This window comes from Lacrimispora sphenoides JCM 1415 (assembly GCF_900105615.1).
Lineage (GTDB): Bacteria > Bacillota > Clostridia > Lachnospirales > Lachnospiraceae > Lacrimispora > Lacrimispora sphenoides.
The window spans coordinates 4,172,229-4,287,571 of sequence record NZ_LT630003.1; the positions used below are offsets into that span (position 1 = coordinate 4,172,229).

Genomic DNA, 115,343 nt, shown 5'->3' on the forward strand with positions numbered 1-115,343 from the left:
GCTCATCCACAAGAATCAATTCCGGTTTAAGTTCCAGAGCCTTATCTAAGTCGAATTCCTTTAGCTCTATATTGCGGTATGATACGGTTTTGGGTGGAAGCACCGGCAGACCATGCAGTTTCTGCATGGTCTCAGGACGGGTATGAGGCTCGATATAGCCGACTAAAACGTCGATCCCGCTTTTTAGGCGTTCCTGGGCGTCGTCAAGCATTGCAAAGGTTTTTCCTACACCGGCAGCATATCCAAAAAATATTTTTAACCTGCCCGGCCTTTGGTCCCGATGCGTCTGAATATCCTCTAAAATCGCGTCAGGGTCTGGTCTGTAATCAAAGGATTCCATCCAAATACCACCACCTTACTTTTTAGATATCATACCACTTTTTTTGTCTGCAGCAAACCATCAAGAGCCAAATTCACCTTTAAAACATTTACGCCCGGTTCGCCGATAAATCCAAGAAATCGCCCCTTTGTACAGGTCTTAATAATGCCTCTCACTTCATCCTCTGTTAAATTCCTGGCGGCAGCAATCCTTGCCACCTGGTATTCTGCCGCTTCAGGGGAAATATGAGGATCAACGCCGCTTCCTGATGCCGTAACCAGATCCATGGGAATATCCTCCTGATTGCCGGGGTCAAAGGAATGCCACCAGTTTATGCGCTCTAAAACAAGGGTTTTCTGTTCTTTGCTGACAGGGGAGAGGTTTGATACGCCGGAGGGCCTTCCAATAAGATATTGGGGCTTTGAAAACTCCTGGGCCAGCAACTGAGAGCCATATTCCTTTTGTGTTCCATCCTTTTGGGTAACAACGATCATGCTGCCGTTTGCCTGATCCGGAAACAGCAGCTGGGCAGCCCCCGTAACTGCAGCCGTATAAATGATACCGCACAATATGGTCATTATGCCAAAGCATACAACAGCGGTCTTAAATAATTTCATGATTTTCATAGTTTCCATTCACCTCACGCAAGACCGCACGCGGTCAGAATCATATCTATCAGCTTGATTGCGAAAAAAGGCGCGCAGATCCCGCCCAGGCCATAGACCAGCAGGTTTCTTGCCAGCAGCTTTTCAGCCGGCATCTCCCGGTATTTTACCCCTTTAAGAGCAAGAGGAATCAGTGCAATAATAATCAGTGCATTATAAATGATTGCTGAAAGCATGGCACTTTTGGCGCTGGTCAGACTCATAAAATTCAGAGCCTCCAGCTGTGGATAAATGCCGAAAAACAGTACAGGAATGATGGCAAAATACTTTGCTACATCATTTGCTACACTAAAGGTGGTCAAAGACCCTCTTGTCATTAAAAGCTGCTTGCCGATCCGGACAATATCGATGAGCTTGGTAGGACTGGAGTCTAAATCCACCATGTTTCCTGCCTCCTTGGCAGCCTGGGTTCCTGAATTCATTGCAACCGCAACATCAGCCTGTGCCAGGGCAGGAGCATCATTTGTGCCGTCTCCGGTCATGGCGACCAGATGGCCTTTGGCCTGGTAATCACGGATGAGGGCCAGTTTTGCTTCCGGCGTAGCTTCCGCAAGAAAATCATCTACGCCCGCTTCTGCAGCAATAGCCGCCGCCGTCATGGGGTTGTCACCGGTGATCATAATGGTCTTGATGCCCATTTTACGCAGATCTTCAAAACGTTCTTTTACGCCGTTTTTCACGATGTCCTTTAAATAGATCACGCCCATTACCTGATTGTTTTTTGCCACCACAAGAGGAGTGCCTCCTGCCTCGGCAACACGCATTACAAGCTTCTCACATTCCTCCGGGTAGTTGCCTCCCTTTTCCAGCACATAGGCTTTGATGGTATCAGCAGCACCTTTCCGGATCTCGTTTCCCTGATAGTCGATGCCGCTCATCCTTGTTTTTGCTGTAAATTCCACAAAGCTTGCGCCCAGGGCCGAAAGCTCCCTGCCCCGTATCCCAAACCGTTCCTTTGCCAGAACCACAATGCTTCTTCCTTCCGCTGTCTGGTCCGCAAGAGAGGAAAGCTGGGCTGCATCGGCAAGCTCCTGCTCTGTAACGCCGGCCACCGGCAGAAATTCACTTGCCTGGCGGTTTCCCAAGGTAATGGTCCCGGTCTTATCAAGCAGCAGAACATCCACATCCCCGGCAGCTTCAATGGCCCGCCCGCTCATTGCCAGAACATTGGCCTGATTTAAGCGGCTCATGCCTGCAATGCCGATGGAGGATAAGAGTGCACCAATGGTAGTAGGCGCCAGGCATACCAAAAGGGCAATGACATTGGTGATGGAGATGTCGGAACCGGATCCTGCCTGTAGGCTTGCAAAGCTGGTAAAGGGCCGCAAGGCTGCCGTTACCACAAGAAAGATAATGGTAAGGGTTATGAGCAAAATCTGCAAAGCCACCTCATTAGGTGTTTTCTTTCTGGATGCACCTTCCACCATGGATATCATTTTATCGAGAAAGCTTTCTCCTGCTTCCGCTGTTACTTCGATGATCAGCCAGTCAGACACCAGGGTGGTTCCCCCTGTTACAGCGCTTCGGTCGCCGCCGGATTCCCGGATGACCGGCGCAGATTCGCCGGTAATGGCACTTTCGTCCACAGAGGCTGCCCCATCGATCACTTCCCCATCCATTGGAATCTGCTCCCCTGCCCTGACATATACGATATCTCCTTTTTTCAGGGTATTGGAAAGAACCTCGGTATAATCGTCTATATTGGATGGCGTTTTCAGTTTTCTTGCCTTAACGTCCTTTTTGGCACTGCGCAGGCTGTCTGCCTGTGCCCGCCCCCGCCCCTCTGCAATCGCTTCTGCAAAGTTTGCAAACAGAACGGTAAACCATAAAATCAGGGATATGGTTAAGGTATAACCCGAATTCTCATCCTTAAGTCCTGCAAAGGAAAGAAAATATAAAACACCGGTCAGGACTGCTCCTATATAAACCACCAGCATGACAGGATTTTTCACCTGCACCCTGGGAGACAGCTTTACAAAGGACTGTCTCAGCGCATCATAAAAGATGCTTTTATCAACACTCTTTTTTTCCATTCTAATCACCTTCTGTCACTGCATTGTAAAGAAATCGGCTATGGGACCAAGGGCCAGCGCCGGCAAAAAGCTCAGCGCACCGATGATAAGGATAACTCCGGTCAAAAGTCCTATAAATATACCATTGCTGGTGGACAATGTGCCCTCGCTGACGGCTACGGCTTTCTTCCTTGCCATATTGCCGGCTAGGAAAATGACAGCTGTCATGGGAATAAACCGAACCAGCAGCATAATGATCCCGCCTAAAATATTGGTAAACGGGGTATTCCCGTAGAACCCTCCAAAGGAACTGCCGTTGTTATTCGCCATGGAAGAATAGGCATACAAAATCTCTGAAAATCCATGGGCTCCTGAATTGGTCAGCCATGACCGGGCACCAGGCATAGAGACGGCTGCGGAAGTACCTATAAGCGTCAGAAGCGGGGGTACAAGGACAATTAAGCAAACCATTTTCATATCAAAGGGTTCTACCTTTTTCCCAAGGTACTCCGGAGTCCGGCCAACCATTAAGCCTGCTATAAATACGGTAAGGAGTACAAATGCAAGCATTCCATAAAGTCCGCTTCCCACGCCGCCGAATACAATTTCCCCCAGCTGCATAAGGAACATGGAAACCATTCCTCCAAGGGGAGTAAGGCTGTCGTGCATTGCGTTCACGGAGCCGTTTGATGCCGCCGTGGTTACCACTGCCCATAAGGAGGAAGCACCGACACCATGAATTACCTCCTTGCCCTCCATGCTGCCGGAAACTGCTGCGTGTTCAAACACAGGAGCCGCAAACTGTTCGCTGACGGTTATGGCAGCAAGAGCTGCGGCAAAGAAAATCATCATAGTAATATAAATTGACCGCCCCTGCCTGCCGTCTTTTACTGCCCTTCCAAAGCTTACGCAAAGCGCCGCAGGAATCAGCAGAATGGATAGAACCTGTATCAGGTTCGAGAAGGCAGTTGGATTCTCAAGCGGAAACGCGGAGTTCATCCCAAAGAAGCCGCCTCCGTTCGTTCCAAGCTGCTTGATTGCGATCTGGCTTGCCGCAGGACCTAAGGGGATTGTCTGCAAGGCTCCATTTTCCAGCATGGTAACTTCTTTATAGGGGCCAAACGTCTGTACCACCCCCTGGGAAACAAGAAGCAAAGCCACGAGAAAAGAAATCGGGATCAGGATATAAAGCGTGGACCTTATTAAGTCCGCCCAAAAATTCCCGATAGTTTTTTTCTGTTTCAGGACAAAGCCTCTGATTAAGGCAAAGAGGACGGCAATCCCCGTTGCAGCCGACACGAAGTTCTGGACGGCAAGGCCTGAAAACTGGGTGAAATAGGACAGGGCGGATTCGCCTGAATAGGACTGCCAGTTGGTGTTGGAGATAAAGCTGGCGGCTGTGTTAAAAGCCAGATGCCAGCTGGTTCCTTTCATTCCCTCCGAGTTAAATGGCAGAATCCCCTGCAGCATCAGCAAACCGAAAAGAAAAACAAAGCCTGCCCCGCTGAATAGAAAAACGGAAAGTGCATACTTCCCTGCGTTCATCTCATCCTCGGCGTCAATGCCCATAAGCTTATAAATCCCCTTTTCCAAAGGGGCAAGGACAGGTGTCAATAATACCCTCTGCCCTGTCATAGCCTTGTATATATAAATGCCTAAAGGTATGGACAACCCAACTAAAACAGCAATATAAAATATGTCCTGCAAAACAATATGGCTCATAACTGATCACCTCGAAATAAAATATAAAATAAATAAATTAGCAATGAAACACCGATAATGCTTACCAGCATCAAAATAGCTCCCATGATATCCTCTCCTGATCCTTTTATTTTTCTTCTCCCTATGCTCACAATCATATCAGAGAAAAAATCAAGACGGTGTTAAAATGAAAAGGTGCCATGTCAAGATGTTGTCAAGATTATACGGCTCTCCTCAGTCTAGCGCTTCCATGAAAAAACTGCATAAGAAAACACACCAAGGCTATCTTCCTCCACGGTGTGTCTTCTTTAAATATTGTAAAAGAGTATTACTTCCGATTATAAAAATTGAATATGCGATTTGCCAGGCTTTCTGAATCCAGTTCATGCTCTCTTAGCAGTTCCCTTGCAGAGCCGGATCTTCCATAGACGTCATTCACGCCTATTTTTAAAACTGGGACCGGATAATGTTCAGACAGGGCATCACACACCGCGCTTCCTAATCCGCCGATAATGGAATGCTCCTCCACTACTGCTATTTTCCCTGTCTTTTTTGCTGACTGAATCACTAAATCCTTATCCAAGGGCTTAATGGTATGGATATTTATTATCTGCGCCTGAAGCCCTTTTTCCGCCAATATCTTTTCTGCCTCAAGCACTTCATTTACCAGAATCCCATTTGCAATGACAGTTATATCCCTTCCCTCTTTTAATACGACACCTTTCCCAATCTCAAAATGATAATCTTCCCTCTGATTAACGGGAGGAACAGGGACTCTTCCAAATCTTAAATAAACAGGCCCTTTATGGTTATATGCTGCCTTTACCGCTGCTTTTGTTTCTATGTCATCCGAAGGACATATGACAACCATTCCCGGTATGGTCCTCATGAGAGCAAAGTCCTCATTGCATTGATGCGTGGCTCCATCCTCTCCTACAGAGATCCCTCCGTGAGTGGCTCCGATTTTTACATTTAAACCAGGGTATCCAATGGAATTACGTATCTGTTCAAACCCACGGCCTGCCGTAAACATGGCAAAGGAACTGGCAAAGGGAATCTTACCTGTTAAAGATAAGCCTGCAGCAACCCCCATCATATTACACTCTGCAATCCCGCAGTCGATATGTCTGTCAGGAAATGCCTTCTTAAAATAAGCGGTTTTTGTCGCAGAAGCCAGATCAGCATCCAATACAAGTAAATCTTCATGGATATTGCCTAATTCCACTAATGCTTCGCCATAACTGTCTCTGGTTGCCTTCTTTATGATCCCTGACATAACAACTTCCTTTCCCTTTCCAATTCGTCCATAGCAAGCTGATACTGCTCTTCATTCAGTACACCGCTATGCCAGGACAAATTATCTTCCATAAATGAGATGCCTTTTCCCTTTATTGTCTTCGTGATAATGACCGTTGGTTTTCCTTTTACCTGCTTTGCCGTCAGAAAGGCTTCTTCCAGTTCCTCAAAGTTATGGCCGTTGACTGTCACGGCATGAAACCCAAAAGCCTCAAACTTCTTGTCAATGGGATAGGGAGAACAGATCTCCTCAACAGTTCCGTCTATCTGGAGATTATTATTATCTACAATCACGACCAGATTGTCTAATTTCCTGTGGGCTGCAAACATGGCAGCTTCCCATACCTGCCCTTCCTGTATTTCCCCGTCACCTGCAAGCGCGTAGACACGATAGTTTTTAGAAGACAGCTTCCCTGACAAAGCCATCCCGGCAGCAACGGAGATACCCTGTCCCAAAGATCCGCTGGACATATCCACGCCAGGCGTTTTCTTCATATCCGGATGCCCCTGTAACCTGGAACCTATTTTCCGAAAAGTCGATAATTCATCCACAGGAAAGAATCCACGGTTAGCCAGCACTGCATAATATCCTGGCGTTATATGACCCTTGGATAAGATAAACCGGTCCCGGTCTTCCTTTCCCGGATCTTTTTCATCAATATTCAACTCTTTAAAAAACAGGTACGCCAGTATTTCTGCTGCGGATAAAGATCCTCCCGGATGTCCGCAGCCTGCACGATATACGGCCTCAATGATTCCCTTGCGGATATCATTGGCTATTAATTGCAGCTCCTTATACTCCATTCCAATCCCTCTTTCTTTAATCTCTGACAGAAAATCCAGTCTTCCGGTGAAAGAAGAGCTGTAATGCCTGAACCTGTCATCAGGCATTACAGCCTTCTTCTTTATGTATCATGATTCTGATTCTTTTCTCCCAGGTTTCTTAATTGAGACAGCGATCATGACTGCCAATACTCCGAAAACGAATATGGTGGCAGCTATAGGCCCTAATTGCCCGGCTTTACCGATTAAAAATCCGGAAGCTATAAAATCCAGATCAGAGAAGGTTGTTCCCTGGTAACCCAGATCACCAAGCAATGGCATTAAGAGAAGCGGAGCAAAAGTCAGCATTAAACCGTTTATAAAGGATCCAAATACAGCTCCTTTTACCCCTCCGTTGGCATTGCCGAAAACTCCCGCCGTAGCGCCGCAGAAGAAGTGAGGCACAACTCCCGGCAATATGATGATTCCTCCGGTAAGAATAAGCATGATCATACCTACGATCCCGCCTACGAAACTGGAAAAGAATCCAATTAATACAGCATTTGGTGCAAAGGTATACACAATCGGGCAGTCTAACGCCGGTTTCGCATTGGGAATCAGCCTTTCCGAAATACCCTTGAATGCAGGCACAATTTCTGCAAGGATCAGACGCACACCCTGTAAAATGATAAATACTCCTGCCGCAAACTGAATTCCTTTTGTAATGGAAAACATAATATAATTCGTTCCGTCTGACCAGTTGTTCTTTACATAGTCCGGTCCGCAAAAGAGTGCAAGGATCAGATAAAAGATAACCATAGTCAGGGAAATAGAAACAGAACTGTCTCTTAAAAATGCAAGTGATTTCGGGAATTCTATCTCTTCCGTTGACTTAGAATTTTTCCCTACTAATTTACCGATCATTGCAGAAGACCAATATCCGATGGTGCTGAAATGTCCGAAAGCCACATCATCGGATTTCGTTATCTTTTTCATCGTCGGCTGTGCCAGGGCAGGGAACAGCACCATAACAATTCCAAGGGCAACCGCTCCCACTACCACTGTCGCAGCAGTAGACATGCCAATGGTAATTAAGATAACACCAATCATACAAGCCATATAAAGAGTATGATGTCCTGTGAGAAAAACATATTTAAACCTGGTAATACGGGCAATTAAGATATTGGCGAACATTCCGAAAAACATGATCAGGGCAGTAACCTGGCCATACTCTTTTAATGCCACCGCTATAATGGCCTCGTTATTTGGCACAACTCCTGCCGTATGAAACGCCTCCTGAAACATTCCTCCCAATGGGGCCAGGGATGTGACGATCACATCTGCTCCTGCCGATAACACGATAAAACCAAGAAATGACTTTATCGTACCTCTGATGGTATCTGCTGCGGGTTTCTTTTGCAGCAATAAGCCAATCAATGCAATTAATGCCACTAATACTGCAGGGGTCGAAAGAATTTCCTGTATTATATTTAAAACAGCCATTGTCTTCTCCTCTCTTTGCGCAATTAGATCACATTCAGTTTCCTTAAGGACTCTTCCAATTTTTCCTTCAGTTCTTTTTTATCCAGCAGGTTATCAAGCTCTACGACTCCCTTCAAATGGGTCATTGCCATAGCGATATCTCTTCCTGCAATAAAGATATCTGCCGCTCCCGGTGTCGCACCCCCTAAATCACTATGATCCACCTCAATTCCTGCTGCCCCAATCTCCTTTAACACATTTTTTATATTCATTTCCATCATAAAACTGCTTCCAAGCCCTGAACCGCAAACCGCCAATATCTTCATATGACATTTACCTCGTTTTTTTATTCCTCATCAATATCAAGCAATTTGATGACATCCTCCACTGAGTTACATGCTACGAATTGTTCCCTGGTATCTTCATTGGTTAAAATATTAGATAGTTGGGCAAGCGCTCTTAAATGTGTGTGATTATCAATCGCCGCCATGGTAATGAAGACCTTAACCGGCTTTTGGGGATTATCCAGCACTAAAACCTCTTCTTCCAGCTTCAAAAAACTCATTCCCAGTTTATTGACCCCTGTTTGATTCTGTGCATGGGGAATCGCAACATAGGGACATATTACGATATAGGGACCAAAGCCCTTCACATTATCTATCATTGCATTGATATAATCTTTTGTAATGGAACCATTCTCCAATAAAGGCCTTGCCCCCAGCCAGATTGCTTCCTCCCAACTGTTAACACGGGAAGCAAATTGTATGGTTTCCTTCGTAAGAAGGTCTTTTATCACAGGTAATCCTCCTTCTCTGTTGCTTTCTTTTTTATACTTCTTCTGCAAGAGGTTCTTCAAATCTCTGCTTAATCCCTTCTGATCATGAATCACTGCATATTTCTCTACGATTTCCAAAATGGAATGAACTGATAAATTAGCTTCTGATTTGATTCCAAATACCGAAGAATATACCACTTCACTTATTATAAATTTTTCTTCCACCGTTAGAATGGGGGAGGACAGGAACAAATACTTCTCTTCAGGCACATCAATCCCCTCGGTAGTGGAAAAAACCATGTCATAAGTTTCAAGCGGAATTCCTTTGAATTCTTCTGCATTACAGGTAGCCACAAAGTGTATTTCGGGAAATATTTTTATTAATTGGTTTTTCATCATAACAGAGCTTGCAAGTCCGTTCTGGCAAACGATAATCGCCCTTTTTCTGATCTTATCCTGATCCGGTAAATCCATTACCGTCATAAAATGCAAGGCGATATAGGCAATCTCATCATCGGGAATCAAGCAGTCCAAATAGTCCCCAAAGGGCTCCAGCACGAATCTGCATATGTCAAATACCTCTCCGTACTCTTTTTTAACCTGCATCAATGCCGGATTCACTACCGGTATCCCATACTTCAGCCGAAAATAGGCCAAACGTAAATGCATCAGCATGTTTTCTGATATGCCCGCCTTCTTCTGCACCACGGTTCCTGTGATTACTTCAAAACGGTTAATCAGGCTTTGGCACATCTCCTGTAAAAATATGCTCTCCTGATCGTAAAGCTGGAAATACATGTTATCTCCCAAAGCCATGCTTAACAAAAGTACAAATAAATAGTCAATCTCTTCTTTGGACAAATGAAACGTCAGTGACTCATAAAAATCTATTACAGCTTCATAAAGAGGGAGGTGGTTCCACATGGGTTCATGGATCAGGGGGGATACGTATGTAATTGACTGACAGTGATAGGGCAGTAAACTGATAAAATAGATCACCAGGATTAGATATTCCTTCATAATCGGCAGATTAAATTCCTTAATCAGGGTTTCTACCTTGTCTTTTGTTTCTTCAAATACAGCATCATAGGAAATGTCCGACACAGCCAGTGAGATCAGCTCTTTACATAAGAAGTTGTCTTTTAAGTTAATAATTGACAGCAGCACCAGAGATCGGATTTTAATGGGCTCACCTTCAAAGTAATAACCTGACTTTCGTGAGTATTTTAATTCCACCTTGTACTTACTGCCTATCCCTGCAATTTTTCTTAAATCACCTAAAACAGTATTCTTGCTTGATTGCAGCTTCGTAATAAAATGATTCAGCCCCAAAGGTTCCCTTGTACAAAAAATCTGAATACAGATCATCCAGATTTTATTTTCCCCATTAACAATGAATTTCTGATGGGGCAGGTTTAGCCTCGTTACTTTGTCGATTGTCTCCTTATTAATCAGAAATCTCCCTCTTGACAATCTGATTAATTCAATCTCATTTTCTTTCAGCAGCTCATTAATCTTTCTCACATCATATTCAATCTGCCTTTTGGAGCATCCTAATAAATCCCTGGCTTTGCTAACAGTAAAATTTCTGTCACTCAGAAGATACTGTAATAAATTGAACGCGCGCTTTTCAATAACTTGCATTGCCCCACCTCTTTTATGCAATATATCACTGATTTCCATTAATTATTATAATTAAGCTTTATTTTCCAACTTAATTGATACCTAAATTTGTCATTATAAAATATACAAAAATGTGCTCATAAAAAATGCAAAAAAAATGAGGGCAATCGATTGATCGCCCTCAAAAACATCATAACCATAAATAACTTTTTCAAATACCACGGATCATTTCTTTCCTATAAACACCACGATGGACCTGGGTGGAATCAGAAACCGTTTCCCTTCTGCCGCAGGCTCCTTACCTTCCGGGTACATGCCGTTTTCTTCCCCTTTATCCGTATGAAAGACCACATGCCATTGCTCCTTCTTAGGCAGATTAGGAAGATCAAATTCGTGTGGCTCCCAGTGCATGTTATAAGCCACATAAAAGTTATTATCCGCAGTCCCATCCGGTTTTCTTCCATATTCCCCACAGTAAAAGATTCCAAGCTGACGCCGGTAATTATCAAATTCCGGACACCATGCCTTTACTCCATGATAGGAAACATCGGGAAACCCGCATGCAAGATAATCCATGATCCTTGGCTCCTTCGGCATATGGAATACCGGATGAGCTTTCCGGAATGCGATCACAGCCTTCACAAATTCCAGAATATCCTGATTGGTCTTAACCAGATTCCAGTTCAGCCATGATACTTCATTATCCTGGCAATATGCATTATTATTGCCTGACTGGGAATTGCCGAATTCATCTCCAGCCATAATAAGGGGCGTTCCCTGGCTCAAAAGCAAAAGAAGGAATGCGTTTCGCAGCTGCTTTTTCCGAAGCTCCACCACCTTTTTCCGTTTCGTCGGCCCTTCGACTCCGCAGTTCCAGGAATAATTATAGGGATTGCCATCCTGGTTTTTCTCCCCGTTATCCTCATTATGCTTAGTATCGTAAGATACCATATCCATCATGGTAAATCCGTTGGTATTGGCCATATAATTAATGACGCCGTACCCCGCCGGATTACTCCTGGTGCGGAATGCAAGGTTTTTCATCTGTTCCTCATCGCCCTTTAATACCCGGCGCATATCCACCAGAAAGCCGTCGTTATACTCTCCTAAGTGCTTAACCTTTCCTTCAAAGGCCGGGTCCCAGGAAACCGCAAACAGCTTGATCCGGCTTAAATAAGGATCCCGTTCAAGGAGGTCTAAGGGCGGGGCTCCTACCAGATGAATCCCGTCCACATGAAATTCATCCGCCCAGAACCGAACCACATCAAGAACAAAAGAGGGCGGTTCCTTTCCGGTAAAGAAAAGCTCCACGATCAACTCAATCCCCTCTTTATGAAGAGCCTTCACAAGGCTTTTAAACTCCAAAGCCGGGTCCTTTATAGAGGCGTAGGAAGCCTTTGGAGCAAAATAACAGCCTGACGTATATCCCCAATAATTCAATTTTCCAACAGGTTTATCCACACCAAAAGGGCTCCCATACACAGGTTCCTGCATGATGACCTCGGAAAATTCATTCACTGGCATCAGCTCCACCGCAGTAATGCCCAGTTCCTTCAAATAAGGGATCTTTTCCCGTATGGCATCAAAGGTCCCTCTGTTCTTTGCTTTGGAAGAGGCGTGCTTAGTAAAACCCCGGTTATGGAGCCGGTATATGATACTGTCCTCATATGGGATTTGAAGAAGCTTATCCTCTTCCCAGTTAAAATCAGAAAACTCGATGGGAGTTCTTAAATGAGTGGAAGCGTGTTCAAGATCCCCCCATATCTCCCGTCCGGTAAAACGTGTTCCATAAGGATCAGAAAACAGCTTTCCATCGATTTCAAAGCAGTATTCCAGATTTTCAAAATCCTCTCCCAGAATGGTCATGCTCCATACATCGCCTTTTCTGGCCTCTGCAGGAAAGGAAAGGGTCTGAACCGGTGTTTCTTCTCCGGCCTTATAGATAAGGACCCTGCATTCCTCTCCTTGCGCAGCCACACACAGGCGGATACCGCCGGATACCCTTGAGAGCCCCATAGAATTGGTTCCCATCTCGTGCTTTGCAATCTTGTACTGTACCATATCGCTTATCTCCTCCGTCTCTTGGGCCGATCCCGGAATAGTTTCTGCTGACTTTTATCGTTCATCTTATTGGTTCTCAATCTGTTCTGCCAGATCGTTTAGATACATCCAGCGCTCCATTTTTTCTTCCAGCAGCTTTTCCTGCTCTGTCTTTTCTTCCATCAGCGCATTCAGCTTGCTGTAATCGCTGGCAGCTTCTCCCATCTGCCTGTCCAGGGCTTCGATCTTTTCTTCCAGGGCAGCTAAATCCTCCTCTATGGTTTCCCATTCTCTTTGTTCCTTAAAGGAAAACTTTAGCTTCCTCTCTCCCTTTGGCTTTTCCTTGGTCTTCTTTTCCGTGGCTTCTGAACTTTTTACAGCCTCCTCCGCCTGGCCTGGAAGACCTTCCGGATATTTCTCCTGAAATGCCGCCTGATAATCGGTAAAGCCTCCCTCATACTGGGTCACCCGGCCCTGGCCCTCAAAAGCAAAGATCCGGCGCACGACCCGGTCCAGAAAATACCGGTCATGAGAAACCGTGACTACAATCCCCTGAAAGCTGTCAAGATAATCCTCTAAGATCGTTAAAGTCTGGATATCCAGATCATTGGTAGGCTCGTCAAGCAAAAGCACATTCGGCGCTTCCATCAGGATCCGGAGCAGATATAGCCTTCTTTTCTCCCCGCCGGACAGCTTGCTGACGGTGGTGTACTGAACGCTTGAGGGAAAGAGAAAGCGTTCAAGCATCTGAGAGGCGCTGACACTTCCATCCTTTGTCTTTACATACTCCGCCACATTCCGGATGTAATCAATGACCTTTACACTGCCATCCATGTCTTCGCTTTCCTGAGAAAAATATCCCATTTTCACGGTCTGCCCTATGGTGACCGTCCCAGCGTCAGGCTCCAGCCACCCTGCAATGATCTTCATCAACGTGGACTTACCGCTTCCATTGGGCCCGATAATGCCGATTCGGTCATTTTTTAAGAACATATAGGTAAAGTCCTTCATCAGAACCTTTTCCCCGAAGGCTTTGTTGATCTCATTAAGCTCCACCGTAGTACGCCCCAGACGGCTTGAAACAGAATCCAGTTCCACCGTCTGATCGATCTTAATTCCCTCCTGGTCACGAAGGTTCTCATAGCGCTGGATATGAGCCTTCTGCTTGGTTGAACGCGCTCTGGCGCCCCGCTGCATCCATTCCAGCTCCACTTTAAGGATGGACTGGCGTTTCCGCTCTGAGGCCGCCTCCATGTCCATACGCTCTGCCTTCAGCTTTAAATAGCCTTCATAATTCTCCTGATAGTTGTAAAGCTTTCCCTTATCCAGCTCCACAATCCGGTTGGTAACGCTGTCTAAAAAATACCGGTCATGGGTTACCATCAATAGCGCTCCTCTAAAACGCTTTAAATAGTCCTCCAGCCAGTCCGCCATGCTGCTGTCTAAATGGTTGGTTGGCTCGTCAAGGACCAGTAAGTCGGTATTCCCAAGAAGGACGCTGACTAATGCCACCCGTTTTCTCTGTCCTCCTGACAAGGTCTCCACCTTGGAATCAAAGTCCGAAAATCCCAGTCTGGTCAGCATGGCCTTTGCCTGGCTTTCCAGGTCCCAGACATGCTCATGCCCTTCATTGTCTCGGACAATGCTCTCTAAAATGGTATCACCTTCATGGAAGACTGGATTCTGAGACAGAAAACGGATATCTAAATTCCGTCCCTTTACCACAGTCCCCTGATCCGGCTCCTCAAGACCTGACACGATCCGTAGCAAAGTGGATTTCCCGGTTCCGTTAATGCCGATCAGCCCGATCTTATCCCCTTCATTGATGCTGAAGCTGGTGTCATCAAAAAGCAGACGTTCCGTATATGATTTTGTTAAATGTTCAATCGTCAGTAAATTCATTCCTTATCGTTCTCTCCTGTCTGGTACTCTCTAACGGATCACAAGCTCCACAGGGCAGTGGTCGGAGCCTAAGACCTCGGTATGGATGTCCGCACTTATGAGCCTGTCCTCTAAGCTTTCAGATACGCAAAAATAGTCAATGCGCCAGCCTGCATTTTTCTGCCTGGCACTAAACCGGTAAGACCACCAGGAGTATACGCCTTCCAGCTCCGGATTGAAATAACGGTATGTGTCAATAAAACCATTTTTCAAAAGGAGGGTAAACTTCTCCCTTTCTTCATCGGTAAAGCCTGCATTTTTCCGGTTGGTTTTAGGATTCTTTAAATCGATTTCCTTATGAGCCACATTTAAGTCTCCGCAGAAAATCACCGGCTTTTTCTCCTCCAGCTTTTTTAAATAGGAAAAGAAGGCCTCCTCCCATGTCATCCGGTAAGGCAGACGAGCCAGCTCATTCTGGGAATTAGGGGTATAGCAGGTAACCACATAGTATTCCGGATATTCAGCTGCGATCACCCGGCCTTCCCTGTCATGCTCCTCTACGCCGATTCCATAAGCCACTGATAAAGGCAGCTCCTTCGTAAATATGGCAGTCCCTGAATAGCCTTTCTTTTCCGCATAATTCCAGTACTGATGATATCCGGGAAGTTCAAGTTCGATCTGTCCCTCCTGAAGCTTGCTTTCCTGGATACAGAATACATCCGCATCCACTTCATTAAAATAATCCAAAAAGCCCTTGTCCACGCAGGCGCGAAGGCCGTTTACATTCCAAGAAATCATTTTTTTCATTGTTTTTCACCTCGTATAAAAGATAGAAATAGTATATCATTTTCCCGTTGACGAATCCACATCTTTTGAGATATTCTAATAACAATGAAGGGAAAGGCGTTTCCATAGGATTCGTTTCACAGAATAAAAGAATAATCAGTGGGCTAAGGAGAGGGATATGGAATATTGTTTAGGGATTGACATAGGCGGAACATTTATTAAATATGCATTAGCAGATGAATCGTACCATATTATTGACCGTTGGAAAGCTAAAACAAAAAAGTTTGACAACATACATGAATTTTATGATTACATATGTTCAAATATCAAAGACCTTAACTCAATAAAAAATATAGGAGTAAGTGCTCCAGGGCTCATTGATGAAAATTCCAATGTAAAATCTTATGCTGCGGCAAATGTATGTATCATGAAAGAAAGCAATGTTAATTATGAAATAGGAAAAAGGACAAATAAGAATGTGGCAACAATCAATGACGCCAAAGCCGCCGGCCTTTGTGAACTTAAAATGGGAAATGCAAAAGGGAGCCGCTCTTCTGCATTTTTAATCATCGGAACAGGCACCGGGGGATGTTTATGTGATGAGAAAGGCGTTATCTATGGGAAAGATGGCTATGCGGGAGAATTTCACCACTTGCCATTCATGAATTTTAAAACTGGAGCCCTTGACTGTCAAGGGGATTATTGCTCTATGACAGCTCTGATTAATATATATAACAATAAGTTAACTTTAGAAGATAAGGCTGTCTATGGAAATGAAGTATGTGATAAATATTTAAATGGGGACAGAACCGCCATAGAAGCAGTTGATGAATGGATTAATTATATATCCATCCAATTGCTGACAATCGCTGTATTTTATAATCCGGAAATCATATGCATCGGCGGAGGAATATCAGAAGAATCCTGGTTTATTGAAGCTGTCAGAGAAAAGTTTCAGAGCACATGCAAGAGCTATTTTAAGGGCGAGAAATTTATAACAACCAAAATTGATAAATGCAGCTATAACAATGATTCTAATATATTAGGAGCAATCATTCATGTAAATGAAATGCTTATATAACATTGTAATTTGAGGGTGTCTTAAAGGTGTTTTTCCTCTAAGGCACCCTCTATCAGGTTCTTATCTTATTAGGTTCTTATTTTATCTCATGATCTCGCTTTTTCCTGCCACTTCTTCCGTTCCACGAACCGTCCCATGAAAAAGGCAAGAACGCCTACACCGATACCGGTCTGGATGCAAAAAAGCAGGCTTTCCACTTCTCCGGGAAGTTCCCCGTCGATGAAGGTTTCCATTACCGGCGTAAACCATGGCTCATATTCCGTTCCCTGGATCTCCGATATCATCTGGCTTCCTGCATCATCAGAACCGCCGAATTCGGCTCCCTTTAAGGCAAAGAGGGGAACCGCTGCAATCAGGAAAGCTAAAATCAGGAGTGTTGCTACGATCGTTTTATTTTTACTGGTCATATTACTGAACCTCCTTTGAGAATCCAATTGCCTTCAGTTCCGGAAGGGCATATGTTTCAAGGGTGATGATGATCACTGTGGTGAGGATTCCCTCAATAATTGCAAGGGGAAGCTGAGTCGGTGCAAATACTCCTAAAAATTTGACGGCAGAAGCAAAAACGCCGCCTGTTTCTGATGGATAAGCAAGCGCTAGCTGAATGGCAGTCACACAATATGTAAACAGGTCACCGATCATCGCTGCCAGGAAAATGCTGACCATTTTATTTACCTTCAGCATTTTTAATAATTTATAAATTCCAAAAGACACGAACGGCCCTGCAATTGCCATGGAAAAGGTATTGGCGCCCAGCGTGGTAAGACCGCCGTGTGCCAGTAATATGGCCTGGAATATCAGCACGATCATTCCCAGAATGCTGACTGCGGACGGCCCGAATAAAAGTGCTCCAAGGCCGGTTCCTGTCATATGGGAACAGCTTCCGGTTACAGACGGGATCTTTAAAGATGATATGACAAAAATAAAGGCTCCCGACATGGCCAGTATGGTGATGGTTTTCCTGTTCTCCTGAAGCCTCTTCCTGATGGAGAAAAATCCCGCTGCCAGAAATGGCACGCAAATGGCCCCCCAGGCGATACAGTATCCAACCGGCAGATACCCCTCCATAATGTGCATTCCATAAGCGCTTGGAACAATTCCAAAGGCCAGAGCAAATGCAATGACAAGTTTCATGACTCTTTTTTCTTTCTTACTCATTTTCATTCTCCTTTCTGTTTTCCCACACAGCTTTCTGGGTTGGCCACCCCGCTTTATCGGATATAAAGGTATACCCGAAGGGTGTTCCAATAAAATAAGCACCTGATTCCGATGATTCCCACTCATCAGACCGGCGCTCACAGGGTAAATCTTTATACAACAAAAAGACTTCCCGGCATCTGGTCATCGCTCGTAACCAGATGCATCGCAGGCATAATTTACTTAATGAAGGCGTAGCCTGAATTTAGTAAATTAGCCGTTCGATGAGCCAAAGGCGAATCGAACTTCTTTATGAAAGGCAGGTCTTCTGACTCGTGTATCTTCACAGCAGCTCTTCTTCCCGGTTTCCCAGTGATTTATTGAGCCCTGCTCCACACTTACAGCGGCGGGACCGTAAGGGATTTGCACCCTTTTCCCTATTATCCTGCGGAGAATTTTCACAGGCACCTTTCATATGATATGTAGTATTGTAGCTGTTTCATACGTTTCTGTCAATTTCTTTGTGTTTGTAAGAGTATTTCCAGCTCTCTGGCATCTCTGGGAGAGCCCCCGCCTTCTTCTAAAATGCGGTGCCTCACCAGGCTGTTATAAACCTCCAAAAGGATGGGCCTTTTTAAATTGGCCTGATTTAATACCTCATCATCCTCGAACACTTCCCTCACCGGACCGTCGGCTATGATGCACCCCCCGGAAAAAATCACCGCCCGGTCTGCAAAACGGTAGGCAAAATCCACATCATGGGTTGAAATCAAAAGAGTTTTCCCCATTTCATTCATCTTGTCCAGAACACCTTCTAACATTTCCACATTGACTGGATCCAGAGAGGCCGTAGGCTCGTCAAATATGACCACCTCGGATTCCATGGCAATGATATCCGCTATGCTGACACGCTTTTTCTCTCCCCCGCTTAAATAGTGGGGCGGCCGGTCTCTCATCGATCCCAAATTCATGTATTCCAGGGCATCCTCCACCCGTTTCTTCACTTCCTCTTTTGGAAGCTTTAAATTCATAGGGCCAAAAGACACCTCTGCAAACACTGTGGAAGCGATAATCTGATTGTCCGCATCCTGAAAGACGATACCTACATTTTTTCTCAGCTCATTTAAATCCTTTTTTCCTATCTCTTTCCCACGGTAAAGAATCCTTCCGGAATCTGGACGGTATACCCCATTTAAATTGAGAAAGCAGGTGGATTTTCCTGCACCGTTAGAACCGAGAATCACGATTTTCTCTCCCTTTTTTACGGTGATATTAATATCCTTTAATACCTGCTTGCCCTGTCCATAGGAATAGCACAGGTTTTCTGACTGCAAAAGTATTTGCTCCATCTTCCCTCACCTCCTTCTTCTGCTATTTCTGTCCCATAAGCCGGTTAAGCCAGCAGACGCACCCATAACAGGACCATAAAATAACCGGCTGCCGCCCAAAGCTGCCACCCTTTTACCCTTTTTTCCTCTTCCAGAAACAAAAGCTCTCCGTCATAGCAGCGAGCAGCCAGTGCATCATAATAGATATTGGCCTTTTTTAAGGAAACCACGAACAGATTTCCAGCCGTGCTTCCAAAGGAGCGGCAGGAAGTCTTAAAATCGCAGTAGCCCAGCCTTGACTCGGCTGCCTGCTTCATGAAGCATTGAGTATCCATCATTACGAAGATAAACCGGTAAATCATGTTCATCAGTTCCAGAATTATTTTGGGAGCATGAAGCCTTCGGAACACACAGATGATCTCGCTTGCCGGAGTGGAAAGCACCAGCATGTACATGGCACTTAAAGCAGCAAGTGCTTTTAAGATCAAACCTAAAGCCAGCTCTGGCCCGCCTTCTGTCAGATACAGGGAAACTCCCTGAACGGAAACAAGCACCCGTCCATGGGGTACCGATGATATGTCGATGACAATGGCTGCTGTCCCCAAAAGGAGAAATGCAAGTGGGATCTTAAGAAGGGCCAGATAATTTCTCCAGTGAACCCCGCCTATTAGTATGGTGATACCGGACATAATGAAAAGCATCAGTACTGACACCTTCCTGTCATTGGCTCCAATACAAAAGAGCAGGGAAGCTACCGCTGTCACAGCTTTTAACTGAGGATTCCAGCCTCTCATGCGGGAGGCATAGGCATAATAATCTATGGTATCAATCGTTCTTACCTCCTTTCCATGTCCCTGCCCATGTTTTTGGGCATAAAGGGATACCCGAAGGGTGTTTCTTTTCTGATTATACGTCATAAGAAAAAAATGTGCAATAATTCCCAAAAAAACTGGTAGGTGCCGGTTATATCTGCGTCAGACAAAAAAAAACAGACGCTGAAGTTCCGGCCTGATACTCTTATGCCAGAACTGCTGCGTCTGCCTAAATATTTATTATTCGTTTTCTTCAACTTGTTCTTCTGACAAGGTAAATACCTGTCTCTTACGAGCCATTTCATCACTTGCCAGATACTCGTCATAGGTGGTGATCTTATCGATCAGCTGTCCGTTTACGATCTCCATAATACGGTTAGCCGTTGTCTCAACGATCTGGTGGTCACGGGAGGAAAAAATCAGAACTCCCTGGAATTTTACCAGACCATTATTGAGTGCCGTGATAGACTCCATATCCAAATGGTCCGTAGGCTCGTCAAGCATCAGCACGTTAGCACCGGAAATCATCAGCTTGGAAAGCATGCAGCGCACCTTTTCTCCACCGGACAATACCCGTACCTTTTTTACGCCATCCTCTCCGGCAAACAGCATACGGCCAAGGAATCCGCGCACATAAGTGGCTTCCTTTTCCGGAGAATACTGGGTCAGCCAGTCAACGATGGTATCATCGTTAGCAAACTCCGCTGTGTTGTCCTTCGGGAAATAGCACTGGCTGGTGGTAAGGCCCCATTTGTACTCTCCCTCATCAGGCTCCATTTCCCCAGCAAGAATCTTGAAGAGAATGGTCTTTGCCATCTCATTGGGTCCCACCAGAGCCACCTTATCCTCACGGGTTAAGGTAAAGGAGATATTGTCTAAAACCTTTACTCCGTCAATGGTCTTTGATAAATTATTAACAGTTATAACCTCATTGCCGATTTCACGGGCCGGACGGAAATCAATGTATGGATATTTACGGCTGGAAGGTTTGATGTCATCCAGTTCGATTTTCTCCAACGCACGCTTTCTGGAAGTCGCCTGCTTGGATTTGGAAGCATTGGCGGAGAAACGCTGGATAAATTCCTGCAGCTCCTTGATCTTTTCTTCCTTTTTCCGGTTGGCTTCCTTCATCTGCTTTACCATCAGCTGGCTGGACTCATACCAGAAGTCGTAGTTACCAGCATAAAGCTGGATTTTACTGTAATCAATATCTGCGATATGGGTGCAGACTTTATTTAAGAAGTAACGGTCATGGGAAACCACGATTACCGTATTTTCAAAGTTAATAAGGAATTCCTCAAGCCATGCAATGGCATCCAGATCCAAATGGTTGGTAGGCTCATCAAGAAGCAGGATGTCCGGGTTTCCGAACAGAGCCTGGGCAAGAAGCACCTTAACCTTTTCAGCACCGTTTAATTCACTCATATATTTGTAGTGAAGATCTGTATCGATTCCCAGGCCGTTTAAGAGGTTTGCCGCATCGGATTCTGCCTCCCAGCCGTTCATGGTAGCGAATTCACCTTCTAAGTCCGCTGCCTTGATACCGTCTTCATCGGTGAAATCTTCTTTCATGTAGATGGCATCTTTTTCTTTCATGATCTCATAAAGCCTGGCATTTCCCATAATAACAGTGTCAAGCACCTGGAAGCCGTCATATTTAAAGTGGTCCTGTTTTAAGAAGGAAAGTCTCTGTCCCGGCGTTATGACGATATCGCCGTTTGTCGGCTCCAATTCACCGGAAAGTATTTTAAGGAAAGTGGATTTTCCCGCGCCATTGGCGCCAATCATCCCGTAGCAGTTGCCTTCAGTAAACTTTATGTTCACCTCTTCAAACAATGCTTTTTTCCCGAGTCTTAATGTTACGTTATGTGCACTGATCATCTTAAATTCCCTTTCTGCAATCTGGTTATCGTTCTCTAGCCAAAATCATCAAAATAGGGGTCCATTGGCCCCTTCTTCTGTCATCTCTATTATTGTACATGAAAATCCCGAATTTGCAAGCTTTTTATCTTGGAAAAAGAAGTTCATCACGCCTTCGGCTTATGAAATGCTTGTCTCCATGGATTAAATTATGCCTGCATATTCGGGATTTTAATCATTTTACTTTGCGGCTTCCACCCTTAAGGGGAAGTTGGATTTGCTTCCTGCGTCATAGTCAACGGTCACATAGGTCACCTTTACCATGGCCCCGCTTCCATTGCTGCCATCGGTGGCGGTTCCAAGCACATCAGTGTCCAGACCCTCGCAGTTGTCCTTGATAAATCCAATCTCTTCGCCGGATTCCGTCTTAATGGTAAAGGTACTCATGGCCTGGTCCATAACGCTTCCGGTCACTTCCTGCACCTTCATGTTCTCCTGCCCGTCCAATACCAGGACAGGTTTGGCATTAGAAGCATCCGAGCCGGAAATTTCTCCTTTATAGATAACGGAAACTGACACCTCCGGCTCAAGCGCATAGGAGGTCTCCACAACCGTACCGCTTAAGTCAAAGGACATTTCCTTGCCGCCGTTCTCCACGGTCATGCTTTCTAAGTTGTCCCCAACCTTTTTGACCGTGCCGGCTAGTATCTTAAATTCTGCCCCGTTGCCCGGCGCTTCCTGGCTTACATCTCCCGTACTCTCAGAGCTGGGGGCCGTACTTTCCGTTACCGTATTTGCCACACTTTCTGTATTCTTTGTAGATTTTCCACAGGCTGTAAATAAAACTGCCGCACAGACAGCTACTGCCATAATCCATGTTTTCTTCATAAGCATCCTCTTCTTTCTTTCCTAAATCACCTATGATTCCACATTTAGTATATCATCCGATTGTGAAAAATCTTTATCTTTTTCCTTAATTAATTTTACAAATTGCCTAAAATTGGTAATTTCAACCCTCTCCATACCTTCCAAGGAAGCTCTGGGTCCGCTCATTGCTGGAGGAAAATACCTCTTCCGGAGTTCCTTCCTCTACGATCACGCCGTCAGCCATAAAGATGATCCTGTCTGAGATATCCCTGGCAAAGGCCATCTCATGAGTCACTATGACCATGGTGATATGCATGTCTGCAAGGGATTTAATGACCTTTAATACCTCTCCCGTAAGCTCCGGATCCAGAGCGGAAGTCGGTTCATCAAAAAACAGGATCCTGGGATTGAGGGCAAGTGCCCTTGCTATGGCTACCCGCTGGCACTGCCCTCCGGAAAGCTGGCAGGGATATGCTTCTGCCTTATCCTCCAGTCCCATCTTTTTAAGAAGCTTCATGGCCTCGGAAAAAACCTCTTCCTTATCCCGTTTCTGCACATGAACCGGCGCATCGGTAATGTTTTTTAAAACCGTCATATGGGGAAATAAATGAAAGTTCTGGAATACCAGGCCGTAATTCTTCTGGATTTCCTTTCGTCTTTCCCCTTTGGCATAGATGGCCTTTCCGTCGGGTCCGTTCCATGCAGCCTTTTCTCCCAGATAATTAAGTTCTCCCCCATCCATCTCTTCCAGCATGGTAGCGCACCGAAGCAGGGTGGACTTTCCCGAACCGGAGGGACCGATGATGGAAACGATCTCGCCTTCCTTTACCGACAGGGAAATATCCCGAAGCACGCCCTGGCCATCAAACGCTTTTTTTACATGGTTCATTTCCAGTAAGTACATCTTTTCTTCCTCCTATTGATAATAGTTCAACCGCTTTTCTATGTATTCCATCCCAATTGCCACGATAAGGTTAAAGATATAATAAAACAGGCCTGCTGCCACAAAAGGAATAAGGCTTGTCTGGGATGAGGCCAGAGCCTTAGCAACTGCAAACATCTCTAAAACGCTGATGGAAAAAGCCAGGGAGGTGTCCTTGACCAGAGTAATGACCTCATTGGTCACAGACGGCAGGATCCGCTTCACCACCTGGGGAAATATGATACGGAAAAAGGTCTGGGCCTTTGTATAGCCTAATAGCTTTGCCGCTTCATACTGTCCCACCGGCATGGATTGGATCCCGCTCCGGTATATTTCCGCAAAATACGCTGCGTAGTTGATGACAAAGCCAATAAATGCAGCCCAGAGGCGGTACCCGTTCCCGACCTTTATACCGAATAAATAGTATGGTCCGAAATACACCACCATCAGCTGCAGCATCAATGGAGTTCCCCTCATGACTGAAATATAGAATTTAACAATGGCCTGAATGACAGGGTTTTTAGACATCCTTCCAAAGGATACCAAAAGTCCCAGGGGCAGAGAAAAGACCAGCGTCACTACAAATATCTGGATGCTGACCCACATTCCCCCTGCCAATTGTAAAAATATCTTCGTTAAAGCCATGATTTCTCCTCCATGTTCTAAAAAATAGGGTCCGGCCCATGGCAGGGGAACCGGAACCCGTTTTAATATCTTTATTTCTGCAAGCAATGAGCCAGGTGCAGGAATGCTTGCATTCTGCATCTGGCAAATGCTGTAAGGTCTAATACTTCTTGGTATTTAGCTGAGTATTTGATTATTTAACTGTGGTTACATCCTTGCCAAACCATTTTTCTGAGATCTTTTTAAGGGTCCCGTCAGCTGCCATGGCCTCTAACTGTTCCTGGACCTGATCTCTTAAGGTGTCATTGCCTTTCTTAAATCCAACGCCGTATTCTTCAGCAGCAAGGGCCTCATCCAGTATAATAAAATCCGCCTTCCTCTGCTCGATCTGGTATCCTGCCACAATCACATCCATTGCAATGGCATCCACGGCCCCCATCTCCAGGTCCATAAATGCGGTGTTGTAATCCGGTGTTGTCTGAAGGGTTCCAAAGGTTTCGGCCAGCTTTCCATCCGCCTGCAGTGCCTTTTCCGCAGAGGAATCCGCCTGAACCTCAACGATCTTTCCTGATAAGTCAGCTAAGGTCTTAATGCCGGAGTCCTTACCCACTACAAACACCTGGCTGTTTTCCATATAGGGCTTTGTCCAGGTATAGCCGTCTTCACGGCCTGTAATGGTAAAGCCATTCCAGATGCAGTCAATATTTCCTGCCTCCAGCTCCATATCCTTGGCATCCCAGGCAATGGGCTGGGGAACAAATTTCCTGCCAAGGCGGTTTGCAACCTCCTGTGCCAGTTCTAAGTCAAAGCCAGTATATTCTCCATTGTCTCCGACAAAACCCATCGGAGGGAAATCCTGGTCAAATCCAACGGTAAATGTATCAGCGCCTGATTCTGATTCTTTTCCAGTCTCTTTTGCTGTTGCTGCAGTGGTATCGGAAGACGCAGAAGCCGTAACTTCGCTCTTTTGCCCGGAACAGCCGCCAAGCAGGACTGCCGCTCCTAACACTGCTGCTATTATAATTCCTTTTTTCATAATTGCATCCTCCTCTTGCTTTTCATGTGTTACCATGGTAGCACACTAAAGTGTTTCTGTAAAGAAGAAATTTACAATTAAAAATCAGTTTCAAAAAAAGAACATAAATAAAACCAGGATGAGAATTGCAAACGCAGCTCCCCCCAGGAAGACAGGACTTATGGTACTTCCCCTTTCTCTGGAAGCCAGCTCCGGCTCCGCAAGCATTCCCCAGGGACTTAATTCCATGATTCCTAAGGGAATCCCGCCCAAATCCTCTCTTCCCATAAAGGACAGAAATTCCTTCCAGTCCCGTTCTACTATTTTCTTGCCCTCTTTCCAGTCCTCCCTTGGATCCCTTTTGTCCTTTGTAAAAAAGGATCCGTAATCATCCTTGCCTTCCGGACATTCCTTATCCTTTAAAAACTGCTGATAGGCATGTTTTATCCCCTTATTTGCGGTCTCCCGCAGATCTCTGGTGGTCTGATAGAGGTTCAACATATAATAATAGATTTTATAAGCAGACCTGGGCTGAAAGAGGACATTCCTGCCCCCCAGCCTTTTCATGGCGCCCTCAGACTGCCGAAACGCTTCCTGTATGTAGTAATCGATCATTCGGTCAACCGCCTCCCGCAGATCAGCAGCAAGTCCTTTGTTGATCCCGGAATAAGCCCCAAAGGTTTGGGATTTAATCGCCATCAGCGCAGCCAGAAACCCATAAAGCTCCTCGCTTCCTCCTGAAAGCCCGGAGCCCCTTAACAAATTTCCCTTATGATTTATATACCCGGCAAAAGCCTCCGCCGATTCAAGATCCGAAGGAGAATAGACCGTATTTTTCCCCATGGAGGTAATGGAGGCCTTGGCACCATATGTCTTACTCCCCGGAAAACCGCTCCCTTCCAGGACGGACAGCGGAACCTCCCTTCGCATCCGCCAGGTATACCGGGGATCATTCTTTATCCGTCCCTCCCCGGCGGGCTGATAGATCATTCCTTGCTCTGCTTCATTTCCGGATTCATTTACCGGGATTCTAATGCTGCCCGGATTTATTTTAACCGTATCTCCGGCACTTTCCTGCTCCTCAAAAACCCTATGCAATTCTCCGCTGCTTAGAGTATTTCCTGTAACACTGCGGTAAAGCGCAGCCTTTAAGGCTGCCATGGAGCTTGGGGACCCGAAACTCCCAAAGAGGATTTTCAGTTCCCCCATACGTGACTCAAGCACCTTCATAAGGATTTCCGATAATGCGGATTCCAGTGCGGAAAGCTGATCCTCCTGCACTCCTGCAGTCGTATTCTCAAGGATGGCCTGCAGCAGATCCTTATAAATCAATGCAAGATACTCCAGTTCCTCAGGGAAGGGCTTTAAGGCAGACGGACTCCACGACAGAATATCCTCCCATGCCAAATCAGCCTCTTCCTTTCCCCACATTTTATCAAGATCAGAAAGCTCATCAGCGCTCAGCTTATAATAGGCGCTTTCATCTGACAGAGCGGCAGTATCACGGGCAGATCTTGTTTCCCTCTTATCTTCCCCGCCCTCCTCACTCCTTTTCTCACGGTTTTCCTCTACGCTTCGGCTCAGTTCTTCCATAAACCGCTCACTGGCCTCGATCCTTCCCTTTATATCTGCTTCCTCTACAGCCCGCTGAATATCCACGGCTGCAGGTTCGCCTTTGGGAGCCGCAGCAGACGGCAGATCCTGTGCCTTTATCTCCATGTTATCACTCCCTTTTGGCTCCTTTCACATCCATCAGTCTTTTTCATCCTGATAAACGATCCGTCCGCCGCAGATGGTATATTTCACCTTTCCAAACAATCGTTCTCCTGTAAACGGGGAATTGGAAGACTTGGAGGCATATTCTCCTACTGTCCATTCCTCATTGGGGTCAAAAATCACCAGATCCGCAGCACATTCCTCCTTTATGCAGCCAAAATCCAGCCGGTACAGCATCGAAGGATTTAGACTCATCTTTTCCATCAGCTCCATCATGGTCAGATGTCCGGGCCGGACTAAGTTTGTCACACCAAGCCCCAGCGCAGTTTCAAGCCCGATGATCCCGCTTGGGGCCTCAGTCAGTTCCTTTGACTTTTCCTCGGCACTGTGGGGAGCGTGATCCGTGGCAATGATATCAATACTTCCGTCCTTTAGACCCTGAATTATGGCCTTACGATCCTCTTCCGTCCGAAGGGGAGGATTCATTTTTGCCAGGGTCCCATGCTTTAATACCGCTTCCTCTGTCAGGGTGAAATGATGGGGTGTCACTTCCGCATACACTTTAGCCCCCAGCTCTTTTGCAAGCTTTACCATCTTAACGGAGGCGGCGGAACTGATATGCTGGATATCTACCGCCGCGCCGGTGTGAAGGGCAATCATACAGTCCCGGGCAACCAGGCAGTCCTCCGCCAAAGCCGGGGAACCGAAAATTCCAAGCTGCTCGGATACTTTGCCATGGTTGATGCCATTGTTTACGATAAAAGCAGGATCTTCCTCGTGAAAGCTCAAGGGAACGTTAAGCTTTACCGCACGTTCCATAGCTTCTTTTACCAGCTTCTCATCAAGGAGGGGAATCCCGTCATCGGTAAATCCCACCGCCCCCTGGTTTTTTAATTCCTCCATATCCGTCAGCTCTCTGCCAAGAAGTCCCTTCGATACAGCTGCAGCCTGCAGCACGTGGATGCCTGTTTTCTTCCCTTCCCTCATCACATACTGAAGGGTTTCCACATTATCTACGGGAGGCCTTGTATTTGCCATACAAACAACTGCTGTAAACCCACCTTTTGCCGCCGCTCTGGCTCCGGTCTGTATATCCTCTTTATAAGTAAGACCGGGATCCCGGAAATGAACATGGACATCTACAAACCCAGGGGCAACGATAAAACCGGAAGCATCGATTACTACATCCTCCTTTGAAACGGGAAGGGCATCCATCTTAAGCTGTTCTCCCATACCGACAATCTTCCCATCTGCAATGCAGATATCCATAGTTCCTTCCACCTGATTCCCAGGGTCGACTACATGAGCATTTTTAATCCATATCATCTTCTATTCCTACCTTTCTTTCTTATCTATCGTCCACTTCCTCCTGTTTCTTTGCAGCAAATGTAAAAAATTTCTGGGGCAGCTCAAATACAAATACAATGCCAAGTACAATGGCAACCGCCACCTTACATGCAAGAAAACCGGTCCGAACTGCCAGCGCCAGTTCATCCGTCACAATATAATAAGCCGTCCAGTATATTCCCGCCCCGGGCACCAGGGGAAAAATACCGGATATTAAAAATATAGTGACAGGACATCGTTCCCTTACAGCAAAAGTCCTGGAAAGAAAAATCACCACAATGGTGGCCGCCAAAGCGGCCGACGGAGCCGTCAGTCCATTCATGAGCCCCCCATAGACCAGCCAGCCTGCTCCTCCGATCAGCCCACAGTATGGATAAAACCTGGCGGGAACCCCAAACAAAAGGGAAAAAGCAACCGTACCAACAACCGCAGCGGCGGCTTCCATAAACACACTCATAGAAGCACACCTCCCGTCAGCCGGTGGAACAGGCTGAAAACCATCCCAACACCCATAGCTATGCAGAAAAATACCAGCAGTGCATCAATCATCCGGACGGAACCCGAGATATAATCTCCGTCTGCAATATCCCGGATGGCATTGGTAAAGGCAACTCCAGGAATCAGGGGCATAATGGAACCAATAATCATAAAATTCAAATTCTCTCCAAAATGAAGCAGATAAAGAACTGTACACAAAAATGTAACCAGGGCTCCTCCCCCGATGTTTCCTACGATCTTTGAGAGATGGGGGCTGCTTAGAAAAATCACATATACATATAGAAGAATCCCGGAGCCAAAGGCCGATAAACCGTCCCTTAGGGTTCCTCCAAACAGATAACAAAAACAGGCGCTTCCAACACCGGAGGCAAGGATCTGCATGGTTCTTGGTTTTCCCGGCATGACCCGGATCTGGTCCAGCCGGTGCCTCACATCTCCGGGGCTTAATAAGCCTGTCTCAATTTCCCTGGATAGCTGGTTTACCGCCGCAACCCGGTCCAAATGGGTTCCGCTCACCGGAATATGCTGCACCTTTGCAAATATTTCCTCTCTCTCATTGCCTGAAGTCGTAAAAATTCCATTGCTTAGAACAAAAGAATTCCCGGACCGGATCCCATAGTGACAGCAGATCCGCTCCATAGTCTCCTCCACCCGGAAGATCTCCGCCCCATTTTCCAGCAGAATATGCCCTGCCTGCATGGCGGCCTCTAAAACCTCTCTCTGCTCCTTAAGGGTCAGTTCCCCTGGCTGTTCCTTCTCGTTTTCCATAAAAACCTGTCTCCTACCCGATTTCAAAGCATTCCCCGTCTTCATGGAGCTCCACGATCCGGTCCCGGTAAAGCGCGGAAATATCCATGTCCTTTAACCTGCCGATCACAGAAAAATCTCCCCAGAAGTGCATGGGAAATGCATGGCTTACCCGGGTCTTTCTCATGAATTCGTCAAAGCCGAGAGGAAAGGCCTTCTCCTGTCTGGGGTCAAGCGGGAGAAAAGCTGCATCTATGTGCATATCTGACAGCTTATCCACTTCCCCAGAATACTGCTTTGCCATCTGGTCATTCCAGCTGTCCGGTTCCCCTTCCCATCTCCAGTTGTTTAGATCTCCGGCATGGTAAATGACCTTTCCTTCCGCTTTCACAAGAAATGCAACGCCTTCATCGGTGGAACGGAGGGTCAGAACCTCTGCATCAGCCATTTCTTCTGCAGGGATAGGGCCTGTGAGATTTCCTTCTGAATTAGAAAAGCAGATCTTTTCCCCGGGCTTCATAAAGACCACCTCATCGAGAAGCTCTTTGGGCAGACGTCCCTTTGGGATATCATCGGAGAGAATGTACCTGGTCTTCTCATGCTCCTTTATAAGCTCCAGAATTTTTTCGGAATAATGATCCCCGTGCCGGTGGCTTGCAAAAACAAGCAGAGGTTTCTTATCATTGATTTTTGGCAGAGTACCCTCTGTATAATCGAACAGCAGAGTTACTGTCTCAAGCTCCACCAGAAATGCACTGTGATGGATATAGGTGATTTTCATTGGAAAAGGCCTCCTTTTAAAGGTTATTTGGAAAAATTATATCACAACTGCCATCACTCTGCATAGCAGGAGGACGCAAAAAGAGCGGGGACAATTGTCCCCGCTCCGGAAATTTAGCATTCCTGATCGAATCAGTCGTTCTGACGATTAGTTTGCTGCTTTTGTGGATTCAACTTCTGCTGCTGCATCCTCTGTTTCTACTTCATCTGCTGCTGCATCTTCGCTGCTTTCTTCATCAGAAGCTTCATCTAAGGTAACTTCTTCTGTTTCGGATTCTTCTACAACTTCTGTTGTTTCGTTCTCTGTTGTAACTGCTTCTGTTGTAGCCTCTACAGTAGCCTCAGTAGCTGCTGTTGTTTCAGCAGTCTTTGTGCTTCCACATGCAGAGATAGATGCCATTGTTAATACGGCTACGCCTGTAAGTACCAGTTTTTTTGCTGTTAATTTCATAATTATTCTCCTCCTTGCGATACATAGGTGTTATTGTTACATAAATCTGTCTTGGTTCCATGTTGTCCTATGTACTTGAAACCGAGTCTCAGTTTAGCACCTTGAGGAAATAAAGTCAATGATTCCAACTCGCTATTTTTCCCAGCCAAAAACAGGCAAAATCTAAAAATTAATTACAACTGGAGCCGGATGGCCTCATAATAAATTATGAAATTTTGCTCTTGAATTTATTTTATTTTACTAGTTTTAATTTTGTCTACTCTGAAAATGTGACAATAATAATTCATTTTATAATATTTTTTTGTTAATTTTAACCACTATTTTTCCGGCAAAACTGGAAAAATCAAATAGTCAGATCAAAACTTTCCCCTATCATTCGACAGATATCTACCTTCGGTACGGTCCCGTCAAGAAGGACCGTGTTCCAATATTTTTTATTCAAATGATACCCGGGAAGTACACCGGAGAATGCCTTTCTCCAAAACTCCACCCACTCCGGATCACATTTTAGATTAATACAGACTATCCCATCCCGCTCATAGATCCAGGCAAACACCTTTTTGTTTTTTCTGTGCCGGATAACGGCCCACTGGTGGTCACGAAAGGGATAATCTTCATAAACATCAGGATAGGTTAAGCAATAAGCAATCAATTCTGCTCTGGTTTTCATCGTTATCTCTCCCTTCCTTCCCCATGCCATTGCAGACCGGACCAATACCTGCTATACTTTTAAAATAAGAAAACGGATAAAATACAGACAAAACAGGAGGAACATTCTATGTTAAAAGAACTGGTTTTAAAATGCCGGACCTTCCGACGGTTTTATGAGGATGAGGCGGTTTCCACAAAAGATTTAAGGGAGCTGGTGGATCTAGCCAGGCTCACCGCTTCAACAGCCAATTCCCAGGCGCTTAAGTTCCGGCTGTGCAGCACCCCGGAAGAAAACTCCAAGGTGTTCGATACCCTGAGCTGGGCCGGCGCTCTGCCGGACTGGGACGGACCGGAAAAGGGGGAACGTCCATCTGCCTACATCATCATTCTATGCGATCTGTCCCTTGGTAAAAATAAACTGTATGATGATGGAATTGCTGCCCAGACCATCATGCTTGGGGCTGTGGAAAAAGGATATGGCGGATGCATATTGGGAAATGTAAGGAGACGTGAACTGGCAGAAGCTCTTTCCATTGATCCATCACGGTACTCCATAGATTTAGTCCTTGCTCTTGGAAAGCCCAAGGAAGAAGTGGTCCTTGTCCCAGTGAAAGAGGACGGGGATATTCGCTATTACCGGGATGAGAATCAGGTGCACTACGTTCCAAAAAGAACCCTTGATGATATCATCATACGGTGACATAGGGCATGCAGGTGCATGTTACTTTAAAACCTCTGTCCGCATTTGGGGCAATATTCAAAATCCTCTGTGGTTTCATAACCGCAGTAGGAACATTGCTTCCGGTTCCAGTCTGAATTCCTATGGCCGGACTGCACCAGGGTCAAATCCTGCTCACTAATGTCTACAGACTCTTTATGATACAGTCTTTTTCCTTTTTCAGAGTTTAGTTCGTAAAGGGTATTACAGCAGGACATTTGAACGTAATAACGTCTGTCCCATTTTATGATGGGGATGAAAAAAATACTGAAATAACTGTAAGTCATAAATACCTGGTATCTGCCGTAGCCTCCGCACAGGCCGCAGATCACTGTTTTTGTATAATCGAGTATTTTCTTTCCCTGGCTCATGCCGCATATAAAAAACATAAGTTCCTCCTGAAAATGAATGCTGGTTTGACTATGGATTATCATGATATGTGATATTTATATGAATTCTATCATAATTCCATATCGCTTACAACTCATATGAGGACATATTCAGGACAAGCAAACAAGATTTTCACATAAGCTGTTTCACAAAAAAGAACGCATAAGATAAAGGTGCTGCAAAATGATTCGTAAATAGCCATTTTGCAGCACCTTTTCTATGTTTTATAATAACGAGAGAGGGCATTACCGCATGGTAAGTGATCTGCTCATGCTGCAATGCCCTTTAAATTATCGGTTATCTTCTGTTCCAGCCTCGGAACGGCCATAAAAAGTAATCAGGTACAACCCGCAAATTCCTACTAGAGCATACACGATTCTTGTAATCCATGTCATGCTGCCGAAAATAAATGAAACCAGGTTGAAGTTAAAGAAACCTACCAGCCCCCAGTTGACCGCGCCAATTATGGCTATAGTCAGAGCAGTGTAATTCAATGCTTTATTTCCCATGGCACTACCTCCTTTTCTTTCTTTATTATGGAGTAGTTTTTTTGTTTTTATACATTATTTTCCTAAACTATCAATCCTGGCTTTTATATCACTCTCCCTGTCCTTGAATAAAAGCCGTTCATTATATTGATAATATCGTTCACAATCGTATTCTTTTAAAAATTTAACGCTATGATACCCGGTATTTAATTCCGTTATAAATACCACCATTTCCTGTCCGTCGCCGAAGGCGGCTTCCATAAAATCAAAGGCATGCTCCAGGGATTGTCCACCCTCTTCCAAAAGCGCCTCATATCTGGCGTTTTCTTCCTCAAACAACTCCCGTATCCGGTCCCAGGGAGCCTCATTCCCGGTTCCTTCCATTCGGAGGATTTCCTCATATTGAAGAAGAAGGGCCTCCACATCCCGGCGTAAATAATCTTCTCTCCTGCTTAAAAGGCCGGCTTTTCTTCTCCTGTCCCAATCACCATTCCACTGATCCCTTAGTTCGGCAAGACGGGCCACCATGGAGGTATCCTGACCTTTTTCGGATTCCGGACTTATTTTTTTAAGTTCTTCCATCAAAAGGCCGGTTCTATCCCCCTGATCAGACACAGAGCGGAAGCTCTGACCCAATCTGGACAGCAGCAGGCCGATGACACTCAGCTTCTCATCAAAAGATGCCCGTTTCAGCCTGTCACACAGGCTCTCCCTGATGATTCCTGACAAGATCTCATCGATCTGGTAATCATCCCGGTACTTATAATAAAGATCCAGATAGTTGGTAAAATCCTTTGAGATTTTAGGAAACTGGATATACTCTCCCACCACATCCCGGTCCACTTTTTTGCCCAGGCGCTCATAAATTTCAATAAATTTTGATAAGTCATCCCAGCCTCTGGGGGTAGCAAAGAATTTTCCATCAACCGTAGTTTCGATCCGGCAGAAGTATTCGGTCCTGGCATTCAGATAGGAAATAACCGCTGGATGCAGGGCCTGCTCATAAGCATAAGCCTTCCATACCTCAAAGTCCGGTTCTACATGAATGAGCTTGATACGGTCTAAGGTCACCACATCAAAGTCTCTGACCGATTTGTTATATTCCGGCGGGTTTCCAGCCGTCACGATAACCCATCCTTCGGGAATCTTGTGGTTTCCGAACGTCTTATACTGGAGAAACTGGAGCATGGTCGGCGCAAGGGTTTCGGATACACAGTTGATCTCGTCAATAAAAAGGATCCCCTCCTTAAGGCCGGAGCTCTCGATCTTATTGTAAATTGAAGCCACGATCTCGCTCATGGTGTATTCTGTTACACGGTAAGTACTCCCGCCGAATTCCTTTTCATTGATAAAGGGAAGACCCACCGCACTCTGGCGGGTATGATGGGTGATGGTATAAGCCACCAGGCCGATCCCGCATTCTCTTGCTACCTGCTCCATGATCTGGGTTTTTCCCACTCCCGGAGGTCCCATGAGAAACACCGGCCTTTGGTGAACCGCCGGTATCTCATAAGCACCGTATTCATCCTTTAGCAGATAGGCTTCTATGGTATTCTTAATTTCTTCTTTCGCTCGTTTAATATTCATAATAAAATCTCCTGTCAAGTAACTTCCAGATCCTCTTCTGTCAGGATCACTTTCATGGCCCAGCCTGGTACGGAAATGTCCTCATACTGGTCCTCCATAAAGACAAATGCCGTATCATAGGGCGGCATTTTCACCGGATATATCCCTTTTCCATCGGTAAAATACAAAAGGCCACGGAGCTTCTTAAAAGCCCCTTTGTTTAAAAGACCGTTCACATACTCGAAAGCCGGTCGGAAATCCGTTCCGCCAAAACCGGATAATGTGAAATGCTCCATATAATCTTTCATCTCCTCCCTGCTTGTGATGGTCACATCAGAGCGGATTTCCTCATCACACTGGATGATATGGATATTGATCTTCCGGAAATAGCTTTCCGATTCCCCGAGGACGCCATAGGTTTCCTGAAGGAAATGCCGTACCAGATCCCCGGATACGGACATGGATGTATCGATCACGATCACAAAATCCTCGATTTTATAAACCTCCTTTGTTTCCAGAGGCTCAATAAGAGGCATATTCCGGTAAAGAGACATGCCGTAAGTATAAAACACAGGGTCAAAGGAATCCGGATCGATCTCTGCCTCCTCCCTTAACACCGCAAACTTTCTTAAAAACTGCCTGTAATTATATTTTTCCCGGTTTTCAATTTTCACCTGTTCCAATAGGTTTCTTGATGAATCCTCATTCTTTTCTCCAAAAGACTCCATTTCCGTCTGCATGGTTTCCCGGATGTTCTGCCATTTATTCTGCCGCTCCATCTGAACTCCCGGAGGGGCCTCCTCTTCCCACCGGTCATGGTTATCCACGTAGAATTCTGCTGCCATCCGTCCATATTGTTCCGGGGTCAGACTCATATCCTGAAGCTCTTTATAAATTCCCTCAGCGGTAAATACCTTACGTTTTTCTGCCATTCTGCCGTAGACCTCCCTGCGGTAAGGAGTCTGGTGCCGGTAAACGGGCTTCACATAAAATCCATCCAAAATGGATTCTATGGTGATATCGCAGGCAAGATCCCAGTATTCCTTTTCCCGTTCCCCTTTCCCACTCAAATGGCAGAACAGGCAGTGGAAAAGCATATGCAGATAGGCCCGGTTTACCAGGGTTCTGCTTCTCTTATATATGGAAAACAAATGCTCCGGCTGATAATAGATCACAAACCCATCCGTTCCTAAGCCCTGGCCTGTCCAGTCAGCCGCAAATCCAAGGCTGTTTAGGGCTACATCCAGATACTGGAAGCTTAAATAAAGTTCATTGCGGGCATTGGTCAGGATCTCATGGCCCAGTTCCACCTCTGCCAGTTCATCAAGCTGCCTTTGTTTCACCGGATCGATCATGGTTCCACCCTCTTTCTGTTTTATTTCCTTCATTAAGTCAAGCGGATATTCGCAATCCGCTTCGCTACTTGCTCATAACCGAATATAGCTATCGCTACTTAGCAGGTGGAGCTTGAACTCCACCTGACACAAGCAAGTCCCCACCCACCACTTAATGTTTTTCGCATTTGAAGTGGGGGACTTACTTGATTCGGTTAAATTATATCAAGGAAAACTTTCGTTTTCCTGCTTTAAAGCGCTGGCGGCGAAGGTTCATAAGGACGCTTAGGATCTCAGGCTTGTCTGCACTTCCCGCCATGTCAACCATTCCGTCAAAATCCTCCTGTTTATGGCCGTACTGCCCGGCAAGCCAAAGGAAAAGGGCCGGGTCCTTTTCCTCAAGCGCCAGTCTCGCCGCTCCCTTAAAATGTTCCATCAGGTAAGTCTCATATACCTCCCTATCCTTTGCAAGAAGCTCCAAAGGAGTATAAAGCCTTCCAAGAACCAGGGCTGCAGTCACCCGCTCCGGCTCCTGCACCAGGATATGAGGGAACAGTGCGTCGTATTTATGAAACTGAAACTCCGTCTGATCAAAGCAGTAACGGTACATATGGCCGCAGCCATGCATTTCCCGTAGGATGATTCTGGCTGGCGTATGCTCCACAGACTCCTCAAACATTTCGGGAAAAACCAGCCTCGCATTCCCCTTGCCGCTATAATAGTTTACATAAAGTTCCTGCCGCAGTTCCGCAAGCAGTTCCTTCATGCAGGAACGTTCTCCTTCGATCATATGAATATCTAAAAACCGGACCCCTGTGCAGCCGGTAAAAAGTCCGGATCCTACATCAAAGATGGAGCTCGAGCACTCCACACGGCTTAACTCATAACAGTTATAGAATGCATAATTTCCTATTTTCCTAATCGTGTCCGGCAGATATATCTCAATCAGCCCTTCACAGCTTATCTCCGGCGGAATATCTTTTTCTTCTATTACAATTGGGTTGCCCTCTTCATCGCACAGGCGTATCTCTTTTCCTGCCAATGAAAGCATTTCTCTTTTCCCCCAACCATCGGAGAATGCATAGGAAGCCAGCTCTGTCACCGGACGGCCCCCAATCTTCTCCGGGATCCGTACGGAACCGTCATATCCCCGACAACCCAGAATCCGTGCATGGTCATCTTTTATCTGATATAAAAACATCCTGAAATCCTCTCCACTAACCGTTTAACACATCAATATAACAGAAAAAAGGGAGAAATGCAACGGCGTTTTTCTGGAAACAGGTAAAATCACTCTCCAAACTTTTTAATAATAAACATCTGTTCCAGCAATAACCAGTTTGCCCGGAAAAACTGCATGAGCTGCCAATACCCGGCACCGGTTAAGCCGAATTCTTTGATTAAGTCAAACTTGGCCTTATAACTTCTCACATCCTCAAACCAAACCTCATGCTGAATTCCATATTGCCAATAACGGAAATATGGGGACATGGCAACCTCGTCAAACTGGATCTCCACACCGTGGTCAATGGCAATCTGGATCGCCTCCAAGTTATTTATGGTCCTTGCCCTTGTCACCCCTCTCTCATAGGGCAGGGGCCAGTCGTATCCGTAATTGGGGATTCCCAGGCTGATCTTCTCCGTAGGGATGGCTGTCACGGCATACTCCACTACTTTTCTGACCATGTTGATGGGGGCAACTGCCATGGGAGGGCCGAAAGTATATGGACCGTTAGCTCATATGTAATTGCATCAACTGCCTAAGCCAGTTATTGCGTAAACTATTGAGCTACATTATTATCTGCACTATGATGTTATGAACATGTAAGATTAGCATATAATAGATTAATAAAATCAATTGAGGGAATCCATGAACCTACACGTAGTACAACCCGGTGAAACCATAAATTCAATAGCAGAATATTACAATATCCCTGTTGACAGATTAATATTGGAAAACGGAATAGCAAACCCTGAAAATTTAGCAACAGGCCAAACAATTGTGATTGTTCAACCTGAAGTGCTTTATACTGTCCAGGCCGGTGATTCTTTGGAGAGCATTGCAAAGCAGCATGGTACTACACCAATGGAATTATTAAGAAATAATCCCTATCTTTCCAACATGGAATTTTTGTATGCCGGTGAAACTATAGTTATAAGCTATCAGACGAATAGAAAAAGAACAATTTCCACTATTGGTTATACTTTTTCATATATAGACAGATCTGTTTTAATAAAAACACTTCCTTTCTTAACTTATCTTACGATATTCAATTACAGGACTACAAGTGAAGGCGAAATTATCTCAAATGCCGACGATACTGAAATTATACAGCTAGCTAAAGCATTTGATGTTGCACCCATGATGTTTATTTCCACTATGACGGAAGAGGGAATCGTCAGCCGTGAAGTGACCTATAATATTATAAATAACCCTACTGTTCAGGATCGCTTTATTGAAAACGCTCTTTACATATTAAGAACGAAAGGTTTTTATGGTATAAATATATATGCCGAAAACGTAACCAATGGAAACATAGACAGCATTGCAGCATATTTGAAAAAAGCCTCTGCAATATTTCATTCAGAAGGTTATAAGGTACTGGTTACCATTACACCGGCAACGAATGTAGATATCCCAGGCGTCAATTTTGAAAGATTAGACTATTCAAAATTATCTGAATATGCAGATGGAATTATATTTTCTTCTTATGACTGGGCAAGGTCTTACAGCTATCCAAGCGCAATATTTCCGGTTAATATCTTAAGAGAATTGTTAGATTATGTGGTTAGCATCATTCCCTCCGAGAAAATTTTTCTAGGAGTCACCGCTCTGGGTTATGACTGGACACTTCCATATGTTCCCGGTGCTACAGAAGCTGTTGTAATATCTAATAATAGTGCGGTACAAATTGCAGCAGAAAACAATATACCAATACAATTTAATGAAGTCGCACAGTCATCATACTTCTACTATATTGATAGCGATGGGATTCTGCATGTAGTATGGTTTAAAGATGCAAGAAGCTTTAATGCAAGGGCTGGACTTATAGAGGAATATAATCTTCAAGGTATATCGATTTGGACTATTATGAGATTCGATACCCGAATGTGGCTTATTATTAATACTCAATATTACATTCAGAAGTTATAAATGTCCATGAAGGCAGTTTGTAAAGAACTTTCTAAAAGCGGGCCGGGAATTGAACTGACCCCAATAAGCTAGATTTTTAGGTCTAACTCATTGGAGTCACATCAAATACCGGATACCCGCTTTCATAATTTAGTTATTCGGATATTCTCATTTCACTTTGCTACTATCTCACAGCGTACTCCGCTTCACCGGGCAGAACCTCATAGCTGCTATTGCAGCTTGTCAGAAGGGGTTCCCCCCCCTTCTGGCGCAGGTAAATCCCCACTCGCCACTTATGCCTTTCCTGCATTGAATTAGGGGACTTACTAGATGAGGTTAAAAATTAGTAAGCAGCCTGAATAAATTGACCACATTCACCTGGCCGTATCCCCATATGTTATTGGGATAGGTGAATGAGCTGGACCGCGTGGCCCCTCTTACCATCAACCGGTCAACAGAAATTCCGTTCATTGTGCTGTAATTCCCCCTCACAATGGTCCACTCAAAGACCATGGCAATAATTCCGGCTGTATGGGCGGCGGCAGCTCCTGTTCCGGTCACAGAACCATATCCGCCTCCGGGGACCGCACAAGTAAGCTGGTAACCGGGAGCCGCAATATCCGGCTTGATAAAGCCCGTTCTTGTATAACCCCTGCTTGATTCACCAAGAATTGAGTTATTCATTTGATTATAGGCAGTCACAGTCAGCTGGCGATTGCCGTTTCCAGGTGAAGTGATCGTAGTATCCGGTGAGTAATTAAGGAAATAGGTCTGGTCAGATATGAGACCGTGGGAAGGAAGCCATGAATGAAAAGACAAGGGCTCATTTTCAACGCTTCTGATCCGTATACGCCAGATTCCGGGAACCGTGTTCTGAAAACGCACCAGGATCATCTGGTCTCCGGTTTCCTCTTCAAAAACATAATTATTGACATAAAGGGTAGTTGGGGAGAATACAAAGTTGAATATTCTGCAACCGCCGATCGTAGGATAAATCTGTTGTGTTGATTCCCTGTTTGGTGAGGATATGTCAATGGAAACCCTTCCTAGAGAATGTGACCAGATTTCCATAGCAAATGTTTTATCATCTTCCCCTATTCTTAACTCGAAGTCATTATAAAAGGGTTCCAGCGGGGTGAAGTTATAATAATGCCTGCGACCGTTTCCCTCGTTACCGGCAGAAACGGATATGCCGACGCCGGTCTGCAATACCAGGTCATTTAAGTAACCGCTTAGGGCGCCATTCCCATCATGACCTCCCTGGTTACTCCCAACGGCGAAGCAGGTGACTACAGGGCGGTTAAACCTTTCCTGAATGGTAAGGGAATAACGAAAACCAAGCATAAGATCAGATTCTTGAAAACATAAATCACCTTCGGGTACAAAATAAAAGCTCTTTAGATTTTGTTTTGCTTCCTTGAGTTTTACGATCACCAGATCAGATTGTGGGACTACACCGCTAAAGGCTTCCAGTGCATTGGGAGTACCGGCAATAACGCTTGCAATGGCCGTTCCGTGTCCGTTGGTGTCTGTTGATGGTACAATGGACAGGGGGTCTTCAGAGTTTAACGCGGTATTGATTGTCTCCCGGCTGTATTCCGTACCAAAGGTAAAGGTCTCGGGAGGAGTGCCCTCTTGCTGAGTCTGATCCCATATGGTAAGGATACGGGTTGAACCATCGCTGTTGCGGAAAGCGGGATGCTGGTAATCAATACCGGTATCAATGACAACTACAATTACGCCCTGACCGAACAGAGCTAAGGCCGGAATCCGCTGTATCTCTCCAATACCACTTCGTTCAAGACTGACTGTAGAATTGAGGGTATATAGTGACGGAAAAGTGTGTGCGGGGAAATCTGACAAATCACAAATGTCTATATCTTCCGTCGGAATATGCAGTAAGGAATGCCGGTTGTTTAAATAAGTAATATAATCATCACTGGGAAATAAAACCACTGGGTTAGTCATAATTAGATCAAAATAATTGTTATCCAAAATTTTTTTCATAGTTAAATCTCCTCGTTATCACTGAAAGTAGTATCATACAATAGACAAAATGAGGTCGGCTGCCTAAAATTTGGATGTCCCAGCAACGAACTAAGTGATATACTTGTTAATTAATATGTCAGAAGAAGAAATAATATGAGGACCAGACCCCTTGTCCACCCGTTCCGGCCTCAGCCGGTTCCCTCCTTATGTAAATAAGCTGCCCTTAATACCGGCAAGACCAATTTTGCAATTTCCTTAGAAATAGCTTTAGCCTCTTCAGGCGCTGTATCTTTGCAGTAATCGTCATGAAAAATAAAAGTCGTGTTTCCTCTTTTTACTTCCTTCACTTTTGACATATCACCACCCCTTCTAACTGATTCTATGTAGCATAGTTTGTACACCTTTACTTGTTTTTGGACTAAAACCTTTACATGTACAGCGCCTGTTGTATTCCTGCTCAAATGTCTGGAATCTGACAAGGGCGTATTTTTTATGCCATGAATTAGAATTAAGAACTCAGCATATCCATAAAATAAAACAGATCTAGAAGGGAGCGCCTATGTCATATCTCATGTATTTACGAAAAAGCAGGGCTGACAAAGAAGCGGAAGCCCGGGGCGAAGGTGAGACACTCGCCCGCCATGAACAATTGCTGACCGAACTTGCCGTAAAAATGGGACTTGAAGTCGGCGCCATATATAAAGAGCTGGTTTCTGGAGAGACCATTTCTGCCCGCCCCAAAATGCAGCAAGTGTTATTAGAGGTCATGCAAGGCATATGGGAGGGCGTTCTTGTCATGGAGGTTGAGCGTCTTGCCAGGGGGGATACCAAAGACCAGGGGACCGTGGCGGAAGCTTTTAAATTCAGCAACACTAAGATCGTCACGCCTTTAAAAACTTATGATCCTTCAGACGAATTTGACGAAGAGTATTTTGAGTTCAACCTCTTCATGAGCCGTAGAGAATACAAGACTATCAACCGGAGAATTCAAAGAGGCCGTATTGCTGCCTTTCGGGATGGCTGGTACATAGCCGGAACAGCTCCTTATGGGTATGAGAAGGTGAAACATAAAGGAGACAAGGGATATACCCTGAAAATCGTTCCGGAAGAGGCAAAAATCGTTGAATACATCTATGAACTTTATATCGCCGGCGAGATGAAGGAAGATGGCTGTTATGCTCCTTTTGGTTCCTACCAGATCAGGGACCGGCTGAACGAGCTGCAAATACCTTCTCGAAGTGAAAGACCTTGGTCAGCTTCTTCCATAATAGAGATATTAAATAACCCCACCTACTGCGGATATCAGCGGTGGCAGTGGCGCAAAGTTCAAAAGCAAATGATAGATGGAAAAATCATTGAAACCAGACCAAAGGATGCTGACTGCGAAAAAGTCCGTGGACGTTTCACAGCAATTATACCGGAAGAAAAGTATGACCTGGTGCAGAAAATCAAGTCTGGTAAACCTCTCCCGGTCAACACCAGTACTGCCTTGCAAAATCCCCTTTCCGGACTGGTATATTGTTTCAAATGCGGCACCTTAATGACCAGGCAGCCCAGCAATACCAGACTTCGTTACGCCATCCTGCGCTGCCCAAACAGTAAGTGCAGCAATATCTCATCTCCTCTTTCCCTGATTGAAGAGCAGATCATTGAAGGCTTAAAGGAATGGATTCCGGAATACGAATTAGACTGGCCGGAGGAAACAGAAAAGGAAAATGAAACCACACTGGCCGTCTTAGAAAACTCCCTCCATAACATCGAAGAGAAATATACCCGGACAGTAAAGCAGTTAAATAAAGCCTTCGAACTTTTAGAGCAGGGAGTATATTCCCTTGATCTCTTTCAGGAGCGCCGCATAAATTTGGAAAATCAGAAAAAGGAGTTACAGGAAGAGTTAAAGCTTATTAAAGAAGAACGGGACCGGATTGCAGCAAGAGAACAGGCCCGGAAGAATTTCATTCCGGCCATAAAGCATCTGGTGGAAGTGTACTGGGAAGTGGATGACATTATGATCCGAAATAGCATGCTAAGAAATATTTTGGATCATGTAGATTACTTAAAGACAGAAAGAAATAGAAAAGGCGCCGGAAATACGGCAAATTTCACATTGCAGTTTTACCCAAGGATCCCGGAAAGTCACTGAAACACTGGATTTTCATAGGATCAATAATTACCTATCCCCTGTCGGCCCATATGTATATCCCCATTCATAAGTCATAAGAAACACCCGGTTAGCAGCCTCACCCAAAAGCGCGTAATCTACTCCCTCATACAAAAGCCCCGGCTGCGTGGCCGATGTCTTAGGTGCCAGGGCAACCGTGACCTGATAACCGAACCGGTTCATGATCTGAGTCGTCAGTCTTACAAAGTCCGCATAAGCCACTCGGTCATCCGCCATAATGTACTCAAAATCAAAATCCAGGCCTCCGAACCCCTTTTCCAGCATCTTAAGGCCCAGATTCCAGATCAGCCGCTGCTGGACCTCCATATTATGTACAGCCTCAGATACCAGATTGTTGTTAAAATGTCCGTCAGGGCCAAGAGGAGTGAGGGTCAAAATCGGGCGCACACCAAGCTGCCACGCCCTTTCTATCATCCAGTCATCCGGGCTCATGGGCGGAACCAGCTCTCCCTCCATGGTAAATCCATAAGAGAAAACATAAAGATCCGTCAGAAATGGAAGAGTATTTTCCAGATTATCCGGAGTGATGATCGGGTATGCATAACCGAACACATAAAGAGGCACCCTTTCTTCCGAAGGGGTTTCATCCCTAATATAAAGTGCCTGGCCTACAGCCAGGCGGTATGGATAACCTATCTGGTTATCAAATATAAGGTTTTGTACCGGAATGCCCTGGGATTCGGCAATGGTGTCCACACTGTCTCCCCGCTCTACCACATATATTCTCATAGCAGCATCCTTTTACCAGAATTGGTAAAGCATATGATGAAAAAATCTGTAACATGACAGAAACAGACATCTTTTCAGGCTTCTTTAGAAAAATGTAATGTGCTTTTTTACTGCCTTCGTTGTATAATATTGAAAAAGGAGGTTTTCGTATGCAGAATATTTTAGTATGTGATGATGACAAACAAATCGTGGAAGCTATTGATATATATTTAACAGGAGAAGGGTTTCATGTGATTAAGGCCTATGATGGCTATGATGCCCTAAAGCTTCTGGAAGAAAACGAAGTGGATTTAATGATACTGGATGTGATGATGCCGGGTCTTGACGGAATCCGGACCACTTTAAAGGTCCGTGAGACAAGCAGCATCCCCATCATCATCCTCTCTGCCAAATCCGAGGATACCGATAAGATCCTGGGTCTAAACATCGGGGCAGATGATTATATTACCAAGCCCTTTAATCCGCTGGAGCTGGTTGCCAGGGTAAAATCACAGCTGCGCCGTTATACCCAGCTTGGAAATATGAACCAACAGCCAGCCGGGCAGGTGTATAAATGCGGAGGCCTGGCCATTAATGACGATAACAAGGAAGTTGCCGTAGAGGGAGAGCTGATCAAGCTGACTCCCATTGAGTACAACATCCTGCTGCTTCTGGTAAAGAATGCGGGAAAAGTATTTTCCATTGACGAAATCTATGAGCAGATCTGGAATGAAGAAGCCATCGGCGCAGATAATACCGTGGCCGTACACATCCGGCACATCCGGGAAAAAATCGAAATCAACCCAAGAGAACCCCGCTATTTAAAAGTGGTATGGGGTGTAGGCTATAAGATTGAGAAACAATAGGTGCGTTTATGAAAAAAAGAAAAGATTTTGCAGTCCTCATGCATATGCTCTTCTCCCTCCTCGTTGTCGTAGGTGTCTCCATCATGTACAGCAATTCCCATTACGGGGAGGGAATCCACTGGATCAACCATGAGACTTATGAGGACACGCCTGATTTCACCCGTCAGTTAAAATCTGATATTGACGATATATTTAATTATGTAAAATATAAGGAAGTATTTGAGACCAACGGAAAACTTGACTATTCAAAGCCCATTGTCCGGGTCATAGACGGTCCGGGAACCACAACGGAATATACGGTAGATGAGATGATACGGAGGGCCAAATCCCTGGGATATTATCTGAATGAACAGTTTAAAGTGAGCGGAGGGCAGCCGGCTGCAGATGGCTCAGACTCGTATGTACGGGTAGATTACCGGGCCTATGAACCGGACTTTAAGATCACGGAGCCTGGAGAAGCATTTATTACCATGGACCAGCTGGCCTATGAGGTGCTGACCCACCTGGGCAACTACTATTCATTTTATTTCCGCTTTATCCAGAATCCAAGCAACTTAAAGTTTGAAGTCCTCTATCAGAACACGGCTGAAGATTATAAGCTATACAGCAACGTTACAGGCAAAACCATCAATGACTTTAAAGCAATGGGAAGATACCTTTACGTAACAGGAGAAGCGCTTTATGTGGACTCCAACTTAACCACTGTCCCAAAGAATGTTTCTTCCCAGCTGGAAAAGATGAATCCCTATAACAACGGCAATTATCATATGACAATAGCTGTGGATACTAACTATCCCTACGGCGATGCTTATGCCAGGTCCGCTGCTTCCTATGATCAGATGCGTTTGTTATTCATCACCGGAATGATCAGCCTGTGCCTGGGAATCCTGGGTTGTATCGCGACCCTGTATACCCTGGTAAACATGACTGGGCAGTCAGACAGGAAACAGAGCCACGGTCCAATGGAACGGATTGACCGGCTCCCTGCAGAGGGCTGTCTCCTTCTGTATTCTGTAGCTGCCATCCTCACCCTGTTTCTGGCAAACCGGCTTGCATATAAGATTATTCACCTCTTCTTTGCCGTTGACCAATGGGATTACGGTGAGCTGGCTCTTCGGGTCCTCATTTATTATGCAGCCGGACTATCAGCCGCATTAAGTCTGTTAAAACGTTTTAAGGCAGGAAATCTCTGGACCGGAAGTCTTATGCACCGGGGACTTAAAAACTTGTCCTTATACTTTAAAAACCGGCGCTTTACCACGCGTATTATGCTTTCTTATTCCTTGTTCCTGGTCTTTAACATTGCCATGGCAATGGCTTTTGCCTTCCTTTTATTTACCTATAACAGCCTGGAATCCCGGATCCTTATGGGGGCAGTTGCTTTACTGCTTTTCTGCCTGGATTTCTGGATATTCCATCAGATGTACAAAAATGCATGGGAAACCGATCAAATCAATGAGGCCCTCTTAAATATTTCCAGAGGAGATACCACTTATAAGATCAGTACCTTGAAATTTAACGGAAAAGAGAGGGAACTTGCTGAGCACATCAATCACATCAGCACCGGACTTGAAACGGCACTCCAGGAAAAGGTACGAAGTGAACGCTTAAAGGCAGACCTAATCACCAATGTATCCCATGATATTAAGACGCCCCTGACATCCATCATAAATTATGTGGACCTTATAAAAAGGGAAAAGATTCAAGACCCCAAAATTCAGGGTTATTTAGAAGTCCTGGAACAGAAGTCCCAGCGATTAAAGACTTTGACAGAAGATCTGGTAGAGGCCTCAAAGGCAAGCTCAGGAAATTTAAAGCTGGATATCACCAGCATTGATTTTGTAGAACTTATTCACCAGACCAACGGAGAATTTGAAGAAAAATTTGCCCTCAGGCACCTGGAACTGGTTTCCACCCTGCCGGCCGATTCCATCCTGATCGAAGCGGACGGCAGGTATTTGTGGAGAGTGCTTGAGAACCTTTATAACAATGCGTTCAAGTATGCCATGGAGCACAGCCGGGTGTACGTTGACATTACTCTGGAAGAGAATATGGCAGTTTTCACTATGAAGAATATATCTCAAAACCCGTTGAACATCCGCGCGGATGAGCTGACCGAACGCTTTGTCCGGGGAGATGTTGCCCGGACCACGGAAGGAAGCGGGCTGGGAATCTCTATCGCAAAAAGCCTGGCCGAGCTTCAGGGCGGGGAATTAAGGCTTTACATTGATGGAGATCTTTTTAAAGCAGGCGTCGCCTTCCCCGTTAAGAGATAAGCTGTATCTTCTCCCACTTTCCCGTCAGATATCGGAAGAATGATATAATATAATTGGCCGTCCAGCCCATTGGAACCGCAAACCATACGGCCTGGACGCCAATAACGGGAGCGAGCACAGCCGCAACCGACACCCGGATCGCCAGATTTACCAGATTGGCGACAGTGAATACCACAACATCTCCAGCGCCACGCAAAAGCCCGTCTGTGGTCGCCTTACAGCCAATGAAAATATAGAAGAAGGAAATGAACCGGACATAATCCATGCCCGTCTGAAACGCGGTTTCCGCGCTGCCTTCGTTTAAAAAGCTTCGTATAAACAAGTCTCCCCATGTTTCCATAACGACACAGATGATAACCGCAAAAACCCCTGCCATAAGATAGCAGTAACGGTAGCCCGTTTTTACCCGGTCTGTCTTTCCAGCGCCTATGTTCTGAGCCGTATAGGTGGACATGGCATTTCCAAGAGCTAGCATAGGAACAATACAGATAGATTCGATCCTGGTTCCCGCCGCAAAGCCCGCCATGACCGCAGAACCAAATCCATTGACCACGGACTGCACGAGGAGCATTCCGATATGGACGATGGACTGCTGAAGGGTAGAGGGAATGGCAACCCGCATCATATGAAGCATCATATTCCAGTCATAAAGCCGGAATGGTTCTGTTGTCTCATACCCCTTTAACCGCTTTATTAAAACGAGAAAGGAAAGGACCGCTGAAAACCCCTGAGCGATCAAGGTGGCAATCGCCACACCGGCCACCCCCATGTAAAACTGGGTTACAAACAAAAGATCCAGTACTACGTTTAAAAGAGAAGAAAAGACCAGCAGATATAAGGGAGTCTTAGAATCTCCCAGGGCCTGAAAAACAGAAGCCTGTACATTATACATGAATAAAAAGGGCAGCCCTATAAAATAAATCCCAAGATACACCGAGGCATCATAAAATACATTCTCCGGGGTGTTCATGAAGCTTAAAATCCGGTGATTGAAAAGAAGCCCAAGTCCGCCCAATATCACTCCTATGGATAAAAAGTTTATAAGAGTGGTGGATATGGCGGTTTTCATATTTCCAGTCTGTTTTGCCCCTAAAAACTGGGACACCACCACTGAGCTTCCGATTCCGCCTCCTACCGCAATGGCGATAAAAACATTTGTGATGGAATAGGAAGCGCCTACTGATGCCAGGGCCTCCTCCCCCACAAATCGTCCGACCACGACAGAGTCTATAATGTTATAAAACTGCTGAAATAAATTTCCAAGAATCAAGGGAAGGGCAAAGAGCAAAAGGGCCCTTCCCGGTGAATCTGTTACCATATTAATTGCTTTTTTCTGCGTTTTCATACTCATTATTCTGAACCATTTCTATCCAAATATACGCCAGCCACAGATAAAGTTGTTCTTCCACCAGGAGCTTAAGGCACGTTCCACTACCCGTCCGTTACTGGAGGAAGCATCGATTACTTTTCCGCCTCCGGCTACGATTCCCACGTGGCCGCTTACCACGATGATATCGCCTGCCTGCAGACTTCCAAAGCTGGTGATCTTTGTATATTTACCTACGTTTCTCCAACCGGACGAGGTTAGATAGCTCTGTCTGACGCCGGCCTTGTTGAGAGACCAGTAGACAAATCCAGAGCAGTCAAAGGATTCCGAGCCCTTGGCTCCCCATACATAGGGACGTCCCAGCTTTGATCTTGCAATAGAAAGCAGTCCGCTTACGCCAGAGCCTCCCTTAACGGTACCTCCTGAAGAACCGCCTGAGGAGCCGCCTGAGGAGCCGGAAGAACCTGCAGATTTTATACCGCTTCCCGTAAGCTTACTCATGGTAAGCTGCCCTACAGAACCATCCGCTTTCAGACCATTGTTGTTCTGGAATGCCTTAACCGCCTTTTCCGTCACTTCCCCGTAATATCCTGTCACATTGGCGGAAGCCAGGTACCCGTATTTATTTAACAGCTGCTGGATCCTGGTAACCGATTCCCCCTGTTCACCCAGGGTCAAGCCATTTGGCTGCGCCTCAGCGCTCGCTAAGGCGATCCGGGTGGACGGCCCTAAATACCCATCCACAACCAGGTCATTCCGGGACTGGAACTGTTTTACCGCTATCACCGTATCATTTCCGTATGCCCCATCCGGAGTGGTTGTTAAATATCCCAACTCCTTAAGGCGCTGCTGACTGGATAAAACCAAATCGCTTTTTTCTCCATAAGACAGAAAGTTGGGCTTGATCTCTTCGCTGTAAAGCAGGTTTATGGTCTGACGTCCTACTTTTCCATCTATGTTTAATCCGTTTACCTCCTGGAGCTTCTCAACCGCGGCCTCTGTTTCATCCCCAAAGCTGCCGGATACCTGACCCGCACTGGCAAGATACCCCAGCTCATAAAGGCGGCTCTGGATCCGTGTTATGTCGTCACCCTCCACACCCTTTGACACAGCATAATATTTGGCAGATGGTGACATAATGGAATTTAACGTCTCTGGCCCTACTATTCCATCCTGAGCCAGGCCATTCTGTCGCTGGTAAGTCTTAATTGCAGCCTCCGTCACATTACCAAAGTACTGGGTGGGTTCATCGTTATCCATAAAGCCTAAATTCATCAAACGCTCCTGAAGGCTGGCCACCACCGGATGCTCTACCCCGTTCCGCAAATACTCCGGGATAGGATTTTCTTTTTGTTCCGGCACCTTAAGAAGTCTTGGCATCAAGTCTCCCCCTGGAGTAAGTGCATCAATAGGCTGCAGTTCATTTTTTTGTTCCGTTACTATGGCAATGGATGGCGTTGCATCCTTTCCGGGTCCTTTAACTGCTTCTGTTTTATTGCAGCCTGCTAATAAAGAAACCGCCGTTGCTGCCAGAAATACAGAATAGGCAGAACGCCTTTTCCATCTTATTTTTATATTCATAAATCAAATTCCTTTCCTATGTATTGCCCATGCTTTCTGGGCATAAAGGGACGCCCGAAGGGTGTTTACTATGTAAAATTAGGTCTATTTTAGCATAAAACTGTCGGAAATGGAAAGGGAATTTATCTCATTGCGTCAAAACTGAGGTTATGGTATAGTTAAGGGAGTGAAAACACAGTCAGAACCCCTGACTTTAAAGAGATAAAGGAGGGCTTATTATGACGCCTGTTCTGTGGGCTGCCGGCGGTACCGGCTTTACATTTCTCATGACCACCCTGGGGGCTTCGGTTGTATTCTTCTTCCGAAAGGATGTAAACCAGTCTGTCCAGAGGATCTTCCTTGGCTTTGCTGCCGGTGTCATGATCGCGGCCTCGGTATGGTCGCTTCTCATTCCAGCCATCGAGGAGGCCGAGGCAAGCGGAATTGCGGGCTGGATACCCGCTGCAGGAGGATTTGTCCTGGGAGTACTATTTCTCATATTGTTAGACACCCTTCTTCCTCACCTTCATCCAGATTTGAACAGTAATAAAACGAATGAGGCGGAAGGAATCTCTTCCACCTGGAAACGGACCACCCTGCTTGTCATGGCTGTGACGCTTCATAACATTCCGGAGGGTATGGCCGTTGGACTGGCTTTTGCCCTGGCTGCACAGCATGGAGGCGATCCGGCTCTTTATACGGCTGCCATGGCACTTGCTATCGGCATCGGCATCCAGAACTTCCCGGAAGGTGCTGCCATCTCCCTGCCCTTAAGACAGGAAGGTCTTTCCACGGGAAAGGCATTTATACGGGGCAGCATGTCCGGAATTGTAGAGCCTATATTCGGAATCCTTACCGTGCTCGTGGCAGGCAGTATCCAGCCGCTCATGCCCTGGCTTCTATCCTTTGCGGCCGGCGCCATGATGTATGTGGTGGTGGAAGAACTGATTCCTGAGGCGCATTTAGGAGAACATTCCAATGTTGGAACCCTTGGCGTTATGGTTGGATTTCTGATCATGATGATTTTAGACGTGGCTTTAGGATAAGAAAAAAGGATATCCGGGAGGCAGATTTCTTCCTCCCGGATATCCTTCTTTTTTTATCATCATTTCCTGTCAAAGCTCATATTTGTGTTTTGTACGCAGCCTGGCCAGTGATCTGGCCATAGAAGCCTCAAAATGAGAATGCTCCTGAAGGCTCTTACTCTGCCTTAGCTGCTCTGCCGCTCTCTCCATTGCTTCTTCCGCCCGGCGTTCGTCAATATCTTCCGGATGCTCGGCAGTGTCAACAAGAAGTGTGATACGATTGTTGATAATTTGAATGAAACCATTTCCAACAACTGCATGAATCCACTGGCCTTTTTCATCCAACAAACGCATTTCCCCTATGGAAACTGCTATGACCATATCCTCATGATGAGGAAGAATCGCCTTTTCTCCATCTGAAAGTGGAATCACAAGCTCCTGGCACAAACCTCTGTAAAACACCTTATCACTGGCAAGAACCTGAAGGAAAAATGTATTTTTACTCACAGGCAGCACCTCCAAGCTAAGCCTCTAATGTCCTGGCCTTTTCAATCACCTCATCAATAGTTCCCACATTAAAGAATGCAGCCTCAGGATACTGATCCATATCTCCATTCACAATTGCCTTAAAGCCCCGGACTGTTTCCTTAAGGGGAACGTATTTACCTGCAACGCCTGTAAAGTTCTCAGCCACAGAGAAAGGCTGGGATAAGAATTTCTGGATCTTTCTTGCCCGGTAAACCGTGATCTTATCGTCATCTCCCAATTCTTCCATACCTAAGATAGCGATAATATCCTGAAGCTCCTTATATTTCTGAAGCAATTCCTGTACCTTACGGGCTACCTCATAATGCTCTTCCCCAACCACATCCGGTTCTAGGATACGGGAGTTTGAGGCAAGAGGATCAACCGCCGGATAAATACCCTGTTCCACGATCTTTCTGGATAGTACGGTGGTAGCATCCAAATGGGCAAAAGTAGTTGCAGGCGCCGGATCCGTCAAGTCATCGGCAGGTACATATACTGCCTGTACAGAAGTAACGGAACCATTTTTCGTTGAAGTAATTCTCTCCTGAAGCTCGCCCATTTCCGTAGCCAGGGTAGGCTGGTAACCAACCGCAGACGGCATACGTCCAAGAAGTGCAGAAACCTCAGAACCCGCCTGGGTGAATCGGAAAATATTATCAATAAATAAAAGCACATTCTTATGCTCTTCGTCACGGAAGTATTCCGCCATGGTAAGTCCGGTTTCAGCCACACGCATACGTGCACCAGGCGGCTCATTCATCTGACCGAATACCAGGGCAGTTTTTGAAATAACGCCGGACTCACCCATTTCGGTCCAAAGGTCATTACCCTCACGGGAACGCTCTCCAACACCGGTAAAAATAGAATATCCGCCATGCTCCGTGGCAATGTTATGGATCAGCTCCTGGATCAGAACCGTCTTACCAACACCGGCGCCGCCGAACAGACCGATCTTTCCGCCTTTTGCATAAGGAGCCAGAAGGTCAATGACTTTGATTCCCGTTTCCAGGATCTCTGCCACAGGACTTTGCTCCTCAAAGGCCGGAGGATCTCTGTGAATGACCCACTCCGGACCGCCATTTAAGGAACCAACCTTATCAATGGTCTCTCCAAGTACATTAAAAAGGCGTCCCAGAGTCTGCTCACCTACCGGAACCTTAATCCCTTCCCCGGTAGCGGTCACCTCCATGCCTTTATACAGCCCTTCACTGGAAGCCAGCATGATACAGCGGACTGTGCTGTTTCCCATATGCTGTGCAACTTCCATTACGCAGCGTTTCCCTTCATTATTCACCTCTAGGGCGTCCTTAATGCGGGGAAGTTCGCTGCCCTCAAAAAACTCAACATCTACTACAGGTCCAAGGACCTGAACGATCTTTCCTATATTCATATTCTGTTACTCACAGTCGTGAGGACTCCTCCTCTCTAAAGTCAACCGGAACATCCGATGATACTATGCTTTCTTCCTTTTTTTCTTTTGGGCCTTTGCACCGCTGATTACCTCGGTGATTTCCTGGGTAATGGCCGCCTGGCGTACTCTGTTATAGGTTATCGCCAGCTCGTCAAGCATCTCCTGAGCACTCTTTGTTGCAGCCTGCATGGCCATCATTCTGGAATTCTGCTCGCTGGAATAAGACTCCACCAAACCTCCATAGATAAAGCCTGCAATGTAATTGGGCACGATGGCATCGATCACCGCCTGCGGAGATGGCTTCATAGTGATCTCTTCCAAATGTACATTAATTGGTACACTCTGGCTTAACCGGTGCTTAGGAATGGGAAGAAGCTGTTCGATCTCAGCCTCCATTTTCATGGCATTCACCATTCTGGTGTAGATCATATATACCTCATCAAGCTTTCCTGTCAGGAAGTAATCCACGATCTTTTCCTCAATGATTCTGGCCCGGCTCATATTTGGCTTTTGAACGGTATACCGGAAATCCTGTTCCACCGGTATTCCCTTTTTCATAAAATACTGCTGTCCCAGATCACCAACTACGAACAGCATGGGATTTCCGCCCTTGTCAATCTGCTCCTGAGCCAGTTTAAAAATGTTATGATTATAAGAACCGGCCAGCCCCTTGTCAGCCGTTACCACAATGTATCCGATCTTACGATCTTCTTTCTTAATATGCGGCCTGGTATCCAGATACGGGTCGTCAATTTCGGGCGTGTGCCTTATGATTCTGGCAATGGTCCTTTGAAGTGCATAAAAGTAAGGCTCCGTATCAGTCAGGGCTTTCCTTGCTCTTTTCAGCTTTGACGAGGAAATGGTATACATCGCATTGGTTATCTTCATGGTACTTTTGATGCTGTTCATCCTGCTTTGTATCTCTCTCGCATTTGCCATATCCTACACCCGTTTCTGTTTAAATTCGGCTGTCACATCAACAATCTTCTGCTTCAGCTCGTCAGACAGCACTCTGCTTTCTTCAATTTCCTTTCCGATTTCCGGATAGCGCTCATCAAAGAATGCCAGCAAGTCTCTCTGAAACTCTTTTATCTTTGTAACTTCCACATCTAAGAGCAGACGGTTATTGGCTACAATCAGACTGATCACCTGGGCATGAAGGCTCAAAGGATGGCATAAAGGCTGTTTTAACAGCTCTGTAAGTCCCTTACCATACTGGATCTGTTCCTTGGTAGCCGGATCAAGATCTGAGCTAAACTGGGTGAACACTTCCATCTCCCGGCACTGTGCCAGGTCGATACGGATGCTACCCGCAGCCTTTTTCATTGCCTTGGTCTGGGCCGCTCCACCAACTCGGGATACGGAAAGACCTACGTTTACTGCCGGTCTCATACCGGAGAAGAAGAGGTCACTTTCTAAGAATATCTGACCGTCTGTAATAGAAATAACATTGGTCGGAATATAAGCCGATACATCACCGGCCTGGGTTTCAATGATAGGCAGTGCGGTAATGGAACCGCCTCCTGCTTCCTCACTCAACCGGCTGGAACGCTCCAGAAGCCTGGAATGAAGATAAAATACGTCGCCTGGATAAGCCTCACGCCCAGGAGAACGCTCTAATAGCAGGGATAAGGACCGGTATGCTACCGCATGCTTTGACAGATCATCATAAACGATCAGCACATCTTTTCCCTGGTACATGAAATACTCTGCAAGAGCAGTACCGGAATAAGGTGCGATATACTGTAAGGGTGCAGGTTCGCTGGCCGAAGAAGATACCACAATGGTATAATCCATAGCGCCGTAATGTGACAGGGTATTCACCAGCTTTGCAACGGTAGATGCTTTCTGTCCCACTGCTACATAAACGCAGATCACGCCCTTACCCTTCTGGTTTAAGATAGCATCAATGGCGATGGAAGTCTTACCGGTCTGACGGTCGCCGATGATCAGCTCTCTTTGTCCCCGTCCGATGGGAAACATGGAGTCAATGGCAAGAATACCTGTTTCCATTGGAACAGACACGCTCTTACGGTCAATAATGCCCGGTGCTTCATGTTCAATGGGACGGTAATCGTCAGAGATGATCTCTCCCTTCCCGTCAATGGGAGCACCAAGAGCATTGACAACTCTTCCCACAAACTTTTCGCCTACCGGGATTCCGGCACGCTTTTTCGTTCTTGTTACCTTGGAACCTTCCCTGACGTCCCGGTCGGAACCGAACAGGATGCATCCGATATCTTCTTTTCTGATGTCCTGTACCATTCCCTTGATTCCACTATCAAAAATAACGATTTCGCCGTACATCGCACGGTCAATTCCATAAACTGTTGCAATGCCGTCGCCAACGCTTATGACAGTTCCAACTTCCTGGTCCCTGGCATGAGCGTCATAATCTTCAATTTCACTTCTCAATATAGAAATTATTTCATCTGAATTGATGGAAGCCACGTTTTTCACCTCCGCATTATTTTTTGTTCCAATTCTCTAAGGCGTCCCCTTAAGCTCCAGTCAGTTTCCACATCTCCCACGCGGATGATGAATCCACCGATCAAACCGGGGTCCTGAATCAGGCGAAGCCTTACATCACGTTTATTATATTTTTTACACAGCATTGCTTTGATCTCGCGAAGCTGTTCTTCCTCCGGTTCTGTCACGTAGAAAAGGGAAGCCTCCAGGATTCCTTCCTGTCTGCAAATGCAGGCACGCCATGCATTAAAAATATCATCTGCAAGATCTACATCCCGGCGATCCACCAGAACCTTTAAAAAGGTTCTGATCTCAGCAGGAAATACGCGGTCAATAATCCGGTGCTTGCTGCTCCTTGCAACCACAGGGCTGTTAAGAGCACGCTTAAGCTCCGGCACAGTCTTAAGCGCCAGAGCCGTTTCCTCAATGGCTGTTTCAGGAACAGAGAGCTCATAAAGCACCTGCCCGTAATTAATTGCTGCCTGCATCATGAAAATCACCTGCTTCTGCTATAAATGAATCGTAAAGCGCCTGATTTGCCCTGGCGCTCACCTCCTGATTAACCACCTTGGCCGCTGCTGCGATAACTATGCCCGCAATCTGCGCCTTGGCCTCACGCAATGCCTTTTCCTGATCAGCCTCAGCTTGTTTCCTGGCCTCGACCATCAAACGGCCTGCATCTTCCTCCGCATCCTTTAAGATCCGGTCATACTGGGCCTTTGCCTGGTTTTTCGCTTCTTCAATAAGCTTTGAACCCTCATCCGAGGAGGCAGCCAGCTTTTCTTCATACTGCTTTTTAAGATCCGCTGCTAAAACTTCCTTATTCCTGGCATCTGAAATGCTCTGTTCAATCATTCCCCGCCGTTTATTCATCACATCCAAAACCGGCCCTATGAGGAAATGCCTAAGCAAAAGATACAGGACGATGAGATTCACGATAGTCCATACAAAGTTCATATCCAGTCTAAGCATCTGTACCGCCTGCCTTTCTTTTCAATTTTTCCATCTTAATCCAGACCTTGTTAATTATTTAAGGAATAAAATGATGAGAAGGGCTATAACGAAACCATAGATGGCAGTTGCCTCTGCAAGCGCACAACCTAACAGCAGGGCCTTGCTGATCTTGCTTTCTGCCTCAGGCTGTCTTGCAATGGAATCCACTGCTTTTGAGGTTGCTATTCCAATTCCAATTCCTGCTCCAATACCTGTGAATACTGCGATTCCTGCTCCAATTGCTATTAACATAATAATCTCTCCTTTTAATTTACTATTGTTTATTCTACCGATTCCTTAATGAAAAGGGCAGTCAAAAATACAAATACATACGCCTGAATCAATCCGTCAAAAATATCAAAATAAAAACTGAACGGAATTGGTACAAGGAGTGCTGCAAACTGCTTAAGCAATTCCATAACCACAAATGACGCCAGGATATTACCAAAAAGCCGCATACACAAAGAAAGCGGTTTAATAAATAATTCCAGGATGTTAATAGGGGCTATAATCGGTGACGGCTCTGCAAAGCCTTTAATAAAACCTTTTACCCCTTTTTTGTGAAGGCCTGAATATTCTATCAGAAGTATGCTCATGACAGCAAGCGCTGCAGTGGTATTTAAATCCTTGGTAGGCGGCTTAAAACCTGCCAAACCAATCAAATTAGCCACTCCCAGATAAATTCCCACTGATATGAGATAAGGAATATACCTCTTCCCTTCTTCCCCCACTAAATCTTCAAAGAAATTGTAAATTCCACCGATTGCCATTTCAAGCGCCAGCTGCTTCTTTCCAGGATTCTCAACCTTAAGATTTCTCACCAGAATGATGGAAAGGAGTGTCAGTGCTGCCATGATAATCCATGTCACCACTACTGATTCAGCAATGGGAATGCCTCCGAATATCGGAATGGTAAAAACCGTTTCGCAGTTCAGTTCCTCTAATAACTTCTCTGCCAAATCCTCCGTAATGCTCACTTCCTTTCTTAAACTGTCTTCCCCTTTATATATTACCAGATTTACAGATTGTACTCCTAAATATACAATATAGCAGAGGTCTACCGTGTATCATACTTTCATATGCGGAAATTGTCAACTTTTTGCAAATTTCATAACATCTTATTAATGCCCTTATTGTTTGAACATTTGAGACAATTTTTCGCTTGAATTTCTAAAATTATTATTAATTTTTTAACTTAATTTATGTCTAAATCTTAAATATATTTGTTTTTAGCGTATTTTTCTAGGTTTTATGTAGAATTTTTTTCTAATAATTTGTGTAATTTGACTATGTTTTTTTTACTTTTTTATATTTAACCGTCATTAGTACCTAACACAATCAAAAATTGATAAGGATCGATAGGGAAAAAAGATATGCTCCCAACCATTCCTTCTAATATGGCTATCAAATCCTACAAATAACTTGTAAAATTATTTTCCTGCTTTTTATGGCTTTCTTCCTATTAAAATAGGAATAATTCTGGTATAATAAGGGAAATGCAAAACCAATGTATCAAAGGAGGTATTTCTATGGGAGAAATAATTTCTTCATTTGACGGAACCAAACTGTTTTTAAATAGGGAAGTTCCAGAGGCAGTCCGGGGAGCAGCCGTCATTGTCCACGGATTATGTGAACATCAGGGAAGATATGATTACGTTGCTGAGCAGCTTCACAAAGCCGGGATCGCAACCTACCGCTTCGATCACAGGGGTCACGGACGTTCTGATGGGGAACGGACCCACTATGAAGACTTCCATGAACTGCTTGATGACACTAATGTAGTGGTGGACATGGCAATCATGGAACATCCGGATACCCCGGTGTTTTTAATCGGCCACAGCATGGGAGGCTTCACCGTTTCCTTATACGGCGCAAAATATCCGGACAAGAAACTTCGGGGCATCATCACCAGCGGCGCATTGACAAAGGATAATATGGGGCTGATAAGCGGTGTTCCAGGAGGCCTGGATCCCCACACCAAGCTTCCCAATGAACTGGGAGCAGGCGTATGCTCCGTAGCCGAAGTCGTTGACTGGTACGGCAAGGATCCCTATAACTCAAAAACTTTTACTTCCGGCTTATGCTACGCCCTCTGCCAGGGAATTGCCTGGTTTGAAGAGGCAGTGAAAAGGTTTGAGTATCCCATCCTCATGCTTCACGGAGAAAAGGATGGATTGGTAAGCGTTCAGGACACTTATGAATTCTTCGCCGCCGCACCATCAAAAGATAAGCAGATGAAGATCTATGGAGGATTATTCCACGAGATCTTTAATGAATACTGCAGGGATGAAGTCATTAATGATGTCCTGCACTGGATTGAGGCACGGATTGCCCTTTAAGATAAGTATACCATCATTTTCAGCCTTAGACCATTGCAAAAAAGCAGCGTTTTTCCTAATCGGATAACGCTGCTTTCTCTCTTATATTCCTTTTCTGTTCTTCTCTACCAGTGTAGTACCGTGCCTCCCACTTTCTGCTTTTCCGTATCAAATACCATCACCGTTCCAAGTCCCTTCACGCCTCCTGCTGTAAGCAGGTCTGTGGAATCTCCGATATCTCGGTGGGCCAAAATAACCACATAGTTCTTTCCTTTCCAGCCAATAGATACCGCCTCCGCATCAGAAGGATCTAAGGGAACCGATGGGTCCGCGCCAAATACAGGAAGAAGAGAAAGCTCCGGAGATTTGTAGTTCTTCTTTTCCCCCCCTGATACAACAGTAATAATAGAGGAAAAACCATCTGCTTCTTTACCGGTCAAAAGCTGCCTTCCCGTTTCCATCTGGTTATAATTTCTGGATATCCGGCCATCTGACAGCTTCATCTCACACCCCTGTGTAAGAACTGTTAATTCCCCGTCTGTCCTGCTGCCGCAATAACGAACGGTGCATCCGGACCTGGAAACCTTTCCCTGGTTGTTAAAATGAAAAAGCTGCTGGTATGTGTGCTTTTCCCTGGAGAAAAACTCGTCAGCGATCAGATAAAGATCCGTATCAATTGCCAGTACTTTTCTGGTGATCCACACATTTCCCTCTTCTCCATTTAAATATCCACCGTGGCTTCCCTGGATATAGCGGTACCCGTCCTTTTTCTTATAACCTCCAAAATATGCAGCAGACATCTGATCCACGCCCCAGGCATCCCGGCACTTTAGATAGTCACGGCCGTCAATCAGGGGAACATTGTGGCCTAAGGCGCTTTTAAACCAGGTTCTTGCTTCACCAGGCACATAATGATAACGCCCTGTGTCCATGAGGATATCTTCTCCGTTGATCACAAGGTCCACATGCAGCTTGTCAGAATGGCCGTGGCCTCCTCCCAGGAATCCGCAGCGGAAGTGGAAATAATCCGCATTTTCATCCCAGCCGGACCGGACAAAAAGATTTCCGGTACTTTCCATAACCCTGTCTAAAAAATCCGGTTCCTTTGCAATTAGCTTTCCATAGCCCTCGATTCCTTCTTTTAAAAAGTCCCATGCTCCGTCATAATCCATTTTGTCATAAGCACAGAATTTCAGCATCGGATCTGAAAACAGCCAGGCGCTTTGAGTCAGTAAGTCCCTGATATCGGTTTCATCACTGTCTCCCTGCATGGGCTGGCAATGGTTTGGCTTTTTCCAAGCAGCATTTGCATAGGCCATCTGCCTTACTTTCTCCATCCTTTTCCTTGAAAGCTTAATTCCGTAGCGCTTAGCCAACCGCATCACTTCCAGATAGCAATGAAACACCTCATTATGATACATAGGGGATTGCTCCCAGTGTACTCCGTCATCGGCGATCTGCACTTCTATCTCTTCACTAAGGCGCATAAGCGCTGCGTCCAGATATTCTCTTGTCCGGTCACTGATAGGAAGTGCCAGTGCGATCTCCATAAGGCCCCGGTTTTCAATAACTCCCCAGTTGCTCTTGATCTGGAAATGTTTATAGGTAGTCATAAGGTATTCTGCATGAACGGTGAGACAGTCCATATATGCTTTCACAAGCCTGTCATCTACAGAGGGGCTGTCTTTAAAATAGCCCATGGCCTTTACCCAGGTTTCAGCCCTTATACCGGCTTCAATGCTCCTCCATGTGGTTTGCTTGGTTTCTTCAGTAAGAGGATTGTTTTTTATCCAGGAATCTAATAGCTCTGCAAAAGTCTCTGCATACTTTTCATCACCAGTCATGGCATATGCCTGTCCCAGGCATATAAAGAACTGGTGGCGGTTGAACTGAAAGATAAATTCCGGGTCATCTCCCGGCATGTAGTCCCAAACTACTTCCTGATCAAAATGAACCGGCTCATAGGTCCGCTCCATATCCCACCGCAAATCAAACAAAAACGTATGCTCTATTGCATCATCTGCAATACGAAGGATATGATTCACTTCCTCCGGCCAATTCCTTAGGCAGTAATCTGTGACCCATGCCTTATCCTCGCCGTTAATATAATTATTCCGGTTTTCAAAATACTGTTCCTTTGACATCTGGTTCCACCTCTTCCGTAATAGATTATTTTAATAGTTACCATAATTATAATGGAAGAAACGGATAAATGGAATAAACGATTTTCAGATTCATATTCTTTTTTTAGATTTTTAATATGATAGAATTGGGTGAAATCTTATACGTTCAGCCACCACTCCTTAGGAATTGTTTCCAATTCTATGATGCAATTAATCTGGTGGGACAACACATCTTTTGTCACCTCATATACTGCATTAGCATCGCACAGAATACAGGCGGCATCGCCAAAACAGGTCTTAACTGCTGCCTTTCTGTCGTAGAAAGCCTGTTCCAGTTTTGTGTAATTATCAGAAATATGATCCGTAACAGGATTGTCATGACAGTGCATAAAGGAGGGCTTAATCTGATTGCCTGGCATGACTATCTTAAAATAAGTAGGTACCTTGGTCAGGCGCTCCGGTACATCTAAATGCTCTTCCACGCAATGTATAAAAGTATTTCGCTCGTGACCAACCCCAAGAAGCAGGATTTTACCATTTCTATCTTTTAAACGATCATAGCAGCCACCTGGCGGACAGGGCGTTGTCCGGTTTTCTTCCCCCTCAATAAATGCCATGCTATCCTTTCCGTACACTGCTACACTATGGGTTGGATGTAAGGATCGAAGTATTCCTTTCCGTCTCATAAAAAGATTGGGTAAAATTCCTACGCAAGCCGGTTCTATTCGTGGATCATATACATTGTGGTATTCTGACATGGCAGCCCATGTATGAGTGGGCAGTATAAGCAGGCCGTCAGACATATATTCCATAAAAGCATCAAGTACGGTATCCGCCCCACCTTCAACCTCTCCGATTGCCTTCATGGATGAGTGCAGGAGCAAAGTGTCATGGGGCATAATTCCCATTTCTTTTAAATTCTGCTTTAGATCTTGTCTTGTATACATAATAACGCCTTTCTATTTCCAAATAGATTAATATCATCCTGTCTATTATCATAAAAATTATGACATGATTTTTCCAGTTAGTCTAATTTAAATGAAAATAATTTGATTCCCATGCATCAGTTTCACAAACATGATGTCCGGATGGGCGTGAGATTTTCCATTTAATCTATATCATAAACCCATTCCATTTGGCATTTCTCAAAAGTACTACCGTCCGTTTAATATCACCATGGCACTGGTATTGCTCTGGTGTGCCGTATCGCTGGCATTCGATATATAAGGAGATCAAGTAACCCCCTAGAGATGTTCATCTCTAGGGGGTTATTGGGGCTGACTGTCACTCTCATCTCGGTCTAACCATTTGTGTATGTAGCAGCTAAATGCATTCACCGTAACCGAAACTATTCCGTAGATTAAGTATTGCAAGTTGAAAAATCTATGACAGGGTGCCTGTTGCAGCTTGCGTTCATTCCATTTTCCAGCCACATCCTCAGCTTTTCATCAAACTCACTCATTTCGATCAATCCAGCCTTCCTGGAACAGCACTGCCTCCATGAATTCCTTAGGAGAGCTCCCGGTCATCTTTTTAAAAACAACACCGAAATATTTATAATCTGAGAACCCGCATTTGATAGATATATCATTCAACGTATTCTCCTTTTCCTTCATAAGCTCCATCGCCTTCTGTACGCGATAACGGATCAGATATTCGTTAAATGTCATGCCTGTCTCTGATTTGAATTTCTTGACAATAAATGACTCGCTGTAGTGAAAATGCCTTACTATATCCTGTATCAATATCTTACGGCTGTAATTATTTTCAATATATTGCAATAAGCTCTTTATCAATGACTCCATAACCACATTTGTTTCCGTTTTCCTGATAAGAGTCTGGTTTAACAAGCTATCAGACTGAATTGTTTTCGTTAAGTATACTTCCCGCACCCTGCAGTGGTTCTTTGCCTGATCAACTGCACGTTTCAGCTCTGTAGCACTTAATGGTTTTATCAAGTAAGAAATGACGCCCAGATCAATCGCCTTTTTTGCATATTGAAATTCAGAGTATCCCGTAAGAATAATTGCGGAATAACTTAATCCGCTAGTACGGGCAAGCATCTCCAAACCACCCACCACGGGCATAGAGATGTCAGCAAGCACGATATCTGGCTGCAGCCTCTCTATCATATCTATTCCCTCTATTCCATCGCCGGCTTCTCCTACCACGCAGCAGTCCATTTCCGCCCAGGGCACAGAATAAACCAGTCCTTTCCTGATCATTTCTTCATCTTCCGCTATCAGCACCTTATACATATTCAACAGTCCTTTACTCCTGCCTGCACCTTCACCACAATCTGAAGCCCCTCGTTTTCCAATCTCCTTATCAGGATACCGCTTTCTCCGCTATATTTTAAATACAGCCTTCTCGCAATATTCTTAAGCCCCCTGTGCTCAGGGTCTGGCCCCTCTGATAGCAGACCAGCATTCAATCTCTCGACCTCTTCCTGAGTCATTCCGCTTCCATCATCTGTTACGGACAGATACAACACCTCACCCTGCGTATAGCCATCCACCCATATATGCAATTTCTGCCGATTTTTAAAGCCATGCTTAATAGAGTTCTCCACCAGTGTTAATAGTATGAGTTTCGGCAGCCGGCAATCAAGGCAACTGGTCTCGGGTGCAATTTCATAGAACAGTCTATCTCCATAACGGTACTTTTGAATTTTCAGATAACTTTCCAAATACTCCAGATCTTTACTCAAAAATACCTCTTCTTCCGTACAATCAATACTGTATCGCAGGATGCGGGTAAGGTTTAATATAATACTGTCCGCCGCCTCTGTATCAAAGATAAATGCATTGCGTAGATTTTCCAACGTATTATATAAAAAATGCGGATTGATCTGAGCGGTGAGCTGATTGATTTCTGCCTGTTTCTTCAAATTCAGCAATTCCATATTGCGTGCGTTAAGCGCCTGTATGCTGTCCAGCATCTGATTGATATGCTCGCCCACCACTGCAAACTCATCGCCTGTATCCATGGAAATTCTATGATCTGAAGCACCACCCGAGATAATATTGATTTCGCTTACCAATTTCTTCACTGCATGTGCATTTTCAAAAGCCATTGCCTGTGACATCCCCATAGTCAGCTGCAACAGGCTCGCTCCCATTAGCAATATGATTGCTCCCGTCAGGAAATAAAGGGCATAGCTTTTCGGGAAGTACACCAGGGAATAAATGATTATTTTTTCACCATACATACCGGTGGTTATAATATAGCGCCCATCTTCCCAGGTAATAATTCCCCTTGTCTTCTCCGGATAAAATTTACGCTTCCCTTCGGTAATATTCTGGCGGTTGGTATAAATCACCCTGCCAAGAGAATCCGTAATTACTCCGTCAAAATTTGCTTTCGCCAGCTGATGTTCCCAACTCACGCCTGATAAGTACAAACTCATAAATCCAATAATGTGTTCCTCATCAAAAACCGGATGAGAAATAACAAGCTCCGGCTTTTCTCCCTTTATATAATATACGCTGATATATGGCTCCCCATCCTTACAGGAAACCAGCTCATCACAAACTGCCCGGTTAAAGCTGCTTTTATGCATATTAAGATCCGTGTAATGAAAACTGCTATATGCAATTGTTTTATCGATATCGCTTACGATTAAATTCGCCTCCATTGTCCAGGAGGCATTTAGTTCGTACAGAGGATAGGATAAAATTACGGCCTCATCTTCATTCTGGATTGCAATTTTACATAATTCATTTGTCTCTTTGCTGGTGATAAAAGAAGCGGCCCGCCTGTATACGTTATCAAATGCCTCCCTGTAAACCAACAAATTCTTATCTGCATTTTTATAGGAGGTCATGAGAGGAATCAACGATATCCCAATAGAAAACAACAGTGCGCATACCGTTACGATCACAAATATGCGGCGGTAAACAAGTTTCTGCAGCCTGTCCTGAAATGAAACGTATCTTGATACCTCTATCTCCCTACTCATTTTCTGATACCTCAATCAGAGATTCCCTATACCTTTTTTTTAATTCAGTTTTGCTTTTACTATAGGATTCAAAATCTGGCAATACAGAAGGAATAGAATCTTTGCTGCTTAAATAACCACTGATCTGTGCAACGATTCTGACCGGTCTCGCAGTCAGAACCGTACCAAATATATCCTGCATATCCTTACTGATCAGAAAATCTATAAAAAGTTCCGCATACTCCAGATGTGGCGCATCATTTAAAATAGCAGCATTTTTTGTCATGAACAGACTGCCTTCCACAGGATAAACAATGGCAATATCAGCGCCCTCCTTAATCAGACTGGCGCAAACCTCGTCATAGGCCAGACCAGCCACATACTTTCCTTTTGCCACGCCCGAATATACCTCTTCCGCAGACAGCTGTACCTTGGACTGCTCCAGGAGAGATTTATAAAAATCCCATGCAGTTTCACTGTTACTCCCCCCTGTAATTTCAAGTATGTTTATCATATGAGAAAATCCCATCATTGAATAATAGGGATCAGACATCGCGATCCTGCCAGCCAGTTCGGGCTTTAAAAGGTCGGTATAACCTGTAATATCAATATCTCTTGCCAGAGTTTTATTTACAACGATGCAGTTTCCAGAGAGAAGATAGACCGTAGAAAAACCATTTTCCTGTTGATATGAAACTGATATGTATTGATGATTCTTGGAAACATATCTCTGAAAAAGAGCCTCATTCCCATACAGTTCTAAAGGCGACACTCCCATCAGAACATCAACAGAAGGCATACCTTTACCATCCTTTAGTGTTGTTATAAGTTCCTCATTTTCTCCTGTAACCAGCTTAACCGGTATATTATACTTTTCTTCAAATAGAGAGAGGACACAGTCCATAAACTCCGTGCGCTCAGAAGAATAAACAACTAATTCTTCCTTTTCACCCGATTCGGACCTTTTTAAATTTGGCAGTGGATTAATCAGATAAATCATGATCACAGCCGATGCCAAAACTGAAAGAAAAAGCAAATGAGCGAACCACCTTTTAAAAACCATGTTGGTTTCTTCCATCATACATCACCTGTGCATAATCTTAACATATGCACCATTATTTGTCGATAATATCAGGCGGATTCCCACAGGGACTCCGCCTGAAAATCAGATGTATCTTTAAGAAGGATTCTCCGGCTCATACCAGTGAGGATGCAAAAAATCCATATGGCAAATTTCTCCTTCGTTCGGCCCCTGCACCCGGCGCCCCTTTTGTACCCGAATCTCAGTCCCTTCTACATCAACACAATAATCTATCATTTCACCTAAAAAGGATTTCCTCTTAACAATGCCAGGCACCCCGCCTTCCGGTATAAAATTTATTTCCGAAGGTCTGGTGGCCAGAACAACCCGTCCTCCCTTTATGACCTCTGTTTTGGGAGCCGATGAGTATTTGATAAATTCTCCTGCCCCTGCTTTTACCCGACCCTCCGATACATAAGCATCAATGAAATTTGATAGTCCAATAAAACTGAATACAAAACGATTCACAGGCTCATGATATACTTTCATAGGTGAGTCGATCTGCTGCACCACACCGTTTTTCATTACCAGAATCCTATCTGAAAGTGCCATTGCCTCAGACTGGTCATGAGTCACATAAATAACCGCAAATCCATATTCTTTCTGTAAATCTTTAATCTCAAAGCGCATTTCCTCACGCAAATGAGGATCCAGACTGCTTAAAGGTTCATCTAGCAGCATTACATCAGGATTTATAGCCAGTGCTCTAGCAAGCGCCACACGCTGCTTCCCCCCGCCCGACAAATCCATGGGGCTGATTTTTGCACTGTCGGAAAGGTTTGTATGCTCAAGGGCATTTTTCGTGCGCTTCTCCACTTCAGCGGAAGAAAGCTTTTTTATCCTCAATGGAAATGCCACATTTTCATACACAGACATATGGGGCCATATGGCAAATGCCTGAAATACCATTCCGAAATTACGCTTTTCAGGGGGTAGATAAAACCCTTTATTCCTGGAGCTTAAGAGACGGTCGCCAACGTATATTTCCCCCTCGTCCAGATCTTCAAAGCCGGCGATCATCCGAAGGGTGGTCGTCTTTCCGCAGCCGGAAGGCCCCAGCATGGAAAAGGATTCCCCTTTTCTTATTTCTAGATTCAAATCAGATACGGCGGTCACATTACCAAATTTTTTAGTGACGCCCGCCAATCGTACATAAGACATGTGACACCTCCTTTAGCTCGCTGGCTGTTTCCGCTCGAGTACCGTTTTAATAAACACTTGCCCTATCACAATAATGATCAGCGCTATGCCTGCGAGGGCTGCGGCACGGACAGTATCACCATCTTCATTCAGTGTGTATATGGCAACCCCCAGTGTTCTGGTTGCAGGGGAATATAACATAACAGATACCGTTAGCTCACGAAGGGAGGGCAGAAATATCAAAAAGAATGCCGATATCATGCCGGGTTTTGCAAGCGGCAGGACGATGTCTAAAAGTGCCCTGCCCATGGTTGCACCGGAAGCCCTGGCCGCTTCTATGAGCGAATCGTGGATCTGAGACAATGCGGCAGAATTGGACTTAAGAGAAAATGCCATATACCGAGCAATATATGCAACTAATATGATCCATACTGTATTATAAATATTGATTCCGAATTTACCGCTCCACGTAAGTATGACACCCAGCGCAATAACAGAACCTGGCACTGAAAACGGCAGCATACCGAGAAACTGCAGAATCCATTTGCCTCTCACTTTCATTTTTACCAATACATAGGATATGATGACGCCTGCAAACATGGTAATAACAGCTGCACTGAAACCAAGGACAACGCTGTTGAATATAGAATCTTTGGTCATTTCCCATTCAAAAAGTACATATTTGTAATTGTCCAGGCTTAAATTCTCCGCTGTGAACGGTAGACCATAGGTTTTAAGTCCACCCACAAGAAATATGATTACTGTGGGAAGCACGATTGTAATTAATATGTATATCACACATAGGACAAAGAGCGGCCAGCGCAGCCCTCTCAGCTTCATCTCAACCGGGCGGAAGCTTTTGCCCGAAATGATTTGATATTTACCTCCTGAGACCACTTTATTTTGCAGCCAAAGGATAAATGCTGCCACAATAATAAGTATGGAAGCGAGAATGGTACCCGTGCGAATGGAATCAAAGCTTCCAGCGCTGGCATTAATTTTCTCATAGATAAGCGTAGGAATGTTATAAATGCCATTGCGGACGCCCAGTACGGCCACTGTTCCAAAATGAGCCATGGAATACAGCATGATAAGCAACGCTCCTGATATTACACTGGGAAGCACCAGAGGTAGTGTGATTTTTCGGGTGATCGTAAACAGCCCTGCACCTGAAATACGGGCGGATTCCTCCAGGGTCGGATCCATTCTCTCTAAAGCACCGGATACCTGTATAAAAACAAATGGAAACAGATACATTGTTTCTACCAGCATCATTCCCAGGAAGGAATATACATTAAAAACCGGACCGTCAAAACCAAGTACATTCATAAAGAAACGATTTACATAACCGGAACGGGGATTTAGCAGCATTTTCCACGCCAAAGCCCCTATAAAAGACGGAAACATAAAAGGCACTAAAAACATCAGCTTCATATATTTCTTAAGCGGTAAATCCGTCCTTGTTACCAACCAAGCAAAAAAGGTACCTACAATTGTGGAAAAAAATGTTGTACCGCTTGCTATAATAAGTGAATTGGACAGAGCCCGATACGTTTGCGGATCAGATAATATGGTTTTAATATCTTTTATATTAAAACCATCCGTTCCAAACAGGGCAGTCACCAAGATAAGGAGTACGGGGAAAGCGACAAAAATCACTAATATTGCAATTGATAAAGCAAGAATCAGCGTAGTAACAGAAAACCGGCCTTTCCTTGCAGCGGCAGATTGTTGGTTCATACCTTATACCCCTTCCCCTTTCTCTGCGCCAAACAGATTGGCACCGTACAGATGAATCACACATTCATCTCCTTCCTGCAATAGCAGACTCTTCTCAGATGCCTCATAAGCGTTCATTTGCGCACGAATGGTGTGTCCGCCTATCTCTATCAGATAATCCAAGTCTGCGCCAAGGAAGCTGGACCTTAAGACCTTCCCCCTTGTTCCTTCCCCAAAACGTGAAATACTCACGTCTGTAGGGCGAAAGGCGGCATAACAATCTTTCGAATCCGGAACACCGGAAGCCTCCATATAAATCCTTTCATTACCGCAGAAATAGTCTTCCCCATCCCTTCTGACCGGAAGGAAACTTGACACCCCCAGAAATTCAAACACGTAATCATTTACCGGATGCTCAAACACTTCTGCAGGCTTGCCAACTTGTATAACGGCACCTTCTTTATCCATGATAGCGATCCTGTCAGAGATCGCCATGGCGATCTCCTGATCATGAGTAACATAAAATATAGTGATGCCAAATTTCTTTTGCAGATCTTTTATCTCAAAGCGCATTTCTTCCCGCAAATTGGCATCAAGATTATTTAAGGGCTCATCTAAGAGCAACAGGGACGAATCGGCAACCAGTGCTCTGCCAAGAGCAACTCTCTGCTGCTGTCCTCCTGACAATTGAGATGGCAGTCTCTTCTCGAGGCCATTTAAATTCACGGTATCCACAATATGCATAACCTTTCTGTCTATTTCCGCCTTACTTTCTTTCTTGATTTTCAGCGGATAGGCAATGTTATCAAATACTGTCATATGCGGCCATACGGCATATTCCTGGAATACCACGCCCAAATCCCTTTGATCCGGCGAAATGAGCGTACCGCTTTCACCATCAGCCACAAGGCGGTCACCAATATAAATCTTCCCTTTATCAGGAGCCTCAAAGCCAGCTATCATGCGCATAAGCACACTTTTTCCGCAGCCCGACGGCCCCAGAAGTGTGAAACACTCTCCATCATTGATTGTCAGGTTTAAATCACGGTGAATCTGATGTTTCTCATACGCCTTGAAAATATTTTGAAGTCTAATAGAAGCCAACCTTTCTCACATCCTTTCCAATGAATGACAGAATCAATTTCCCTGCATGATCTTTAAGAATGCATCCACCCTTGCTTCTTTCTCAATCATCATCTTCTGATAATCTACCTTAATTCCCCGCTTCAATGCTTCATCAGCCGGAGGAATATTATATTTCTCCGGTACTTTAACTGTAGACAACACAGGCAGCGTTCCATTTTCTGCTATGATTGCCTGTGCATCTTCGGTAATCATATAATCAACGAATCGTTTGGCCGCATCAGGTTTCTTGGTATCCTTGAAGATGGCTATGGGGCTTGGAATAACCAGCATTTCCTCTGGATACGCCATAGCAAGCGTCGCCCCGCTGTTTACTTTATCAAATGTAATGTAATCCACGGCCAGACAGCCATATATTTCACCGGAAGCCGTGTCATCTACCACCTGACCGGACCCCTGCCCCACCAAAGCTCCATTGGAGCGCAGATCTTTAAAAATTTTATCGGTAAATTGTGATTCAAGCATCGCCACACTTACATATGAAGTGCCGGATTGAGATGGATTTGCAATGGCAAAGGCATCCTTAAAATCAGGCCCGCACAGATCCGACCATGCTTTGGGAGGATTTTTGACAAAGGAAGTGTTATAAGCGATTCCAAGAGTCCCCAACCGCGCCGGTATAAAGTAATCCTCAGTATCTTCTAACGGATTGAGTACCTGATCTGCTCCGGCCGGCTTATACTGCATGAGAATTCCTTCCTGCTTCATGCTGAAGAAATCCGGCACCTCACTTGTCCATATTACATCTGCCATAATCTGGCCGCTCTCCCGCTCGGTAGCAATTTTAGCCATAAGCTTCCCTGCTCCTGCAGACTGGTAATCCGTGGAAATATCCGGATTTTTTACCATAAAATCCTTGACTAACTGGGATATCATGGATTCTTTGAGCGACGTATAGATAATTAGCTTGCCACCTGAATCAGTAGAAATCGCCTCTTTTTCTACCGCCCCATCCAGACTTCCGCCTGTGGTTGGATCTAAAACCTGCTTTTTCTGACAGGCGGTCATTCCCAGACACATGATACCTGTCAAAAACATAACTAACATTCTCTTTCTCATAAACTACCTCCTCACCTTTTTTTGAAAGTTACCAGATGTTTATATGCTAACATATTTATCAAAAAATGGTACCGATTATCTCGTTTATTTGGCAAATATCACGTACAATTAAAAGGAGTATTTTATTGAGACCTATCGCAGACCAATTCTGCTGCAGTAAGGGAGAGCGCCGCCACCAGCGAAGAGTTCTCTAGCCAGGCTCTGATTTCAATCAGCCTTATGGGGCAGATTAAGTTTTAATAATAAAAAGCCGCTTCATAATAAATGATTCATGACTAATAAATAATCATCATTTATTATGAAGCGGCATTAATTGTATATTTTTATTCCACCAGCTCAATTTCCGGTCAACGCTTTCCACAGATTCCAGATTTTCTTTTACAGGACAGCTGCAAATGCATAGACTATTATGGCAACCGCATCAAAGCCTACCTTTTTACTGGTTACAGCTATCAAGTATTTTCATGGTTCTTCCTGTTGAATTAGGAAATGAACCTTCGCATACATTCATAGTAATAAACGGATCACTGTGTCCGACAATTGCATTAACCTCAAGAATACTGATTCCCTCTCTCGCTTCGTTTATTAAAGATTCTAAATAGAAAAAGCCGTAGAACCTTAAAATTCTACGGCAGGTCAAAAGGATTAATATTCTCTTCTAAAGGGTCACTTTTTACATACACTTCTCTTTAATACTTTTTTCGCTTGATCACTTTTAGTCTAGAAAATTCCTCCCTGTCTTTTTCCTCCAGGGAATTAGTGATGCTTTTTGTCAATGATTCATAACGTGGAATGGTGATATTATTTAAGGCATTGGCCCGTTTCTGGGTCCTTTTGATGCTGTTTGCCAGACGGTAGGCCGAATTCTCTACCATAGAAAGCTTTACCGTCAGCTTCTTCACCTTCTCAAACTGGCAGCGGGCCTCATCTAAGGATTCCCTGGTGTTGTAATACGCATAAGTCAGGTTTAAAAGCATTTCATCATGCTTGACCAGGGGAATCTCCGTTCCCATGATGCTCCTGGTCTTGACTCGAACCGAATTATCCACAGGGACTGCCATGGCTATATCCTGCACGTAGTTGATTCCCAGCTCTATGTTGGCCTTTTGCAGGGACTTGTAAGCGGAAGTGAAGGTGACATCGATTTCCGACTGGATGCCTTTTGCTTCATCGATCAGGCTCATCAATTCCTTGATGAGGATGTTCCGTTTTTTATCCATCAGTTCATAGCCCTGTCTGGCTAAAGCCAGGGAGCTTTTCGCAAGGATTAAATTCCCCTTGGTGGGAAATGTATTGGGATTCATGGATATCCCTCCTATTCTTCCGATCCGTCAAGGGTGGCAGGCTTGTAATACTGGTCTAATACCTTGGTGTCGATACGGTCCAGCTCGGCTCTTGGAAGAAGCCCTAAAAGCTCCCAGCCGATGCTCAGGGTTTCGATGATATTCCGGTTGGCATGATTTCCCTGCCCAACAAACCGGCCTTCAAATTCCTTGCCGAATACCAGATACATTTTATCAATAGGGGATAGTTCATCTTCTCCGATGACCGATGCCAGAGCTCTGGCATCTCCTACCTTGGCATAACAGGAGAATAGCTGGTTTGCCAGGCCCTGATGGTCAGCTCTTGTAAAGCCTTCACCAATTCCGTCCTTCATCAGACGGCTTAAGGAAGGAAGCACGTTAATAGGAGGATAAACGGACTGGCCGTACAAACTGCGGTCCAGAACGATCTGCCCTTCTGTAATATATCCCGTAAGGTCAGGGATGGGGTGGGTGATGTCATCGTTTGGCATGGTCAGTATGGGAATCTGGGTCACGGAGCCATGCCGCCCCTTTACGATGCCGGCCCGCTCATAAAGGGAGGCCAGCTCGCTGTATAAATATCCGGGATAGCCTTTTCTGGAAGGAATCTCCCCCTTTGAGGAGGAAACCTCACGGAGAGCCTCCGCATAGGCTGTCATATCGGTCAAAATAACCAGTATGTGCATTCCCTTTTCAAAAGCAAGGTATTCCGCCAGTGTAAGCGCCACCTTTGGTGTGATCAGACGTTCCACCACAGGGTCGTTTGCCAGGTTGATGAACATGGCCACGTGGTCGGAAACGCCGCTTTCCTCAAAGGTACGGCGGAAGAAGTCGGCCACATCGTATTTTACACCCATGGCAGCAAATACCACAGCAAATTTTTCGCTGGAAAGGGCGTCATCTCCCAGGGAGGCCTGCTGTACGATCTGGGCTGCCAGTTCGTCATGAGGAAGGCCGTTTCCGGAGAAGATGGGGAGCTTTTGGCCCCGGATCAGAGTCATCAGCCCGTCGATGGCTGAGATTCCGGTACGGATATAATCTCTTGGGTATTCTCTGGTAACAGGATTTAAGGGTTTTCCGTTAATGTCCAGCCAGATATCGGAGTTGATGTCTCCAAGCCCGTCAATAGGCTCTCCGATGCCATTAAAGGTACGTCCCAGCATGTCTTCGGACACCGCAAGCTCCATAGGGTGTCCGGTGAGGCGGGTGTGAACATTTCTTAAGGCAAGCCCATCGGTTCCTTCAAACACCTGGATGATCGCCTTATCCTCGTAAACCTCAATGATACGTCCCAGCTTCTTTGTCTTTTTTTCTACGGTCATTTCCACGATTTCGTCGAAAGCAGCATTCTGGACGCCTTCTAAAACAACTAATGGACCGTTGATTGCACTAAGTCCTAAATATTCGATTGCCATAGCCTGCCTCCTCCCTATGCATTGCGTTCGATGACGGAATCATAGAAGGCATCTACCTGCTTTTTATAGTCATCAAACATATCAAGTCTGTCGTTAGGTACATCATATTTAATGGAAATGATCTTATCAAAGATCGGATCCTCTTTTAATACGGACATAGGCATTCCCATGGAAACAAGGGAACGGGATTTCTTGTATAAATAAAGAATTAGATCCATCATTTTAAACTGTTTTTCCATTGGGACACAGGTATCGTCCTTATGGAATGCGTTCTGCTGTAAAAATCCGATCCTGATCACCTTTGATATTTCCAGTATAAGCTTCTGGTCATCGGGAAGCATGTCTCCGCCGATCAGCTTTACGATCTCCATCAGGCTGCTTTCCTGGGTCAGCAGGAAGACCAGACGGTTTCTGTAGTCCACGAACTTCTTATCCACGTTTTCCACGTACCAGGGCGCCAGATCAGTCAGATATTCAGAATAACTGCTGAGCCAGTGAATGGCCGGGAAGTGGCGTTCGTTTGCAAGGTTTCTGTCCAGGCCCCAGAAGCAGCGGACAAAACGCTTGGTGTTCTGGGTTACCGGCTCGGAGAAGTCGCCTCCCTGAGGGGATACGGCACCGATGATGGTAACTGAGCCTTCGGTTCCGTTCATGTTCTGAATCATCCCGGCTCTTTCATAGAAGGCCGATAAACGGGAGGCCAAATAAGCTGGGAAACCTTCTTCCGCGGGCATCTCTTCCAGACGCCCGGACAACTCTCTTAAGGCCTCGGCCCACCTAGAGGTGGAGTCCGCCATGATTGCCACATGATATCCCATATCCCGGTAGTATTCCGCCAGGGTAAGGCCGGAGTAAAGGCTGGCTTCACGGGCGGCCACGGGCATGTTTGAAGTATTGGCAATCAGTGTGGTCCGGTCCATCAGAGGATTTCCAGAACGGGGGTCAACGAGCTCAGAGAACTCCTCAAGCACCTGGGTCATCTCGTTGCCACGTTCCCCGCAGCCAATATAAATGATAATATCCGCATCAGACCACTTGGCGATCTGGTGCTGGGTCATGGTTTTTCCTGTACCAAAACCGCCGGGTATACAAGCGGTACCTCCCTTAGCAAGAGGAAACAGGGTATCAATGATCCTCTGCCCGGTGATAAGAGGCTTTCCGGCCGGATATCTCTTTAATATAGGCCTTGGTACACGGATGGGCCACTTCTGGGTCATGGTAATTTTCTTTTCGGACCCGTCTAAAAGCTGGAGGGTCAGCAGGGGATCGGATATGGTATAGGAACCGTCCTCCACCACGTCAAGAACATAGCCTTCCATATCAGGGGGTATCATAACCTTATGGACGATTGCCGGGGTTTCAGGAACCTCGGCAATAATGGTACCTGGTAACAGATGATCCCCTTTTTTTACTGTTATGTGGGTCTTCCAGAGCTTCTCGCCGTCAAGGGCATCCACATGAATTCCCCGGTCAATATATGCCCCTCCGGTCTTTGCGATCTCGCTTAAAGGGCGCTCAATTCCATCAAAGATGTTGTTTAAAATGCCTGGGGCCAGTGTGACGGATACGGGGAAGCCGGAGGAAGTGACCGTCCCTCCCGGTTTTAAGCCGCTGGTTTCCTCATATACCTGGACAATGGTGCGGCGGTCTGTAAGGCCGATGACCTCACCGACTAAGTGGTCTTCGCCTACATAGACCATTTCATTCATTCGGAATCCGGAATCACCCTTTAAATAAATGACAGGGCCGTTAATGCCGGAAATGGTGCCTGTATTAGTCATTAGCCGTACCTCCCATCAGATCCTTTACATCAAAGCGGAAGTCGCGTTTTGCCTCCGCCAGCTTGGTTTGAAATGAATTGTCGATTAAAATGTGCCTGGAAGGGATAACAGCCCGTGTTCCTCCCAGAAAGGAGTATTCGCTCACCTGGATGTCAGAGCCGCCTGAAATTGCCAGTTCATTGATCTTCTCTTCATCTGCAGGATCGATGTAAATGGTGATGAATTCCTTTCCTGCCAGGGCCTTGGCTTCCCGTATCTGCTTTTCCAAAAGCTTTGTATATTCGGGGGATCCCATAAATGTGGCCAGTTTATCCCGAAGCTCCGAAAACAGCTTATCTTTCAGCTCATCCTGTTTTTTTCCAAAAACCCGTTTCATGCCGATCTGTTCCAGGGAAAGCTTTTTGTTGATTTCCCGCTCGATTCGTTCGCTTTCCAAAGCTACCTGGTGTGCAGCCCTTCGTTTCGCATCTTCCTGATGCTCTAAAAAGGTCTGCTCCAAGGCAGCTGTATATTCATCAAGCATCTTTGCACTGCGGGTTCTGGCATCTTCCATGCAAAATTCCAGGAAATGCTGTAATTTTTCCTCAGTCGTCAAGATGACCACCTCTTTCTTATAGTTTTAATCCGATGGCTTCATTAACGTAATCTGTGATAAAGTTCGGCTTGCGGCCGGTACCATGGCGGTCAGGGATTTCTATGATCAATGGAAGCTTGCGGTTTAACTTCACATCATTGATGATGTCCGGAAACTCTTTTCCGAACTTTTCCGTCAGGAGAATGATCCCAATCTCCTTATCGGCCAGGACTTTATCCAGTTCACGTTTCAGTTCAGCCTTTTCATGAACGACAGCGCCCTCAACTCCGGCTAATCTCATGCCGGTCCAAGTGTCCACGTTGTCGCTGATCAAATACATTTTCATGGATTAGAGCTTACCTAAGATCATGAAAGAAATGATCAAGCCATACAGACAAACGCCTTCGGCAAGCCCTACGAAGATCAGTGATTTACCAAGTATGGAACCATCCTCGCTGATGGCACCGAGAGCAGCGCTGGCAGCAGCGGAAACGGCAATACCGCCGCCGATGCAGGCAAGACCTGTGGAAAGGGCAGCTGCTAAGTAACCCATTCCGGCAATGCTTCCAGTGCCGGCAGCGGCGCTTTCCGCAGCAGCAGCCTGGCCGTTAAACATGAATACACTGGATACGATTAAGGTTCCGAAAAATAAAAGGGTGTTGATACCAAGAGCAGTTTTATAGCGGCCCTTTGTTTTTGCGCCCATGGCAAAGGCTCCGAAGGGCAGGGCGATACTTAAGGTTAATGCAATTGCTAATGTAATTTTTACTAAGGTTGACATAATATTACCTCCGTTTTGGTTTTTAAATTTTCTTCCCGTATGGTTTAAATGCACGGCCGGTTCCACGATAGAAACGGCTGAATAATTCGTAATATTCCAGACGCAGAACCTGGATTCCAACGATCAGGCCTTCCATGCCGCAGACAAATAAGTTGCCAAGAATAACAACCAGCCAGTTCGGGTTTCCTGCTTCCACACCGGACAGCATAAGGACAACCTCCATCATGGCCGCGTGGCTGACAGCAAAAGCCCCTACACGGACAAAGGAAAGGGTGTTGGAAAAATAGCTTAAAAGCACTTCAAACAGTTCAAAGAAACCCTGAACCACAAACATGCCCTTTTCCTTTGGCATGATCTGCGTTTTCTTTTCCACCAGGTTGGTGAGAGGTTCCTTAAAGAACATGACGATCAGCGGGAGGCCAAACATGATAACAAGGAGTACGGCAGCCGGAATGGGATTATTTGTCATGTATAGGACGATGGTGAGCACAAGGCTTGCATAGAAGACAAGTCCTGCCACACCGTTTGTGTCAAACAGGGTCTTTTCCGGTTCATGAAAGCGGATGCTGTTTATGATGTTGAGAACCATGGTCAACAGGATAATTCCCATACCAAGAGAAACCGCAACGATAAATACGGTATTCAGTTTCCCTATAAAGGGCAGGTTTGTCATGTGCTCCATGGGGCGGAGCCAGACCGCACTAATAATATCTTCAAATCCGAAAACACTACCGAACAGGAATCCGAATATGGTTGAAAAAAAGCCACAGCAGGATATAATCGCCGCCAGATTTATTTTTTTCAGCCGGTAGAGGAGGAGTCCTCCAAACAGAAGGCATATTCCCTGCCCCACATCCCCGAACATAAAACCAAAGAGGAAGGAATAGGTGAGGCCGATCAATATGGTGGGATCGATCTCTTTGTATGCCGGCAGGCCGTACATCTGAATGAACATCTCAAAGGGTTTAAAAAGTCTGGGGTTTTGCAGCTTGGTAGGCGGCAGGCTCATAATTTTGTTGTGGTCATCCTCTATGATACAGAAAGTCTTTTCATCATCAGAGATTTCTTTCTGGAAGGCAGCTGCATCCCGGTTGCTCATCCAGCCGCAAAGGATATAAAAGGTATTTACTTTCTGTTTGGTGCATGCGGCCAGTTTTCTTACGTTAAAATTGGTAGAAAAAGTTTCCAGACTGTTTAGTGCTGCCACTAACTCCTCCTGCCTTGCAGCCAGAAGTCCGGACATCTGGTTTCGGATGCCGTCAATATCAGACTGAAGAGCATTTATCTTATCTTCCAATGCATAAATGGCATCTAACGGCGTACCTTCGTACTCATCTGCTATAAAGTAACGTTCAAAACGCATGGAGGCATAAATGGCGTCAATCTGATTTGAAATGGTTTCCGGCACAAAATAAACCAGCCAGACATATTCGTCATCCTCCCGGCATTTATAGAGGACGGTATCAATAGTATCATATACATAGCTCACAAATTTGTTGTAATACTCATGAGAAATACGCCCAAAACGGAATTTAATGTACTTAAACTGAAGGATGGAGCTTAACTCATAGTTTAGTCCGGTAAATGGCAGGATTCGTTCCAGGGATTGCCGGAAAGAATTTTGTTCGGATATAAGGGCCTCTTCCTTTGCTGTAAGCTCCTTTACCTGGTCCCCGATCTCACTGACAATTTTGTCTGCCCGCTGGATTGGAATCTTTTTCCGGTTGCCTGGCTGAATACCCGGAGGGAGTAATTCCGCCAGCTCCATGGCACGCTGGTAAGCGTCTTTGTATGGATTTGTTTCAATATAAGGCCTTAAGTCTTTCACCGTTTTTAATTCCGACAGGGCATTTTCCAAATGGATTTCATATTTGGATAAATAAGTGTCGATGACCCGGTCAATATCTTCCTTGGGCCCGGTGATACTTAAGAATTTCATCTTTTCTATCACAAAAAGCAACCCCCTTTACATTTTTACTACATAGGAGATGATTTCATCCGGGCTTACGCGGTAACGGATGCTCTCTATGAGGGTGATAATCTTTTGAATTTCTTCCTCCTTAAAATAAAGATAGGAATTCAGTGTGGCAATGGAATACGGATTCTGCCGGCTGGAGGAACGGTATATTTTATCCAGTACTTCCAGTGTAATGTGTTCCAAGTCCGGCATGTCTGCGGCTTCCAGATCTGATTTCCGTCCATAAAAGGTATTCTTTAGTACAGAATAGAACTCTTCCAGTGTAGCTGTTTCTGCCAGTTTATTAATCTGCTCCTTATTCAAATGATAATTGAAGGGGATAAGAAGGGTATAAATATCGGCAGGCTGCAGATGATAATATTTTTTAGATCGGTAAATCCATTGGATATTAAGTAAATCCAGCTTGCAGCCAAAGCAGCGTTTGAGAAGATCCTGTTCCTTCCTTGTAAGATGTTTTCCCATGACCTTCCTAATGGTCCTAAAGTACAGAAGATCTAAGTGGACCTCATAATCAAACAAGGTAGGCTGTTCCCTGTCGTCTAAGTAGGCCAGCAGGTCATAATAAACCGAACCTTCTAAGTTAGTTATAAACTCTTGTAAGTCCATGGAAGATGACAGCTTGATTAAATCCAGCCGGGAATGCTTCTCAAAAAAGTCCTGGAATACAGAGAGATCGATATCTAATCGGTTCTTACCCATAGCATTGCGGAAGCATTTCTTCAGGATATCGATTTCAAAGTGCATAAAATACAGGTCAAGGAACTTGCGTTGGGTTAAATTGGCGAACCGGTAGAGCTTTGCATAATCCTGGTACAGAGAAAGGATCAGACGCTGTTCAATGGCCCCCCGGTGGAGCACTACACCCTCCAGGTTAGCAAACAGTCCTTCATAGGCCGGAAGACGTCTTAAATATTCCTCTGCATCAGAAACGGTTTCAAGGGCAGCCATTTCCCGGAACTGACTGTCGGTGATCAGATGGCTCTCCATGGCTCTTACCTTGGTTGTAATGCCGCTGTAGGATAGTAAGTCTCCCATTGGATCACTCCTTTACCATAGTCTGAAATAACTTCTCAACGTAACGGTTATGATTTTTCTCATAATGGGTTTCCAGTGCGTTTTGAATTCTCAAAGAACCGTTCTTCTGCTTTTCCAGTTGGTTGCTCATTTCGATTTCCAGGTCTGTACACAGTTTTTCAATTTCACTGTTGATCTGTGCTTCTAAATCAGTATCAAATGCGGAAGTTCGTCTCACCATTTTTTTGGAAAAATCCTTTTTGCGTTCCTTGGCGTTATCCATAATGGAAGTTGCTGCCGATTCGATATCAGAAATCTTTTCAATCACTTTGTCCATATGGTACTCTCCTTTTTTGAATAATCGTTAATAAGATGACTTATTCTATCATTACTTATTTTTTTGAAACTTAGAAATATTAGCTTAAGCTACCATGAAATAATTTAAGTATTAATTAATGGAGTTATCTATTGTTAGTTGATGGAAAAACAATAATTGTTATTTCCACCTGCATAGTTAACACTCTATTTGGAATTCAGCTAGTAAATTCCGAACATAAAATATTCACAACTCCAGCTTATTCCTCCTTCCTCTAATATTGGCTGTTTTATTCATATATGTTCTTATTCTAATTCAATATAGAATAAATTACCAGTTTTATTTTACCACTTGGCAAAAATAAGTCAAGAGAAAAAAAAAATCATAACAATTTGTTAACTTTATTAATTTTCGCAAAATAACTACACTACTCTACAAATAAATCAAGTATAAATAATATCCTGCTCGGCTGGCCAATCATGCCGAATCTGGCTAGAATATCAGGCAAGGCACTAGAAAGCACGAACGTGCGCCCGCTGGGCGCACGTTAAAAAGAGCAAAGTATTTAATTTACAGCTTTGCTCTTTTTACTATTACTAAAAACTAGTATTCTTACCCCCAAAGGATGACATGGCGGCACTGCACTTAAATTTTAATATATTTCATAATAGGATTCACAATTTATTAATATTAGAATAACGCCTAAGAAAAAATGTTCACCATTTTAAAATAAACGATTAAATAGCAACGGAAAAATAAAAACTTCAAATTTTTCAAGTTTTAGAGAGTTGGTATCACTTTAATAGTGTCCGGATATTCAATTACCCGCTATACCTTATGTTCCGTAGTATAAAATATCGTTTACTTGACGTAAATAATGATATAGATTATTGGTGTTAAACCCTTAGCCGATGCAATATAACTCATTTTAGTTTCTCAGTAACCATTTTAGAAATAGATCTGAGGTTTCTTTTTTAAATGCCTGCAAAATAGCCTTTTCTACAAGAAATTATTCTTCGACAGGCAATTTAACATAACGATTCGTTTGCCATCTAATTCTTACAAAATATAAACCAACTCCCACCGGTAACCAAAATACCGTATATAATAAACTTTCCTTTATATAAGGAAGTAAAACAGACAAGTCTGCTCCTTTTAGATTTAAATATTTCAAGGGAAGAACCGCATGAATAAAAGGCCATAAGCTTTTTACAAGACGTTTAGCACCTGCAGGTATCATATATGCCGGCCACGTGATTAAACAAGTCAAGGCAGTAATTAAATTTATCATTCCAAGGAACATTGTAAAATAAATGGGCGTATCAATAAAAGATGCAAAGAAAAAACCCATAGCTGTCAAATTAACAAGGAAGAGCAACATAAGTACGGCATACATAAGAATGCTTCCTCGAAGCTGCATACCAAAAAATTTTCCTGCAGCACACAGCCCGATAAAGCCGGAGATAATCAGAATGCCTATCAGCATCAGTATACGAGTAATTAAATCTTGTATCTGTTGCCGTTTTTCATTGATTTTCTTGGAAAAAGTACAAAATTTTTTTCTTTCCTCAATGAGTACAGGGACTAAAAAGTCCGCTAAAAATATCATTTGAACCGTTAGAGGAATAATCAAATATCCCAAAAAACTGAGGTACCCCAACTGTGAATCATAAAGAACCCGTTCCTCAAAAGAGAAAGATTTGATAGCCTGCTTCGCAGAATATGGCAACATTTTATTTCCTTGTAAAATGCCAACCTGTAGCTGAGAGCTGATCGTGCTCAGTACAGTACTGCAATATCCGGAAAGATTTGCGCTTACAATATTATTGGTTCCATCTATGATAAACGAAACACCTGGGGACTTTTTTTCTAATATATCCTGATGAAATCCCTTAGGTATTACAATCCCTCCATTAACAGTTCTTACCTTGATTGCGTCTGCTAGCTGTTCTTCTGAATCTGTATAATATTTCACATTAATTCCTGGATGAGTATCCAACTGCTGTACTATTTTTCTTGACAAAGAACTATTGTCATGATCAACCACTCCAAATGGAATATTCAATATAAAAACTTTACTGTAAACAAACGCTAGAAACATAATCGAAAAGATTGGTAATATGGTAAACTGAATTGCATATTTTTTATCCATGCGAAGCAGTTTCAATGTTTTCATACACGTACCTCCTCTATAGGTTGATGGTATTCACTAATGCGTTTTATTGTTATAATGCACCATATAACTGCCCACATAGCTCCAACAAACATTAACAACCATAATAAATTTGGCAAAATATCAATTAAAGTTCTTTCCATTAGAAAAAGATCCCTGAGTGGAATTGCACAAAATGCAATTGGTATAAATTTTGATATAGTGGTAAAAATATCCGGCATACCCAGCAACGGATAAGTATACCCTGATAAAACAAAAGTAACCATAATTGGGCTCATCATTTTTGTCGCTACGGTAAATTTATCTTTGACTATCAAATTCGACAGAATTCCCAGAGCACTCATTCCTGTACAGAATAAAAAAACAAGCAAAATTGCAGCTAAACTCGATCCGCGATAAGGTAAATCAAAAAAATTAACCTGAATTAGAAGAGAGAGAAAAATCGAAACAGAACCTATACCCGCGCAGATTAAATTTTGCATGAACAATTGTAAACAATTTCTGTTCTTCGGAACTAGAACTCCAAGACAGAAAATTCCAAATTGTGCAATACTTACCAGGGCACCCACAATTATAAATTCAGTCATGCTTTTAGTAGGGTTTCCTAATAACCGGGTGGTAATTTGTATAGGCATCGCATTATTTAAAGCAGTGTCTGGCATTATTCCCAGTTTTCCCTCCTGCAGGCTCATCAAATAACCAGCTCTCACAGTTCCCAATACTTCGGCTATTTTCAATTTAATGGTGCCAACAGCCGACATTTGAGAACCATCGTAAATCAACATAATCTTAGGTGCTCTTCCTCCAACGACCTCTTCAGAAAATTTATTTGGAATAATTATACCAGCAACTGTCATTCCATTTTCCAAAGAATTCTTTACATCATCATCGCTTTTCCTGTATTCCACCACCCGAAAAAGAGGGTTAGTACTTATTTGCTTTACCAACTCTTTACTTAGTGAAGAATTATCATGATCCACAATAACAATAGGGATATGATTAAGTTGCTTTTCGATATAAACCCTTCCGAGTAATGCGCTGCTGGCTGAAGGAATAATAAGAACCAATAGAATTGGAATCAAGATACTTTTATGTATTAACATCTTATAATAAATATCAAGAAATATTTTTTTCATCTTTTTCCTATCACTTTCCAAAATCAACAAATGCGGTCATTCCTGCATGTAGTGGCTGGGTAAAGTCTACCAGTTCCACCTTTACTCCATAAGACAAAATATCAAATCCTCCATTATCGTTGGTAGCTCTTTTGATTGCAAAATCAGCATTTTTATTGATTCTAACTACCTTTCCCTTAAAAGTCTGGTCTTTGTAGGCAGCAAGGGTAATAGAAACCTCCTGATTCATTTCCACTTTGGAAAGATCAGTCTCATTTACATTGCAAAGTATCCATGGGTAACTGGTATCAGTTATAACAGCCAATGGCATTCCTGTTGAAACCAACTCACCGACTTCGGCATTTAATTGTGTAACTACGCCATCTCCAGGTGCAGTAATAGTAGCATAACCCAGATTTATCATCACAGCTTCAAGTCCGGCTTTTGCTTGTCTAACTTGACCATCTGCAGCCTGTATGGCTGCAGATGCCTGATCAGCCTGGGCCTGGGCAGCTTTTATCTCCTCCGGCCTGCTGCCATTTTTAGCCATACTATATTTATCTTTTGACAAAGAAAGCTGGGTTGATGCACTATCTAAATCAGACTGTGCAACTGCCCCATCATCGTATAACAGCTTAACCCTGTCATAGGTCTTTTGTGTCAGTTCATAAGCTGCCTTAGCTTGACTGATTTCCTCGGATCTGGCACCGTTATTAAGTCCCTCCAGCTTTGCATCTGCCGCTTTCTTGGCTGCCTGGGCAACCTCAACTTGAGCGCTAGCACTGTCAATCTGAGCTTCAATCTGGGCCTTTTGAGCATACAGGGCATCACTGTCCATCGATATCAGCACCTGCCCTTTCTTAACCATGTCTCCTTCTTTTACTGCTATCTCTTTGATTTTTCCCGGTAACATGGAGTTAATATTGGTATCAGCCATTTCAACACTTGACTGCACTATTAAATGATCTGACCCCTTACGAATTAACTGATTTCCAGTTATTTTAGCTCCTCCGCTGCAAATCACCGTTATACCCGCGGCTACAATCGTTACTATCAATATTTTTTTGGGGATTCTCATAATATGCCTCCATATTCTTTAATTTTAACCATTTTTCATCCCATTAGAAACAATGTTGAAATTTAGTATTTACATAAATTACTTAAAACTTTGCTTATTGACCCGAATTCATAATAATACCTTTAACCGCCCATTGGTATGTGTCAAATGCCTGATACAAGGAAATATAAGCGCTTTGCTTCTCGCTTTCTGCCCGTAATAACGCCATCTGCGCCTGGAGATAATTGATTTTACTTAGCATACCAAGTTGATTCGCACGGTCTGCCTTTCTTTTTTCCAATATTGCTTTTTCATAGGCAGTGCAGGAAGTATCATAGGCATTCCTGGAATTCAACAAGGATTGATAAAATGACTGCATGGTAATAGCTATATTCTGTTCACCCTCTGAAACTCTGGCATCCTTGTTCTTAATACTGGTTGACGATTTATTAGAGTCAGTATGTCGTTCTGTAATCAGATTATAATTATTTCCTATGGCTATTGCTGTATCGGCTTCTAAGTCTATCGCATTAATAGCTTCAAAATCAAAAACCGGTAACTCTCCAATCACTGGCGGATTATCTACCGAATATCCGGTCATAAGGCATAAAGAATGCTGTAGGTTGTCAATAGTATTATCAAGCTTTAAAAGTAAAGATTGGGCGGATAATACATCCTTCTGGGCCGCTAAAAGATCTGCTTCTGTTGCCATCCCCACCTGATAGCTTAAAGCTCTAGCCTCACTGGCGGCCAAACTGGTTTCTAGCACCTTTTGCATCAATGTCCGATTGGCCACAGCGCTATTATATCCAATCATAATCTGATTGGCATAATAAGTATAACTTTTGGCGGCCAATGTAATGTTTGAATTAGCCGATGAATTAGGCCGGTTTAAAAGGTCCAGATTCCTTTTTAAAGTTTCCGCTCCTGTTTTCATTGCCTTAACAGTCATTTTTAGAATGATGTACTGCTGCATCCCCTGTATACTGTCTGTAGCACCGGAATCTTTTAATGCATCTGCATCATCTTTCAGATCAGAAATATATCTACGTAACTCATCGTGGATATACTGTGCATTGCCAATGGAATCATTAACTTTATCAGTGACATTTTGAACCTCCGGATTAAAATACCTGACCAGATCTGGGAGTTCATTAAAATCTATAACCTGATCATTAAGCTGCTCCCACTTCTCCTGGCTCATACCTTCAGGAGCTGGGCTGGCTGACAAGCCAGGACCGGTTGCCCCATAAGTTGGCATAATAGTAAAGGAAACAAGCGAGGCTACCAGGAGAAACGATAATACACTTTTTTTATTCATCTTATCATCCTCCTGTTGATGCAAGTCCATTGACTGCATTTTCATAAGTCTGAATTGACTGAAATAAAGCAAGTTCTGCTGTCTTTACACCGATAGTTTTTTTAATATATTCATTTTTCTGCTTTAAATAATCCAGTCTTCCTAAAGATCCAACTTGAAGCTTTCGCTCAGCAGTGGTCATATTCTGGCTTTCCAAGTTAAATTCAGCAACGGCCTGCTCATAATTGGTTTTCGCTTGGAGAACTTCCTGATAGTCTTTTACCAGATCAGAACCAATATTCTGTTCATTGCTGGATATCGTCCGCTTCAGCGTATCCTTTGTAATTTCTGCTGTTGCATTTTCTAACTTCCGTTTATTGATTTTTAAAGTGTAGTTTTTCCGAAGCGCAACTTCCTTATCTCCCTCAAGATCAATAGTGAAAATACGTTCCATATTCACATTAGGAATTTCTTTGATTTCTGGAGCATCGTTATACTTCCAGCCCAACATAATACAAAGCTTCTGTCTGGTTTCTTCAATAGAAACATTCAGCTTCTCAATTGAAGTTTGTATCGCCTGAACGTTTTTCTGAGCCTCCAAAACATCTATCTGGGTTGCCATACCTGCGCTTTGCTTTGTCAAAGTAGCTTGATATACCGCTGCTGCAAGTTGCAGACTGTCTTTCGCACTTTCCAATTCATACTTCTGCAGAAAATAGGAAATCATGTAAGTCTGGGCTTCTACTACCAAATTGGCCTCCTGCTGCTCATAGGTTAGCTGATATACTACTATATCCTCCACATTTTTATCCGCCTGAGCATCTGCATTACTGGCTCCTACTTCATTCTGGGCATCTTTAGCAGGATTTTCTCCATTTACAAAACTGCGGTAATCGCTGGCTGCATCCCGGTAATACTGGGCATTCTGGTCACTGGTTATTCTGCCATCACGTTTCTTATCGCTGATATCAAGCTGGTTTTTCTGAACAGTTACGTTATATTCATGTATCAGACCCGCCAGTTCATCATACTCCATTACATTATCTCTAAGTTTTGCCCACTCTTCCTGAGTCCTGGCAAACTCCGGACTTCCTGCCCAAATTGTTTCTACAGATATAAAAACTATAAAAACTGCTGCAAGACAGTAAGTTGCAACCTGCTTCCATTTTCTCATTCTTCCGTCAAACCTCCTTAATAAATAAAGCGTACTGATTGCTATGGTTGTCTTATCCATAGCAGCTACACGGGGCGCTTTTTCCTTTAAATCTGAGAGATTATAAAACTGCTCTGTCGGCATTTTTTTCCTCTCTAAATCTTTTTATTAAAACCAGTTAATATTCGATAAAATTGACATTAACTAAAATGATTAACCGTTTATCTTTGATACTTCCTTGTTTTCGAAAATCTACTTGGTTTGTCCACATACTTTACTCTCTCTTTCTTATAAGGATAATTTGGTTTATTTTTTATTTTACCACTTGGCAAAATAAAGTCAAGAATTTAATGAATATTTAATATCTATTTGCTTTTTTCCGTAATTGACAGTAGACATATGTAATATATCTGCCTAATAAGCTAAAAGGTAATTTGACTCGAAGTGTTATATGGGTTTGTCCATGCAGAAGGTCAAAATAATGTCCGATTGAAGAGTACCAAAGGTCAAATAATAACTGACAGTTTATATTATATGAGCTATATGGTATGCTAAAATAAGATCTTAATATTATTATTAATTTCAAATAAATTACTAATTGGTATTTATATTACAATGTGTTATTATATTGTTATCTGAAATTATATTATTTAAGGAGCACCAACAATGAAAAAGGTTTAACTACGCCAACATTAACGGATTTATTTATAAAGCAAATAGAAGCAAAAATATCCGAGGCAATCTACGACTCACCTTACCGCGCCTTATAGTGTTACTTCTCCTTAAGTTTATTATAATAAAATGGTGATAGACGCACATCATTTTTTCATTACTATTTGTGCCGCCAGCGTTAGCGGCGGAATGGAGATTAATATGCCATTAATTGTAGATAAAGCAGAAATGCAGCAAATGATAATCAATGCATTTCAAGAGTGCATCAATGAAAAACCTCTTGCCAGCGTTTCCATGCGCGACGTAGCAAAACAGGCACATATGTCTCACCAAAAATTACTTTATTATTTTCATGATAAGAAAGATCTTGTGTATTCTTATGTTCGATATTCAAAAGATTCTTTTTCAAACAAATGTATGGCATGGTTTGAGGAAAATGATCAGCTAGAATCTGAATCAAATGAAGAGTATATCTGCCGTTTTCTAAAATTCGTGGCAGATTTTAGTAAGTGCGGGGACAAACAAAAGGCTACTGTACAAATTTATGTTATGGCACAATATGATCAAAAGATATTCGCAATGTTGCAGGACATGTTTACCTATTGGAAAAAAAAGATTAAAGATTGTTTGATTAAAATCTATGGAAATGCGGCTAGTGATAATGAAGCAGAGGCGATGATGATCTTAATTTTAGGAACATTTTTGTGCAGTAGCAATCGGGCCATTTCAGGAAACATTAATAAAGCAATTTTGGAGTGCATTATGAATTTGGGTCATGAGAATGAAAAAACAGTATAATAAGAAATGTGAAAAATGATAGTATTTTCTTGTAAAATAGGGTCTTATAGAGCTAATAGGCATCCTACCCCCACCCAAAAGATGCCCAAATTATGCCCAAAAAGGAGTAAATCACAATAAATACATATAAATAATAAACCCCTGCAAAATCGTTGATTGTACAGGGGTTTAAACAACGATAAACAATCTATCGATTTATATAAGTCAGCAATGCGATCAAGAACGTACCAACTAAAAACAATAAACTAAATGTCTGATATGTTGTCATGCGCATCACCTTCAATCAAAACTTGAAGGCTCCACCCTATTCGGTTACTCCTGATAGCATGTTACCATAATTTTCTTGGTCAACAATCCTCCTTTTAATTTGCAGACCACCAGCACTGTCCATGAGGAAGACTACAGGCACCGCGGGTCCATGGTTGCTGACAACTACCATTTTAAATTCTGCAAACTGAGGAGGATAAACGCCCTTTTCTTCCCTAATGTCGAAAACTCCTTTACTATCTCACTTACCGCAAAACTGCTGTCAGCTTCATCACGACGAATGGGATAGGGAGATAATAGCTGCTCTTATGACCCAAAATCACAAAAAAATTCCAAAGAATTTGCAAAGAATCACTTTTACAAAAAAGAAAGAAGTGGACGCCATCCCGCATACGCTTCTCCGTTTAATCAAAATCCATCAAGCCCCAATAAATCCAGACAAAATAAAAGCCCCAACCCCGCAGCTCTCTGTCTGCAAAACCGGAACTTTTTAGTGCGCCTTCGGGGGCTCGAACCCCGGACAAATAGATTAAGAGTCTACTGCTCTACCAACTGAGCTAAAGGCGCATGTCTTTTGTTTTTCTTTCACTGTGCTCTCGTCTTGAGCACGTGTGTAATTATATAACTGTATCCTACAAAAGTCAACACCTTTTTTACAAATAATTTACAACTTTTTCGAATTTATTTATTATTCTTATTTTTTTGTGCATTTCCGCCTAATGTTTTGTTCACTTCTACAAAAGATTTGTTCCAAGACAGCATTTTCTTATTTAATTCCGTTTTATCACTGGTCGCCTGAAGAAGCTTGCTTGTAACCTTATCTTTCATTCCCATAACTGCTGCTCCCGAATCTGCTTTTGCTTTATTATATGCAAAACCGGCATCACGGTTATTAAATCCGGATGCCGGTTTTTATAAACATTATTTTCTTCCTGCGATCAGTTTATAAATAGGGTTCCCCTGAGAGGAAAACTTCTCTTCATATTCTGTCATCACATTACCCTCTCCCATCTGATTGTGGTGAAGGTCATAGGTGAATTCCTTAATCTGCCACCCAGCTCTCGGGATTGCTTCCAGGGAATAATCAAACAGGCCCCTGTTGTCAGTTTTAAATTCCACAGCACCGTCAGGCTTTAAAATCTGGCCATAAACCGCCATAAAATCCTCTGATGTAAGCCTGCGCTTTGCATGGCGGTCCTTTGGCCAGGGATCGGAAAAGTTTAAGTAAACCTTCTGGACCTCTCCCGGAGCGAATATATCGGCCAGATTTTTTGCATCCACACACATAAAGAATATATTGTCAAGTTCCATCTGAGCCCTTTTCTGTAAGCCTCTCAAAAGGACACTGGGATACCTCTCAATACCAACATAATTGATTTCCGGATGAATAGCAGCCAGTTCCATGATAAAACGGCCCTTTCCCATTCCTACTTCTATCTCTATGGGATTTTCATTGCCAAACACTTCCTTCCAGCAGCCCTTTTTCTCAAAAGGATTCTGTACAACAAAGGGACTACCCGCAATTTCCTCCTCCGAGCCTGGTATATGACGTAACCTCATATTAAAATTCCTCCAAATAAATTCATCTTAATGAAAACATACTTCAACTGATCGATTGTATCATATATGGTGCAGGGTACGCAAGTTTGCGGTTTGTAAGTTTTCGATAATTTTCAGCATAATAAAGCTTCCAGTATAAAAATATGAATATGAACCCAGGATCATCCCTGGCAAAAGGTGCAGTTTCTTTCATAAACTGTTCACATCTTCCACAACTTTTCTACACAACCAACCGATATATTAATATTTGTTACAGGTAATATCCTTATTAGATAAACTTTTTTCATACAGCCGGCAGGATTCCTCCGATCTTGCCGGCTCCTCTCCTTTAAAGGGATGTTGCTTATGGTGCTCCTTTGATGATATTCTCAGTTTATCCTAAATTTAGGACAAAAAAACTATCAATCAGGGTTGATAGTCAGTGTTTTTTGTAATCGTTTCACTTTATTAAGTTTTGATAACACCTATAAAGCTACCGCAATTCTCATGAACAAGAATAAAAACTGTATGACAACACACAGGGCTGATACGCCCAGGCAAGACGGCATCGGACTCTTATGTTTCGGAGAAATCGATCTTTTAATAACAAACACGCCTCCTATGGTGCCAACTAATATTCCGAACAGACCGCTTAGGATCCAGCCGATTATGATAATGGCAGCGGTAAATCCATATGCCCAACGGGGTATTTCATTAAGCGGTACGTATGGTTTTTTAGAATTTAAGTAAACGTCATCCACAGCCAGATCCACTTTGGAACCAATTGCCGTTAGGTGAAGTGTTTTTCCCTCCAACTCGATTGGCTCATCAAAAACCCTGATAAACATGCTTGTACTTTTAATAGGCGTAGAAACACCATCCACGATCTTCTTTCCACGAAAAGCGCCGGGTTTAAAAGCAATCTCATGCTCATTTCCGCCAATTATTACATTCCATTTCTTTTTCATACTTATGTCCTCCAAAGACCATTTATATTTTTATAGAACAGAAACCCGGATCCTGTTATCAGATCCCCGCAGCAACCAGTTGTAGCTTCGAAGCCGTCTGCCTATCCAGATCAGCTGTGTAACCAAGTTCTCCGGGTGACTGATCGTATAACACCTGATACAAAACACATGCAGCCAGATATGTCCCAGCCTGTGACGGGTGATTCCCGTCTTCATCCCAGAGTTCAATTTCCGGATAATCGGAAGAACACCGCATAAATGCGATACCAGCAGGTGCCAGCAGCGCATCCAGTTCAGTTGCAATATTCATATAGTTTTGAGCCATTTGAGTCTGCATTTCTTCTCTTGTATTATTAAATTCCAAACCTAATAGCGGTAAAGAGAAACCCTCTTTATAAGCCCACGTCATAAGAAACACCGATTCGCCATTTGCTTCCCGGATCATACTGTCAAGCGTCCTTGCGGCAGGATACATGTGCTCTTCTGCTCCCATTGTGGAAATACCGCTTTGTTCCTGCAAAATTACATAATCCCAATCATAATTTTTCAGTGCATCACACGCCTGTTCCCCAACCTCATCCGTTTCATCCGCAAAATATTCAAGACGATACGAACCTTCCGTCAATTCATATACCTCTGCGGCAAATCCTCCGCTCCGGCTTAAATTTAAAAATACCGTCGGAAGATCATTATAATATGTCATGCTGTTTCCAAGAAACAAAACGGTCGGTTCCGTTTTCACCTGTACCGGTTTTCTTAAATTTAACTCCTGGTCAAAATCCATCACCTGAACCTTGAAATCCTTTAATGCACTGGAGATTAAAAAAAATACGGTCAAAAAAGCAATAACCAAAAATGCCAAAATTCCTATTGCTGCCTTTACTAATCCTGAACGCTTCATACTTCCGCCTTTCCCCATATTATTCATAAACTATATCGGTTGAAATTGGTAATAAAATAGTTCGTTTTCACTCTTTTACCAAAATTTAGTAACTATATACAATAAATAAACTTATTTTTATACTTTATGGTATAATCTTGACACTTATAATTTTTACTTTCCAATACTTTTAAAAGTGATTGCAGGAAAAAAGCATACCGGATCCCCACACCCATACTGACGAGAAATAGTCATAACAATCTAAAAATTGATATTTTTCTTTATTTATAATGATTTTCAATTACCGGATGTACGCTATTGTCAATGAAACAACATTTACATGCCTTCTTTAAATATATATTATGGAAATCATAAAAGTACATTGTTGATTAATGATAAGTGCATCCCATATTACAGCTGTAATTCAGCCACCATCAAGTAGGAGTTAAAAATGGAATTAATTAATTATCTTTGGTCAGCTATAAATTATTTATTATTGATTACAGTGATTGTTTTGGTTGTAAAGTTTATCAAAAAAAATAAGAGCTAATTATTACTCTTATTTCGGGTATCTTCTCCTCGGTTTTTAAGGAACGTAAGTATCCTTAGTATTTCGCAGCGCTATCCTGATCCGTTATAAGCTATAAGGTCATTATTCTGGCTTATAACACATTTTCTCAATCTATGACTCCCCTTTTTCATTAAAATACCTATATACTTGTTACCATTATTGATATAAGATATTTTTATATGATCAGAAAGGAAAAGAATATGTCAGAAAATAATAAAAACAAATCAGCCCACTCTGGATTAGCTATTGGTATGAGCTTAGGATTGATATTTGGATTACTTTTGGATAATCTTGCCCTAGGTCTATCATTGGGCTTGTTATTTGGCTTTGCGGGGGATCAGAAGATTCTGAAAAAGAAATAAATTAAAATTTTATCACTTGAATTTTCATACTGCTATAATTTTTCAACGTTTCGATGTTGAAAAAATAAAAAAATTACCCGTAAGACAAAATCAGAGAGAAAAGGGAAAAGTAAACAAATATAAATTTGAATTGCGTCAACAAAAGAAAAAGTATAAACACAAAGGACATTAACCAGATTCACATTGTACCCCAATACGTAATAGGGAGAATCAGGCGCATTATCAGCTATAAGATTTGAGGAGTATATATGGATAAAGAATTTATAAAAATAGAGAATATCCCTGTAATTTTGTGGGGAACAAAATCGGACAGCATATACATATATGTTCATGGTAAGAACGCAAATAAAGAAGAAGCAAATAGTTTTGCGGAAAAGGCAGTTAAAAGAGGCTTTCAAGTTCTTAGTTTTGACTTGCCCGAACACGGTGAACGAATAAATGAAAACTATCCTTGTGTTGTCTGGAATGGGATTCACGATTTGAATATAATTGGAGCGTATGTCCAACAGAGTTGGATTGACATTTACTTGTATGGCATTAGCTTAGGCGCATATTTTAGTCTGCTTGCGTACAAAGATATGCCGCTTAAAAAGTGCCTGCTTCTATCTCCTATACTTGACATGGAACGTTTAATACAAAATATGATGAAATGGTTTAGCGTCAGCGAAGAAGTACTGAAGGAAAAACAAGAAATTCAAACGCCAATAGGTGAAATGCTAAACTGGGATTATTATTGTTATGTGAGAAACAATCCCATTGACAGATGGAATGTATCAACGGCAATATTATTCGGTTCAGAGGATAATCTAACTGAGCGTGAAATAGTTGAAGATTTTGCAAAACGGTTTGACTGCGATTTAACCGTTTTAGATGGTGGTGAACACTGGTTTCATACAGAGAAGCAATTAACCATATTGGATAAATGGCTTGATAAACAGATATAGAGATTCTTTTAGGGGCCGGAGGACGCAGCATGCACCTTCCAGAGGCCCATCTTTCGCGCTCTTCCTTTATTTATAATGATTCTCAATAAGTTTTTTACTTTTCTCTTACAAATCAAAAAACGACAAAATAACAGGTGCACAATTTGCATTAATCTAGTATAATATCTGTATATTGGAATACAACCGCTTTTGCAAAGGAGGAAATATATGGGAACTACAGACAACAGTTTCTTGCTAAGAATCCAGCAGGGTCAAAGGGAAACGGAAAAGCTCATGAGCCAGAAGCAGTATAACATGGCTATGATCAAAGCCCGGCAAACCCTGGAATATATGGTAAATTATCTTGGAGAAAGGGCTCTGATTGTGGAAGGCGATCTGGCGGACAGCATAGACCAGCTATTTGAAGGACGCTTTATTTCTCAGTCTGCCAAAGACCACTATCACAGGATCCGCGTGCTGGGAAACAAGGCAGTTCACGAAGGAGATGACAGTCCCTATGACGCCAACGAGGCCTTTCAGCTTCTGTCTCAGGAAGTCAATACCTTTGCAAACTCTAATAATAGAGGAAGCCAGGGGGGAACCCCAATTAATAAACATCCTGCAGACGTTAGGACCATCTCCTCAACTTCCCGGAATAATCCTCCGCGAAGCAGCGCTTCGAGAAATGAATTCCAGGGAACAGGTAATCAAAGAAGCAGCGGCGCAAGAACTGCGCCATTAAGAACACAGGAACATACAGGCGGTGCCGGGCGCACTGGTACAAGACCGGACGGGGCAAGACCAGGACAAAGGCCGGCTCAGAAGAGTGTTTCCAGAAACGGCCAGAGGCCCGCTTCACATAGCAGAAGCAGGAGGCGTTCCAAAAAGAAAGGCTTTGATCCCTACGAACTGCTGAAACCGGCTCTCATCTTTCTGGTTCTTCTTGTACTTGTCCTGATCATCGTAAAGCTGATCCCAGGAAAGGACTCAAAAAAAGATCCCACAACAGCCGAAACGACTGCTGAGGTAACTACCGAAGCCATGACAAGTGCCGAAACTTCTGCAGAACCTACGGAACCAGAGACAGAAGCGACGAAAATTTATACCACTAAAAGCAAGCTTAATGTCCGCTCAGAGCCTTCTACCGAAGGTGCCAAGCTTGGAAGCCTTGCTTCCGGTACAGTAGTGGAATATGTCAAGACTTATGACGACAAATGGACGGTTATTATGTTTGAAGGAACAGAGGCTTATGTTGCCACCGAATTCCTGACAATATCGGAAAGTGAGACAGGGACGGACGCAGGGGAGTCTACTTCCGCCGCGGAGAATACAGCAACAACAACAGCCGCAACCCCGTAAAGAAACCGTTAAAAAATAGCGAAGAAACCAGGGAAAATTTTCCCTGATCTTCGCTTTTTTCTATTGACCATGCATAGCTGCAGCCCTATTGTCGTAATCTATATTTATGTTAAAACTATATTAATATTGGGTTTTTTTACTAACATCCTATGGAATTTTTTTTAAATTGTAGTATCATTATAAATCAAGCACTATATTTTTTAAAAAAATAATTACAAAAAGGAGGGCTCGGTATGGATACTGTAATCGAGAAGATATCCGAGATTGAATCGGCAGCGGCATCTATTATGAATGATGCCAATGAGCGCAAAAAGGCGTTTGCCGAAGATATGAAAGAACAGACCGCTGAATTTGATGCACAGCTGGAAGAAGAAACCAGTAAAAAAATTCAAGAACTGCAGGCTGGCATGGAAATCAGTATGAATAATCGTCTGGAAAAACAGCGAAGCGATTCCGAAAAGGTCCTTAAAGCCATGGAACAGCGTTACGAAGATCATCATACTCAATATGTGGAGAAACTATTCAATACTATGATAAAGGAGTGATCCAATGGGAGACTTACTATCCTACAGCGGCATTACAACCAAAGTAAGAGCCATGGAGAGCCATCTGATCACCGACAGTCAGTTCCGCGAAATGGCTGCCCTTGAAACCGTTTCTGATGCAGAGGAATATTTAAGACGTCTTCCGGCCTATGAAGGACTGTTTGCTAACCTGGAGGGTGTAGTGCTCCACCGGGGGGCCATTGAACAGCGTCTGATCCTTTCTCTGTACCAGGATTATGCAAAGCTCTACCGGTTCGCCAATTTAACCCAACGTAAGTTCCTTGACCTGTATTTTATGCACTTTGAAATCGATATCCTGAAGAAATGCTTCCGCAATGCTATGGGTAAGAACCGATTAGATATCGATCTCTCTGTATTCCAGGACTTTTTTGAGAAGCATTCCCGGCTGGATCTAATTAAGCTGTCATCAACCACGGACTTAAAAGAGTTTATAGCCAACTTAGAAGGTTCGGTCTATTATGACCTGCTGTCCCACTTAGATGACAGGGAACAGCCTACCTTGTTTGATTATGAGGTCCACTTAGATCTTCTTTACTTTAAGACCATTTGGAAGGTCATGGGAAAATATCTTACAAGCAAGGAACAGGACCTCCTCAAACGCTGCTTTGGCTCCAAGCTGGATTTACTTAATATTCAGTGGATTTACCGATCTAAAAAATATTATCATTTGCAGCCTGCCGATATTTATACCCTTCTTATCCCCTTCAATTATCATTTGAATAAGGAGCAGATTAGTAAACTGGCAGAAACAGCTACACTGGAAGAGTTCTATTCTGTACTAAAGAATACCTTTTATGGACGGAAATCAGATCTGGAAGCCGCAGACATGCCGGACTTGGAACACATTACACTGGAAGTACTGGATAAAATATACCGTTCCTCCAGCCGGCAGAATCCGTATTCCATTGCCACACTGAATTCCTATCTTTATTTTAAGGAGGAAGAAATTCAAAAGATTATCACCCTCATAGAGAGCATCCGTTACCGCGTAAGCCCGGATGAAATCATCTCCTATGTAGTAAAAATGTAAAGGGGGTTGCTTTTTGTGATAGAAAAGATGAAATTCTTAAGTATCACCGGGCCCAAGGAAGATATTGACCGGGTCATCGACACTTATTTATCCAAATATGAAATCCATTTGGAAAATGCCCTGTCGGAATTAAAAACGGTGAAAGACTTAAGGCCTTATATTGAAACAAATCCATACAAAGACGCTTACCAGCGTGCCATGGAGCTGGCGGAATTACTCCCTCCGGGTATTCAGCCAGGCAACCGGAAAAAGATTCCAATCCAGCGGGCAGACAAAATTGTCAGTGAGATCGGGGACCAGGTAAAGGAGCTTACAGCAAAGGAAGAGGCCCTTATATCCGAACAAAATTCTTTCCGGCAATCCCTGGAACGAATCCTGCCATTTACCGGACTAAACTATGAGTTAAGCTCCATCCTTCAGTTTAAGTACATTAAATTCCGTTTTGGGCGTATTTCTCATGAGTATTACAACAAATTTGTGAGCTATGTATATGATACCATTGATACCGTCCTCTATAAATGCCGGGAGGATGACGAATATGTCTGGCTGGTTTATTTTGTGCCGGAAAGCATCTCTAACCAGATTGACGCTATTTATGCCTCCATGCGTTTTGAGCGTTACTTTTTGCCTGACGTATATGAGGGCACGCCTTTAGACGCCATTCATTTTCTGGAAGATAAGATAAGCGCTCTCCAGTCTGATATCGACGGCATACGAAAACAGATGTCCGAATTGCTGGAATCCAGGCAGGAGGAGTTATTGACGGCACGGGATAAGCTTGAGGTATTTTCTACCAACTTTAACGTGAGAAAATTGGCCGCATGCACCAAACAGAAAGTAAATACCTTTTATATCCTCTGCGGCTGGATGAGCAACCGGGATGCGGCCGCCTTTCAGAAAGAAATCTCTAACGATGAAAAAACTTTCTGTATCTTGGAAGATGACCACAACAACATTTTGAGCAAACCTCCCACCAAGCTTCATAATCCCAGGCTTTTTAAGCCCTTTGAGATGTTCATACAGATGTACGGTCTGCCGGCATACAATGAGATCGATCCCACCATATTGATCGGTATCACCTATTCCTTCCTCTTTGGTTTTATGTTCGGGGATGTGGGGCAGGGAATATGCCTTCTGATTGGAGGGCTGCTCCTCTACCGGCTGAAAAAGATAAATCTGGCGGCGATTATATCCTGCTGCGGTATTTTTTCAACCATATTTGGATTCCTGTTCGGCAGTGTTTTTGGATTTGAAAACATCATACAGGCCGTTTGGCTCCGTCCTCTGGAGCACATGACTAACCTGCCCTTTATAGGGAGGCTGAATACCGTATTTATCGTAGCGGTTTCCATTGGTATGGGCATTATCCTGTTGACCATGGTTCTTAACATCATAAACAGCATCCGCTTTCATGATCCGGAAAGGACCCTGTTTGACACAAACGGTGTGGCAGGACTTGTCTTCTATGCAAGCCTTGTGCTCACCATCGTCCTATACATGACAAATAATCCCATTCCGGCTGCCATACTCCTTGTTATCATGTTTGGCCTCCCGCTGATCGTCATGTTCTTTAAGGAACCTCTCACCAACCTGGTGGAAAAGAAAGCGCAGATCATGCCAAAGGAAAAGGGCATGTTTGTGGTTCAGGGTTTCTTTGAACTGTTTGAAGTGCTTTTAAGTTATTTTTCCAACACCCTTTCCTTTGTCCGTGTAGGGGCTTTTGCTGTCAGCCACGCGGCCATGATGGAGGTTGTCCTTATGCTGTCCGGTGTGGAAGCAGGAAACCCGAACTGGCTGGTTGTTATTCTTGGCAACTTATTCGTCTGCGGCATGGAAGGCCTGATCGTTGGAATCCAGGTTCTGCGTCTGGAATATTACGAATTATTCAGCCGTTTCTATCGTGGAACCGGCCGTGCATTTAAACCATACGGGAAGAAAATTTAAAAACCAAAACGGAGGTAATATTATGTCAACCTTAGTAAAAATTACATTAGCAATTGCATTAACCTTAAGTATCGCCCTGCCCTTCGGAGCCTTTGCCATGGGCGCAAAAACAAAGGGCCGCTATAAAACTGCTCTTGGTATCAACACCCTTTTATTTTTCGGAACCTTAATCGTATCCAGTGTATTCATGTTTAACGGCCAGGCTGCTGCTGCGGAAAGCGCCGCTGCCGGCACTGGAAGCATTGCCGGAATGGGTTACTTAGCAGCTGCCCTTTCCACAGGTCTTGCCTGCATCGGCGGCGGTATTGCCGTTTCCGCTGCTGCCAGCGCTGCTCTCGGTGCCATCAGCGAGGATGGTTCCATACTTGGTAAATCACTGATCTTCGTAGGGCTTGCCGAAGGCGTTTGTCTGTATGGCTTGATCATTTCTTTCATGATCTTAGGTAAGCTCTAATCCATGAAAATGTATTTGATCAGCGATAACGTGGACACTTGGACCGGCATGAGATTAGCCGGAGTTGAGGGCGCTGTCGTTCATGAAAAGGCTGAACTGAAACGTGAACTGGATAAAGTCCTGGCCGATAAGGAGATTGGGATCATTCTCCTGACGGAAAAGTTCGGAAAAGAGTTTCCGGACATCATCAATGATGTGAAGTTAAACCGCAAGCTTCCATTGATCATAGAAATCCCTGACCGCCATGGTACCGGCCGCAAGCCGAACTTTATCACAGATTACGTTAATGAAGCCATCGGATTAAAACTATAAGAAAGAGGTGGTCATCTTGACGACTGAGGAAAAATTACAGCATTTCCTGGAATTTTGCATGGAAGATGCCAGAACCCGCAGTGCAAAGATGCTTGATGAATATACAGCTGCCTTGGAGCAGACCTTTTTAGAGCATCAGGAAGATGCGAAACGAAGGGCTGCACACCAGGTAGCTTTGGAAAGCGAACGAATCGAGCGGGAAATCAACAAAAAGCTTTCCCTGGAACAGATCGGCATGAAACGGGTTTTTGGAAAAAAACAGGATGAGCTGAAAGATAAGCTGTTTTCGGAGCTTCGGGATAAACTGGCCACATTTATGGGATCCCCCGAATATACAAAGCTTTTGGAAAAGCAGATACGGGAAGCCAAGGCCCTGGCAGGAAAGGAATTCATCACCATTTACATCGATCCTGCAGATGAAGAGAAGATCAATGAACTGGCAATTTCAGGCGGCTCTGACATCCAGGTGAGCGAATACTCCTTTCTGGGAGGAACACGGGCTGTTATCCCTTCCAGGCACATTTTAATCGACAATTCATTTCAAACCAAGCTGGCGGAGGCAAAACGCGACTTCCGCTTTGATGTAAAGGATCTGATGGGAGGTACGGCTAATGACTAATACAGGCACCATTTCCGGCATTAACGGCCCTGTCATTTATTTAAAGGGTGATTCCGGATTCCGAATGAATGAAATGGTCTATGTAGGCGAAGACCACTTAGTCGGTGAGGTCATCGGCCTTACAGACCGCCGCACCATTGTCCAGGTATATGAGGAAACCAGCGGCTTAAAACCGGGAGGGACGGTCACTTCCTCCGGCTTCCCCGTATCCGTCACACTGGCCCCAGGCATTTTAAACAACATCTTTGATGGAATTGAGCGCCCTTTAAGCGAGATCGCAAAGACCGGAGGGGCATATATTGACCGGGGAATTCATGTGGATGCCCTTGACGGCGAGAAGCTCTGGAAGACCCACATAACAGTAAAAAAAGGGGATCATCTGTTACCAGGTACCATTATTGCCGAGGTTCCTGAAACCCCGGCAATCGTCCATAAGGTTATGATACCCCCTGATATGGAAGGCTATGTTCTTGACGTGGTGGAGGACGGTTCCTATACCATATCCGATCCCCTGCTGACCCTCCAGCTTTTAGACGGGTCCGAAAAGAAAATTACCATGACCCAGAAGTGGCCCATCCGTGTACCAAGGCCTATATTAAAGAGATATCCGGCCGGAAAGCCTCTTATCACCGGGCAGAGGATCATTGATACCCTGTTTCCTCTTGCTAAGGGAGGTACCGCTTGTATACCCGGCGGTTTTGGTACAGGAAAAACCATGACTCAGCACCAGATCGCCAAGTGGTCTGATGCGGATATTATCATTTATATTGGCTGCGGGGAACGTGGCAACGAGATGACCCAGGTGCTTGAGGAGTTCTCTGAGCTCGTTGACCCCCGTTCCGGAAATCCTCTGATGGACCGGACCACACTGATTGCCAATACTTCAAACATGCCCGTGGCCGCCCGTGAAGCCAGCCTTTACTCCGGCCTTACCCTGGCGGAATACTACCGGGATATGGGATATCATGTGGCAATCATGGCGGACTCCACCTCTAGGTGGGCCGAGGCCTTAAGAGAGTTGTCCGGGCGTCTGGAAGAGATGCCCGCGGAAGAAGGTTTCCCAGCTTATTTGGCCTCCCGTTTATCGGCCTTCTATGAAAGAGCCGGGATGATTCAGAACATGAACGGAACCGAAGGCTCAGTTACCATCATCGGTGCCGTATCCCCTCAGGGAGGCGACTTCTCCGAGCCGGTAACCCAGAACACCAAGCGTTTTGTCCGCTGCTTCTGGGGCCTGGACAGAAACCTTGCAAACGAACGCCACTTCCCGGCCATTCACTGGCTCAGCAGTTATTCTGAATATCTGACTGATCTGGCGCCCTGGTACGTGGAAAACGTGGATAAGAAGTTCGTGGACTACAGAAACCGTCTGGTCTTCCTGCTGACCCAGGAAAGCAGCCTGATGGAGATCGTAAAGCTGATCGGCGGAGACATGCTTCCCGATGACCAGAAGCTTATACTGGAAATATCAAAGGTGATCAGGATCGGATTTTTACAGCAGAACGCATTCCATAAGGACGATACCTGTGTCCCAATGGAAAAACAGTTTAAAATGATGGATCTAATTCTTTATTTATACAAGAAATCCCGTTCCCTTGTTTCCATGGGAATGCCTATGTCCGTATTAAAAGAGGATCCGATCTTTGATAAGATCATTTCCATTAAATATGATGTACCTAACGACAGACTTGATATGTTTGATGACTATAAAAAGCAGGTAGATGCCTTCTATGATTCCGTCATCGAACGCAATGCATAGGGAGGAGGCAGGCTATGGCAATCGAATATTTAGGACTTAGTGCAATCAACGGTCCATTAGTTGTTTTAGAAGGCGTCCAGAATGCTGCTTTCGACGAAATCGTGGAAATGACCGTAGAAAAAAAGACAAAGAAGCTGGGACGTATCATTGAGGTTTACGAGGATAAGGCGATCATCCAGGTGTTTGAAGGAACCGATGGGCTTGCCTTAAGAAATGTTCACACCCGCCTCACCGGACACCCTATGGAGCTTGCGGTGTCCGAAGACATGCTGGGACGTACCTTTAATGGCATCGGAGAGCCTATTGACGGGCTTGGAGACATCAACTCCGATATCTGGCTGGACATTAACGGAAAACCCTTAAATCCTGTTACCAGAGAATACCCAAGAGATTATATCCGTACCGGAATCTCAGCCATCGACGGGCTGATGACTCTGATCCGGGGCCAAAAGCTCCCCATCTTCTCCGGAAACGGCCTTCCTCATGACGAACTGGCAGCCCAGATCGTACAGCAGGCCTCCCTGGGAGACGACGCCCTTTCCAGCGAAAAATTTGCTGTGGTATTTGCTGCCATGGGTGTAAAATACGATGTGGCCGACTTCTTCCGCCGTACCTTTGAGGAAAGCGGCGTTTCCGACCACGTGGCCATGTTCATCAACCTGGCAAACGACCCTGTGGTGGAACGTCTGATCACACCAAAGGTGGCGCTTACACTGGCGGAATACCTGGCTTTTGAAAAGGGAATGCACATACTGGTTATTTTGACCGATATGACAGCCTATGCGGAGGCTCTCCGTGAGGTTTCCTCCTCAAAGGGGGAGATTCCTTCCAGAAAAGGCTATCCCGGATATTTATACAGCGAGCTGGCCTCCCTTTATGAGCGGGCCGGCATCGTAAAGGGGCGGCATGGCTCCGTGACCCAGATTCCCATACTGACCATGCCAAACGATGACATCACCCACCCCATCCCTGACCTTACGGGATATATTACAGAAGGGCAGATCGTTCTGGACCGCAGTTTGTACGGCCAGTCCGTTTATCCTCCTATTAACGTGCTTCCTTCCTTAAGCCGTCTGATGAAGGACGGAATTGGTGAAGGCTTTACAAGAGCTGACCATCAGGGCCTGGCAAACCAGCTATTCTCCTGTTATGCCAAGGTAGGAGATGCCAGAGCTCTGGCATCGGTCATCGGAGAAGATGAACTATCCCCTATTGATAAAATGTATCTGGTATTCGGCAAGGAATTTGAAGGCCGGTTTGTTGGGCAGGGAAATCATGCCAACCGGAATATCATCGAAACCCTGAGCATCGGCTGGGAGCTTTTAGGGCTTCTTCCAAGAGCCGAGCTGGACCGTATCGACACCAAGGTATTAGACCAGTATTACAAGCCTGCCACCCTTGACGGATCGGAAGAATAGGAGGGATATCCATGAATCCCAATACATTTCCCACCAAGGGGAATTTAATCCTTGCGAAAAGCTCCCTGGCTTTAGCCAGACAGGGCTATGAACTGATGGATAAAAAACGGAACATCCTCATCAAGGAATTGATGAGCCTGATCGATGAAGCAAAAGGCATTCAGTCGGAAATCGATGTCACCTTCACTTCCGCTTACAAGGCCCTGCAAAAGGCCAACATAGAGCTGGGAATCAACTATGTGCAGGATATAGCCATGGCGGTTCCTGTGGACAGTTCAGTACGAATTAAGACCAGGAGTATCATGGGAACGGAAATCCCTCTGGTAGAGCATGATGAAATGCCTTTAAACCTGACTTATGCCTATTACAACACCAGAGAATCTCTGGACGAAGCCCGTTGCCAGTTTGAGAAGGTGAAGAAGCTGACGGTAAAGCTTTCTATGGTAGAGAATTCGGCCTACCGTCTGGCAAACAGCATCAAAAGGACCCAGAAACGGGCCAACGCCTTAAAGAATATCACGATTCCCAGGTATGAGACACTGACCAGGAATATTACCAATTCCCTGGAAGAAAAGGACAGGGAAGAGTTTACCAGGCTTAAGGTGATTAAGAGGAATAAGACTGGAATTTAGCGGCTGGTTACAACGAACGCGGTATGTACCTGAAATCAGAAAGTTTTATTAGCCATAAGGATCGGAGACGGGAATAACAGATGTTAATTTCCCGTCTCCGATCCATTTTTAATTTTTTTATAAAAAAGCTATAAAAAATGAACCAAATGGTAATTCTATGACTCTTATTATCAGATGCATCGAAAAAAGGAAAGGAAACAGGTTATGATGGAAGAAAAAAAGGCTTTGGTGGAAAGCATGATAAATGGCAGCGAAGCAGCATTTGACGAACTATACCGTTCCTATTCCGGAAAGCTATACCGTATGGCGTATTTTATTACCGGCAACCAAAGCGACAGTGAGGACATTTTACAGGAGGCCTTTGTTAAATGCTTTCTTCATAAGTCAAAACTAAAACAAGCAGAACGTTTTGAGCCGTGGCTGTATCAGATTCTGGTCAGAACAGCCTGGCGGCTGGAACGAAAGAAAAAAGGAAGAGCTGAGATCTCCTATGAAGGTATTTTAGAAAACGAGGAGGAGAAAAAGAGTACGGAGTACATCCGGGAAGACAAGAAAGCAGATGGACCATTGGAATCCGTTTTAGAGGCAGAGACAGCAAAAGAAATTCAGGCAGCAATCATCCATCTGGATATTAAATACCGTACTGTGGTTCTTCTGTACTATTATAATGAATTGAGCACCAGAGAGATTGCCCACATTACAGGAACCATGGAAGGGACGGTAAAATCCCGTCTGCATAAAGCACGAAAACTGCTGAAGGATTTATTGAAAGCTGACGGCACTGAAAAAACAGAAATGGAAAGGGGCATTTGCCATGGATAACTTTAAGGATGACAAATTAAAGCAAATAATAAAGTCCGAGCTGGATCGGGTAACGCCGGATGCACAGGCAGAGAATCGTTGTCTTAGAGAAATTCATAAAAAAATAGAAATGAGGAGTAGAATTATGAGATTTAATAAAAAGAGAATGGTGGCCGCGTTGGCTGCAGTGTGTACAATAACGGTAATGGGAACTGTCACGGCGATTGCAGGCGGTAAAATTACAGGCTTGTTTAGCTCTACTTCCCGGGACGAAATGGTCCATTCAAAAGCTGAGCTGATTCAATTAGCTGAACGCCAGATGGGGACCACTCCAAAGATAGTAGATACCTTTTCAAATGGTATTTCCTTTAACGAAGGCTCTATTACTAAGGTGGAAGGAAGGGATGAGAATCAGAATCCATTGATTACCTACCCGGAACTCTATGCCGGCTATGGGGAAAACGATCGCGTGGGACTTAACATTTATGAAAATCAGGATATGATTCCTCAGGGATCCTCTACGGTGATAAAGCAAGAAGTTTATCTGGATATCACGTTAGAAGCCCATGAAGATAACTATCTGTTTTTACCGCCAGATGCAAAACCATCAGAGGAAGATTCGAAGCTGGAGGAAGAAGGCAAGCTGATGATCAGCTACGGAAGCAGCGAAGAAGAGCGTAAGGTATATCGTTATGTAAACTGGAGTGAGAATGGTATGGAATATTCTCTCAGTTCCTTTGATGATTTGAGCTGTGATGATTTAATTGGTATGGCAAAGGAAGTTATAGACGTAAAGTAAGCCTGTAACAACCAGTACATTAAACGCACTTAGAAACCATAAGGATCGGAGACGGAAACACAATGTGTTGTTTCCCGTCTCCGATCCTTTCTTTCCAACTCCCTTTGATAAGCTTCAATACTGTCAAAACACTTCCCTACCGCGCCATCAAGGTAAACACCCTTGCTTCATTGTCCGCCTTGATCACCGGCATAGGCAGTCCCGCGTACATCAGTGCTGCCCCGGAAAGCTTTATGCCAAGCTCCTGAATTTCATACACTGTCTGCTCTTCAAGCCCCCGCAGCTTTAAGTAAATGATTCCCTTATTCGCTCCGGAAACTCTCTGTACATATCCTACGACCGCCTCTTTTTTATCTTGGGAGACCGACATAAACGCCCCATACTCCCGCTCTCTTTCCGGGTTCGTCAGCCGGTAATAGTCTCCATGGGCGGATACAAGTCCGTGTTCCTGATAGTATTTTACCTGTCTGCGGACCGCTTCCTGTTCTTCCTCTGATATGTCATTTAAATCCAGCTCATACCCAAAGGTCCCGAAATAGGCAAGAGCCGCTCTTGTATCAATGGAAACGGTTCTTCCCGTCTGCTGGTTGGGACACTCTGAAACATGGGAGCCCATGGCAAAAGGCGGATAGATCATGGAAGTTCCGTACTGAATGTGAATCCTTTCTACCGCATCCGTATCATCGGAGCACCAGATCTGGGGCATGTAGTAAAGAACTCCCATATCAAACCTTCCTCCGCCTCCGCTGCAGCCTTCAAACCGCACGTTTGGAAAAGCCTTTGTCATCTTATCCATCAGCTTGTAAAGGCCCAGCACATACCTGTGGCAAACCTCTCCCTGCCTGTGTGCCGGTAGGGCCTGAGAAAAACGGTCCGTCATACTTCGGTTCATATCCCACTTGATGTAGTCAATCTGTGCATCCTTAAATTCCTCATAAAGCTGATGAAAAATAGCCTCCACTACTTCATCCCTGCTGAAATCCAGGATCAGCTGATATCTCTGGCGGGTTGGTTTTCTTCCCGGAATCCGGATACACCAGTCCGGATGCTCCTCATAAAGCCTGGAATCCTCATTGACCATTTCCGGTTCGATCCAAATACCGAACTTTAATCCCATATTGTGAATTCTTGCAGAAAATCCGGGTATCCCGCTTGGCAGCTTACTTAAGTTGCACTGCCAGTCTCCAAGGCCCCTGTATTCATCGGTCCTTCTTCCAAACCAGCCGTCATCCATGACAAACATCTCAACCCCCAGTTCCTTTGCTTTTCCAGCAATGTTCACCAGCATTTCTTCGTCAAAATCAATCATGGTAGCCTCCCAGTTGTTGATGAGAACCGGGCACCTCTCATTGATAAACTGACCGGGAATCAGATGATGCTTTACTGCCCGGTGGAAATTGTGGCTCATTTTGGACAGTCCCTGGGGACTATAGGTCATGACTGCTTCCGGTGTTTCAAATACACTGCCTTTTGAAAGCTCCCAGTAAAAAGTTTCCGGGTTGATGCCTGCCACCAGTCTTGTCTGCTTAAAATCGTTGACCTCTGTGGTGATTGCAAAGTTTCCGCTGTAAACCAGGGCGACTCCATAGCAATCTCCTCCATCCTCTGTTGCCTCAGGGCTGCAGAGAATGGCCGAAGGGTTCTGATAATGGCTGGAGATGCCTCTGGCGCTGTCCACTGTAATCTTCCCATGTCTTACGGAAGTTCTCTCCGCACACCGCTCGTGGCCCCAGCTTCCATAGAAACTGATCATATCCATCTGATCCGTAGGGAAAGAAATACAGGTGGAATGAGCAGCATTGGCAAACACGGTCTTTTCTCCTGCATTCTTAATCCTGGCGCACCTGGTAATGATGTCATACTCTTCCAGAACGCCGTAAACAAGAGTCACCTCCACCTGGGTGTAAGGGTCCCTCATCAGAACCTCCAGAGTCTGCCAGGTGCCGCCGTTATCCCGCAAGGATGGCATTTCATGTAAGCGGTATTTTCCTTCTGATACCATATGTGATACATACCTTAAATCAATGCAGTTAGAGCCATCCCCATTGATCACGCTGACTGCAGAAACCCGGAAGTCTGAAACTCCAAATCCCGGATATTCCTGTTCCAGCACATCCAGGCAGATGGTCCTGTCCTTTTCCGACTCATAGGGATTGGCTTCAAATCCATGACGGATTCTCACAGGAAGATAATCCGCTGCATCGGATATCTTTTTTCCATAGTACAGATGCTCTAAAAATCCATATTCCGCCACCCGGAACTGGTAGCTTGAATTCTTCGTATTTAATAAGAATACCTTTTTGTCCTCAATATATTTTACACTCATAATAAACCTCAATCTTTCAAAAAATTTTAGAAAGAAAGCGGAAGTCTCATCCGATTCCCGCTTTTCTTATCTGAACCCTATTTAGTTAATCTTCTATTACTTGATCGCACTGTCCACCATACCCTGGATAAAGTATTTCTGTAAAAACAGGAATACCGCAACCATGGGAAGGATTCCTATAAAGGCCGCAGCCGCCGCTCCATTGACATTGGCTGAGTCTGCGGAAAAGAAGCCTGCAATGGCCAGTGTAATGGTCTTAATCCTGGGGGACTGGAGAAGATATAAAGCAAACTGGTAATTATTCCAGCAGTTCACACCGGTAATGATGATAACAGAAGCAGTTACCGGCTTTAGCTGAGGCATAATGATCCTGAAAAATGTCTGGAACGGTCCGCAGCCGTCAATTGCCGCTGCTTCCTCAAGAGCCACCGGTATGCTGGTTATAAAGCTTGAAAACAAAAAGATGCTGGTGGGAAGCTGGAAGGTGATCAAAGTCACGATCATGCCCCAGTAGGAATTGATTCCCTGTATTTTAGCCATAAAGGAATATAAGGGAACCAGAATGCTTAAGGGGGGAATCATCATGACACCCATAATGAACCCTTTTACCAGGTTGTTTAGCCTGCTCTTATTTCTCGCGAGAGGATAAGCCGCCATAGCTCCGATGACCACAATAAAAAGAATTGACATACCGCTTATGATCACAGTATTTTTAAGGGCCAGAAGCATTCCTCCCCGCTCCAGTGCGGTGTAAATATTTTTTAAGTAAAGGTATCCCGGAAAGGCCCACCTTGAGGAATGATCATAAGGGGATTTAAACGCGATGGCAACCACCATATAAATGGGAACAAAGTGGATTGCAATGATGATGAGTGCCAGTACATATTTCCAGGCATTGGAAACTCTTTTTTCTTTCATTACACATCCACCTCCTTCTTGTCAAAATACCCCATGACCACATTGCTGATGATCATAATCAGCAGGAATGTGAAAATTCCGATTGCAGAAGCATACCCTGCGGACTGGGCCGAAAAATACTGGTTTGTGACCAGGGTGGACAGGGAATGGGTACTGAACCCCGGTCCGCCGCTTGTAAGCGCCATAACCAGGTCAAATAGCTTTAATCCTCCGATCAGGTTTAAGATGGTGGAGGAAGAAATGGCCGGCATCAGCAGTGGAATGGTAATGTGCTTAAACCGCTCCCAGAAGGTGGCTCCGTCAATCATGGCAGCTTCATAATACATGGTAGGCACATTCTGTAGCCCTGCCAGATAGATGACCATGGCAACGCCCACAAACTGCAGGGAGTTTACCAAAACAATGATCCGGATGGCGGTCCCTGAATGGACCAGTAGATCCACCGGCTCCATATGGAGGGCGATCAAAATATCATTGACCGCGCCTCCGTCATACTGAAAGAAGAAATACATGATGTAACCCATAATCAGCGGAGCAATCATAACCGGCATGTAGATAATCGTTCTGACAATGGAACGTCCCTTAAACTTTGTATTTAAAAATAACGCGTAGCCAAGACCCAAGATGTTCTGGATCACGGTACTCATAACACCGTAAATAAGGGTATTGACCAGTGCTGTCTTTACATTTGCATCCTGAAACAATCTGGTATAATTCTTAATTCCAACAAATTTCATTGTCTGGGAATACCCATTCCAGTTGGTAAAGGACAGCCGGATACCCTGGATAAACGGATATATCACAAAAACAAGAAACAATATCACTGCCGGAATATAAAACAGATTGATTACTGATTTTTTTTGAATCTTCATGTTTACTCCTGTGCTTTCTTTTCCTCATAGCTTGTCTTCATCTGATCCACTGCAACGGTAAGGGAATCTGCCTGTCCTGAAACAATGGCTGCTCCTGTTACGCAGAGGTCGTTCCACATACCGCTTGGCAGATATTTTCTGTCAAAATACGGAATGTTTAAAATGGAACTGTCATTTGCATATTTATCATAGTAAGGAGCCAGTCTTCCCGTATCACTTACCACATTGTCAAGTCCGGAAGGCATACCGCATTTGGTTGCAAGGTAAGAGCTGATGTCTTCACGGGCAAGGAATTCCATAAACTGTTTTACTTCCTCGGGATGCTTTGTGGTCTTTGACATGCCCACTGCAAAGTGCTCCCCTGTCATCAGGGACTGTTTTAACCCTTCTTCTCTGGCAGGAAGAGGCATAAAGCCCATTTTTGTATCCTGATTCTGTACGTAGGTTTCTGTGATTCCACTGGCTGCGGTAAACATGAAAGCTGCCTTATCGGCTGCAAGAGCCTTAATACCGGTCATGAAATCTGCTGTAACGGCATCTGTATTGAAATATCCCTTCTGTCTCCAGGAATCAATCTGATTTACAACCGTATTCCATTTGCTCCAGTCAAAGCTGCCGTCTAAAAGAGCTGCCTGATTGGCCTCATCCTCGTTTGTAATCAGGGTAGGTGCCACGAAATCCATCATATTTCCCATGGTGTAGCTGTCTTTTCCGCCGAGCTGGATGGGGGTCAGTCCTGCTGCCTTGATCTTCTCACAGGCTGCCTCAAAATCAGCCCAGGTTTTGATGTCATCTACATTCACACCGGCTTCTTCCAGCACATTTTCGTTGTAGATCATTCCTGTTAAATCCATATCAATTGGAAGGGTGTATAAGTTTCCTTCCCCGTCTGTGATCTGTTCCTTAATGCTTGGGGATATATGAGAAGCAAACTCAAAATCATTTAATGGAGATAAATATTCCGCATATCTTGCAACTGCCCAGCCATGGGTTGTCCATGCATCCGGAAGCTGATTGGAAGCCATTCTGGTTTTCATGATATCGGAAAAATTGCTGCCTGGCATGACTGCTTCCACGCCAATTCCGGTTTCTTCTGTAAACTGTTCGCAGACATCCTGAATGGCATCACTGACTGACTCGCCGTTTAAGTTATATAAAAATTCAATGGTAACGCCTGTTGGGGCTACTGCATTTTCCTTGGTTTCTTTCTCTTTTACCGTTTCTGTCGCTGTGGTAGACTCCACAGGTTCCTGGGGTGCCTTGGAACAGCCTATTACGCTGATCGCAATGAGACCCGCCAGTGAGGCAAGTGCTAACTTCTTCATAATAATTCTCCCTTACATTGATATTAGTTTTTAGCCGGCTATTTTGTATCTTTAGTCTATCACAGTCCCCTGGGTTCCGTAAGATACCCAAATCTACACTTTCAGGCTCTTTTCTATCATTTTCCTTCTTGGGGATTGAAAAATGTATATAATATGGATACAATATAGGCCCAGGAGGTGATCCCATATGAAAAAACGCCAAAGCTTTCAAAACCGGTTTTTGGCCCTGTTTCTCGTAAGTATTGTTTTGCCCATTATTATCATGGCCACCATACTTGCCTTTTACTTCCAAAAAAGAATATACAGGGATAATGAAAAATACTTTTCAACCTCCCTTTACTCCATTTCAACCAATTTAAGCACCTATGTATCTGACTTAAAAAGGCTGGCTCTGACTCCTTATATTTACGATGATATCCTAAACTTTTTTGCAGCCGTTGAGAATGGGAAATACACAAAAAATGGTTCTTTCGATTACCGGATCGAGCTTCACCGGCAAAACTATACCACTTCCATACAGCGTATATTAAACACCGCCAGGGAGGATATCCTGGCCGTTTCTTTCATGCCTGTAAACCCGAACAACCACATCATCGTTACTGCAACAAAAACCAGCGACCTCATAAACACCACAGATTACCCTTACCAGAAGGAACCCTGGTATCAGGAGGCTTTAAATACTGCCGATCCATATCATTTTATGGTTTTAAAGGCTCCCCCTTATATCCGCTCTGAGACAACGGTCATCTCTGCCCTTCATACGGTCCGCAACGTGTACACCAAACGGAAGCTGGGCGTCATCCGGATCGATGCCTCCGATAAAATCATCAAGGATATTTTCAGCAGCGTAACCTTAAGTGAAAATTCAGGCTTTGTCATCGCGGGTCAGGATGGAACCCCTGTCTACCAGGTAGGAAAGGTGGAGGAAGGTGTCCTTAAAAGGCTTTCTTCTGCAGAAAATATGATCCGTACGGACTCAGATACTTACCGCCTGTATAAAAGTGATATTTCAGGAATGCCATGGCAGCTTATTTTTGTATCCTCCCAAAAGGATATATTTAAGGAGGTATCCATTGTCTGGAGTCTGGCTGCTGTTTTAAGCCTTTCCTCCATTCTGGCTGCATTCTCAATCTTCCGTTCCAATTCAAAGAAGACTGCCCTTGCTTTAAATTCCATCTTAAATACCATGAAAAAGGTAGCGAAGGGAGACTTGGAGGCTTCCGTTCCTGACACAGACCTGTTGCAGAACGACTCCTTTAACACGGAAGAATTGTCCCTGATTGCGGAGAATCTAAACGAGATGATCCAAAAGCTGCAGCTATACATTGATCAGTCCTATAAATATGAGATTGACCGGCAAGAGGCAGAATACCGTGCCCTTCAAAGCCAGGTTAACCCTCACTTTCTCTATAATACCTTAAACTGCTTCCTGTCCATGAACCGGATCGGGATGAAAAAAGAGCTGGAGGACAGCATCATTCAGCTGACCAGAATATTCCGCTATACCTGCAGCAATGCAAAGCTGACTACCGTACAGGAAGAGTTTGAATTCTGCATCCAGTACTGCAATCTCCTTAAAATACGCTATGATGAACGCCTGACCTTTCTAAGCTCCATGGGGGAAGATGCAAAGAATATTTCCATTCCAAGACTTCTTATACAGCCTCTTGTAGAGAATGCCCTTAAGCATGGAATGGAAGGCGACAGCATTTCCATCACCATCTCCATTTCCGCATCGATTGAGGACGATACCCTGATCCTGAAGGTAAAAAACAATGGAATACCCATTGACATCCAAGAAGTTTACTCTGATGGAAAGGTTGGCATAAGAAATGTGGAGAACCGTATAAAAATCTTTCATCCCCATGCTTCCTTTGAAATAAAGCTGACCGGAGATATTACCTCCATGACAATTAAGATACCCCTGGAAGGAGGAACTACTGAATGAAAATTCTTTTAGCTGATGATGAACGCCTGATCCGGCTTGGATTAAAAAGTATGATTGAGGAACTTTACCCCAACATGCACCAGTTTTTTGAAGTGGAAAACGGAGAAAAACTATTAAAACAACTGGAAAAGGAAATTCCGGACCTGATTTTCCTGGATATCCACATGCCGATGCTCACCGGTCTGCAGGCATTTTCCCAGTTTCATATGCGGAAGATTCCGGTGGTCATGCTGACCGGATACGCGGAATTTTCCTATGCCCAGGAAGCCTTAAAGCTGGGTGCCCTCGACTATCTATTAAAGCCGGCCAGCCTGGAGGAAGTCAGAGCTACCATGGAAAAGGCAGCTTCCCTGTTTGGAGAGCGGGAGCTTTTGCTGAAAAAGGATTATGAGCTGGAGTTTGAAAAGATTCTTGACCTCCATACCTCCATCCGCTTTTTACAGAGTCCCAAATACGTTCTTCCTCCTTACACGGCAGTTCTTTTTTACGTTGATCATTATCATAAGGAGACCTTTAAAAACGATTTAGATGAATTAAATGCCATGCTCTCTTCCATCTCCTCCCGCTACGGCGCCCGGTTTACATTCACCTTTCTGCCTACAGGTGAAAACTGTTATCTTACCAGTACCGTGATCCCTCCCGAGGAGTTCCAAGAGATACTGGTCCAGTTTCATCAGACCAGCGGATGTGTAGCAACCGGATTCCATGTTTCTGCCGGAAATCTCTCAGAACTGTTTGCACAGTTTGAGTCTGTTCAAAGGGAGGAAAGTCTGCGCCTTTGCGTCCACCTTGGGTCGGTTATATCAGAGAAAGAGCGGTTGATGTTCTCGAAGCTTCTTCCTTTTTCGGATTTACTGGAAAAGCTTTTGATGGCCAATCAGGCAGATGATGTTATGGGCTTTCAAAATCTTCTTCATGCTCTTACCCAATTTCCTCACGAAAAAAAGATCTTTGAACTTTGTGATGATTCCTTAAACCGCATTCTTACAATGGAATCCGGGACAACCGCAAACATTCTTTCCATTCACCAGCTTGTGGAATTTTTAAAGCAGATGACTTCCCAGAACCAGAGCATTGATTTAATAGATAAAATCAACGCTTATATTGAGGAACATTATATGGACCAGATCGGAATCAATACCATTGCAGATATGATTGATATCTCGCCGAATTACTTAAGCAAAATCTATAAGATGAAAACCGGAGAAAAGTTCGTTGACCACTTAACCGGTGTCCGCATAAAAAAGGCAATGGAACTCATGTCAGGAGGACATACTGCCACGGTCCGGGACACTGCTGAGCGGGTGGGATATTTCAGCACCAGGTATTTTACCAAGGTTTTCTTAAAAAGTACGGGAATCTCACCATCCGAATATATGAAAGGCCATTTATTAAACGAAGGGAAACCTGCCCCTCTGTAAAAACAAAGACCACTTTTGTGAGATAGACCTGTTATAAATGCCGGCACAGATTACACAATCTAATATAAGAAAATCTACTTTGACCGAATCGGTTTATGGTGTTATAATCATGCCATAAACCGATTCGATCAATTACATTATCAGAAGGTGAAGACATGGAAAAATTCAAAGAACTTTCAGAAGAAAAGCAGCTGCCCATCATGGAAGCGGCATTAAAATGTTTTGGAAAGCATGGATACAAAAAGGCCTCCATGGGCGACATCGCCCAAAACAGCGGTGTATCCAAACCAATGCTGTTCCATTATTTCGGCACAAAAAGGGATCTGTACCTATACCTTTCGGAATATGTGAGAGGTGTTATGATTGAGGCTTATAAGCGCAATGAAATCAATGCATATGACGATTTATTCAAACGCATTATTGTGGCCTCCAGAATGAAAATGGGCATACTGGAAAAGCATCCTCATATATTGAAATTTATCATCAGTATGTTCGAGGAAACCGACGATGCGGTCACCGATATTACAAAAAAGATCATGCCCGATGCCCAGCGCTTTTCCTACGAACTGGTGCTTAGAAAAGAAGATGTTATTAAATTTAAAGAAAGCGTGGATATTGACGTGGTTATGCGCATGATGTTCCTCATGGCGGAAGGCTATGCTCACGAGATGACCGATGAACGGTGCGATCTTGACAAAATAACCGAAGAACTGGAAAAAACCATCCACATGTTGAAAAGTAATCTGTATAAGGAGGAATACCTGTGATGTATATACTGAAAATTCACAAGAAAGAAGCCGCTTCCATCCAGATATCAGGGGGCAAGGGCGCAAGCCTTGCAAGGCTGTCCCAGCGCTTCCCTGACAGCGTACCAGGCGGCTTTATCATCACAACAGAATTTTTTAAAAAATATATCCTTCCAACTGTAAAGGAAGCCGGAAGTGATGTGAAGTCCGCCGTCGCCGGACTGGTTTTACCCGCCGAAGCGGTGGGGCTGATTCAATCCGCTTATGAAGAACTGGGAAGCCGGGTTTCCGTTGCCGTCCGTTCCTCCGCTACGGCAGAAGATTTACCTGATGCCTCCTTTGCAGGCCAGCAGGATACCTATTTAAACATTTCCGGATCTGAAGCGGTAATAACAGCAGTGATCAACTGCTTTGCATCCTTATATAACCAGCGGGCGATTTCTTACCGGGCAAAAAACAAGTTTGATGAAAACGAAGTTCAAATGGCCG

The 115,343-nt window shown here is 44.2% G+C and carries 106 protein-coding genes, 1 tRNA gene, 1 pseudogene and 1 riboswitch (2 of these 109 cut by a window edge); of the genes and pseudogenes, 27 read left to right on the plus strand and 81 right to left on the minus strand.

All coding sequences use genetic code 11. The annotated features are described in order from the left end of the window. The 12 genes from BMX69_RS18910 to BMX69_RS18970 form a co-directional block, all read right to left on the minus strand. Positions 1-340, minus strand: partial view of a sensor histidine kinase gene (locus tag BMX69_RS18910; RefSeq protein ID WP_100043217.1) — the start only. Its footprint begins 2,354 nt before the window's first position; 340 of the gene's 2,694 nt are visible here — the first part of the coding sequence; its start codon is at positions 338-340; its stop codon lies beyond the left edge, outside the window. A 29-nt stretch (positions 341-369) separates the two neighbouring features. Next, positions 370-954: a potassium-transporting ATPase subunit C gene (locus tag BMX69_RS18915; protein WP_166433210.1), complete on the minus strand. Its 585-nt coding sequence runs from the start codon at positions 952-954 to the stop codon at positions 370-372. Positions 955-959: 5 nt separating this feature from the next. Beyond that, positions 960-3,017, minus strand: coding sequence for a potassium-transporting ATPase subunit KdpB (gene kdpB / locus BMX69_RS18920; RefSeq protein WP_100043219.1), 2,058 nt, complete (start codon positions 3,015-3,017; stop codon positions 960-962). Between the two features lie 15 nt (positions 3,018-3,032). Continuing rightward, positions 3,033-4,718: a potassium-transporting ATPase subunit KdpA gene (gene kdpA, locus BMX69_RS18925; RefSeq protein WP_100043220.1), complete on the minus strand. Its 1,686-nt coding sequence runs from the start codon at positions 4,716-4,718 to the stop codon at positions 3,033-3,035. A gap of 307 nt (positions 4,719-5,025) precedes the next feature. Next, a complete protein-coding gene (locus tag BMX69_RS18935; RefSeq protein WP_100043221.1) occupies positions 5,026-5,973 on the minus strand; it encodes a transketolase family protein in 948 nt (315 codons plus the stop codon). Continuing rightward, a complete protein-coding gene (locus BMX69_RS18940; RefSeq protein WP_054790494.1) occupies positions 5,958-6,797 on the minus strand; it encodes a transketolase in 840 nt (279 codons plus the stop codon). The genes BMX69_RS18935 and BMX69_RS18940 overlap by 16 nt, the downstream gene beginning before the upstream one ends. A 108-nt stretch (positions 6,798-6,905) precedes the next feature. Further along, on the minus strand, positions 6,906-8,258 hold the full coding sequence (locus BMX69_RS18945) for a PTS ascorbate transporter subunit IIC (RefSeq protein ID WP_092241899.1): 1,353 nt from the start codon (positions 8,256-8,258) through the stop codon (positions 6,906-6,908). Between the two features lie 23 nt (positions 8,259-8,281). Beyond that, the gene (locus BMX69_RS18950; RefSeq protein ID WP_025230422.1) at positions 8,282-8,563 is read right to left on the minus strand and encodes a PTS sugar transporter subunit IIB; all 282 of its coding nucleotides are present in this window, start codon (positions 8,561-8,563) and stop codon (positions 8,282-8,284) included. A 20-nt stretch (positions 8,564-8,583) separates the two neighbouring features. Next, positions 8,584-10,656, minus strand: coding sequence for a BglG family transcription antiterminator (locus BMX69_RS18955; protein WP_160117924.1), 2,073 nt, complete (start codon positions 10,654-10,656; stop codon positions 8,584-8,586). 204 nt (positions 10,657-10,860) lie between these two features. Beyond that, positions 10,861-12,696, minus strand: coding sequence for an alpha-amylase family glycosyl hydrolase (locus tag BMX69_RS18960; RefSeq protein ID WP_054790416.1), 1,836 nt, complete (start codon positions 12,694-12,696; stop codon positions 10,861-10,863). A gap of 66 nt (positions 12,697-12,762) precedes the next feature. Beyond that, positions 12,763-14,577, minus strand: a complete 1,815-nt coding sequence (locus BMX69_RS18965) for an ABC-F family ATP-binding cassette domain-containing protein (RefSeq protein WP_100043223.1) — start codon at positions 14,575-14,577, stop codon at positions 12,763-12,765. Positions 14,578-14,607: 30 nt separating this feature from the next. Further along, complete coding sequence (locus BMX69_RS18970; RefSeq protein WP_100043224.1) at positions 14,608-15,363, minus strand: exodeoxyribonuclease III; 756 nt, start codon at positions 15,361-15,363, stop codon at positions 14,608-14,610. 157 nt (positions 15,364-15,520) lie between these two features. Between BMX69_RS18970 and BMX69_RS18975 the strand changes: the two genes are divergently transcribed. Then, complete coding sequence (locus BMX69_RS18975; protein WP_100043225.1) at positions 15,521-16,423, plus strand: ROK family protein; 903 nt, start codon at positions 15,521-15,523, stop codon at positions 16,421-16,423. An 86-nt stretch (positions 16,424-16,509) separates the two neighbouring features. Here the strand turns inward: BMX69_RS18975 and BMX69_RS18980 are convergent, their stop codons facing one another. The 17 genes from BMX69_RS18980 to BMX69_RS19055 all read right to left on the minus strand — a co-directional run bounded on the left by BMX69_RS18980 (position 16,510) and on the right by BMX69_RS19055 (position 31,197). Then, the gene (locus BMX69_RS18980; RefSeq protein ID WP_054790415.1) at positions 16,510-16,830 is read right to left on the minus strand and encodes an energy-coupling factor ABC transporter substrate-binding protein; all 321 of its coding nucleotides are present in this window, start codon (positions 16,828-16,830) and stop codon (positions 16,510-16,512) included. A 1-nt stretch (position 16,831) separates the two neighbouring features. Further along, positions 16,832-17,581 (minus strand): energy-coupling factor ABC transporter permease, encoded by a 750-nt coding sequence (locus tag BMX69_RS18985; RefSeq protein WP_025230429.1) that lies wholly within the window; start codon positions 17,579-17,581, stop codon positions 16,832-16,834. Next, positions 17,574-17,741, minus strand: coding sequence for a hypothetical protein (locus tag BMX69_RS24510; RefSeq protein ID WP_166433211.1), 168 nt, complete (start codon positions 17,739-17,741; stop codon positions 17,574-17,576). The genes BMX69_RS18985 and BMX69_RS24510 overlap by 8 nt, the downstream gene beginning before the upstream one ends. Before the next feature lie 120 nt (positions 17,742-17,861). Further along, positions 17,862-18,047: riboswitch (cobalamin riboswitch) on the minus strand. Between the two features lie 25 nt (positions 18,048-18,072). Further along, positions 18,073-18,909: an energy-coupling factor ABC transporter ATP-binding protein gene (locus BMX69_RS18990; RefSeq protein ID WP_100043226.1), complete on the minus strand. Its 837-nt coding sequence runs from the start codon at positions 18,907-18,909 to the stop codon at positions 18,073-18,075. 44 nt (positions 18,910-18,953) lie between these two features. Beyond that, entirely contained in the window at positions 18,954-19,805 is an 852-nt protein-coding gene (gene cbiQ, locus BMX69_RS18995; protein WP_100043227.1) for a cobalt ECF transporter T component CbiQ, read from the minus strand. A 135-nt stretch (positions 19,806-19,940) separates the two neighbouring features. Further along, complete coding sequence (locus BMX69_RS19000) at positions 19,941-21,581, minus strand: ABC-F family ATP-binding cassette domain-containing protein (protein WP_100043228.1); 1,641 nt, start codon at positions 21,579-21,581, stop codon at positions 19,941-19,943. 219 nt (positions 21,582-21,800) lie between these two features. Beyond that, positions 21,801-22,448, minus strand: a complete 648-nt coding sequence (locus BMX69_RS19005) for a hypothetical protein (protein WP_054790414.1) — start codon at positions 22,446-22,448, stop codon at positions 21,801-21,803. A gap of 121 nt (positions 22,449-22,569) precedes the next feature. Continuing rightward, positions 22,570-23,331: an amino acid ABC transporter ATP-binding protein gene (locus BMX69_RS19010; RefSeq protein WP_025230438.1), complete on the minus strand. Its 762-nt coding sequence runs from the start codon at positions 23,329-23,331 to the stop codon at positions 22,570-22,572. A 12-nt stretch (positions 23,332-23,343) separates the two neighbouring features. Further along, positions 23,344-23,994 carry an amino acid ABC transporter permease gene (locus BMX69_RS19015; protein ID WP_054790492.1) on the minus strand — a complete coding sequence of 217 codons (651 nt, stop codon included), beginning with the start codon at positions 23,992-23,994 and terminating at the stop codon, positions 23,344-23,346. 172 nt (positions 23,995-24,166) lie between these two features. Then, positions 24,167-25,009, minus strand: coding sequence for an amino acid ABC transporter substrate-binding protein (locus tag BMX69_RS19020; protein WP_100043229.1), 843 nt, complete (start codon positions 25,007-25,009; stop codon positions 24,167-24,169). A gap of 90 nt (positions 25,010-25,099) precedes the next feature. Beyond that, positions 25,100-26,707, minus strand: coding sequence for a hypothetical protein (locus BMX69_RS19025; protein WP_100043230.1), 1,608 nt, complete (start codon positions 26,705-26,707; stop codon positions 25,100-25,102). Positions 26,708-26,740: 33 nt separating this feature from the next. Further along, a complete protein-coding gene (locus BMX69_RS19030; RefSeq protein ID WP_100043231.1) occupies positions 26,741-28,030 on the minus strand; it encodes a dihydroorotase in 1,290 nt (429 codons plus the stop codon). Between the two features lie 22 nt (positions 28,031-28,052). Next, positions 28,053-28,508, minus strand: a complete 456-nt coding sequence (locus BMX69_RS19035; RefSeq protein WP_100043232.1) for a threonine/serine exporter family protein — start codon at positions 28,506-28,508, stop codon at positions 28,053-28,055. Continuing rightward, positions 28,505-29,317 carry a threonine/serine exporter family protein gene (locus tag BMX69_RS19040; RefSeq protein WP_054790410.1) on the minus strand — a complete coding sequence of 271 codons (813 nt, stop codon included), beginning with the start codon at positions 29,315-29,317 and terminating at the stop codon, positions 28,505-28,507. The genes BMX69_RS19035 and BMX69_RS19040 overlap by 4 nt, the downstream gene beginning before the upstream one ends. A gap of 13 nt (positions 29,318-29,330) precedes the next feature. Then, positions 29,331-30,077 (minus strand): MBL fold metallo-hydrolase, encoded by a 747-nt coding sequence (locus tag BMX69_RS19045; RefSeq protein WP_054790409.1) that lies wholly within the window; start codon positions 30,075-30,077, stop codon positions 29,331-29,333. A 147-nt stretch (positions 30,078-30,224) separates the two neighbouring features. Continuing rightward, positions 30,225-30,527, minus strand: a complete 303-nt coding sequence (locus tag BMX69_RS19050) for a hypothetical protein (protein WP_025230446.1) — start codon at positions 30,525-30,527, stop codon at positions 30,225-30,227. Between the two features lie 343 nt (positions 30,528-30,870). After that, on the minus strand, positions 30,871-31,197 hold the full coding sequence (locus tag BMX69_RS19055) for an MmcQ/YjbR family DNA-binding protein (protein WP_100043233.1): 327 nt from the start codon (positions 31,195-31,197) through the stop codon (positions 30,871-30,873). 108 nt (positions 31,198-31,305) lie between these two features. On the opposite strand from BMX69_RS19055, the gene BMX69_RS19060 reads away from it, so the two are divergent. After that, the gene (locus tag BMX69_RS19060) at positions 31,306-31,878 is read left to right on the plus strand and encodes a nitroreductase family protein (protein WP_100043234.1); all 573 of its coding nucleotides are present in this window, start codon (positions 31,306-31,308) and stop codon (positions 31,876-31,878) included. A gap of 26 nt (positions 31,879-31,904) precedes the next feature. Here the strand turns inward: BMX69_RS19060 and BMX69_RS19065 are convergent, their stop codons facing one another. The 6 genes and pseudogenes from BMX69_RS19065 to BMX69_RS19090 form a co-directional block, all read right to left on the minus strand. Next, the gene (locus BMX69_RS19065; RefSeq protein WP_100043235.1) at positions 31,905-32,285 is read right to left on the minus strand and encodes a zinc ribbon domain-containing protein; all 381 of its coding nucleotides are present in this window, start codon (positions 32,283-32,285) and stop codon (positions 31,905-31,907) included. 291 nt (positions 32,286-32,576) lie between these two features. Continuing rightward, a complete protein-coding gene (locus BMX69_RS19070) occupies positions 32,577-32,795 on the minus strand; it encodes a DUF378 domain-containing protein (RefSeq protein WP_100043236.1) in 219 nt (72 codons plus the stop codon). Between the two features lie 54 nt (positions 32,796-32,849). Beyond that, entirely contained in the window at positions 32,850-34,361 is a 1,512-nt protein-coding gene (locus BMX69_RS19075; RefSeq protein WP_100043237.1) for an ATP-binding protein, read from the minus strand. A 14-nt stretch (positions 34,362-34,375) separates the two neighbouring features. Next, a complete protein-coding gene (locus BMX69_RS19080) occupies positions 34,376-35,695 on the minus strand; it encodes a vWA domain-containing protein (protein ID WP_100043238.1) in 1,320 nt (439 codons plus the stop codon). Between the two features lie 199 nt (positions 35,696-35,894). Further along, on the minus strand, positions 35,895-36,875 hold the full coding sequence (locus tag BMX69_RS19085) for a leucine-rich repeat protein (protein WP_054790407.1): 981 nt from the start codon (positions 36,873-36,875) through the stop codon (positions 35,895-35,897). Between the two features lie 89 nt (positions 36,876-36,964). Next, positions 36,965-37,399: pseudogene (locus tag BMX69_RS19090) on the minus strand (glycosyl hydrolase family 18 protein); the annotation flags it as partial. Positions 37,400-37,544: 145 nt separating this feature from the next. Here BMX69_RS19090 and BMX69_RS19095 point away from each other — a divergent pair. Further along, on the plus strand, positions 37,545-38,828 hold the full coding sequence (locus BMX69_RS19095) for a LysM peptidoglycan-binding domain-containing protein (RefSeq protein WP_100043239.1): 1,284 nt from the start codon (positions 37,545-37,547) through the stop codon (positions 38,826-38,828). A gap of 315 nt (positions 38,829-39,143) precedes the next feature. Here the strand turns inward: BMX69_RS19095 and BMX69_RS19100 are convergent, their stop codons facing one another. After that, a complete protein-coding gene (locus BMX69_RS19100) occupies positions 39,144-40,814 on the minus strand; it encodes a S8 family peptidase (protein WP_100043240.1) in 1,671 nt (556 codons plus the stop codon). A gap of 170 nt (positions 40,815-40,984) precedes the next feature. After that, positions 40,985-41,152: a hypothetical protein gene (locus tag BMX69_RS24205; protein ID WP_157724437.1), complete on the minus strand. Its 168-nt coding sequence runs from the start codon at positions 41,150-41,152 to the stop codon at positions 40,985-40,987. Between the two features lie 203 nt (positions 41,153-41,355). Here BMX69_RS24205 and BMX69_RS19105 point away from each other — a divergent pair, with 203 nt between their 5' ends. Continuing rightward, positions 41,356-42,939: a recombinase family protein gene (locus tag BMX69_RS19105; RefSeq protein WP_054792182.1), complete on the plus strand. Its 1,584-nt coding sequence runs from the start codon at positions 41,356-41,358 to the stop codon at positions 42,937-42,939. A gap of 27 nt (positions 42,940-42,966) precedes the next feature. Here the strand turns inward: BMX69_RS19105 and BMX69_RS19110 are convergent, their stop codons facing one another. Next, positions 42,967-43,707 (minus strand): LysM peptidoglycan-binding domain-containing protein, encoded by a 741-nt coding sequence (locus BMX69_RS19110; protein ID WP_242941301.1) that lies wholly within the window; start codon positions 43,705-43,707, stop codon positions 42,967-42,969. 149 nt (positions 43,708-43,856) lie between these two features. On the opposite strand from BMX69_RS19110, the gene BMX69_RS19115 reads away from it, so the two are divergent. Both BMX69_RS19115 and BMX69_RS19120 read left to right on the plus strand, forming a co-directional pair. Beyond that, the gene (locus tag BMX69_RS19115) at positions 43,857-44,552 is read left to right on the plus strand and encodes a response regulator transcription factor (RefSeq protein ID WP_025230529.1); all 696 of its coding nucleotides are present in this window, start codon (positions 43,857-43,859) and stop codon (positions 44,550-44,552) included. Positions 44,553-44,560: 8 nt separating this feature from the next. Continuing rightward, positions 44,561-46,828, plus strand: coding sequence for a sensor histidine kinase (locus BMX69_RS19120; RefSeq protein ID WP_054792034.1), 2,268 nt, complete (start codon positions 44,561-44,563; stop codon positions 46,826-46,828). On the opposite strand, the gene BMX69_RS19125 is transcribed toward BMX69_RS19120, so the two are convergent. Both BMX69_RS19125 and BMX69_RS19130 read right to left on the minus strand, forming a co-directional pair. Next, positions 46,818-48,179, minus strand: a complete 1,362-nt coding sequence (locus tag BMX69_RS19125) for an MATE family efflux transporter (protein ID WP_100043241.1) — start codon at positions 48,177-48,179, stop codon at positions 46,818-46,820. The two genes, BMX69_RS19120 and BMX69_RS19125, sit on opposite strands and share 11 nt — an antisense overlap. 15 nt (positions 48,180-48,194) lie before the next feature. Continuing rightward, entirely contained in the window at positions 48,195-49,736 is a 1,542-nt protein-coding gene (locus BMX69_RS19130; RefSeq protein WP_100043242.1) for a C40 family peptidase, read from the minus strand. 218 nt (positions 49,737-49,954) lie between these two features. On the opposite strand from BMX69_RS19130, the gene BMX69_RS19135 reads away from it, so the two are divergent. Next, the gene (locus tag BMX69_RS19135) at positions 49,955-50,761 is read left to right on the plus strand and encodes a ZIP family metal transporter (protein WP_174715230.1); all 807 of its coding nucleotides are present in this window, start codon (positions 49,955-49,957) and stop codon (positions 50,759-50,761) included. 69 nt (positions 50,762-50,830) lie between these two features. Here the strand turns inward: BMX69_RS19135 and atpC are convergent, their stop codons facing one another. From atpC to BMX69_RS19175, 8 genes are all read right to left on the minus strand, one after another. Beyond that, positions 50,831-51,247, minus strand: a complete 417-nt coding sequence (gene atpC, locus BMX69_RS19140) for an ATP synthase F1 subunit epsilon (protein WP_025230534.1) — start codon at positions 51,245-51,247, stop codon at positions 50,831-50,833. A 16-nt stretch (positions 51,248-51,263) separates the two neighbouring features. Next, on the minus strand, positions 51,264-52,658 hold the full coding sequence (atpD, locus tag BMX69_RS19145; RefSeq protein ID WP_100043244.1) for a F0F1 ATP synthase subunit beta: 1,395 nt from the start codon (positions 52,656-52,658) through the stop codon (positions 51,264-51,266). A 63-nt stretch (positions 52,659-52,721) separates the two neighbouring features. Further along, a complete protein-coding gene (gene atpG, locus BMX69_RS19150) occupies positions 52,722-53,618 on the minus strand; it encodes an ATP synthase F1 subunit gamma (protein ID WP_025230536.1) in 897 nt (298 codons plus the stop codon). Between the two features lie 3 nt (positions 53,619-53,621). Then, complete coding sequence (atpA, locus tag BMX69_RS19155; protein ID WP_100043245.1) at positions 53,622-55,139, minus strand: F0F1 ATP synthase subunit alpha; 1,518 nt, start codon at positions 55,137-55,139, stop codon at positions 53,622-53,624. Beyond that, positions 55,136-55,639 carry an ATP synthase F1 subunit delta gene (gene atpH / locus BMX69_RS19160; RefSeq protein WP_054792037.1) on the minus strand — a complete coding sequence of 168 codons (504 nt, stop codon included), beginning with the start codon at positions 55,637-55,639 and terminating at the stop codon, positions 55,136-55,138. The genes atpA and atpH overlap by 4 nt, the downstream gene beginning before the upstream one ends. Further along, a complete protein-coding gene (gene atpF / locus BMX69_RS19165) occupies positions 55,620-56,105 on the minus strand; it encodes a F0F1 ATP synthase subunit B (protein WP_242941302.1) in 486 nt (161 codons plus the stop codon). Before atpF ends, atpH begins: the two co-directional genes overlap by 20 nt. 69 nt (positions 56,106-56,174) lie before the next feature. Next, positions 56,175-56,393, minus strand: coding sequence for an ATP synthase F0 subunit C (atpE, locus tag BMX69_RS19170; RefSeq protein ID WP_025230540.1), 219 nt, complete (start codon positions 56,391-56,393; stop codon positions 56,175-56,177). Positions 56,394-56,422: 29 nt separating this feature from the next. Next, positions 56,423-57,118 (minus strand): F0F1 ATP synthase subunit A, encoded by a 696-nt coding sequence (locus tag BMX69_RS19175; protein ID WP_025230541.1) that lies wholly within the window; start codon positions 57,116-57,118, stop codon positions 56,423-56,425. Positions 57,119-57,670: 552 nt separating this feature from the next. Between BMX69_RS19175 and BMX69_RS19180 the strand changes: the two genes are divergently transcribed. After that, positions 57,671-58,480 carry an alpha/beta hydrolase gene (locus BMX69_RS19180; RefSeq protein WP_054792039.1) on the plus strand — a complete coding sequence of 270 codons (810 nt, stop codon included), beginning with the start codon at positions 57,671-57,673 and terminating at the stop codon, positions 58,478-58,480. A gap of 104 nt (positions 58,481-58,584) precedes the next feature. Here BMX69_RS19180 and BMX69_RS19185 read toward each other — a convergent pair whose 3' ends face one another. The 23 genes from BMX69_RS19185 to BMX69_RS19295 all read right to left on the minus strand — a co-directional run bounded on the left by BMX69_RS19185 (position 58,585) and on the right by BMX69_RS19295 (position 86,769). Next, the gene (locus BMX69_RS19185; RefSeq protein ID WP_100043246.1) at positions 58,585-60,603 is read right to left on the minus strand and encodes an alginate lyase family protein; all 2,019 of its coding nucleotides are present in this window, start codon (positions 60,601-60,603) and stop codon (positions 58,585-58,587) included. Between the two features lie 137 nt (positions 60,604-60,740). Then, entirely contained in the window at positions 60,741-61,529 is a 789-nt protein-coding gene (locus tag BMX69_RS19190; RefSeq protein ID WP_100043247.1) for an AAC(3) family N-acetyltransferase, read from the minus strand. A 507-nt stretch (positions 61,530-62,036) separates the two neighbouring features. Beyond that, positions 62,037-62,840 (minus strand): response regulator transcription factor, encoded by an 804-nt coding sequence (locus tag BMX69_RS19195; protein WP_100043248.1) that lies wholly within the window; start codon positions 62,838-62,840, stop codon positions 62,037-62,039. Positions 62,841-62,842: 2 nt separating this feature from the next. Continuing rightward, positions 62,843-64,543 carry a sensor histidine kinase gene (locus BMX69_RS19200; protein ID WP_054792043.1) on the minus strand — a complete coding sequence of 567 codons (1,701 nt, stop codon included), beginning with the start codon at positions 64,541-64,543 and terminating at the stop codon, positions 62,843-62,845. Then, positions 64,536-65,558: an extracellular solute-binding protein gene (locus BMX69_RS19205; RefSeq protein ID WP_157724438.1), complete on the minus strand. Its 1,023-nt coding sequence runs from the start codon at positions 65,556-65,558 to the stop codon at positions 64,536-64,538. Before BMX69_RS19205 ends, BMX69_RS19200 begins: the two co-directional genes overlap by 8 nt. 141 nt (positions 65,559-65,699) lie before the next feature. Next, a complete protein-coding gene (locus BMX69_RS19210) occupies positions 65,700-66,764 on the minus strand; it encodes an ABC transporter ATP-binding protein (RefSeq protein ID WP_100043250.1) in 1,065 nt (354 codons plus the stop codon). A gap of 12 nt (positions 66,765-66,776) precedes the next feature. Beyond that, positions 66,777-68,483, minus strand: a complete 1,707-nt coding sequence (locus tag BMX69_RS19215) for an ABC transporter permease (RefSeq protein ID WP_054792046.1) — start codon at positions 68,481-68,483, stop codon at positions 66,777-66,779. Between the two features lie 3 nt (positions 68,484-68,486). Beyond that, positions 68,487-69,566: an ABC transporter ATP-binding protein gene (locus BMX69_RS19220; protein WP_100043251.1), complete on the minus strand. Its 1,080-nt coding sequence runs from the start codon at positions 69,564-69,566 to the stop codon at positions 68,487-68,489. A 33-nt stretch (positions 69,567-69,599) separates the two neighbouring features. Continuing rightward, on the minus strand, positions 69,600-70,664 hold the full coding sequence (locus BMX69_RS19225; protein ID WP_100043252.1) for an ABC transporter substrate-binding protein: 1,065 nt from the start codon (positions 70,662-70,664) through the stop codon (positions 69,600-69,602). A 689-nt stretch (positions 70,665-71,353) separates the two neighbouring features. After that, on the minus strand, positions 71,354-71,968 hold the full coding sequence (locus BMX69_RS19230; RefSeq protein ID WP_100043253.1) for a V-type ATP synthase subunit D: 615 nt from the start codon (positions 71,966-71,968) through the stop codon (positions 71,354-71,356). A gap of 11 nt (positions 71,969-71,979) precedes the next feature. After that, on the minus strand, positions 71,980-73,383 hold the full coding sequence (locus BMX69_RS19235; RefSeq protein ID WP_100043254.1) for a V-type ATP synthase subunit B: 1,404 nt from the start codon (positions 73,381-73,383) through the stop codon (positions 71,980-71,982). Positions 73,384-73,397: 14 nt separating this feature from the next. Beyond that, complete coding sequence (locus BMX69_RS19240; RefSeq protein WP_100043255.1) at positions 73,398-75,164, minus strand: V-type ATP synthase subunit A; 1,767 nt, start codon at positions 75,162-75,164, stop codon at positions 73,398-73,400. Next, positions 75,157-75,759, minus strand: coding sequence for a V-type ATP synthase subunit E (locus BMX69_RS19245; RefSeq protein ID WP_100043256.1), 603 nt, complete (start codon positions 75,757-75,759; stop codon positions 75,157-75,159). Before BMX69_RS19245 ends, BMX69_RS19240 begins: the two co-directional genes overlap by 8 nt. A 16-nt stretch (positions 75,760-75,775) precedes the next feature. Further along, complete coding sequence (locus tag BMX69_RS19250; protein WP_025230563.1) at positions 75,776-76,084, minus strand: V-type ATP synthase subunit F; 309 nt, start codon at positions 76,082-76,084, stop codon at positions 75,776-75,778. 3 nt (positions 76,085-76,087) lie between these two features. Next, positions 76,088-76,519, minus strand: a complete 432-nt coding sequence (locus tag BMX69_RS19255; RefSeq protein WP_054792185.1) for an ATP synthase subunit C — start codon at positions 76,517-76,519, stop codon at positions 76,088-76,090. A gap of 22 nt (positions 76,520-76,541) precedes the next feature. Continuing rightward, on the minus strand, positions 76,542-78,470 hold the full coding sequence (locus BMX69_RS19260) for a V-type ATP synthase subunit I (RefSeq protein WP_100043257.1): 1,929 nt from the start codon (positions 78,468-78,470) through the stop codon (positions 76,542-76,544). Between the two features lie 15 nt (positions 78,471-78,485). After that, the gene (locus BMX69_RS19265; protein WP_100043258.1) at positions 78,486-79,532 is read right to left on the minus strand and encodes a V0D/AC39 family V-type ATPase subunit; all 1,047 of its coding nucleotides are present in this window, start codon (positions 79,530-79,532) and stop codon (positions 78,486-78,488) included. Positions 79,533-79,536: 4 nt separating this feature from the next. Beyond that, the gene (locus BMX69_RS19270) at positions 79,537-79,848 is read right to left on the minus strand and encodes a hypothetical protein (protein WP_054792139.1); all 312 of its coding nucleotides are present in this window, start codon (positions 79,846-79,848) and stop codon (positions 79,537-79,539) included. Positions 79,849-80,836: 988 nt separating this feature from the next. Continuing rightward, on the minus strand, positions 80,837-82,003 hold the full coding sequence (locus tag BMX69_RS19275) for an ABC transporter permease (RefSeq protein WP_100043259.1): 1,167 nt from the start codon (positions 82,001-82,003) through the stop codon (positions 80,837-80,839). Then, positions 82,000-83,136 (minus strand): ABC transporter permease, encoded by a 1,137-nt coding sequence (locus tag BMX69_RS19280; protein ID WP_166433212.1) that lies wholly within the window; start codon positions 83,134-83,136, stop codon positions 82,000-82,002. Before BMX69_RS19280 ends, BMX69_RS19275 begins: the two co-directional genes overlap by 4 nt. Before the next feature lie 10 nt (positions 83,137-83,146). Beyond that, positions 83,147-84,193 carry an HlyD family secretion protein gene (locus BMX69_RS19285; protein WP_054792134.1) on the minus strand — a complete coding sequence of 349 codons (1,047 nt, stop codon included), beginning with the start codon at positions 84,191-84,193 and terminating at the stop codon, positions 83,147-83,149. Between the two features lie 94 nt (positions 84,194-84,287). Beyond that, positions 84,288-85,493, minus strand: a complete 1,206-nt coding sequence (locus tag BMX69_RS19290) for a TolC family protein (protein ID WP_054792133.1) — start codon at positions 85,491-85,493, stop codon at positions 84,288-84,290. A gap of 4 nt (positions 85,494-85,497) precedes the next feature. Beyond that, positions 85,498-86,769 carry a TolC family protein gene (locus BMX69_RS19295; RefSeq protein ID WP_242941303.1) on the minus strand — a complete coding sequence of 424 codons (1,272 nt, stop codon included), beginning with the start codon at positions 86,767-86,769 and terminating at the stop codon, positions 85,498-85,500. A 729-nt stretch (positions 86,770-87,498) separates the two neighbouring features. Here BMX69_RS19295 and BMX69_RS19300 point away from each other — a divergent pair. Next, positions 87,499-88,095, plus strand: a complete 597-nt coding sequence (locus BMX69_RS19300) for a TetR/AcrR family transcriptional regulator (protein ID WP_157724439.1) — start codon at positions 87,499-87,501, stop codon at positions 88,093-88,095. A gap of 187 nt (positions 88,096-88,282) precedes the next feature. Here BMX69_RS19300 and BMX69_RS24800 read toward each other — a convergent pair whose 3' ends face one another. The 6 genes from BMX69_RS24800 to BMX69_RS19325 form a co-directional block, all read right to left on the minus strand. Continuing rightward, a complete protein-coding gene (locus BMX69_RS24800; protein ID WP_330387740.1) occupies positions 88,283-88,369 on the minus strand; it encodes a putative holin-like toxin in 87 nt (28 codons plus the stop codon). Between the two features lie 487 nt (positions 88,370-88,856). Continuing rightward, positions 88,857-88,929: transfer RNA gene (locus tag BMX69_RS19310), tRNA-Lys, on the minus strand. 114 nt (positions 88,930-89,043) lie between these two features. Next, on the minus strand, positions 89,044-89,196 hold the full coding sequence (locus BMX69_RS24515) for a hypothetical protein (RefSeq protein ID WP_166433213.1): 153 nt from the start codon (positions 89,194-89,196) through the stop codon (positions 89,044-89,046). Between the two features lie 87 nt (positions 89,197-89,283). Continuing rightward, positions 89,284-89,922: a tRNA (guanosine(46)-N7)-methyltransferase TrmB gene (gene trmB / locus BMX69_RS19315; RefSeq protein ID WP_100043263.1), complete on the minus strand. Its 639-nt coding sequence runs from the start codon at positions 89,920-89,922 to the stop codon at positions 89,284-89,286. A 464-nt stretch (positions 89,923-90,386) separates the two neighbouring features. Next, positions 90,387-90,869: a hypothetical protein gene (locus BMX69_RS19320; protein WP_100043264.1), complete on the minus strand. Its 483-nt coding sequence runs from the start codon at positions 90,867-90,869 to the stop codon at positions 90,387-90,389. 58 nt (positions 90,870-90,927) lie between these two features. After that, complete coding sequence (locus tag BMX69_RS19325) at positions 90,928-91,797, minus strand: DUF4886 domain-containing protein (protein ID WP_115639907.1); 870 nt, start codon at positions 91,795-91,797, stop codon at positions 90,928-90,930. A 702-nt stretch (positions 91,798-92,499) separates the two neighbouring features. Here BMX69_RS19325 and BMX69_RS24520 point away from each other — a divergent pair. The 14 genes from BMX69_RS24520 to BMX69_RS19390 all read left to right on the plus strand — a co-directional run bounded on the left by BMX69_RS24520 (position 92,500) and on the right by BMX69_RS19390 (position 105,298). After that, the gene (locus tag BMX69_RS24520) at positions 92,500-92,682 is read left to right on the plus strand and encodes a glycine zipper domain-containing protein (RefSeq protein WP_166433156.1); all 183 of its coding nucleotides are present in this window, start codon (positions 92,500-92,502) and stop codon (positions 92,680-92,682) included. A 248-nt stretch (positions 92,683-92,930) separates the two neighbouring features. Next, positions 92,931-93,626 (plus strand): alpha/beta hydrolase, encoded by a 696-nt coding sequence (locus BMX69_RS19330; protein WP_054792129.1) that lies wholly within the window; start codon positions 92,931-92,933, stop codon positions 93,624-93,626. A 207-nt stretch (positions 93,627-93,833) separates the two neighbouring features. Then, positions 93,834-94,964 (plus strand): SH3 domain-containing protein, encoded by a 1,131-nt coding sequence (locus BMX69_RS19335; RefSeq protein ID WP_054792128.1) that lies wholly within the window; start codon positions 93,834-93,836, stop codon positions 94,962-94,964. 233 nt (positions 94,965-95,197) lie between these two features. Further along, positions 95,198-95,509, plus strand: a complete 312-nt coding sequence (locus tag BMX69_RS19340; RefSeq protein ID WP_054792127.1) for a hypothetical protein — start codon at positions 95,198-95,200, stop codon at positions 95,507-95,509. Positions 95,510-95,513: 4 nt separating this feature from the next. Continuing rightward, positions 95,514-96,560, plus strand: coding sequence for a V0D/AC39 family V-type ATPase subunit (locus BMX69_RS19345; protein WP_100043266.1), 1,047 nt, complete (start codon positions 95,514-95,516; stop codon positions 96,558-96,560). A gap of 15 nt (positions 96,561-96,575) precedes the next feature. Beyond that, entirely contained in the window at positions 96,576-98,504 is a 1,929-nt protein-coding gene (locus tag BMX69_RS19350) for a V-type ATP synthase subunit I (protein WP_100043267.1), read from the plus strand. Positions 98,505-98,526: 22 nt separating this feature from the next. Beyond that, positions 98,527-98,958, plus strand: coding sequence for an ATP synthase subunit C (locus BMX69_RS19355; protein ID WP_054792185.1), 432 nt, complete (start codon positions 98,527-98,529; stop codon positions 98,956-98,958). Positions 98,959-98,961: 3 nt separating this feature from the next. Beyond that, positions 98,962-99,270: a V-type ATP synthase subunit F gene (locus BMX69_RS19360; protein ID WP_025230563.1), complete on the plus strand. Its 309-nt coding sequence runs from the start codon at positions 98,962-98,964 to the stop codon at positions 99,268-99,270. Between the two features lie 16 nt (positions 99,271-99,286). Then, positions 99,287-99,889 carry a V-type ATP synthase subunit E gene (locus BMX69_RS19365; protein ID WP_100043256.1) on the plus strand — a complete coding sequence of 201 codons (603 nt, stop codon included), beginning with the start codon at positions 99,287-99,289 and terminating at the stop codon, positions 99,887-99,889. Continuing rightward, positions 99,882-101,648 (plus strand): V-type ATP synthase subunit A, encoded by a 1,767-nt coding sequence (locus tag BMX69_RS19370; protein WP_100043255.1) that lies wholly within the window; start codon positions 99,882-99,884, stop codon positions 101,646-101,648. Before BMX69_RS19365 ends, BMX69_RS19370 begins: the two co-directional genes overlap by 8 nt. A gap of 14 nt (positions 101,649-101,662) precedes the next feature. Next, positions 101,663-103,066 carry a V-type ATP synthase subunit B gene (locus BMX69_RS19375; protein WP_100043254.1) on the plus strand — a complete coding sequence of 468 codons (1,404 nt, stop codon included), beginning with the start codon at positions 101,663-101,665 and terminating at the stop codon, positions 103,064-103,066. 11 nt (positions 103,067-103,077) lie between these two features. Further along, on the plus strand, positions 103,078-103,698 hold the full coding sequence (locus BMX69_RS19380; protein ID WP_100043268.1) for a V-type ATP synthase subunit D: 621 nt from the start codon (positions 103,078-103,080) through the stop codon (positions 103,696-103,698). Between the two features lie 204 nt (positions 103,699-103,902). Next, entirely contained in the window at positions 103,903-104,520 is a 618-nt protein-coding gene (locus BMX69_RS19385; RefSeq protein ID WP_100043269.1) for an RNA polymerase sigma factor, read from the plus strand. A 124-nt stretch (positions 104,521-104,644) separates the two neighbouring features. Further along, the gene (locus BMX69_RS19390) at positions 104,645-105,298 is read left to right on the plus strand and encodes a hypothetical protein (RefSeq protein WP_147297074.1); all 654 of its coding nucleotides are present in this window, start codon (positions 104,645-104,647) and stop codon (positions 105,296-105,298) included. A 136-nt stretch (positions 105,299-105,434) separates the two neighbouring features. Here BMX69_RS19390 and BMX69_RS19395 read toward each other — a convergent pair whose 3' ends face one another. The 4 genes from BMX69_RS19395 to BMX69_RS19410 form a co-directional block, all read right to left on the minus strand. Continuing rightward, positions 105,435-107,624, minus strand: coding sequence for an alpha-galactosidase (locus BMX69_RS19395; RefSeq protein ID WP_100043270.1), 2,190 nt, complete (start codon positions 107,622-107,624; stop codon positions 105,435-105,437). 96 nt (positions 107,625-107,720) lie between these two features. Beyond that, the gene (locus tag BMX69_RS19400) at positions 107,721-108,542 is read right to left on the minus strand and encodes a carbohydrate ABC transporter permease (protein ID WP_100043271.1); all 822 of its coding nucleotides are present in this window, start codon (positions 108,540-108,542) and stop codon (positions 107,721-107,723) included. Beyond that, entirely contained in the window at positions 108,542-109,414 is an 873-nt protein-coding gene (locus tag BMX69_RS19405) for a carbohydrate ABC transporter permease (protein ID WP_038283529.1), read from the minus strand. Before BMX69_RS19405 ends, BMX69_RS19400 begins: the two co-directional genes overlap by 1 nt. A 2-nt stretch (positions 109,415-109,416) precedes the next feature. Then, positions 109,417-110,739 (minus strand): ABC transporter substrate-binding protein, encoded by a 1,323-nt coding sequence (locus BMX69_RS19410; protein WP_100043272.1) that lies wholly within the window; start codon positions 110,737-110,739, stop codon positions 109,417-109,419. 187 nt (positions 110,740-110,926) lie between these two features. On the opposite strand from BMX69_RS19410, the gene BMX69_RS19415 reads away from it, so the two are divergent. The 4 genes from BMX69_RS19415 to BMX69_RS19430 all read left to right on the plus strand — a co-directional run. After that, positions 110,927-112,687, plus strand: a complete 1,761-nt coding sequence (locus BMX69_RS19415) for a sensor histidine kinase (protein WP_100043273.1) — start codon at positions 110,927-110,929, stop codon at positions 112,685-112,687. After that, complete coding sequence (locus tag BMX69_RS19420; RefSeq protein WP_100043274.1) at positions 112,684-114,108, plus strand: response regulator transcription factor; 1,425 nt, start codon at positions 112,684-112,686, stop codon at positions 114,106-114,108. Before BMX69_RS19415 ends, BMX69_RS19420 begins: the two co-directional genes overlap by 4 nt. Before the next feature lie 155 nt (positions 114,109-114,263). Then, complete coding sequence (locus tag BMX69_RS19425; protein ID WP_100043275.1) at positions 114,264-114,875, plus strand: TetR/AcrR family transcriptional regulator; 612 nt, start codon at positions 114,264-114,266, stop codon at positions 114,873-114,875. After that, positions 114,875-115,343: the beginning of a phosphoenolpyruvate synthase gene (locus BMX69_RS19430; RefSeq protein WP_100043276.1), read on the plus strand. Its footprint extends 2,009 nt past the window's final position; the window shows 469 of its 2,478 coding nt (coding positions 1-469); its start codon is at positions 114,875-114,877; the stop codon falls past the right edge of the window. Before BMX69_RS19425 ends, BMX69_RS19430 begins: the two co-directional genes overlap by 1 nt.

What these genes read in the sequence shown, in the direction of transcription:
- BMX69_RS19085 (WP_054790407.1), bottom strand. Translation starts at nt 36,875, where the DNA reads ATGTTTTTATATCAGATAAAAGATGACCATGCACGGATTCTGGGTTGT.
- BMX69_RS19225 (WP_100043252.1), bottom strand. Translation starts at nt 70,664, where the DNA reads ATGAGAAAGAGAATGTTAGTTATGTTTTTGACAGGTATCATGTGTCTG.
- BMX69_RS18935 (WP_100043221.1), bottom strand. Translation starts at nt 5,973, where the DNA reads ATGTCAGGGATCATAAAGAAGGCAACCAGAGACAGTTATGGCGAAGCA.
- atpE (WP_025230540.1), bottom strand. Translation starts at nt 56,393, where the DNA reads ATGTTAATAGCAATTGGAGCAGGAATCGCAGTATTCACAGGTATTGGA.
- BMX69_RS18955 (WP_160117924.1), bottom strand. Translation starts at nt 10,656, where the DNA reads ATGCAAGTTATTGAAAAGCGCGCGTTCAATTTATTACAGTATCTTCTG.
- BMX69_RS24520 (WP_166433156.1), top strand. Translation starts at nt 92,500, where the DNA reads ATGATCAGAAAGGAAAAGAATATGTCAGAAAATAATAAAAACAAATCA.
- BMX69_RS19000 (WP_100043228.1), bottom strand. Translation starts at nt 21,581, where the DNA reads ATGATCAGTGCACATAACGTAACATTAAGACTCGGGAAAAAAGCATTG.
- BMX69_RS19395 (WP_100043270.1), bottom strand. Translation starts at nt 107,624, where the DNA reads ATGAGTGTAAAATATATTGAGGACAAAAAGGTATTCTTATTAAATACG.
- BMX69_RS18915 (WP_166433210.1), bottom strand. Translation starts at nt 954, where the DNA reads ATGGAAACTATGAAAATCATGAAATTATTTAAGACCGCTGTTGTATGC.
- cbiQ (WP_100043227.1), bottom strand. Translation starts at nt 19,805, where the DNA reads ATGACGTATAATCAGAAAAGAAACACCCTTCGGGTATCCCTTTATGCC.
- BMX69_RS19030 (WP_100043231.1), bottom strand. Translation starts at nt 28,030, where the DNA reads ATGATATGGATTAAAAATGCTCATGTAGTCGACCCTGGGAATCAGGTG.
- BMX69_RS19135 (WP_174715230.1), top strand. Translation starts at nt 49,955, where the DNA reads ATGACGCCTGTTCTGTGGGCTGCCGGCGGTACCGGCTTTACATTTCTC.
- BMX69_RS19065 (WP_100043235.1), bottom strand. Translation starts at nt 32,285, where the DNA reads ATGTTTTTTATATGCGGCATGAGCCAGGGAAAGAAAATACTCGATTAT.
- BMX69_RS19060 (WP_100043234.1), top strand. Translation starts at nt 31,306, where the DNA reads ATGTTAAAAGAACTGGTTTTAAAATGCCGGACCTTCCGACGGTTTTAT.
- BMX69_RS19050 (WP_025230446.1), bottom strand. Translation starts at nt 30,527, where the DNA reads ATGAAATTAACAGCAAAAAAACTGGTACTTACAGGCGTAGCCGTATTA.
- BMX69_RS19385 (WP_100043269.1), top strand. Translation starts at nt 103,903, where the DNA reads ATGATGGAAGAAAAAAAGGCTTTGGTGGAAAGCATGATAAATGGCAGC.
- BMX69_RS19345 (WP_100043266.1), top strand. Translation starts at nt 95,514, where the DNA reads ATGGGAGACTTACTATCCTACAGCGGCATTACAACCAAAGTAAGAGCC.
- BMX69_RS18945 (WP_092241899.1), bottom strand. Translation starts at nt 8,258, where the DNA reads ATGGCTGTTTTAAATATAATACAGGAAATTCTTTCGACCCCTGCAGTA.
- BMX69_RS18940 (WP_054790494.1), bottom strand. Translation starts at nt 6,797, where the DNA reads ATGGAGTATAAGGAGCTGCAATTAATAGCCAATGATATCCGCAAGGGA.
- BMX69_RS19295 (WP_242941303.1), bottom strand. Translation starts at nt 86,769, where the DNA reads ATGCCGACAGAGCAGTTTTATAATCTCTCAGATTTAAAGGAAAAAGCG.
- BMX69_RS19025 (WP_100043230.1), bottom strand. Translation starts at nt 26,707, where the DNA reads ATGGAGATAAAGGCACAGGATCTGCCGTCTGCTGCGGCTCCCAAAGGC.
- BMX69_RS18970 (WP_100043224.1), bottom strand. Translation starts at nt 15,363, where the DNA reads ATGAAAAAAATGATTTCTTGGAATGTAAACGGCCTTCGCGCCTGCGTG.
- BMX69_RS19235 (WP_100043254.1), bottom strand. Translation starts at nt 73,383, where the DNA reads ATGGCAATCGAATATTTAGGACTTAGTGCAATCAACGGTCCATTAGTT.
- atpF (WP_242941302.1), bottom strand. Translation starts at nt 56,105, where the DNA reads ATGAACTTTGTATGGACTATCGTGAATCTCATCGTCCTGTATCTTTTG.
- BMX69_RS18960 (WP_054790416.1), bottom strand. Translation starts at nt 12,696, where the DNA reads ATGGTACAGTACAAGATTGCAAAGCACGAGATGGGAACCAATTCTATG.
- BMX69_RS19290 (WP_054792133.1), bottom strand. Translation starts at nt 85,493, where the DNA reads ATGAATAAAAAAAGTGTATTATCGTTTCTCCTGGTAGCCTCGCTTGTT.
- BMX69_RS19330 (WP_054792129.1), top strand. Translation starts at nt 92,931, where the DNA reads ATGGATAAAGAATTTATAAAAATAGAGAATATCCCTGTAATTTTGTGG.
- BMX69_RS19405 (WP_038283529.1), bottom strand. Translation starts at nt 109,414, where the DNA reads ATGAAGATTCAAAAAAAATCAGTAATCAATCTGTTTTATATTCCGGCA.
- BMX69_RS19120 (WP_054792034.1), top strand. Translation starts at nt 44,561, where the DNA reads ATGAAAAAAAGAAAAGATTTTGCAGTCCTCATGCATATGCTCTTCTCC.
- BMX69_RS19195 (WP_100043248.1), bottom strand. Translation starts at nt 62,840, where the DNA reads ATGTATAAGGTGCTGATAGCGGAAGATGAAGAAATGATCAGGAAAGGA.
- BMX69_RS19005 (WP_054790414.1), bottom strand. Translation starts at nt 22,448, where the DNA reads ATGAAGAAAACATGGATTATGGCAGTAGCTGTCTGTGCGGCAGTTTTA.
- BMX69_RS18950 (WP_025230422.1), bottom strand. Translation starts at nt 8,563, where the DNA reads ATGAAGATATTGGCGGTTTGCGGTTCAGGGCTTGGAAGCAGTTTTATG.
- BMX69_RS19055 (WP_100043233.1), bottom strand. Translation starts at nt 31,197, where the DNA reads ATGAAAACCAGAGCAGAATTGATTGCTTATTGCTTAACCTATCCTGAT.
- BMX69_RS19080 (WP_100043238.1), bottom strand. Translation starts at nt 35,695, where the DNA reads ATGATCGATCCGGTGAAACAAAGGCAGCTTGATGAACTGGCAGAGGTG.
- BMX69_RS18985 (WP_025230429.1), bottom strand. Translation starts at nt 17,581, where the DNA reads ATGAGTAAGAAAGAAAAAAGAGTCATGAAACTTGTCATTGCATTTGCT.
- BMX69_RS19015 (WP_054790492.1), bottom strand. Translation starts at nt 23,994, where the DNA reads ATGGCTTTAACGAAGATATTTTTACAATTGGCAGGGGGAATGTGGGTC.
- BMX69_RS19110 (WP_242941301.1), bottom strand. Translation starts at nt 43,707, where the DNA reads ATGAGAATATATGTGGTAGAGCGGGGAGACAGTGTGGACACCATTGCC.
- BMX69_RS19380 (WP_100043268.1), top strand. Translation starts at nt 103,078, where the DNA reads ATGAATCCCAATACATTTCCCACCAAGGGGAATTTAATCCTTGCGAAA.
- BMX69_RS19215 (WP_054792046.1), bottom strand. Translation starts at nt 68,483, where the DNA reads ATGAACCAACAATCTGCCGCTGCAAGGAAAGGCCGGTTTTCTGTTACT.
- BMX69_RS19070 (WP_100043236.1), bottom strand. Translation starts at nt 32,795, where the DNA reads ATGGGAAATAAAGCATTGAATTACACTGCTCTGACTATAGCCATAATT.
- BMX69_RS19010 (WP_025230438.1), bottom strand. Translation starts at nt 23,331, where the DNA reads ATGTACTTACTGGAAATGAACCATGTAAAAAAAGCGTTTGATGGCCAG.
- BMX69_RS19020 (WP_100043229.1), bottom strand. Translation starts at nt 25,009, where the DNA reads ATGAAAAAAGGAATTATAATAGCAGCAGTGTTAGGAGCGGCAGTCCTG.
- BMX69_RS19095 (WP_100043239.1), top strand. Translation starts at nt 37,545, where the DNA reads ATGAACCTACACGTAGTACAACCCGGTGAAACCATAAATTCAATAGCA.
- BMX69_RS19045 (WP_054790409.1), bottom strand. Translation starts at nt 30,077, where the DNA reads ATGAAAATCACCTATATCCATCACAGTGCATTTCTGGTGGAGCTTGAG.
- BMX69_RS19285 (WP_054792134.1), bottom strand. Translation starts at nt 84,193, where the DNA reads ATGAGAATCCCCAAAAAAATATTGATAGTAACGATTGTAGCCGCGGGT.
- BMX69_RS19265 (WP_100043258.1), bottom strand. Translation starts at nt 79,532, where the DNA reads ATGGGAGACTTACTATCCTACAGCGGCATTACAACCAAGGTAAGAGCC.
- BMX69_RS19180 (WP_054792039.1), top strand. Translation starts at nt 57,671, where the DNA reads ATGGGAGAAATAATTTCTTCATTTGACGGAACCAAACTGTTTTTAAAT.
- BMX69_RS19200 (WP_054792043.1), bottom strand. Translation starts at nt 64,543, where the DNA reads ATGAGTAGGGAGATAGAGGTATCAAGATACGTTTCATTTCAGGACAGG.
- BMX69_RS19335 (WP_054792128.1), top strand. Translation starts at nt 93,834, where the DNA reads ATGGGAACTACAGACAACAGTTTCTTGCTAAGAATCCAGCAGGGTCAA.
- BMX69_RS19125 (WP_100043241.1), bottom strand. Translation starts at nt 48,179, where the DNA reads ATGAGTATGAAAACGCAGAAAAAAGCAATTAATATGGTAACAGATTCA.
- BMX69_RS18980 (WP_054790415.1), bottom strand. Translation starts at nt 16,830, where the DNA reads ATGACCAGTAAAAATAAAACGATCGTAGCAACACTCCTGATTTTAGCT.
- BMX69_RS19100 (WP_100043240.1), bottom strand. Translation starts at nt 40,814, where the DNA reads ATGAAAAAAATTTTGGATAACAATTATTTTGATCTAATTATGACTAAC.
- trmB (WP_100043263.1), bottom strand. Translation starts at nt 89,922, where the DNA reads ATGAGGTTACGTCATATACCAGGCTCGGAGGAGGAAATTGCGGGTAGT.
- BMX69_RS19410 (WP_100043272.1), bottom strand. Translation starts at nt 110,739, where the DNA reads ATGAAGAAGTTAGCACTTGCCTCACTGGCGGGTCTCATTGCGATCAGC.
- BMX69_RS24515 (WP_166433213.1), bottom strand. Translation starts at nt 89,196, where the DNA reads ATGGGAATGAAAGATAAGGTTACAAGCAAGCTTCTTCAGGCGACCAGT.
- atpG (WP_025230536.1), bottom strand. Translation starts at nt 53,618, where the DNA reads ATGGCAAATGCGAGAGAGATACAAAGCAGGATGAACAGCATCAAAAGT.
- BMX69_RS19275 (WP_100043259.1), bottom strand. Translation starts at nt 82,003, where the DNA reads ATGAAAACATTGAAACTGCTTCGCATGGATAAAAAATATGCAATTCAG.
- BMX69_RS19340 (WP_054792127.1), top strand. Translation starts at nt 95,198, where the DNA reads ATGGATACTGTAATCGAGAAGATATCCGAGATTGAATCGGCAGCGGCA.
- BMX69_RS18965 (WP_100043223.1), bottom strand. Translation starts at nt 14,577, where the DNA reads ATGAATTTACTGACGATTGAACATTTAACAAAATCATATACGGAACGT.
- BMX69_RS18990 (WP_100043226.1), bottom strand. Translation starts at nt 18,909, where the DNA reads ATGGAGCAAATACTTTTGCAGTCAGAAAACCTGTGCTATTCCTATGGA.
- BMX69_RS24800 (WP_330387740.1), bottom strand. Translation starts at nt 88,369, where the DNA reads ATGCGCATGACAACATATCAGACATTTAGTTTATTGTTTTTAGTTGGT.
- BMX69_RS19130 (WP_100043242.1), bottom strand. Translation starts at nt 49,736, where the DNA reads ATGAATATAAAAATAAGATGGAAAAGGCGTTCTGCCTATTCTGTATTT.
- BMX69_RS19230 (WP_100043253.1), bottom strand. Translation starts at nt 71,968, where the DNA reads ATGAATCCCAATACATTTCCCACCAAGGGGAATTTAATCCTTGCGAAA.
- BMX69_RS19190 (WP_100043247.1), bottom strand. Translation starts at nt 61,529, where the DNA reads ATGTATACAAGACAAGATCTAAAGCAGAATTTAAAAGAAATGGGAATT.
- BMX69_RS19255 (WP_054792185.1), bottom strand. Translation starts at nt 76,519, where the DNA reads ATGTCAACCTTAGTAAAAATTACATTAGCAATTGCATTAACCTTAAGT.
- BMX69_RS19420 (WP_100043274.1), top strand. Translation starts at nt 112,684, where the DNA reads ATGAAAATTCTTTTAGCTGATGATGAACGCCTGATCCGGCTTGGATTA.
- BMX69_RS19270 (WP_054792139.1), bottom strand. Translation starts at nt 79,848, where the DNA reads ATGGACAAAGTGATTGAAAAGATTTCTGATATCGAATCGGCAGCAACT.
- BMX69_RS19360 (WP_025230563.1), top strand. Translation starts at nt 98,962, where the DNA reads ATGAAAATGTATTTGATCAGCGATAACGTGGACACTTGGACCGGCATG.
- BMX69_RS19425 (WP_100043275.1), top strand. Translation starts at nt 114,264, where the DNA reads ATGGAAAAATTCAAAGAACTTTCAGAAGAAAAGCAGCTGCCCATCATG.
- BMX69_RS19185 (WP_100043246.1), bottom strand. Translation starts at nt 60,603, where the DNA reads ATGTCAAAGGAACAGTATTTTGAAAACCGGAATAATTATATTAACGGC.
- BMX69_RS24205 (WP_157724437.1), bottom strand. Translation starts at nt 41,152, where the DNA reads ATGTCAAAAGTGAAGGAAGTAAAAAGAGGAAACACGACTTTTATTTTT.
- BMX69_RS19370 (WP_100043255.1), top strand. Translation starts at nt 99,882, where the DNA reads ATGACTAATACAGGCACCATTTCCGGCATTAACGGCCCTGTCATTTAT.
- BMX69_RS19400 (WP_100043271.1), bottom strand. Translation starts at nt 108,542, where the DNA reads ATGAAAGAAAAAAGAGTTTCCAATGCCTGGAAATATGTACTGGCACTC.
- BMX69_RS19375 (WP_100043254.1), top strand. Translation starts at nt 101,663, where the DNA reads ATGGCAATCGAATATTTAGGACTTAGTGCAATCAACGGTCCATTAGTT.
- BMX69_RS19075 (WP_100043237.1), bottom strand. Translation starts at nt 34,361, where the DNA reads ATGAATATTAAACGAGCGAAAGAAGAAATTAAGAATACCATAGAAGCC.
- atpD (WP_100043244.1), bottom strand. Translation starts at nt 52,658, where the DNA reads ATGAATATAGGAAAGATCGTTCAGGTCCTTGGACCTGTAGTAGATGTT.
- atpH (WP_054792037.1), bottom strand. Translation starts at nt 55,639, where the DNA reads ATGATGCAGGCAGCAATTAATTACGGGCAGGTGCTTTATGAGCTCTCT.
- kdpB (WP_100043219.1), bottom strand. Translation starts at nt 3,017, where the DNA reads ATGGAAAAAAAGAGTGTTGATAAAAGCATCTTTTATGATGCGCTGAGA.
- BMX69_RS19250 (WP_025230563.1), bottom strand. Translation starts at nt 76,084, where the DNA reads ATGAAAATGTATTTGATCAGCGACAACGTGGACACTTGGACCGGCATG.
- BMX69_RS19390 (WP_147297074.1), top strand. Translation starts at nt 104,645, where the DNA reads ATGAGATTTAATAAAAAGAGAATGGTGGCCGCGTTGGCTGCAGTGTGT.
- BMX69_RS19325 (WP_115639907.1), bottom strand. Translation starts at nt 91,797, where the DNA reads ATGAATAATATGGGGAAAGGCGGAAGTATGAAGCGTTCAGGATTAGTA.
- BMX69_RS19115 (WP_025230529.1), top strand. Translation starts at nt 43,857, where the DNA reads ATGCAGAATATTTTAGTATGTGATGATGACAAACAAATCGTGGAAGCT.
- BMX69_RS19105 (WP_054792182.1), top strand. Translation starts at nt 41,356, where the DNA reads ATGTCATATCTCATGTATTTACGAAAAAGCAGGGCTGACAAAGAAGCG.
- BMX69_RS19040 (WP_054790410.1), bottom strand. Translation starts at nt 29,317, where the DNA reads ATGGAAAACGAGAAGGAACAGCCAGGGGAACTGACCCTTAAGGAGCAG.
- BMX69_RS19355 (WP_054792185.1), top strand. Translation starts at nt 98,527, where the DNA reads ATGTCAACCTTAGTAAAAATTACATTAGCAATTGCATTAACCTTAAGT.
- BMX69_RS19280 (WP_166433212.1), bottom strand. Translation starts at nt 83,136, where the DNA reads ATGAAAAAAATATTTCTTGATATTTATTATAAGATGTTAATACATAAA.
- BMX69_RS19240 (WP_100043255.1), bottom strand. Translation starts at nt 75,164, where the DNA reads ATGACTAATACAGGCACCATTTCCGGCATTAACGGCCCTGTCATTTAT.
- BMX69_RS19300 (WP_157724439.1), top strand. Translation starts at nt 87,499, where the DNA reads ATGCCATTAATTGTAGATAAAGCAGAAATGCAGCAAATGATAATCAAT.
- BMX69_RS19415 (WP_100043273.1), top strand. Translation starts at nt 110,927, where the DNA reads ATGAAAAAACGCCAAAGCTTTCAAAACCGGTTTTTGGCCCTGTTTCTC.
- BMX69_RS19320 (WP_100043264.1), bottom strand. Translation starts at nt 90,869, where the DNA reads ATGAAAAAGAAATGGAATGTAATAATTGGCGGAAATGAGCATGAGATT.
- BMX69_RS18975 (WP_100043225.1), top strand. Translation starts at nt 15,521, where the DNA reads ATGGAATATTGTTTAGGGATTGACATAGGCGGAACATTTATTAAATAT.
- BMX69_RS19210 (WP_100043250.1), bottom strand. Translation starts at nt 66,764, where the DNA reads ATGTCTTATGTACGATTGGCGGGCGTCACTAAAAAATTTGGTAATGTG.
- kdpA (WP_100043220.1), bottom strand. Translation starts at nt 4,718, where the DNA reads ATGAGCCATATTGTTTTGCAGGACATATTTTATATTGCTGTTTTAGTT.
- BMX69_RS19035 (WP_100043232.1), bottom strand. Translation starts at nt 28,508, where the DNA reads ATGAGTGTGTTTATGGAAGCCGCCGCTGCGGTTGTTGGTACGGTTGCT.